The organism is Microbacterium sp. 1154 (genome assembly GCF_031455375.1).
In the GTDB taxonomy this organism is placed as follows: domain Bacteria; phylum Actinomycetota; class Actinomycetes; order Actinomycetales; family Microbacteriaceae; genus Microbacterium.
In genome coordinates, this window is sequence record NZ_JAVDSN010000001.1 from 568,594 (window position 1) to 680,245 (window position 111,652).

Below are 111,652 nucleotides of genomic sequence, written 5' to 3' on the forward strand. Positions count from 1 at the left end.
TGACGGGTACCGGGCGCTTCCCGTCAACTCCGACACGCGGGTGAAGAGCCTCGCTAGAGTCTGGTCATGGACATGCGCGTGGCGGCGTACGCCGTCGTCACCGACGCCGACGACCGTGTGCTGCTCGCCCACTGGATCGACGGTCGGCGAGGGGCGTGGACCCTTCCCGGCGGGGGCCTCGAGGAGGGCGAAGACCCCGCGCACGCGGTACGCCGCGAAGTGCGCGAAGAGACGGGATTCCGGGTGGTGGTCGAGGAACTGCTCGGCATCCACTCCCGGGTCATCCCCGCGGAGGCCCGGCTCGCGGACGGCGCGACCGGTCCGCTGCATGCGCTGCGGATCGTCTACCGTGCCCGGATCGCCGGCGGCCGGCTGCGATTCGAGACGGACGGATCCACCGATCGGGCCGAGTGGTTCACCCTAGGGGCGACCCGGAAGCTCCGTCGCGTTCAACTGGTCGACGTCGCCCTGCGCATGGCAGGCCTGCTCGGCTCGTGAACGTCAGGCGCGTTCCGCGGTGATGTCGGCGACGGTCGCGCCGTAGGCGGCGATGAGATCGTCGGCCTCGACGAACAGGCTGTAGCCGTGTGCCCCGGCGCCCATGGCGATCCGCGTACCGACGATGCGCTCGTCGGCGAAGACGGGCCAGTCCGTCGTGCTGCCGATGGGGACGATGGTGCCCCGTTCGTAGCCGGTGGCGGCGAGGGCGAGCTCGGGCTCGGGAAGCCGCAGCTTGTTCACCCCGACCACCGCGCGGAGCTTCGGCCACGAGATGGCGCGGTCGCCGGGCACGAGGGCGAAGAGATAGGTGTCGTCCGAGCGTTTGACGACCAGCGTCTTCACGATGGATGCAGAAGGGATGCCGAGCAGCTCGGCCGCCTCGTCGAGGCTCGACGCCGCGGGACGCTCGCGCACATCGACAGAGAGGCCGCGCTCACGCGCGGCCTCTCTGACTCTGATGGTGGGATCGCTCACGCGTCCGGTGCGCGCAGCGGGTCGTCCGCCACCCACAGCTCGTCGTCGGCGCGCAGCGTCTGCCACGCGGCGTAGGCGACGCCCGCAGCGGCGACGACGCCCAGGACGATGGCGATGACGCCACCGGCACCGATACCGTCGCGCTGCGACGGGAGCTTCTTGGACAGACGCTTCGAGGCCTGCTTGCCGTACTTCTCGGCGCGCTTGGCGTACTTGTGCGTGTCGAGCTCGAAACCACGGCCCTTCGCGAGGCGGTCGCGGGTGTCGCCCGCGGCGTCCCAGACCGACATCGCGCCGCCGACCACGGCACCGGCCGCCGGGACGACCTTGTTGCTGAGGAAGCGGTTGCTGTACTTGACGCTCTTGTCGACGTACGGAGCGGCGTACTTGTTGTACCCGTCCTGCACGGCGGGGACGAGGTCTTCGCGGCTGAAGCGACCGAGCTGGTGGCCGGCTTCACGAGCGACCTTCCCGCTCTCGCCCAGCAGCACCTGCTGCGACTCCCACACCTTGGCGGCGTGCTTCTGGAGCTTGCGCAGTTCCTTCTTGCTCTTGCGGCTGAGGCCCACGGCTCATCCTCCCTGTCGATGGGATGTACGTTCGTTCATCTTGCCAGAAGGGGTCGCCGGCACCGCCGACCCTTGCAGATAACTCTGAGAGAATGTACCCATGGCCAACCACACCGCCGTCGCGACCCTGCACACCAACCACGGCGACATCGTCGTCAACCTGTTCGGCGACCACGCTCCGCGTACCGTCCGCAACTTCGTCGGGCTCTCCGACGGAACTCAGGAGTGGACGAACCCGGCGACGGGCGCCAAGGGCGAGGGTCCTCTCTACAAGGACGTCATCTTCCACCGCATCATCCCCAACTTCATGATCCAGGGCGGCGACCCGCTCGGACAGGGCATCGGCGGACCCGGATACAACTTCAACGACGAGATCAGCCCCGAGCTCGATTTCACCCAGCCCTACAAGCTCGCCATGGCCAACGCGGGTCTTCGCCGCAACGCCATCACCGGCCAGCCCGAGGGCACCAACGGTTCGCAGTTCTTCATCACGACCGACCCCACCCCGTGGCTCCAGGGCAAGCACACGATCTTCGGCGAGGTCGCCGACGACGCCTCGAAGGCCGTCGTCGACAAGATCGCCTCCGTTCCCACCGCCGCGGGCGACCGTCCGATCGAGCCCGTCGTGCTCCAGTCGGTCGACGTCGTCTCGGTCTGACCTCCTAGGCGGCGGCGGGTGTCCACGACCGACGAGTTCCGTCGCAACAGCGACAACTTCTGTTACAGGCATCCCGACCGGCAGAGCTTCGTGCTGTGTCAACGGTGCATGCGCACCGTGTGTTCGGAGTGCCGCACACCCGCCGCCGTCGGCGTCATCTGCCCCGAGTGCATGGCGCAACAGCGCGCCTCGCAGACCCCTGCCCAGAAGAAGGCGCAGCGGCGCTGGGCATCGCGCCCCATGTCGGTGGTGTCGTCCGGCCGGCCGCAGATGACCCTCGGCATCATCGCCGTCACCGGGCTCGTCTATATCATCGGTCTCATCCCCGGTGCGGGGGGCTTCGTCCGGAACCTGCTCGCGTTCAACAGCCTCTACGTGGTGCCGCAGCTGGGCGTGCTGGAGCCGTGGCGGCTGCTCACGGTGGCCCTCGTCCACAGCGGCTTCTTCCACGTGGGCCTGAACATGCTGGCCCTGTGGTTCATCGGTCGCAGTCTCGAGCCCCTCCTCGGGCGCGCGCGATTCCTCACGCTCTACCTGATCGGCGCCCTGGGTGGATCCGTTGCCGTCGCCCTGCTCGCCCCCGGTGTCTGGACGGTGGGTGCCTCGGGCGCGATCTTCGCGCTATTCGGTGCCCTGCTGGTGATCGGCCGTCACATCGGGGCGGACATTCGCGTCATCGCCGTGCTCATCGCCATCAACTTCGCCTGGCCGTTCGTCGTGGCGGCGATCGGCGCGATCGGATCCGGCGACTTCGTCGGCTCTCTGGCGTCGGTCGGGATCTCGTGGCAGGCCCACCTCGGCGGCCTCGTCACCGGAGCGGGCGTCGGTCTGATCTATTCGCGTACTCGAGCGGCGACGCAGAAGCGCCTTCAGATCGGGCTGCTGATCGGCTTCACCGTGTTGGTGATCGCCCTGCTGGCCATCCCGGCGCTGTTCTACGTGTGAGAGTTATCCACAGGCTCATCCACAGGTGGGGATGAATTACACGTCTGTAACTCAGCGCCACTTCGTGGTCATGAGGAACCCGACGAACGCGATGCCGAAACCGATGACCAGGTTCCACGGACCGATGCCCGGAATCGGGAACTGCGAGTTGCTGAGGTAGAACACCAGTACCCACACGAGGCCGATGAGCATGAGGCCGATCATGATGGGCAGGAACCACACCGGGTTCGGAGCCGATCCACCTTCGTTGCGCTCAGCGATCGGGTCTTCGCCTTTGCCAGTTCGAGCCATGCCGGACAGTCTAACGGTCAGGTACGCGTGATCCCGCGGAACTAGACTGCCCTCGTGCAGACCGTCGACCAGCCGCAGACCCGTCGGGGATCACGGCGCGGGCGCGCGCCGCGTCGACGGGTGTCCGTCATCGGAGTGATCGGCGACCTGCTGGTCACCGCCGGCGTCCTGGTGCTCCTCTTCGTCGTGTGGCAGCTCTGGATCGGCGACGCCATCATCGGCGCGCAGTTCAAGGACCAGGGCAAAGAGCTCAGCGAGCAATGGAACGCCGACCCGCCGCCCCCTGCTCCCTCGACCACCACGACCTCTCCGGCGCAGCCCGCGGCGCCGCCGACGGCGGACCCGCCCGCCCTCGACCAGCCGGGAGACGCACAACGATTCGGCGTCGTCTACATCCCGCGCCTCGGGCCCGACTACCACTTCACCGTGGCCGGTGGCGTCAGCTCGTCGCGCACGCTCGACCCGATCGGGCTGGGGCACTACCCCGACACCGCCATGCCCGGTCAGGTGGGCAACTTCGCCATCGCCGGCCACCGCGGCAGCCATGGAGCCCCCTTCGCCGATCTGCCCTCGCTGCGGATCGGCGACGCCATCGTCGTCGAGACCGAGGCCGGCTGGTTCACCTACCGGTTCCGCAACATCGAGTACGTGCGCCCCGACGGTGTGAACGTCTTGTTGCCCACGCCGCAGCAGCCTCAGATCGAGGCGACGGACCGCGTCATCACCATGACCACCTGCAGTCCGCGCTACGGATTCTCGGAGCGGGCGATCGGGTACGGCGTCTTCGAATCCTTCACCCCGCGCACCGACGCGGGTCCGCCGACGTCCCTGACCTCTGGAGCAGCCTGATGTACGGAGCCCTGTGGCGCGTCCTCCCCGGTCCCTGGTGGGTGCGTCTGTTGATCGTGCTGGTGCTTCTCGCGGCCGTCCTCTACGGACTGTTCTTCTACGTCTTCCCCTGGGTGAGCGACCTCGTCTATCCCCAGGAGGTCACGGTCGAGTGAGGCCCTGGCGCGTCGCCGTCGTCGACAATCGCGACAGCTTCGTCCACACGCTCGCGGGTTACGTCCGCGACCTCGGTGCCGAGACCGTCGTGATCGACGCGCACGAGCCCGCGCTGCCCCGGCGGGTCGTGCGCGACGCGAATGCGATCCTCGTCTCCCCGGGTCCCGGGCACCCCGACGATGCCGGCCACTCCGTCGCCGTCGTGCGCGCGGCCTTCGATGCCGGCATCCCTCTGCTCGGGGTCTGTCTCGGTCACCAGGCCATCGCGACGGCTTTCGGCGCGCGGGTGGGGCACGCGCCGGAGCTGCTGCACGGGATCACCAGCGTCATTCGACACCGGGGCGAGGGGGTCTTCGCCGACCTGCCCGAGGACTTCGTCGCCACGAGGTACCACTCTCTCGCGGTCGAACCGCAGTCGCTCCCGGCCGAGCTCGAGATCACGGCGCGGACGGATGGCGGCGTGGTGATGGGGATACGCCATCGGCTGGCGCCGATCGAGGGTGTGCAGTTCCACCCCGAGAGCGTGCTCACCGAGGGAGGTCACGTTCTGCTCGGTCGTTGGCTCGAGAACACCGGGCTGGCCGGGGCCGCCGCCCGTGGCGCGCGACTTCACCCACGCGGGGTCAGGAGCCCGAGCACACCGTCAGCGTGATCTCGCTGTGCACGGGGACTTCGCCCGGGGCCAGAGACTGCGTCTTGACCGTCGGGGGCGTCGCGGCCTTGCATCCGGGGTCCTGCTGCGTCTTGACGGTCAACTGCTTCGCGTCGGACTCCAGCTCGCGCTGGGCCGCCTCGAGCGTGTAGCCGGTGTAGTCGACGATGACGACCTGACCACTCGCGACCACGAGGTTGACCGTGGTGCCCTTGGCGACCTCGGCACCCGACTGGACGCTCGACGAGATGATCGTTCCCGCCGCCAGCGCGGGGTCGTCCTGACGTCGGATGGACCCGACCGAGAGGCCGGCGTTCTGCAGCGAGGTGCGCGCTTCGCTCTCGGTGATCCCGTCGAGCGTCGGCACGGTCGCGGTGTCGGGGCCGGTGGAGACGTAGATCGTGACCCTCTGACCGGAGGTGACGTTCGTTCCCGCCTCGGGGACCGTACTGACGACGTTTCCGGCGGCCACCTTCTCGTCGGACTCGTTCACGCGGCTCGTCGTGAGCTGTTGTCCTTCGAGGGTCTCGACGGCGCGCTCGTACGACATGTCGACGACGTTGGGAACGGTGTAGGCGCTCGTGGGGACGTCGTTGCTCGGCTGGATCTGCATGACCCAGATGAGAACGGCCACCAGCAGGACGGCGAGGACGGTGACGCCCGCCCAGATCCAGGCCACCGGGGGCCCGGGCTGAGTGCGGCGCATCGTCGTGTCGGTGCTGAGCTGGCGCAGCGAGCGAGCCGTTTCAGCCGCCTGGCGCGGGTTCGGCCCATATAGTTCGTTGGACAGCGCCGACATCTGGCGCTTCGTGGGTCCCTTGCCGTCGACCGTCTCGTCGAGTGCCTCGCGGAAGCTCGCAGCGTCCTGCGGGCGCTGGAACGGGTCCTTCGCCAGGGCGCGCAACACGATGGCATCCAGAGCCCGGGGCACCGTCTCGACGATCTCACTGGGCGGTACGGGCGCCTCGCTGACGTGCTGGTAGGCCACGGCCACCGGAGTCTCGCCGCGGAACGGCGTGCGGCCGGTGAGGAGTTCGTAGAGCACGACGCCGGTGGAGTACAGGTCGGCGCGTGCGTCGACCGACTCGCCTTTGGCCTGCTCGGGCGAGAAGTACGCCGCCGTCCCGACGATCGCGGTGGTCTCGGCGACCGTCGACGACGAGTCGGACACCGCGCGGGCGATGCCGAAGTCCATGACCTTCACGCGACCGGAGTCGGTGATCATGACGTTGCCGGGCTTGATGTCGCGGTGGACGACTCCGGCACGGTGCGAGTACTCGAGAGCTTCCAGGATGCCGTCGACGTACCGCAGCGCGTCGTCGGTGGGCACCGGGCCGGCGGCGATGACGTCCTTCAGCAGGCGGCCGTGCACCAGTTCCATGACGATGTACGGCACGGGGCGCTCCTGGCCATCCGCGCTCGTCTCGACGTCTTCGCCCGCGTCGAACACCCGGACGATCGTCGGGTGCGCCATGCGCGAGGCCGCCTGCGCCTCGAGGCGGAAGCGCGTGCGGAACGCCGCATCTCCGGCCAGATCGGCCTTGAGGACCTTGATCGCGACCGTGCGGCCGAGCGTCTGGTCGTACCCGCGATAGACGCTGGCCATGCCGCCGCGACCGACGAGGTCGTCGACGCGGTAGCGCCCGGAAAGGACGCGCGTCTCAGTGGTCACGGGTGGAGCTCCTGGCGTGGGGGGATGGGGGGGATCAGGGCTTGACGGTGGGAACCGCGGCCGAGGTCGGGGACGACGACGGGGTGCTGCCGCCCGAGATCGTCGCCGAGGCCTCACCCGACGGACCGGCCGTCCGGTCGCCGGCACCCGAGCAGCTGACGGTGTACGTCACGCGCAGGGTCTGACCGGGGGCATTGCTGACCGTCAGCTTGGCGTTGCGCGCGTCCGGCGCGAACGACGCGGTCGACTGACCGTTGGTGTCGAAGGTGCCGTTGGTCGCGGTGAAGTTGTACGACGTGACAGAACCGGTCCCCGAGGGGCACGAGTACTGCTGCCACGAGACCTGGATGTCGCTCCCGGCCGTCACCGAGGTTCCGGGCAGGGTCGGGGTGCCGGGGGTGGAGAGCGGCGTCTCGTCACCGTAGACCGTGACCTCGATGTTGGTGCCCTGCGGGTTGCGGCCGGTGGGGTCGACCACGTAGATCTTTCCGACCTGGTCGGCGCTCGCTGCAGCGTTGCCGGTGGCGCAGGTGGCGCCGAGGTTCGCGTCACGCAGAAGCTCCCGGGCCTCATCGCAGGTCTTGCCGATGAGGTTCAGCGCGTCGACGTCGACGAGAGTATTCGAGGGCGACGGGGCAGGCGACGGTGACGACGGTCGAGGTGCCGGGGTCGAGGCCGAGGCCGAGGGGCTCGTCGGAACGGCATCCGGTTCGCTCTGGTTCGACAGCAGCGTGACGAGCGTGCCGATCAGAACCAGCGCGAGCAGCGCGATGAGCGCGATCAACGGCCACGTCCACGGGCTGCGCTTCTTCTTCTGCGGCGCGGGGTCTTCTTCGGTGTGCTCCTCGGCGAGGAGCGAGGTCGCGGCCGCGGGCGTGGGCATGAGGCGCGTGGTGGCCGAGGTCTGTCCGCCAGCCGTGAGCAGCTGCGTCGCGTCGTCGAGGGCCGCGCCGCCCGCGATCGCCGGAACGGCGGCGGCAGCAGTGGCGAGGTCGCCGCGACGCAACGCCGTGGCGGCGCGCGAGACGGCGGCAGAGGAAGCGGGACGATCGTCGGGCTTCTTGGCGATCATGGCCATCACGAGGTTCTGGACCGGCTGCGCCACCGTGGGCGGGAGCGGTGCGGGCTGCTCGTTGATCTGCGCCATGGCGATCGCGACCTGCGACTCGCCCGTGAAGGGACGCTTGCCGGCGAGGCTCTCGTAGGCGACGATGCCGAGCGAGTACGTGTCGGTGGCGGGCGACGCCGGGTGGCCCGAAGCCTGCTCGGGCGAGAGGTACTGCACCGTGCCCATGACCTGGCCGGTCGCGGTGAGCGGCACCTGATCGGCGATGCGGGCGATGCCGAAGTCGGTGATCTTCACGCGACCGTCGGGCGTGATCAGCAGGTTGCCCGGCTTGATGTCGCGGTGGACGAGACCCGCTGCGTGCGCGGCCTGGAGGGCGGCCGCGGTCTGAGCGACGATGTCGAGGGTCTTGTCGGTCGACAGCGACCCGTCGCGTTCGAGGATCGTCGACAGGGCTTCGCCCGGGACGAGTTCCATCACGAGGAAGGCGCTGCCGTCTTCCTCGCCGTAGTCGAACACGCTCGCGATGCCTTCGTGGTTGACGAGAGCGGCGTGGCGGGCCTCGGCGCGGAAGCGCTCGAGGAAGCCCGGGTCGCCCATGTACTCGTCTTTGAGGATCTTGATCGCGACGGTCCGTCCGATGACGTGATCCGTCGCCTCCCAGACCTCGCCCATGCCGCCGATCGCGATCCGCGAATCGAGCTCGTAGCGTCCTCCGAAGGTCACACCTTGCGTCGGTCTCATTTACCCAGCACCGCCTCCATGACCTTCTTCGCTATCGGGGCGGCGATCTCGTTGCCGCTCCCGTTCTGCCCCTGGCCTCCACCGTTTTCGACGACCACGGCGACGGCGACCTGGGGGTCTTCCGCCGGTGCGAAGCCGGTGAACCAGAGAGTGTAGGGACGGGAATCGTTCTCCGCCGTGCCGGTCTTACCCGCCACTGCGACCCCGTCTATTCTTGCATTCGATGCTGCGCCGTCCTGGACGTTCGCCGTCATCATGGTGACCATCTGGGACGCGATCGAGGGCTCGAGAGCCCGCCCGAACTCGCTGCTGCTCGCCTCGTCCTTGACCGAGAGGTTCGGTTCGATGACGCGGTCGACCATGCGCGGATTCATCACGACGCCGCCGTTCGCGATGCCGGCCGAGACCATCGCCATCTGCAGGGGCGTGGCGCGGACGTCGCCCTGGCCGAAGCCGCTGAGCGCGGTCTGCGGGGCGTTCGGCGAGGCGGGGTAGGTCGACGGGGTGGACTCGAGCGGCAGGCTGAACGACTTGTTGAAGCCGTACTTCTCCGCCTCGGCGCGGATGGCGTCATCGCCGAGCTCGACGGCGAGTTCGGCCATCGGGATGTTGCAGCTCAGGCGCAGCGCGGTGGCGATCGTGACGGTGTCGCCCCCGCCGCAGGTGCCGCCGCCGGCGTTGCTGACGACGTTCGTCGACTGGGGCAGGGTGTACGCGGCGAGGTTCGGGAACGCGGAGTCGGGCGTGTAGCGACCGGATGCCAGAGCAGCCGAGGCCACGACGAGCTTGAACGTCGAGCCCGGGGGGTTGAGGTTGCCCGCGATGGCGCGGTTGTCCATCGGCTTCGACGAGTCGGCCACGAGCTGGTCGTACGCCGCGTTGACGGCATCGGTGTCGTGCGAGGCGAGCGTGTTCGTGTCGTAGCTGGGCGTCGAGACCATCGCGAGGATGCGGCCGGTCGACGGCTCGATCGCGACGACGGCGCCCTGCAGGTCACCCATGGCGTCCCAGGCGGCTTTCTGCACGTTCGGATCGAGAGAGAGCTCGACGTTCGAACCGCGCGGTGCCTGACCGGTGATGGCCCGGTCGATGCGCGAGAAGAACTGGTTCGAGTCCGACCCGCTGAGCACGCTGTTCTCCGCGGACTCGATCTGGGTTTTGGCATCGAGGACGGGGTTGATGTAGCCGGTCACGGGCGCCCACATCGCGGCATCCGTGTACTGACGCTGCCAGCTGTAGACGTCGTCCGAGGGGACGGAGGACGCGATCGCGGTGCCGCCGGCGATGATCGATCCACGCTGGATCTGATACGAGTCGTACAGCGCGCGGGTGTTGCCGGTGGTGTTGGTCAGCGAGTTGGCCTGTGCGACCTGGATGATGCTCGTCGAGGCGAAGAGGGCCAGGAACATCGCCAGCATCACGATGCTGAGGCGTCGGAGTTCTTTGGTCACGGTGCCTCCTCCATGATCGGGGCGTCGACGGGGGCGAGCGGGCGGGTCATCAGCCGATCACCACCCGGGGGCGGCTGCGCACCGCGTCGGAGATGCGCAGGAGGAATGCCACGATGATCCAGTTCGCGATCAGCGAGGAACCGCCGGCCGCGAGGAACGGGGTGGTGAGGCCGGTCAGCGGGATCACCCGGGTGACGCCGCCGACCATGATGAACACCTGCAGAGCGATGGTGAACGAGAAGCCCGTGGCGAGCAGCTTGCCGAAGTCGTCCTGACCGGCCAGACCGATGCGGATGCCGCGGCTGGTGAAGACCATGTACAGCGCGAGGATCGCGAACAGGCCGACCAGACCCAGCTCTTCGCCGAGGCTCGGCACGATGTAGTCGCTCTGCGAGAGCGGCGTGATGTACGGCCGCCCCTGGCCGAGCCCGGTGCCGAACAGCCCGCCGTGCGCGAGGCCGAAGATGCCCTGCACGAGCTGGTAGCTGCCGCCGTCGCGGTTGATGACCTCCGGATCGAAGGCGCTGAGCCAGTTGGCGAATCGCCCGTTCACGTAGGGGAGTACTCGGGATGCCAGGAACGCGCCGACCGCGACCAGGACCAGACCGATCAGCACCCAGCTCGTCTTGCCCGTCGCCACGTAGAGCATCGCGACGAACATCCCGAAGATGAGTAGACCGGTGCCGAGGTCGCGCTGCAGCACGATGATGCCGAGCGAGACGAGCCAGATGATCAGCACCGGGCCGAGTTCGCGGGCGCGCGGCCAGGTCATGAACAGGAAGCGCGTGCCGGTCGAGGTGAGGCTCTCGCGTGTGCGCACGAGATATCCGGCGAAGAACACCGCCAGGCAGATCTTGGCCAGCTCGCCCGGCTGGAACGACACGAATCCGAGCGACACCCACACGTCGGCGTTCTGGTCGGTACCGAGACCCGGAACGAAGGGCAGGAGCAGGAGCAGGATGCCGACGAGGCCGAAGAGATAGGTGTAGCGGAAGAGCACCCGGTAGTTGCGCACGAAGATCAGCACGGCCAGGGCCGCGACCATCGCGATGGCCGCCCAGGCGATCTGGCGGTTGCCCGTGGCATCCCACCCGCTCGCCTTGTCGGCCAGATCGATGCGGTAGATCATCGCGATGCCGAGACCGGTGAGGACCGTGGCGATCGGCAGAACGAAGGGGTCGGCGTCGCGGGCCCGCAGGCGCAGCACGACGTGCATGACGAGGGCGAGCACGGCCGGGATCGCGGCGATCGTGAGGTAGCCGGTCTCGACCGTGTTGTTCACGCCGAGCTGGACGAGCACGACGGCTCCGCCGTAGACGATGATCGCGAATAGGAGCAGACCGAGCTCGCGATTGCGCTGCTTTGCGGGGACGCGGATTTTCTTGAGCGCGCGCATGACGGCCGTGTCGGTGGACACGGCGTTGCCCGATCGGGTGAGCTTCTGGTCGGTCATCCGCTTCCCTCCGCTGCGGGACGCAGACGTTCGACGATCTTCTCCGCATCGTCCAGCGACGGGGCGGAGATGGTGGCCTCGACGGTCTGACGGTCGAAGGCTGACAACCCGTCCAGGGGGATGTTCGTGTCTTCGTAGACCGTCGACAGCGAGATGGGGCCGATGGACTGCTGGATGCCGCGGTAGATGACGACCGAGTCGCTGTCTGCGCCGACGTAGTACAGGGTCTGCGTCCAGTTGTATCCGGCGAACAGGCCCACGCCGATGCCCGCGAGCACGAGGATCAACGCGGCGAGCCAGCCGAAGCGACGCCGACGGGCGCGCCGGCGGTCTTCTTCGATGAGCTCCTCGAGGAACTCGGCCGCCGGCTCGAAGTGCGTGGGCTCGTTCGCGACCTGGCGGGCGTGGTGGAGCCACCCGGAGCGGCCGGGACGAGCGGCGGGAACGACCACTCCGCTGGGGTTCGACGCGGACCCGACGATCGTCGGGGTCCCGATGAACACAGGATGCTGCCCACCGACGTCGACGAGCACGACGGTGACGTTGTCGGGGGCACCGCCGTCGAGTGCTTGCTTGAGCAGAGCGTCGGCGGTGCGGGCCGGGGGCAGGCCCAGGGCGAGCGTCTTGGCGGTGTGCGCGTCGTCGACGACACCCGAGAGGCCGTCGGAGCACAGCAACCAGCGATCGCCGTCCTGCGTCGGCATGATGAAGCTGTCGATCTCGGGGTCGGGATCCATGTCGCCGAGCACGCGCATGAGCACCGACCGACGGGGGTGGTACCGCGCCTCCTCGGGCGTGATGCGCCCCGAGTCGACCAGACGCTGCACGAACGTGTGGTCCGCCGTGATCTGCGTGAGCGTGTCGTCGCGGTAGAGGTAGATGCGCGAGTCGCCGATGTGGCCGATGACCGCGTAGTCGTCGACCATGACGAGAGCGCTCACCGTGGTGCCCATACCGGCCAGCTCGGGGCGGCGCGCGACGGTGTCGATGAGTTCCGCCGCGGTGTCGGCGAGGGAGTCGCGGATGGCGTGCTCGGCCTGGGCGGGTGAGCCGAAGGGCTGATCGAGCTCGGTGAGGCGGCCGATCGCCAGGCTCGAGGCGACGTCACCGCCCGCGTGACCGCCCATGCCGTCGGCGACCACGAAGAGGTTGGATCCGGCGTAGCCGGAGTCCTGGTTGTTGGAGCGCACCTTGCCCGTGTGGGAGATGGCGGCGCTCGAGCCCTGGAAGACCATGGGGGAGGGTTACTTCCTCAACTCGAACGTCGTGGCGCCGACCTTGATGGGCGCGCCCACCTTGACCTGCACCGGCGCCGCCACGCGGACGCCGTCGTGCGAGGTGCCGTTCGTGGAATCGAGGTCCTGCAGCATCCACTGGTCGCCCCACAGCACGAGGCGGGCGTGGTGGCTGGAGGTGTAGTCGTCGCGGATGACGAGTCCCGACTCGCTCGAGCGGCCGATCGTGAGCGGCTCGGTGCCGAGCGGCAGTTCGAGGCCGGCCTTGGGGCCGCTCGTGATGACGATGCGCGAGACGGCGGACGTGGTCGCGAGCCCTCCGGCCGGTGCCGGGGCGGGAGCGGCGGGACGCTTGACCTGCGTGGTGACCGCGTCGGGCGACGAGGTGGGGGCGGCTGCGGCCGGGGCGGGGGATGCCGACGGCTCGGGGAGCTTGCGCACCTTGACGCCGAAGAGGTCGGCGCGCAGCGAGTACACGACGCCGAACACGAAGAACCACAGCAGAACGAGGAAGCCGCCCTGCAGAAGAAGGAGAGTCAACTGACTCATGAGAAAGGTCCCCGTTCCCGGACGTCGAAGATGCTCGTGGCGTCGGATGCCGAAGAGCGTCGCGGCGGCTGCGCCTGAGCGACCACTCGGAACACGATATTGGTGCGGCCGATCGAGATCGTCGAATCGGGCGGCAGAGCGGCCTCGGAGACCTTGCGGCCGTTGAGGGTCGTGCCGTTGGTGGAGCCGAGATCGCGGACCATCGCGCGCTCGCCATCCCAGAGGATCTCGACGTGCTTCCGGCTCGTACCGGCGTCGGGGATCGTGATATCGGCGTCGCTGCCGCGACCGATCACCGTGCGGGCGGAGGTCAGCGGGTGACGCGTGCCGTCGATGTCGACCACGCCGCGCCAGGCGACCTGGCCCTCGGTGGTCTGCGAATCGACGCGCAACGTGCCGGTCGAAAGCGATCCGTCACGCTCGATCGTGATGGCGACGGGGCCGGCGAACGAGTAGCCCTGCGTGCGGGCGTGCTTCTTGACCAGGGTGTCGAGTTCGGAGACCAGGGTCGAGCCGAGCGCGCTCATCTTCTCGTCGTCGGCGGGCGAGAGGCGCACCACGAAGGTGTTCGGCGCGAGGATGCGCTCACGCGTGACGACCACGGCCTTCTTGTCGAGTTCGCTGCGCAGAGCGGACGCGATCTCCACCGGCTGGATGCCACTGCGGAAGGTCTTCGCGAACGCACCGTTGACGGCGCGTTCGAGACCCTTCTCGAAACTGTCGAGTAGCCCCACGAGACTCCTTCAGGCAGGCAGACCAGTAGGCACATCGTAGTCAGCACGGCTGGGGAGGTCATGGACGTGGGTCTCGAGCACCGCGTTTCGTGACCCGGGCGTGGCCGTGATATTCTCGGGAAGTTGGTTGCGTGGCATCCTGGATGCCGCGCAACGCGCGAGTGGCGGAATAGGTAGACGCGCTGGCTTCAGGTGCCAGTGCCTTCACGGGCGTGGGGGTTCAAGTCCCCCCTCGCGCACACAACGCTCAGAAGGCCCCGGGTCCATCCCGGGGCCTTCTTCGTTCTCCGGGGATGTCGGCCCCGGTCGCTCAAGGCGCCCCTCGGGCGTCCGGTAGGCCGAGCCTCGCACGTCGGTCGGCGAGCCCCTCGGTCGTGCGCAATGCGGGGGCCGCCCGCCCCGGGCGCGCGACCCCACCAGAAATGCACGCGCGACGCAACCCACCTCCCGAATCTCGTTCCTGAGAGCAGGCTGTACGTAACGAGAGTCCCGCCTCGAGCGGGCATCGGTTCACACTCGCGAAAGGAACACCTCATGGGATTCTTCGGATTTCTCCTTCTCGGCCTCATCGCCGGCGCCATCGCCAAGCTGATCCTCCCCGGCAAGCAGGGTGGCGGCTGGCTCATCACGCTGGTGCTCGGCGTCGTCGGCGCTCTGCTGGGCGGGTTCCTCGGTAGCGTCCTCTTCAACGCCCCGCTGCAGGACTTCTTCTCCCTGCAGACGTGGCTGCTCGCTATCGGTGGCTCGATCATCGTCCTGCTCATCTACGGCCTGATCGTCGGTCGTCGCGCCGCGCGCTGACGCTCGACCGAAGAGCCCGGGGCGATTGGACCGCGTCCCGGGCTCTTCCACGTCTTCGGCCGTCCGTCCGCTTTACTGGGCAGGATGCCGAAGCCCCGCCGCCTCCTTTTCCTCCTCGTCCTCGCGGGGGGATCGGTGGCGGCGTTTCTCGTGGTGTGGCCGCAAGGGGTCGGCATCCATCGACTGCCCTTCGTCGCCAACGCGATCTCGCTGCGTGCGCTGCTGGCCCTGGGGTTCGGGGTCGCCGCGCTGCTGGTCGCGGGGGTCGCTCTCCAGCGTCGGCGGTGGGGGGTGGCGGCCGCCCTCGCGATCGCCCTCGCCGTGGCGTCCCTCGGCAACGGGGCGGTGCTGGCCGCGCGCGGCGGGGGAGGGCCTCTGCAGCCGGGCGAGCTCACGGTGGCGGCATGGAACACCTACGGCGGGTCGGTGACCCCTGCGACCATCGCTCGGATGGTGCGGGACACCGGTGCCGATGTCGTCAGCCTTCCGGAGACCGACGCGGTCGCGGCGGCCGAGGTGGTCGGCATCCTGGAACGAGAAGGCATCTCGATGACCTCCGACACGATCGCGGCGGCGCCGGACGGCGAGAAGATCCCCACTTCGATACTGATCTCGCGCGCCCTCGGTGAGTACGAGCGCGACACCGATGCGGGTTCCACGGTCGGCCTGCCGAGTGGGGTGTGGCGCTCCGTCGACGGCTCGGGCCCGATGCTCGTCGCGGCCCACCCCATGCCTCCTCTGCCCGGTGTGACCGATCGCTGGGAGCTCGGCCTCCACTGGATCGCGGACAGGTGCACCGAGAGCGACGTCATCGTCGCGGGCGACCTCAACTCCACGGCCGATCACTTCGCCGGTCTCGGCGTCGACGGAGGGACGATCGGTGGATGCCGTGATGCCGCCGTCGAAGCGGGCTCGGCCGCCGCGGGCACATGGCCCGTGCGACTGCCGATCGGGCTGGCGGCACCCATCGATCACGTGCTGGCGGGCACCGCGTGGCGTGTCGACGGCTTCGAGGTCCTCGCCGGTTTCGACGACGCGGGCAGCGACCACCGTCCGATCGTCGCGACGCTGACGCGGAAGTGACGGCTCAGGCCGCGCGGGAGTTGTGGAGGGCGACCGAGATCGCGTACGGCGCGAGGAAGATCAGGCCGAAGAACGCGCCCGCGAGAACCGCGGGGATCCACGGTTCGGCGTCGATGGCACCCGAGGTCATGCTGACCCCGAACACGGCGAGGCCGGCACCGAACGCACGGGCCGCGACGGCGCGACCCGGGGCCTTGCGAGGGGTCGCCCACATCGACAGCCGTTCGCCGGGGTAGGCCCGCAGCGTCAGCCGGATCGACCAGAACCACAGCGCCGCCCCGACGACGATGAGGATGCTCCACGCCCATTCGCCCGTCATCGCCCCAGCCCAACACAGCCGGAGCGCGAGGTCAATGGTGCCTGCCGCCGCGCGGGGCCGCCCCCAATACTCCGACCCCGCGCGGACGCAGTGGCGGAGATGTCTCACGCCGTGGCACCAGTGTGGCGCAATCGCCGTGCGGCAAGTGCGCGTCAGCGATGCGCGCGCGGATCGGCACCCGTCGATTTCATCCGATCGGATGACACGCCGACGTGCGGGAGACCGTTGCGCGCTCCCCAGAGGGCGAGTTGCGTGCGATCGTCGAGATCGAGCTTGCGCAACGCCGAGGCGGTCTGGCTGCGGACGGTGTTGACCGAAACGCTGAGTCTCTTGGCGATGTCCTCGGTCGAGGTGACACCACTGCTGAGAAGCCCCACGACCCTGCGTTCTGCGGCGGTCAGCAGGGCCACTTGCTCCGGCTCCGCAGAAGAGCTGCGCGCCTCGCGCAGCTCGCGGATCAGCCGCGGGGCGACCCGGGGTGAGATCGTGGCGGTGCCGGCCGCCGCCCCTCGGATCACGGGCAGCAGTTCGTCGCTGTCGTGCCCCTTGAGCAGGTAGCCGCTCGCACCGGCCTCGATGGCGTCGACGACGAACGCGTCCGAGACCTCGCTCGTGAGCAGGATCACGCGGCATCCACCCTGCTCGTCTGCGGTGATCAGGCGCGTCGCCTCGATGCCGTTCATGCCGGGCATGTGCAGGTCCATGAGCACGACGTCGGCGCGCTCCGCATGGGCCAGGACTACGGCGTCGTGGCCGTTCGACGCTTCGCCTGCGACGCGGATGCCCGTCGCGTTCTCGAGCCGGAGCCGGATGCCACGGCGCACGGTGCGGTTGTCGTCGACGATCAGGACGCGGATGTCGGCGTCTGTCGCCGTCATGTCGTGAGCACCGGGGTCGAAGGGTCGTACGCGGTCAGAGGCGCCTCCATGACCACCACCCATCCCCCGGACGAGACCGGGCCGGCCGTGAGCGAGCCGTGCAGCAGGTCCACGCGCTCGGCCATTCCCGTCAGACCCCATCCGAGTCCGGTGGGGAGATCGGATGCCGCGGGTGCCCGACCGACCTCGTTGCCCACGGCCACGCGGATCGACGTCGGCGAAACGCGCACGTCGACCGATACGTGCGCTCCCGGGGCGTGTTTGCACGCGTTGGTCAGGGCCTCTTGGATCACCCGATACGCGGTCGTGGAGACCATGGCCGGGAGGTCGTCCACGGGCGCGTGGACGCGGGTGACCACATCCATTCCCCGCGAGGACCAGTAGTCGAGCAATTCGTCGAGGGATCGGAGGTCGAGGGTCGGTTCGGCGCGCGCGTCGCTCTCGGCGCGCAGGTCGCGCAGGGCCGCGTAGAGGCTGGCGGAGGCGAAGCGGCCCTCGGCGCGCATCTCGGCGATCAGCGCGGCGGCCTGATCGGCGCCGAGGACGTCGATGTCCACCGCAGCGTCGGCGAGGGAGAGCAGACCGGCGAGGTGCTGCCCCGCGACATCGTGCAATTCTTGGGCGATGCGCGCCCGCTCGCGCGTCTTCGCCCGCTCGAGCTCGGCTTCGTGCTCGGCCGCTGCGGCGGCCAGCTGCGCGCGCGCTCGCCGCAGGCCGCTCATGCGCCGCGCCCACCAGATCCCCAGGGCGGCCGCACCGGCGACGGGAGCTGCGAAGGCAAGCCCCGAGCTGAGGACGAAGCTCCAGGCGACGGCAGCCGGCGCTCCCGTGGACGTCGACCAGATCGACAGGATGCCGACCGCTGCGCCGATCACCACCACCGTCCAGAGAACGGCTGTCGCAGCGCGCCTCTGCGCCGCCAGGAAGAAGACGGCCACGCCGACCACGAGCGGGAGGGCGGCGAGCCACCGGGGGATCTCGAGGCCGGAGACGAGCGCGAGATAGCACGCGGCCGTCCCCAGGACGGCGATCAAAGGAAACCGGGGGGAGAGGAGCAGGAAGGCGCTCTGCGCAGCGCAGCCGACGATCACGAGCGCGATCACCACACCGAACGGGATGCGGTAGTCCCAGACGACGTCGCCCTGAAGGACGGCGGAGAGAGGGTCGGACAGCACCTGGACGACGGTGACGAGGAACACGATGACGACGAAGGCCACCATCACGCGGGGCCGGTTCAGGATGCGGGTGAAGGCCTCGGCATCCACCACCCGGGGGTTCGATTCTTCGTCACGCGTCGGCACCGCGTCACTCTAGCGTCGGCGGCAGCACGTAGACCACGTCGTCTCCGTCCCGCCCGTGCTCGACGAAACCGATCCGCGCGAGGACCGCGTGGGAGGGCTCGTCGTCCGCCGAGACGCACGCGTACAAGGGGCGTTCCGCCTCGTGGGAGGTGAGCAGGCGCAGCGCCTCGGTCGCCGCATCGGCGTGGGCGGAGGGGGAGACGGCGAGCAGGATCTCACGGTCGCCGTCGATGTCGACGGCCGCGGCCACCCCCACCACGGCGTCGTCCTCGACGATGACGTGCGCGTCGACCGTGTCGTCCGCGACCCACGCGTCGAAGGCGTCGCCATCGCCGAACGTGGCGCGAGGCCACGCGGACGTGCTCGTCGACACCGCCTGGAATGCGGCATCCCGGTCGTCGTGTCGAAGGTCGCGCAGCTCGATATGGGGCATGGCGTCACGCTAACGGGAGCGGGGGGAGTGAGGCACGGCTCTTGTGCGGTCAGGCGAAACCGTGCAGGGCGAGGAACGTCCAGGTGGCGCCGTTCGTGTCTCGACGCCCGATCTGGTCGTGCAGGTGGCGGAACAACGTCGCGCGCGTGCTGTCGGTCACGCTCGTCCACCCCTCGAGATTGCGGCGGAGAACGAGGTCGATCTGGACGAAGGTCTTCTGGAAGACCACATTGCGCGAAACGGCTACGAGATGTGTGGCCAAAGCCATGATCGCGTGCACGTATTCGTTCGAAGAATCGGCGGAACGCATTTCTTCGACGATGCGGGCGGTCTCGAGCAGTTCTTCGTCGGTGCAGCGGGGCAGGGCGACGTGCATGACGGCCGCGATGGTGTGCGCGGCGTATTCGCGCATGTCATTACGGGCGCGGTCGGTGAGCGCCGCGACCCGTGTGTACCGGTTGGCCGCGACCTCGACGAGTCCGATGCGTTCCAAACGCTGGAGCGCTTCGCGAACGGGGGTGCGCGAGATACCCATGAGGGTCGCCAATTCGACGTCGCGCAGACGGTCGCCGGCCTGGAGTCGACCATCGACGATCGCCTCGCCGAGGGCCCGGTAGGCCTCGTCGACGAGGGCGGAAGCACGCCGACGACTATCCATCAGCCGGATTTTAGAGCCTCCGGTTCGCACAGCACATGGCCAGAACTCACTGATTCTTCGTTTTCGTGTCGCGCGCGGGCGTCCGCGCCGGTAAAGTGATCGCCGTCACGCCTCGCGTGACATATCCGGGGGGATCCGTCGACGCCCGGGCTTCGAGCTTGCTCAGCCCGGGCGTCGTATGGGCTTACGGCGTATGTCGTCGTGTTCCGCGGCGCGCAACGTTTGTGTCACGGACCCGTGCGTGAACGCACGGCGGCCGTTACCGTGGGGGCACAGACCGGCGCGCTCGGCGCCGGCTCAAGCGGAAAACGGCAGAACGAATGAGCACGCAGGGCACGGTCAAGTGGTTCAACTCCGAAAAGGGCTTCGGCTTCATCGCCCCCGATGACGGTAGCCAGGACGTCTTCGCGCACTACAGCGCCATCCAGTCCGGCGGCTACCGCTCGCTCGAAGAGAACCAACGCGTCGAGTTCGAGGTCGCCCAGGGTCCCAAGGGCCTGCAGGCGGAGAACATCCGCCCCCTCTGATCTTCCACCGGCTTCGGTCGGTCGGCCCCGGTCTCGCACAGTGAGCGTCGACCGGGGCCTTCGACGTTCCGGCGCGCGAGGAGGCTCTCCACGGCGGTGATCGAGCCCCGCATCGACGGGGACGAGTTCCGAGCGTCGTTGGATGCCGTGCACCCCGGGCGATACGCCAGGGGCGTTCTGGGCCGCCGGTCAGGTCGCGTCAGACACCGCGTGCCACGCGGCGCGCGCGTGGGCGAGAGCTCGCTCCGCATCGGTCGCCGCGCGGGCGTCGGCGAGCTCTCGGCGGGCGTCCTCGAGCCGGATCCGATCCGCGATGGCCGGGCCGGTCTCGCGCGCGTCGGCGACGGCCAGGGCCGCTCGGGCGCACGCCAGGGTGCCCGGAAGGGCGGCTCGGGCCGCTTCGAGGCGTTGCCGCGGGGTCATCGCGTCGCTCAACGCTTCGTCTCGTCGCTCTCGCACCCGGGCCACGATGGCGATGGCCCGCCGCGGTCGCCGGTCCGCATCGGAGGCCGCGGTCTCGAGCTCTTGAGCGGCGGCGGTCAGGAGCGAGGCGGCATCGGGTGCCGCCTCCGACGGCCGCCGCGACGCGAGCTCGGTCGCCGCGTCGATCTCGGCTCGCGCGGCTGTGATCTCGGCCGCCGCGTTCTCGGCGGCCTGCAGGGCGACGCGATGCGCGTCTTCGACGGCGCGCACTTGGCGCTCGGCGCGGGCGAGGGCCGCAGTCGCGTCGAAGAGGTGATCGCCCTCGGGATCGGCGGCGGCGCGCTCGAGGGCGACGTCGGCGTCGTGGAGAGCGTCGGATGCCGCCCGCGCGGCCGTCTCGGCGTCGTCGCGGTCTTCGGGCGCGAAGCGGTCGCGCAGGACGGCGAGAAGCGGCTCGGGGTCGCCCGCCGTCTCGAGCAGGTCGTCACGCCGGCGGCGCGCGGCGGCGAGGAGCTCGTGTGTCGTGCGATGCGTGAGCGCCCACTCGTCGAGCTGGGTACGGGTGTGGGTGACGCGTTCCGTCTGCGCGTCGAGCTGGGTGCGCAACCGCCGCGCCTCGTCGCGTCGCCGTGCGGCGAGGCCGGTGTCGGCACGGAGGCGGGAGATCTCGGCGAACCCGCGGTCTCGGGCACGGAGCGCGGCGGCGCGGGCGCGACGGAGCTCGGTGGGTTCGTCGGCCGCATCCACCGCGTCCGCCGCGCGGGCGGCCAGGTCGAGCTCGCGGACGGCGTCGTCGAGGCGCAGAAGCGCGTCGGCGGCCTCTTCCATGCCCTGGGAGGCCGCGGCGCGGGCGCGGGGCGACCGGCGCGAGAATCGCACGGCGACGACGATCGCCGCAGCGAGGACCGCCGCCACCAGGACGGCGACCGCTGCGGGCGCGACCCAGCCGAGATCAGACACCGGCGGCGGCGTCCGAACCCGACGACTCGTCGATCAGCAGAAGAGCACGCAGTTCGTCGATGCCATCGACGGCGGCCTGGGCGCCGTCCGCCTCGTGGGGCCAGCTGAAACCCCACCGGACGAAGATCACCGGCACCCCGGCATCCGCCCCGCCCTCGACGTCGTGGTGTCGATCGCCGATCAGGACGGGTCGCGACGTGTCGGCCCCGGCGGCTTCGAGCCGGCGCAGGGCCTCGCGCACGACGTCGGCCTTGGTGCTCAGAGTGCGCTCGTCGAGGGTCGCGCCGACCATGGCCTCGAGCGAGGGCGCGAGACCGAAGTGGTCCATGAGGGCGACCACCTGCACCTCGGGCTTCGAGCTCGCCGTCGACTGCGGCACGCCCGCCGCGTGCAGGTCGTGCACCAGCTGTTCGACTCCCGGGTACAGGCGCGCGCTGACCGTGTAGCCCTCGCTCTTGTTCAGCCCGCGGTAGAACGTCACGGCTTCGGTGGCCTGCTCGGGCGTCATGCCCACGTTCACCTGGAACGACTCGAACATGGGCGGACCGATCCAGCGCGACAGCTCGCCGCGCACCGGGGGTGTGCGCCCGAAGTGCTCGAGCGTGATCGTCAACCGGCGGAGGATGCCCTCCGATGCGTCGACGAGGGTTCCGTCGACGTCCCACAGGACGCAGGAGAAGGGAGAGCGTGCAGACATGCGTCCACGCTACCGGCGCTGTCCGCGCCCGGAGGCCGGCGGGGCGCTCGCCGCGTCAGAAGAGCCGCGGGGCCCCGGACTGCACGCCCTTCATCTCGTCGTAGTCGAGGACGAGGCACCGGATGCCGCGGTCGGTGGCGAGCACGCGCGCTTGAGGTTTGATCTCTTGCGCGGCGTAGACGCCCGTGACCGGGGCGAGTAGGGGGTCGCGGTTCAGGAGTTCGAGGTAGCGCGTGAGCTGCTCGACGCCGTCGATGTCGCCGCGACGCTTGACCTCGATCGCGACGGTGCCCGTGCCGTCGTCGTTGCGCAGCAGCAGGTCGACGGGGCCGATGGCGGTGGGGTACTCGCGGCGCACCAGGGTGAGGTTCTCGCCGACGACCGACACCTGCTCGGCAAGCAGGCGCTGCAGGTCGGCTTCGACGCCGTCCTTGATGAGGCCGGGGTCGACGCCGAGGTCGTGGGCGGTGTCGTGGATGATCTCGTGGATGCGCACCAGCAGGGCGTCTCCGGTCTTCGCGTGGGTCACGCGCCAGCGCTCGATCACCCCGTCTTCGACGTCGACCTCGTCGGGCTGCTCGAGGGTGAGCGAGCACGGCGGGCTCATCCAGTTCAGCGGCTTGTACGAGCCGCCGTCGGAGTGCACGAGCAGACTGCCGTCGCCCTTGTGCACGAGCAGGCGGGTGGCCAGGGGGAGATGCGCGTTGAGACGGCCGGTGTAATCGACGGAGCAACGGGCGATGACGAGACGCACCCGTGCAGCCTAATCGCGTCGCGCGGGCTCGGCGGTCTGCTCCTTCTCGACGGCGAGGGGCTTGGCGGCTCCCGAGAAGAGACCGGATGCCACGATCAGCCCGACCACGATGAGCAGGGTGTTCAGCAGACCGATGTGGTCGCCGATCCACCCGAGGATCGGGGGGCCGCAGAGGAAGGCCACGTAGCCGATGGTTGCCGCGGCCGCCACGCGGGAGGCGGCCTTGGCGGGGTCGTCGGCGGCGGCCGACATGCCGATCGGGAAACCGAGCGATGCACCGAGGCCCCACAGGGCGGCCCCCACGAAGACGAGCGGGCCGTAGGGCGCGAGGATGAACAGGAGCAGACCCGCGGCGGCGGTGCCGGCGAGAACGCGCAGCACGAGCACACGGCCGAGGCGGTCGACGACCGGGCCCCCGGCGATGCGGCCGACGGTCATGGCGACCGAGAACACCGCGAGCACGGCGGGTCCCGCCTCTTCGGGCGCGCCGTGGCCGTAGACCACGGCCGAGGGGAGCCAGTCGTTCGCGCTGCCCTCGGCGAACGCCATGCCCAGCATGATCACGCCGAGCGTGTAGGTGCGCGGTTCGCGCCAGGCCTGCATCGACACCGCGAGGCGCTCGCGCCAGTGGGCGCGCTCTTCGGCGGCGGGGGCGTCCATCGCGACCTCGGCCCGCGGCACATTGGCCACCGAGACGAAGGCCACCACGAGGATCACCACCCCCATCGCCACGCAGTGCGCGATCACGGGGATGCCGAGGCTGACGGCGACGAAGCCGAGACCGGCGCCGATGACGGTGCCGAAGCTGAAGAAGGCGTGCAGGAGCGGCATGATCGTGCGCCCGGTGGCCTTTTCGAGGGCGGCACCTTCGACGTTCATCATCACGTCGACCGCGCCGTTGCCGAAGCCGAAGAGCGCGAGGCCGACCAGGGCGACCGCGAACAGCTGCAGGGAGTCGGCCCCGAAACCGACGATCATGAGGCCGACGCCCACGAGCACCAGGGCGACGAGCATGCCCGTGCGCGCACCGAGGCGGGCCATGACGGCGGGAGCGATCGACAGACCGATGATGGATGCCACGCCCATGCCCAGCAGCAGCAGCCCGACGCCGGAGTTCTCGATGCCGAGCGATTCGCGGATGGCGGGCACCCGCGACGCCCACGTCGAGATGCTCAGCCCGCTGGCAAGGAAGATGGCGCAGATCGCGATGTGCCAGCGGACGAGCTGGGACCGGGTGAGCGTCGAGTGCATGCCGCCACTGTACCGAATCGATTCGACCGAGATCGAATCGATTCGGCGGCGCGCGTATCGACGGGTACGATCGCCCCGTGAGCAACCGCCGTGCGACCATCAGCGACGTCGCCCGAGAGGCCGGCGTCTCGGCGTCGACCGCCTCCGTGGTCTTCAGTGGCAAGACGCCCACCTCGCAGGCGACGCGCGCTCGTGTGCTCGCCGCGGCCGAGAGCCTCGGCTACACCGGACCCGACCCGCGCGCGGCGTCCCTGCGTCGGGGTCGCTCCGGCATCGTCGGCGTGGTCTTCGACCAGCACCTCGGGACGGCGTTCCTCGACCCGGTCACCACGCACATGATGGACGGCCTGGCCGACGGCGTCTCGCGGCTGGGCGCGGCGCTGCTCCTTCTGCGCGACGACGGCGAGACGGTGAGCGAACCCTCGCTGCACACCGCCCCCATCGACGCCGCGGTGCTGATCGGCTGCAGCCCGCGTATGCGCGACTCGCTCGAGATCGTTCGAGGCCGCGGCATCCCGGTCGTGGTGGTCGAGGGCGATGCGGGCGAGGGCGTGCCGCAGGTGCTGCTCGACAACGCCGAGGCGCAGCGCGCGGCCGCGGCCCACCTCGAGGCGCTCGGCCACAGGGACGTCGTGATCGTCACGCTTCCCGTCGACACTGCTCGCCGCCGTGGCTGGCTCTCGGACGACACGACCGTGCGGGTCGACGTCACCGCCGATCGCCTCGCCGGCGCCCGCGCCGTGTTCCCCGCGGCCCCCGCGGTCGCCGCGGCCACCAGCTCGATCGACGAGGGCACCATCGCCGGTCGCGCCATCTTCGCCGACCCCGATCGCCGCCCGACGGCGGTCATCGCGCAGAGCGATCTGCTGGCCGCGGGAGTGATCCGCGCTGCCGAGGAGGCAGGCCTTCGAGTGCCCGACGACGTGAGCGTGACCGGCTTCGACGGGGTCGTGGTCGACGGTCTGGCTCCGCAGGTGCTGACCACCCTGGTGCAACCCGCCACCGCGAAGGGGCGCGCCGCGGGCGAAGCCGTCGCGGCGATGCTCCAGGACGAGACGCCCTCGGGGCTGGATCTGACGTGCACCTTCCGCGAGGGAACGACGACCGGTCCCCCACGTAGCACATGAGGCGACGGGCTTCTGGGGCTCTCATGCTCCGCATAGAATAGTCACGACACCCCGAGAGCCCGGGCACCTGCCCGTCGACCCCGAGGAGGCCCGACCGTGCTGATCTTCCTCGGCGCCTTCGCGGCCGTCCCCCTGCTTCTGCCGTGGCTCGTCTCGCGGATCGGCGCCCGCGCGTTCTATGTCGCGGCCGTGCTCCCCGCCGTCGCTTTCGCGCACGCGATCGCTCTGGCCCCGGCGGTCTTCTCGGGCGACATTCCTTTCGAGGAATACAGGTGGATCCCCGCGCTGAACGTCTCGCTCTCGATGCGCATGGACGTGCTCGGGTGGCTTCTGACCCTGGTGGTCACCGGGGTCGGAGCCCTCGTCATGCTCTATTGCCGTTGGTATTTCCGCGGCAAGACGCACGGGGTGGGTCAGTTCTCGGCGGTCCTGCTCGGTTTCGCCGGAGCGATGTACGGCCTGGTGCTCACCGACGACATCGTCGTCCTGGTGATGTTGTGGGAAGTGACGAGCGTCCTGTCCTACCTGCTGATCGGTTACTACCACGGTCGTGCCGCGAGTCGCCGCGCCGCGCTTCAGGCCCTGCTCGTCACGACCCTCGGCGGGCTCGTGATGCTCATCGGCGTGGTGCTGATGGTGGTGCAGTCGGGCACTTCGAGCCTGTCGGCGATCCTCGCCGACCCGCCGACGGGCACCGTGGTCGACATCGCCGTCCTGCTGCTGCTCGTCGGTGCCCTCAGCAAGTCGGCGATCTTCCCGTTCCACTTCTGGCTACCCGGAGCCATGGCCGCTCCGACCCCGGTCAGCGCGTACCTGCACGCCGCCGCCATGGTGAAGGCCGGCATCTACCTCGTCGCCCGTCTCGCCCCCGGCTTCGCCGACACCCCGTTCTGGCGTCCGACCCTGATCGCGCTCGGTGTCTTCACCATGCTCCTCGGCGGCTTCCAGGCGCTGCGCGAGCGCGACCTCAAGCGCATCCTCGCCTTCGGCACGGTGAGCCAACTCGGCTTCCTGACCGTGATGCTCGGGTACGGAACGAGGGATGCCGCCCTCGCGGGCGTCGCGCTCCTGCTCAGCCACGCTCTGTTCAAGTCGTGCCTGTTCCTCGTCGTCGGCGTCATCGACCGTCAGCTGAACACCCGCGACATCGGCAAGCTGTCCGGCCTGGGTCGACAGGCGCCGGTCATGGCGACGGCGTCGTTCATCGCGATCTTCTCGATGGCCGGAGTGATCCCCACCCTCGGGTTCGTGGCGAAAGAGACGGCACTGACCGCTCTTCTGCACGAGGCCGAGGGGGGCGCCGGGTGGGGGCTCGTCGCCCTGATCGGCGTCGTCTTGGGCTCGGCGCTCACGGCGGCCTACGGCATCCGCTTCCTGTGGGGTGCGTACGGGACCAAGCGCGATGTCGAGACGACCGAATGGCCCGACCCGCCCATCGGCTTCCTGTCGGCCCCCGTGCTGCTGTCGGCGACCACGCTGGCCCTCGGATTCCTCGCGCCGATCGTCGACCACTGGCTCGCGCCCTACGCCGACGGTCTGCCCGAGGCGACCGCCGGCGTCTCGGCCCCCGCCTACCCGTACCACCTGGCGCTCTGGCACGGCCTGGAACCGGCGCTGTTCATCTCGCTGGGGACCCTCGCACTGGGTGCCGGGATCTTCTGGGTCGTCCGCAAGACGCAGCTGCACAAGCGGCGCCGCGTTCTGGCCTTCACGGCGAACGACGCCTACAACGGCACTCTCCGTGCGATCGACCACACGTCCGAATGGGTCACCGCCCGCTTCCAGCGCGGTTCGCTGCCGTTCTACGTCGGCACGATCTTCGTCGTGCTGGTGGTCGCCGAGGGCACCGCCCTGCTGGCGTCGCGGGAGTGGCGCGCGCAGCTCGACGCCTGGCAGTCGCCCGCGCAGCTGATCTCGGCACCTGTCATGATCGCCGCCGGTATCTTGGCCGTTCGCGCCCGAAAGCGCTACACCGGGGTCGCGCTCGTCTCGGTGACGGGGCTCGGAATGGTGGTGCTCTTCGCGACCAGCGGCGCCCCCGATCTCGCGCTGACCCAGGTGCTCATCGAAACCGTGACCCTTGTCGTGTTCGCGCTGGTGCTGCGGCGCCTCCCCGCCCGCATGGGGGAGCAGAACGAGTCGGTGGCCCCGATCGCCCGAGCGATCCTCGGCGCGGGCGTGGGGCTCACCATGGCCCTCGTCGCGATCGTGGCGACCGGAGCACGTCAAGACCTCCCCATCTCCCTCGAGTGGCCGCCCCTCGCCTACGAGATCGGCCACGGACGCAACGTCGTCAACGTCGCGTTGGTCGACCTGCGCGGCTGGGACACGATGGGCGAGCTCTCGGTGCTGGTCCTCGCCGCCACCGGCGTGGCATCCCTCGTCTTCATCACCAACCGCAGCGACAACCTCGCGCGCCGATCGGGCACCGCGCGCTCTCGCGTAGGGCTGGGCCGCCGTCGCCCCCTCGTCGAGACCGACAGCGGCGTGCGCGCTCGACGCGTGGGCGAGACCGGCGCCCCGCGCGCCTGGCTGATCTCGGGCTCGAAGGTGCAGCCCGAGAACCGTTCGATCCTGCTCGAGATCATCATCCGGGTGCTGTTCCACTCGATCATGATCGTGTCGCTGTACCTGCTCTTCGCCGGCCACAACCTGCCCGGCGGTGGCTTCGCCGGAGGCCTGGTCGCGGGAATGGGCCTGGTCATGCGCTACATCGCCGGCGGCCGTTGGGAGCTCGGCGCCGCCGCGCCGACCGACGCGGGACGCCTGCTCGGTGCGGGCATGGCGATCGCCGTGCTGTGCGCCCTGGTGCCGATGGTGTTCGGGTTCGCGCCGCTGCAGAGCTTCACCTTCGAGGGCGAGCTGCCGATCATCGGGCACTGGGAGTTCGTCACCAGCACGATCTTCGACGTCGGCGTCTACCTCGTGGTGATCGGTCTGGTGCTCGACGTGCTCCGCAGCCTCGGCGCCGAGGTCGACCGGCAGTCGCAGCACCCGGAAGATGCGGAGATGGCGCCCTCATGACCATCTCCTTCGTTCTCGTCATCGTCATGGCCGTGCTCTTCGCGTGCGGTGTGTACGCGATGCTCGAGCGCAGTCTCACCCGCGTGCTGATCGGCTTCCTCCTGCTCGGCAACGCCGCCAACCTGCTGCTCCTCATCGTCATGGGCGCGCCCGGCCGGGCCCCCTTCTACGACGGAGGGCAGACGGATGCCGCGGACATGTCCGACGCTCTGCCCCAGGCCCTGACGCTCACCGCGATCGTCATCACCTTCGGCATCTCGGCTTTCCTGCTGGCCCTCATCTACCGGTCCTGGCAGCTCGGTCAGGCCGACACGGTCATCGACGACGCCGACGACGTGGCTCTGCGCGCCCGCACGGCCAACGAGCCCGAAGACGCGATGGACGAGGAGTCGCGCTCCGACGACGACGACGTCACCACCGACTTCGTCGGCGATGTGGCGTCGCCCATCCGCGTGCTGCACCAGGGCGATCTCTCGCAGCTCGTCGACGACGCCCCGGTCGACCGGGTCGCCGTGTCGCGCGACCCGGAGCCATCGCGCACCGACGCCCCCGCCGACGCCCCCCGCGACCCCCAGGACGGTGATCGCTCGTGAGCGCCCTCGTGCCCCTGCTCGTCGGCATTCCGCTCATCGGTGCCGCGATCAACCTCATCTTCGGACGACGCAAGAAGACGCAGATCGTCGTGTCGGTCGCCTCCCTCGCGGCCGTCCTCGTGCTGGGTGCGGTCCTGCTCGTCACCGTCGACACGAGCGGGCCCATCGCGGTGGCGATCGCCGCGTGGGACATCCCGTTCGGCATCGTGCTCTACGTCGACGTGCTCGCGGCCCTGCTGGTGGTCGTCACGAGCATCGTCCTCCTCGCGGTCCTGCTGTTCTCGATCGGCCAGGGCGCGGCCGACAACGACGAGGACACCCCGGTCTCGATCTTCTACCCGGCGTACCTGATCCTCGGCGCGGGCATCTTCAACGCCTTCATCGCCGGAGACCTGTTCAACCTGTACGTCGGTTTCGAGATCCTTCTCGTCGCGTCGTACGTGCTCATCACCCTGGGCGGCACCGAGTCGCGCATCCGCACAGGCGTCGTCTACATCGTCGTGTCGCTGGTGTCGTCGATCCTCTTCCTCGCCGCGATCGCGATGGTCTACGGCGCGCTCGGCACGGTCAACATGGTCCAGATCAGCGAGCGGATGTCGCTGCTGCCCCAGGACACGCAGACGATCCTGCACCTTATGCTGCTGCTCGCCTTCGCGATCAAGGCGGCGGTCTTCCCGCTGTCGTTCTGGCTGCCCGACTCGTACCCGACGGCTCCCGCGCCGGTGACGGCGGTGTTCGCGGGCCTGCTGACCAAAGTCGGCGTCTACGCGATCATCCGCACCGAGACCCAGCTGTTCGTCGCGAACGACCTCAACTTCCTGCTGATGATGGTCGCGCTGTCGACGATGATCGTCGGCATCCTGGGGGCGGTCGCGCAGGCCGAGCTCAAGCGCATCCTGTCGTTCACGCTGGTGAGCCACATCGGGTACATGATCTTCGGTCTGGCGATCAACACGCCGCTCGCGGTGGGGGCCACGATCTACTACATCGTCCACCACATCATCGTGCAGACGACGCTGTTCCTCGCGGTGGGCCTCATCGAGCGCCGGGCGGGGAGTACCTCGATCCTGAAGGTGAAGGGCCTGATGCGCGCGGCGCCACTGCTGGCGGTGCTCTACTTCATCCCGGCGATCAACCTGGGCGGCCTGCCTCCGTTCTCGGGCTTCATCGGCAAGTACGCGCTGTTCGACGCCGCGGCTCAGGTGGGAACACCCGTGATGATGGTCCTGATCGTCGGCGGTATCGTGACCTCGATCCTCACGCTGTACGCGCTCATGCGCGCGTGGAACCTCTCGTTCTGGCGCGAAGACGACGACTCGGCCGAGACGACCGAGCGCATCGCGTACCTCGGCAACGCGCCCGCGGCCGCCATCTCGACCGAGCGGCGCACGACGCCGAAGATCATGACGCTCGCCACCGTCGGCATGGTGGCGGTCACCGTGTCGCTCACCGTGTTCGCCGGACCCCTGCTCGACATGTGCTTGCGGGCGGGCGTCGACATCACCGACGGGGTCAGCCTCGTCCAGGTCCAGGAACAGGCGGGTCAAAGATGAACCCGTCCCGCCGTTCGCAGGTGTCGCTCTTCCTGCACCAGCTTCCGTTCCTGGTCTGGCTGGTCGCACTGTGGATGCTGCTGTGGGGCCAGTTCACCTGGCTCGCCTTCCTCACGGGGCTCGTCATGGCGGTCTTCGTCACCCGCGTGTTCCGCCTTCCTCCCGTCGAGCTGTCGGGTCGTATCAACCTCTGGTACGGCCTCGTCTTCGTCTTCACCTTCCTCGGCGCCGTCATCAAGGGCTCCCTCATCGTCGCGTGGCAGGTGCTCGATTTTCGGCGGCAGCCCGGTGCGGCCATCATCGCCGTGCCCCTTCGGGTGGACGACGATGTGATCATGGCGCACACCGCCGTCACGGCATCGCTCATCCCGGGCTCGCTCATCGTCGACGTCGATCGCGAGAACCGCACGCTGTTCCTGCACACCATCGGGGTGCGCAGCGACGCGGATGCCGAGCACCAGCGCCGCGTCGTGCTCGGGTGGGAAGCCCGCATCACGCGCGCCGTGGGCTCGAAGGAAGAGCTGCAGGAGCTGCGCGCCAAGATCGCCGAGGCGGACGTCGACGCCCGCCACGGGGCCGAGACGCCGCGCGATGGGAGGACGCTGCTGTGAACATCCTCGTCGTGGTCATCCTCGTCGTCTTCGCCGTCGCCGCGGTGCTGGCGCTGATCCGCCTCGTGATCGGTCCGTCGATCCTCGACCGCGCGGTCGCCGCCGACGTGCTGCTCACCGAGGTGCTCTGCATCCTGGGCGCCGACATGGTCATCAATCACCACACGCGCTCGCTGCCCGCGATGCTGATCATCGCGGCCGTGGGGGTGTTCGGCTCGATCGCCGTGGCCCGCTTCGTCGCGCGGAAGGAGAACCCGAGATGACCCTCGACGGCGTTCTCGACACCGTGGCGCTCGTGCTCGTGCTCCTCGGTGCGATCCTCTGCCTCACCGCGACCATCGGCCTCCTGCGGTGGCGCGATGTGCCCACGCGCCTGCACGCGGCGACTAAGCCGCAGGTGCTCGGCGTGCTTCTCATCGTCTCTGCGGTCGCGCTGGCGACGGGCACGTGGGAGGCGCTCGCTTTCGGCATCCCGATCGTGCTCATCCAGTTCGCGACGGCACCCCTCGCCGCGCACATGGTCGGTCGGGCGGCCTACCGCAACCGGACGACCGATGAAGAGAACCTCTACATCGACGAACTGCACCACAGCACGGAGCAGCCCGGCTCGACCGGGGCGGAGTCCCGCCCCGAGAGCTGAGTCCCGCTCAGATCCCCGCTTCGCGGACGTCTTCTTGCGCCTGCGGCGAGGCCGTACCCTCGGCGGGTTCCGGCGTCTCGGTGCGGTGGTCGAGCTCGCGCGCTTCGCGCTCTGCGCGGCGCCCCTCGGCCAGGAAGGCGAGGCGGTTCAGGCACTCGTGGTTGCGCGCGACGAGCATCGGCTTCCACAACAGGCCGGGCAGGTACGCCGCGGCCCCGGACACCGGTTCTTCGACGATGGTTACCGCCGTGCCGTCGCCGTGGGGGCGGGCGTCGATGCGGATGACCCCTCGACCCAGGATGCCGGCCTCCGGCCGCAACCGCAGTCGACGCGGGGGGTCCCACTCGACGATCTCGGTCTGGTCGTGGATCAGCACGGGCCAGACTCCCAGCGAGTGGTGGATGCGCGATCCCTCGCGCGGCCACTGTTCGTCCACGTCGCGCATGCGCGCGGCTCCCACGACCCAGACGGGATACAGCCACCCGTCGGAGAGGACGGCGAACAGGTCGTCGGGCGTGCAGCGCATCAGGCGCGTGTTGCGGGCGGCCATGGCATCCTCCGGTCGGCGTGCATCCGACTGTAGGCCGCCGCGGGATTCTACCCCGCGCCCCTTGACGTGCTGCGCCCGCGGGAGGGGCCGGAAATCATTGCCGGGGCACTGTCCCGGCCACGATTCTCGGCCTCTCGCGCCGGTGGACGCACACCGAAGCCGACCTCCACGACTCCACCACCCTCATCGCGATCGGCTGGCTATCCCAGCGCTCCGGAGCCCGCGACGTCGCCGCCCCGCTGCGCTCCCTCGCCGGCGTCACCGGCATCCCCTCCACCACCGTCGACCGCTCCGTCCGTCGCCTCAAGGCCGCCGGATGGATTACCCGCGTCCGTGAAGCAGACGGCGCCGACGGAGCAGTCTGGCGGGTCTCGGAGAAGTTCTCCACAAGCGGTAAACAAGTCGGGCCACTTCACGACATGACCGCCCGCCCTCCGGCCCAGCTTCTCGATGCCAGAGCCGCCGTGCTCAACGACCAAGAGAGCCGCCTCGAAGCCGGCCGACACGATGTCTTCACCCGCGGCGGGCTCGGACCCACAGCCCGCCGTCTCTACGAAGCCCTCACCCGCCACGGCACCGACGACGACCAGGTGAGAAACCGTGCCGGCATGGCACCCTCCCGCACGCTACGTGGCCTCAGCACGTCGGTTCGTTCCGGTGGGGAGGAACGCGCCGGCCCCTCGTTCTTCATCGGTGGTGCTGGGCGCGTTCGGGCATATGCCAGCAGCCCCCCACCGTCACCGCCAGGTGCGAGAACTCTTCGACACCGACTGCGTCTTCTCGCGCAGCATCACGATTGGAGTCTTCGCTCCCATGCGCTGACGCCGCGCCTGGCGGTCATTTCGGCCGCTCGTTACTGCCGACCGGACGTCACGATTTTGCGCTCTTGGGGTCTACTGGACAGATTACGAAACAGAACCTCATTGCGCTTGTCTGTCCATGTGCGGCATAGAGTCGCACCTCATCAAGGGGGAAGCGTGAAGAAGAAACTGGCTGTGATCGCCTGCACGGTCTCGTTGCTCATCTCATTGACAGCCGGAGCCGCGCATGCGGACGACGCTGAAACGGACGAACTCGTGTTCGGCACGGCCTCTGCAACGACAACTGTCGTTCCGAAGACCATGTCCGATCAGGAAATCAGCGCATACGGGGGCAGCGGGTTTCGTGCGATGGCCGCTGGCGACTTCTGCAACATCGTTCCGGGGCAGATGTGGAAGCGAACCTCGGGCAGCGGGTACCGGTTCGGCACCGTTGGTGGGAAGCCTCGCATGGCCAACTGCACCAGCGGCGTCAGATCCACCAAGCTCGAAAGCTATGTTTACAAGAGGATTGGCTGGGCGCAGTGGCCTCAGGTCGCCGGACCGTTTGTGAGCCGCGGGACGGGAAACATGCAGCAGCTTTCCGTTCAGTACATCTGCAAGGGGCTCGACCAGAACGCTTTCCAGGTCATCATCATCGGGACGGGAACGAACTCGCGCGGCCAGACCTCCGTGGGAAGGGATTCCACAGGTTCATACACCTTGAGCTGCAGCTGACTTAGGGTGTCTGCTGCCGACACTGGTATCGGCAGCAGACACCTGCCTCACATCGCAATAGTGGTTGAACGGTCAGTGATTCTCCACGGGACTTCAAACTCGGAGAACTTCAATCCGGTCGGCGACATCTCGCTCACTTTTTCGGCGTACTCTTCCGCATCAACGGCGTTGTCAAAGACGCCGAAGATTCCAGCTGTGGGTCCCTCGTCATCGAAGACGATCCAGACTCTGTTCACAAAACGAAACTTTAGTCCGACTCGCCCCAACCGCTGCGTTGGCAGTCGCGACGTACGCGTCGGACCACTTCACAACTCGACCGCCCGCCGGGTTCCTCTCCAGCTGCCGCTGACCGTCAACGCCATAATGGACGGACCCCAGGCCATGGCGCCGGTGTGCGCCCACAATTGGCACGGCCGAGCTCCCGCCGGCTCGCCCGCACCCAATGTGGATGACACCCCCACAGTCCCCACTTGAGACGAGGGGCGTGTGCCCCTCGAACACCCCCAGAAGGGCCTGCGGCCCTTGCTCGCCCCCGTGCATGTCCGCCGAACCCTCATCCGAGCGGTACGGGGCTCTCAGCCGCGCGTGATGTCGGTCACGGCACCCTGGGCCAGGCGCAGCCGTCGGCGGGCCCGGCGGGCGACGGCCGAGTCGTGCGTGACCACGACCAGGGTCAGGCCCTCGGCGTTGAGCTCCTCGAGCACGTCGAGGATCTCGTCGCGCATGCGTTCGTCGAGATTGCCGGTGGGCTCGTCGGCGAGCAGCACGCGGGGCTGCTTCGCGACGGCCCGGGCGATCGCGACGCGCTGCTGCTGACCGCCCGAGAGCTCGCCGGGGCGGTGATCGGCGCGGTCGGCGAGACCCACGCGGGTGAGGGCTCCGGTCACGCGGCGGCGGCGTTCGTCGCGGTCGAGCCCGAGGGGTTCGAGGCCCATGTCGACGTTCTCGGCGGCGGTCAGCGTCGGAATGAGGTTGAAGCCCTGGAAAACGAATCCGATCTCTTCGGCGCGCAGCTTCGCGAGCTGGCTGTTCGACGCCCGGGCAATATCCAGCTCGCCCAGCACGACCGACCCGGTCGAGGGCCGGTCGAGGGCCCCGAGCATCTGCAGAAGGGTCGACTTGCCGCCGCCGGTCGGGCCCTGGATGGTGACGAAGTCGCCCACGGCGATCTCGAGGTCGACGCCGGCCAGCGCCTGCACCGTGCGATCGCGCTGGCGGTAGGTGCGGGTGACGCCCGTGAGGCGGTATGCGGTGGCAACGGACGGGGGAGCGGTGACGATCATGAGGTCTCCTTCGAGGGAATGGGGGATGCCGCTCACGCGACGGACCGGAGGGCGGCGGCGGGGCTGAGGCGCGCGGCGCGCCACCCGCCGAAGGCACCGGCGAGGACTCCACCGAGAACGGCGATGCCCACCGCGGCGACCACGACCAGCGGAGTGACGGGAGCACTCAGCACGATGTCGGTGGCCTGGGCGGCGGCCTGGCCGAAGCCGCCGGGGCCTCCGCCTCCGGGCCCGCCCTGGCCACCGGGGCCCGTCGCCTCGGCACCCACCGAGACGGTGGGCGAGATGACGTTGACGAGCAGGATGCCGCCGAGGCCCAGCAGCAGACCCGCGGCGCCGCCGATGAGTCCCTGGACGAGCGACTCGCCCGCGACCTGGCGCACGATGCGTCCGTTCGACCACCCGATCGCCTTGAGGGTGCCGAACTCACGGGTGCGCCGCGCGACGCCCGAGATGGTGAAGAGCACGGCCAGGGCGAGAGCGACCAGCAGCACGACGGCCGACAACCAGGTGCCGAGGTTCGTGATCATGGTCGATGCGCTCGAGAGCGAGCCCGAGACGCTCGAGGCGAGCTCCGACTGCGAGCTGACGGTGGCGTCGGGGAGCGCGGCCGAGATCTCGCTCTGCACCGCGTCGATGGCATCCGCCGACGAGGCCTGCACGTACACCGTCGAGACGACGTCTCCCGTGCCGGCGAGAGTCTGTGCGACATCGAGGGGGAGGTAGACGTTCGCGGCGGTGTCGGCGTCGGCCGAGGCCGAGGCGACGACGCCGACGACCTGCAGCGCCGTGCCGGCCACCTCTACCGTGCCGCCGACCGCGAGCCCCGCGCTCGCCGCGTAGGTCGCGTCGACGACCGCGACGTCGGTTCCGGCGTCGGCCGAGGTGAGCGCGCGGCCCTCGGTCACGGTGACCGACGAGAGCGGACCGACGGATGCCGCGGGGTCGACGCCGAGCACGCTGAAGGAGTCCACACCGAAGGCGCTGCCTCCGTCGCCACCGGGTCCGCCCGCGGGGGGAGCACCCATCTCGCCGGCACCCTGCCCCGACTCCGTTCCCGATGCGGCGCTGCGATCGGGCACCTGACCCGAGAAGGTGGTGTTGGTCAGCGCGAGCGCGCCGGTCGCGGCCGATACCCCGTCGAGGCCCGAGACCGTGGAGACGGCGGCGGCATCGAGCGTGCCGCGCCGCATGTCGGTCATGAGCCGCGATTGGCTGAGAGTGGTGGTGCCGTCGGCGCTCGCTCCTTCTCCGGCGCCGAAGTCGAAGCGCGAGCCGCCGCCCTGACCCGGCTCGGACTGCGCGCCGGTCACGGTCAGGTCGGTGCCGACCCCGTACACCGTCGACAGCGCCTGCGACTGCGCGTCACGCACGCCCGCCGATAGGGCGTTCACGACGATGACGAGGGCGATCGCGATCGCGAGCCCGACCGCGACGATGACGGTCTGTTTGGTGCGGCCGGCGAGTTCGCGCCGCAGGTAGGTGCCGTACATGCTTCTCCTTCCGGACGCGGGGTGCGGCCGTCGCGTCGACCGTAGGAACGGCACCCTCACCGCTCCCTCAGCGTTTCTATGAAGCAGGTATGTCGCGTGACGCCGGCCCCGCCGGGAGTGCATGCTGGCTGTCATGGCATCCCGGCCCGCACCCCTCGCCCGCCCCGACGGCTCCCCCGTCCGCGCCCTCATCGTCGACGACGAGGCCAATCTCAGCGACCTGCTGCGCATGGCGCTCGAGAACGAGGGGTGGGAGGCCCGCACCGCCGCGAACGGGCAGGAAGCACTCGGCGCGATCCGGGAGTTCGGCCCCGACCTGCTCGTGCTCGACATCATGATGCCGGGGCTCGACGGCATGGAACTGCTGACGCGCATCCGGGCCGCGGGCAACGACGCGCCCGTCCTGTTCCTCACGGCGAAGGACGCCGTCGAAGACCGGATCGCGGGCATCTCGGCCGGCGCCGACGACTACGTCACCAAGCCGTTCAACCTCGAAGAGGTCGTGGTGCGGTTGCGGGGGATGGCGCGACGCCACGTCGCGGTCATCGCCGACGCTGACCCGCGGTTGCGCGTCGGCGACCTCACGCTCGACGAGGAGTCGTACGAGGTCGAGCGCGGCGGCATCCCGATCAAGCTCACCGCGAAGGAGTTCGAGCTGCTGCGCTACCTCATGCAGAACCCGCGTCGCGTGCTGAGCAAGGCGCAGATCCTCGATCAGGTGTGGGACTACGACTTCGGCGGCAACGGCAGCGTCGTCGAGATCTACATCTCGTACCTGCGCAAGAAGATCGACACCCTCGGCGACCCGCTGATCCACACCGTGCGCGGTGTGGGGTACTCGATCAAGACCGTCTGATGCGTGGTCGGTGGACGCTCCGGCGCACCCTCGTCGTCGGCACGAGCGCGCTCGTCGCTCTCGCGTTCCTCGTCATGAGTCTCGCGACCGTCATCGCGCTGCGCTCGTTCACCCTCGACCGCCTCGATCAGCAGGTGCGCGAGGGCCTGTCGTTCGCGGTCGGGCACGACGGATCGGGCGGGCCGTTCGGCGGGGAGCGTCCCCCACAGCGGGATGCCGGCACTCCGGCCCCGCGCATCGGCAGCCTGCAGGCGGTGGTCGACAGCGACGGCTCCGTGCAGGCGTCGGCCTACACGCGCTCGGACGGCACCGAGCTGACGTTGAGCGACCAGGAGGTCGCTCGACTGCGTGCGGAGGTGCCCACCGACCGCACCCCGACGACCATCGACTTCGGGGGAGACCTCGGCGAGTTCCGTGTCGCCGCGGCCGAGAACGACGGCGCGACGGTGTTCGTCGGCAGCTCGCAAGCGGATGTCACCGCGACGACCTCGGCGTTGACCGTCATCCTCCTGGCGGTCTCAGCCGTCACCCTGATCGTCGCGATCCTGGGGCTCTCTCTGTTCGTCCGGCGCAGCCTGCGACCCCTCGATCGGGTCGCCGCGGTCGCGCAGCGCGTGTCGACCCTGTCGCTCAGTGCGGGAGCGGTGGACATCCCCGACCGGGTGGCGGCGGCGGACACCCGCGCCGACACGGAGGTGGGGAGGGTCGGCTCCTCGCTCAACGACCTGCTCGGGCACGTGCAGTCCTCGCTCGCGGCGCGGCAGCACAGCGAGGACCAGCTGCGACGCTTCATCGCTGACGCGAGCCACGAGCTGCGCACACCCCTGGCGAGCATCCGCGGATACGCGCAACTCTCGCTCGGCGAAGACGCCGCGATGACGCCGACCCAGGCCCGCTCGTTCGACCGGATCGAGTCGGAGGCCCGGCGGATGGCATCCCTCGTCGACGACCTTCTGCTGCTCGCGAGACTGGATGCCGGCCAGCCCCTGAGACGCGACGAGGTCGAGCTGACGCTCCTCGCCGTCGACGCCGTGAGCGACGCGCAGGCGTCGGATGCGACGCACGAGTGGCGCCTGGACGTCGCCGACGACGACCTGATCTCGATCACGGGCGATGAGAATCGTCTTCGGCAGGTGGTGGCGAACCTGCTGCGCAACGCGCAGACGCACACGCCCGCGGGGACGACGGTGACGCTGTCGCTCGGGCGCGAGGGCGCGCAAGCCGTGCTGAGGGTGACGGACACGGGCCCCGGGGTCGACCCGAGCATCGCCGAGCGGCTCTTCGACCGCTTCGCGCGCGGCGACGACTCCCGCAACCGCGATGCCGGGAGCACGGGGCTCGGCCTGTCGATCGCCCAGGCCATCACGGCGGCGCACGGCGGGTCGATCTCAGTGCGGAGCCGGCCGGGGCGGACGGTGTTCGAGGTGCGGCTGCCGGTGTGAGGTCGCGGCCGGGGCGTGCCGGGGTGCTGTGCGCCGGTGGCCCCGGGGCCACTTTCCGCGCCCCGGGGCCACTCACGTACGGACTCGCAGCGGACCCGCCGCGGTGGCTCAGCCGATCAGGCTCGGCTGCAGGTCGCGCAGCGTGCGGTGGTGCGTCATCCGCGTGACGCCGATCGCCGCGACCAGCACACCGCCGACCATCCACGCACCGAGCACCAGCAGGTCGGGGCCGACCCGCGAGATGTCTCCGCCGTACATGACCTGGCGCATGGCATCCACGACGTATCCCATCGGCAGCACGTGGTGCAGGGCCGCGAGGGGCCCGGGCAGGGTCTGCCACGGGAACGTGCCCCCGGCGGTGACGAGCTGCAGCACCATCAGCACGAGGCCGAGGAACTGCCCCACCGACCCGAGCCAGACGTTCAGGGCGAGGACGATCGCCGCGTACGTCGCCGAGGCGAACAGCAGGATGCCGAGGGCCGCCCAGGGGTTCGCGAACGAGAACTGCAGGGCGAAGGCGAGGACCGTGAACAGTCCGACCATCTGCAGGGCACCGAGTCCCGCGGGGGTGAGCCAGCCGGCGAGGGTCACGCGGAAGGGCGAGCGCAAAGCCGTCACCGCGCGCTTCGACACCGGCTTCACGATGAGGAACAGAGCGTAGATGCCGATCCATCCGGCCAGGGCCGCGAAGAACGGGGCCAGGCCCGCGCCGTAGTTCTGCGCCTTCGTGACCGAGGTCGAGCCGACCGCGACGGGGTCGGAGATCGCCGCCGCCTGCGCCTGCCGGGTGGCCTGGTCGGAGTCGGGGATCTGGTTCACGCCGGCGGCGAGACCGTCGCGCAGCTGCGTCGCTCCGCTCGAGAGCTGAGCGATGCCGTCGTCGAGCCGGGTCGAGCCATCGCGCAGCTGCGCCGAACCGTCGCGCAGCTGAGAGGCCCCGGATGCCGCGGTGGCGGCGCCGTCGGCGAGCGTCGAGGCGCCGTCGGCGGCGCTGGAGGCACCCGTGGCCAGGGCGGCGCTCCCCGAGGCGACCTGGCGGGCCCCGTCGTCGAGCTGGTCGATCTGCTGCACGGTGTCCTGCACCCGTGAGTTCGCGGTGGTGAGACGCTCGCCGACGGGGTCGAGGCGCGTGAGGATCTGGTCGATGCGGGCCTGGTCGAGACCCGTGTCGGCGAGGGCCTTCGCGATGTCGGTCCGCGCCTGGGGCAGCTGGGAGGCGGCGTCGCCGGCGACCGAGCCGACCTGGCGGGCCACGGCGTCGAGGCGGTCGACACCTCCCGCCACCTGTGCGGCGCCATCGGCGACGCGAGCGGAGCCGTCGCGGAGCTGGGCGGTTCCGTCGCGCAACTGATTCGCCCCCGACGACAGCTGGGCGTTGCCGTCGGCCAGCTTCGCGGCCCCGTCTGCGAGGGTGGCCGAACCGGTCGCGAGCTGCGACGACCCGTCCTTCGCGCTCGCGAGACCGTCGACGAGTTGGGTCGCCCCGTTCGTGGCATCCACGAGCTTGACGCGAATGGTGTTCAGAGCGTCGAGCAGCGAGAGACCCGCCTCGTCGACGACCTTCTTCGCCACCGACGACTGGATGCGGGCCACGGCCTGCGTGCCGATCGTGGAGGCGAGGTAGTTGTTGGCGTCGTTCGTGCGCAGCTCGATGTCGGCCTGACGGGGCGACGAGCTCGAGAGCGACGCGACGGCCTCGGAGAAGTCGGCCGGCAGCGTGACGACGAAGTCGAAATCGCCCGCCTGCAGACCCGCGTCGGCCTGGTCGGACGAGACGCGGTGCCACTCGAAGGTGTCGCTGTCGAGCAGCTGCTCGGCGGCCTCGTCACCGAGGTTGCGTTGCTGGCCGTTCACCTCGGCGCCCTGGTCGTCGACCACGAGGGCGACGGGGACGTTCGACAGGTTGCCGTAGGGGTCCTGGTTGGCCCACAGGTACAGGCCGCCATACAGGATCGGAACCGCGAGCAGCGCGATGAGGGCGATCACCGACATGCGGGTCGAGGTGAGGCGGCGGAGCTCCGCCGTGATCATCTGCGGGATCTTCATCGGGCGACCTCCACCGTCTCGTCGAGGGCGTCGATCGTGGTCTTCGAGGCGTGGCCCGCGATCACGAGCACGGCGTACCCGCGCTCGGCGAACTCCTGCGCGATGCGCCACCAGGCGAGCGGTTCGCCGCCGTGGCGGTCGGGGGCGACCAGGACGAGCCCCTCGACGTCTTTCCGGATCGCCGCGAGCTCGAGCAGCAGGCGCACGCGCGCCGCGGGCTCGACGTTGCCGATGGCCACGTTCGCGAGCGAGTCGAGTCCGATGCCCTCGAGCCAGCGTGCGGCGGCGAAGGGGTTCGGAGCGTGCCCGGCGAACATCAGCTCCTCGGCGACCACGCCCGTGACGGTGACGTTCGACTCGGGCTCCGAGACCACCGGGGCGTCGACGAGCGCGACGCGGCGGCGAAGGGCCGAGGAGTCGGCCCGACCGTCGATGGTGACGCTGCCGCTGTCGATCTTCATGCGACCGGATGCCACGAGGCCCAGCACCGTGGGTCGCTGCTCGGTCTCGGCGACGACGAGTGTCGCGCGTCCGGTCTCGTACGCGGTCGAGGTCTCGGGCAGGGCGCTCTGCGCGCGGCCCTTCGTGACGGCGTTCAGGACGATCTTCACGGGGTCTCCAGATCGGGGTGCTGTTCCAGCAGGGCGCGGGCTTCGGTCCACGACAGACCGGCGATGCTCAGGACCGCGCACACGGCGATCGAGCGGGCCGTCGCCGAGCCGGCATCCACTCGGGCGACCACCATGCGGCCGGTCTCTTCGAGGAGGCGTGCGAGGGTCGGGGCGGGCAGATCCGTTCGCAGCTCCCCGGCCTCTTGCCCGCGGCGCACGATGCCGTCGATGCGGCGGCGCAGCGGCGCGAGGGCTTCGGAGGTCTCGGCGAGGTGGGCGTCGTCGAGGGCGAGGGCGGCGGCGGCCTGCACGTGGGCGGCCTCGCGCCACAGTTCCGACGCCAGGCGAGCGAGCGCGACGCGGGAGTCGGCGTCGTCGACGCGCGCGGCGATGTCGTTGAAGCGAACGGCGCCGGCGGCGATGACCTCGCGCACGATCGCGTTGCGGTCGTCGAAGTGGCCGTACAGGGCGCGGCGCGAGAGCCCGGCGCGGCGCGCGATCGTGTCGATCGAAGCGCGCGGGTCGTGGCCGATGGCCGCGGTGGCGGCGTCGAGGATGCCGGCGCGGTTCTCGACGGCGTCGCGGCGGGTGGGGGTGCTCACGGGTCACCAGTGTACGCCGAAAGTGCACGCACGTGTGCAACTTTATTCGTGTGAGAGGCCATCTGTTGTCGCCTGACAGGGTTCTCGGCGACAGTTTCTGGCCCCTCACGCCCCGGAACGCCGAAGAGCCCGCGGTGCCGGAGGGGCGCCGCGGGCTCTTCGGAGCGGTTCTCAGTCGGTGCCGGAGTCGAATGCGGCGGCTTCGCCCGCGGCATCCGTCGCCTCGGCCAGTCGCTCGCCCGCCGCGTCGAGCGGGGAGGCCGACTCGATGATGTCGTGTGCGCCACCCGCCGCGACGTCGCCCACGAGCTCGCCGGTGGGGCCGCCGAGCAGGCCCATCGCGGCGTACTGCTCGAGACGCGCGCGCGAGTCGGCGATGTCGAGGTTGCGCATGGTCAACTGGCCGATGCGGTCGACGGGGCCGAACGCGGCATCGCCGACGCGCTCCATCGACAGCTTCTCGGGCGAGTACGACATGCCGGATGCCACGGTGTCGAGGATCGTATAGTCCTCACCGCGACGCAGGCGCACGGTGACCGAACCGGTGATGGTCGAACCGACCCACTTCTGGATCGACTCGCGCAGCATGAGCGACTGCGGCTCGAGCCAGCGGCCCTCGTACATGAGGCGACCGAGGCGGCGACCCTGCTCGTGGTACGTCGCGAGGGTGTCTTCGTTCAGAATGCTGTTGACCAGACGCTCGTAGGTCAGGAACAGCAACGCCATGCCCGGGGCTTCGTAGACGCCGCGGGACTTGGCCTCGATGATGCGGTTCTCGATCTGGTCGCTCATGCCCAGACCGTGGCGGCCGCCGATCGTGTTGGCCTCGCGCACGAGCTCCACGGGGTCGGCGAAGCGCGTGCCGTTGATGGCGACGGGACGACCGGCCTCGAACTCGACGGTGACGTCTTCGGTCTCGATCTCGACCGCGGGGTCCCAGAAGCGCACGCCCATGATGGGCTCGACGATCTCGAGCGAGACGTCGAGGTGCTCGAGGGTCTTCGCCTCGTGCGTGGCGCCCCAGATGTTGGCATCCGTCGAGTAGGCCTTCTCGACGCTGTCGCGGTACGGGAAGTCGTGGGCGACGAGCCACTCGCTCATCTCTTTGCGCCCGCCGAGCTCGGTGACGAAGTCGGCGTCGAGCCACGGCTTGTAAATGCGCAGGGCGGGGTTGGCGAGCAGGCCGTAGCGGTAGAACCGCTCGATGTCGTTGCCCTTGTAGGTGGAGCCGTCGCCCCAGATGTCGACGCCGTCTTCTTTCATCGCGCGCACGAGGAGCGTGCCCGTGACGGCGCGGCCGAGCGGCGTGGTGTTGAAGTACGTGCGTCCGCCCGAACGGATGTGGAAGGCGCCGCAGGCCAGGGCGACGAAGCCCTCTTCGACGAGCGCCGTCTTGCAGTCGACGAGGCGCGAGACCTCGGCGCCGTACTGCGTGGCGCGGCCGGGGATCGACGCGATGTCGTCTTCGTCGTACTGACCGAGGTCGCCGGTGTACGTGCAGGGGATGGCGCCCTTGTCGCGCATCCAGGCGACGGCCACCGAGGTGTCGAGACCACCCGAGAAGGCGATGCCGACGCGCTCGCCGACGGGAAGGGACTGCAAGACCTTGGACATGCCCTCGATTCTATTGGGGACGGATGCCGAGCCCCGACGTCCGGCCGTGCGACGTCGTCGTCGGTCAGGTCATGGCGTCTCACCGCGCGCCGCCGGTACGGTGTGACCGTGAAGACCCCCCGAGACCCGGGAGTGCGGTCCCGCGCGGCCCGGGTCATCCTGACCTCTCTCGCCGTCCTCACGATCGGCTACACGGTCCTGGCGCAACTGCTCGCGATCATCCCGGTGTCGTGGACCATGTGGATCCTCCAGACGGAGGTGACGCAGTTCGTGGTGCTCCTGATCGGGCTGTTGCGCGATACGCTCGGCGTCTGGAACCTCGTGGTCGCGGTCGTCGGGCTCGCCTGCGCGGTCATTCTCTGGAGGTCGCGGCGCGGCATCCGGCACCTCCCGTTCTGGCTGACCGTCAGCGGAGCAGCGGGCACGCTCGGCGTCGTCACCAGCACGGCGCTGCTGGTCGCCTCGATCGGCTCGCTCGGGGTCGGGGTGAGTCCGCTGCTTCCCTCGCTGCCGTTCACCGGTCTCGGCAGCGGCCCGAGCCGCACGGTCACGCTCGGCACAGCGGATACGACCACGCTCCAGGCCGATCTGTACCTGCCCTCGGGCACAGCCCCGCAGGCGGGGTGGCCCGTCGTGGTCTCGATCCACGGTGGCGGGTTCTCGACCGGTACCCGCGGGCCGAACGCGTACACGGGCTTCCTTCCCGAGCACGGTTACGCCGTCCTCGATGTCGACTACCGTCTCGCATCGTCGACCTTTCACGCGTGGGATACGCAGGTCACCGACATCGGATGCTCTCTCGCCTGGATCGCCGACGACGGACGAGCGGAGAACCTCGATCCCGACCGCATCGCCACGCTGGGACTGTCGTCGGGCGGCAACCTCGCCGTCAACGCGGCGTACATGTCGGCGGACCGCACCCTCACGTCGAGTTGCTCTCCGTCGGGAACCCCGCTGCCCACCGTGCGCGCCGTGATCGCGGGGTACCCCGCGGTCGATCTGACGGGAATCGGGGATGCCACCGCGATCGCCCGCCAGGTCGAGCAGTGGTACATCGGAGGCACTCCCGCGCAATACCCCGACCGCTACCGCTTCACCGACTCGGCGAGCCACATCACGGCGGACTCTCCGCCCACCCTCATCTACCAGGGCACCCGAGACCATCTCGTGCTCGCCGATCGCACCCGCGACTTCGCCGACCTCCTGAGCGAACGCGGCATCGTGAACCGTTACGTCGAGTACCCGGGCTTGGAGCACGGCGCCGGCGACACCAATGGCACCCTGACCGCCGCCGCCGATGCGAGTCGGCAGCTCGCGCTCTACTGGCTGCAGCGCTACGACGGCTGACACGGCCGACGCGTGAGAGCGGCGCGGCCGAGCCGGCGCCGCTCCTGTGGGGCCCGATGAATCGTGGCGCCCGTCCGGGGGAGCACAGTGACGGGGCTCGGCCGTCCGGGGCGCCCCCCCCGGGCGGGTGCGACACCGGCGGGTCAGACCCGCACGACCTCGACCCCGGCGCGTGCCGCTGTCGCCAGCGCCCTCGAATCGGCTCGACCGGTCGTCACGACGGTGTCGAAGTCGGCGATCGAGGCGATTCGGTAGGAGCCGGTGCCGGGGAACTTCGTCGCGTTCGCGACGAGGATCGATCGATCGGCCGCCTCGCGCATGCGGCCCTTGATGCTGGCTTCGTGCGTCAGATCGGTCACGACGGCGCCTTCGGGCTTCACCCCGGCGCTACTGATCACGGCGACGTCGGCGTGCACCCGGGCGAGCGCCTCTTCGGTGAGCGGGCCGATCAGTGTCCGTGTCTTGGCGCCGAGCATGCCGCCCAGCAGGATCAGTGTCACGACGTCGTCGTCGCGCAGGGCGTCGAGCACGGCGAGGCTGTTCGTGATGACCGTGACCGATCGCCCACGCAGGTGCCGCGCCAATCGCATCGTGGTGATCCCGATGTCGAGCAGCACCACCTGGCCATCGCCGATCAGTCCCGCCGTGGCGCGCGCGATGGCCTCTTTCTCGCGGGTGTCGTCATCGAGCTCGCCGCCCGCGCCCGGTTCGCGGGTGCGGGCGACGGTCGCCCCGCCGTGAACGCGGCGCAGGCGCGCACCCAGCTCGAGGCGTTCCAGATCGCGACGGACGGTCGTGCCGCTCACGTCGAGCAGGCGTGATAGCTCGTCGACGGTCACGCTTCCGACGGCTTCGAGCCGTTCGAGGATCGCCGCCTCGCGTTGATGGGTCAGCACATCCACTCCTTCACGGGTTGGGCATCACTCTCCCGATGCTCATTTTCGCTCAGATTAACCCCCGTTGAACGGCTACCGGCGCTCATTTGAAACCTTCCCGTGAAGCGTCGTCACAAATGAGCGCGCGGGTTAGCGTGACACCGTTCGTCACCGTGGCCCATGGGACGACGCACCCGAACCCCCTTCCTCCCACAGGAGAACTCCGTGAAAAGTCCTCGCCTGATCGCCACCCTCGCCGCCGTCGCGGCTGTCGGGGTCACCCTGGCCGGCTGCAGCCCGAGTGGCGCGAGCGCCTCGTCGTCCGACGGCTCCGACAAGACCCTCACCGTCTTCCTCAGCGCTGACACGAACATCCAGGACCTCTGGCAGAAGACGCTCATCCCCGCTTTCGAGAACGACAACCCCGGTTACACCGTGAAGGTCGATTTCGACCTGCACGGGGCCCACGACCAGCAGACCGTGGCCAAGCTCACCGCGGCCACGGTGCAGCAGAAGGACCCCGGCTACGACTTGGTCGATGCGGGGTTCGTGACGCAGGTCGCGGCATCCGGGCTGCTCACCCCCGTGACCGCCGATCAGGTGCCCGCCCTCGCCGACGTGCCCCAGACCCTGTTGCAGGCGGGCGGCAACGGCGGAGTGCCCTATCGCGGGTCGAGCGTCGTGCTGGCCTATGACACCACGACCGTCCCCACCCCTCCGAAGACCCTCGCCGATCTCTTGAGCTGGATCAAGACCCACCCTGGGCGCTTCACGTACTGCGCGCCGAGCACGGGCGGCAGCGGCGCCTCGTTCGTCACCACGGTGCTCGACCAGAGCCTGTCCGCGGACGATCGCACCACGCTCGCGACCGAGGCGGCCCCTCAGCTGGAGAGCGGGTGGGACGCGGGGTTCGCAACGCTGGCCGGTCTGAACGCCTCGGTGTTCCAGAACGGCGTGTACCCGAACGGCAACAGCCAGGTGCTCGACCTGCTCGCGAGCGGGCAGATCTCGATGGCACCCGTGTGGAGCGACCAGTTCGTGACCGGCGTGAAGAACGGCCAGATCCCCGCGAACATCGCCTCGACGCAGATCTCCGACCCCTCGTTCACCGGCGGCGCCAGCTACCTCGGCATTCCCTCGGCCTCACCCCGCCAGGCCGGCGCCCAGAAGCTGCTCTCCTGGGTGCTCTCGCCCACCGCGCAGGCCCTCATCGCCGACAGCATCTCGGGCTACCCGGTGATCTCGCTCGACAAGCTGCCCGCATCGGTACAGGCGCTGTTCCCGAACGCCGACATCGCCAACCTGCGGCCCGGCTACTTCTCGGCCAACGCCGCCGACATGAACAAGGCCTGGGCCCAGAAGGTCCCCGGGAAGTGATGAGCGCCTCCACCGCACAGCGGGAGGCGCGCACCGCGGTCCGTCGAGCCCACCCGGCTCGGCGGACGGCGGTGGCCGGCTTCCTGCTCGCGCTCCCGCCGGTCGTGGTGATCGCCGTGTTCGTGGGGGTTCCCGTCGTGACCGCCCTCGCTTTCAGCGTGGGGTTCACCGGTGGCCTCAACAGCGTCATCGCCGCGGTCGGACAGAACGTGCACCGCGCGGACGGTCTCGTCCCCACCCTCGCGGCGTACGGCGACGTGTTCGGCGCCGACGACTTCTGGCAGAACCTCGGTCTGACGCTCGGTGTGACCGCGGCCAGCACGCTCATCGTCCTCGCGCTCGCCGGTGGCATCGGGCTGTTCCTCCGCCTGCACGGCGGGCGACTGGCGCGCGTGCTCTCGGCGGTCGCGATCGTGCCGCTGTTCATCCCCGTCGTCATCGCGTCGTGGGCGATCCTGACCTTCTACTCCGCCGACGGCTTCGTCAGCAGCCTGTTCGCCGCGGTCGGCCTCGATGCGCCGGTGTGGGCCTTCACCCCCGTCGCGATCATCATCGGCTCGGCGTGGACGTCTCTGCCCTTCGCCGTGCTCATGATCACGTCGGGTCTGCAGGCGATCCCCGACGCCCTGATCGAGGCCGCGCGCGATGCCGGTGCCGGCACCGTCCGCATCGTGCGGACCATCCTCGTGCCCATGAGCGCGGTGCCCATCGTCATCGCGGTGACGTTCACCGCGATCGGGGTGATCGGCTCGTACACGGTGCCGTACTTCACCGGGCCGAATGCTCCCACGATGCTCGGGGTGGCGCTGGCGAACTCGTTCACGTCCTACAACGAGCCGCAGCAGTCGATCGTCATGGCCTTCGTCGTCTTCGTCGCGGCATCCGGAATCGGCGCCCTGTACGTGTGGGCCAACTTCCGCAGCGCTCGTCGTGAGGGGAGGGTCTGATGCCCCGCTCGCTCGCCGCGGCCCTGCGCACCTCGGCTGCCGTGCTGTTTGCCGTCGTCCTGGTGGTCTTCGTGCTGGGGCCGCTCGTCTGGCTCGGCACTCACGCCTTCGCCGACACGTGGACGTACCCGCACCTGCTGCCGGACTCATGGACGCTGCGCTGGTGGTCGACCGTGCTGACCGACCCGCAGCTCGCATCGTCGATCCAGAGCTCGCTCGCCATCACGCCCATCGTGGTCGTGGTCGCGGCGGTCGTCTGCCTGCCGGCGGCGTACGCGTTCGCGCGGTTCGAGTTCCCCGGGCGGCGGTTGTTCCTGATCGGCCTGTTCGCCACGAACGCCTTTCCGAAGATGGGGCTGTTCGCCACACTCGCCTCGCTCTACTACGCGCTCGGTCTGATGAACACGGTCGCGGGGGTCGTGATCGTGCAGCTGCTCGGCACCATCGTCTTCATGACGTGGATTCCTGCCGCCGCGTTCGCGTCGGTCCCCCGGTCGCTCGAAGAGGCGGCGCGCGACGCGGGCGCCTCGCGCGTCCGTGTGTTCCTCACCGTCACGCTGCGCATGGCGCTGCCCGGCATCCTCGTGGGCTGCGTGATGGCTTTCCTCGCCGCCTTCGACGAAGCCCAAGGGACGTACCTCGTCGGCGCGCCCGACATCGTGACGATGCCGACCGAGATGTACTCCCTCGTCCTCAACTTCCCCAAGCAGGTCGCCGCCGTGTTCTCGATCCTGCTCGCCATCCCTTCGGTGGTGCTGCTGCTCGCCGTGCGCAAGCACGTCATGGGCGGTCAGCTCGCCGAAGGCTTCCAGCTCAAATGAAGGAGCCCGCTGTGACCATCGCGGCCGACCCGACCTCCCTCGCCCCCGCGCCGTCGGGGGCCTCCGACCCCTCCCCGGGGCTGCGCCTTCGCTCGCTGCGCAAGACACTGGGCGGGCGGACCATCATCGACGACCTCGACCTCACCGTGCAGAGCGGGGAGCTCGTCTCGCTGCTCGGACCCTCGGGGTGCGGAAAGACGACGACGCTGCGCATGATCGCCGGGTTCCTCGCCCCCGACGAGGGCGCCATCGAGATGGCCGGGCGGGATGTGACCCGGCTCGGCCCCGACAAGCGACCGAGCGCGATGGTGTTCCAGAACTACGCCCTGTGGCCGCACATGACCGTCGCCAAGAATGTGGCCTACCCGCTGCGTCTGCGCCGGCTCTCGCGCACCGAGATCGCCGAGCGGGTCGAGGCGGTGCTGCACCTGGTGAATCTGCTGCACCACCGCGACTCCCGCCCCCCGCGCATCTCGGGCGGTGAGCAGCAGCGCGTGGCCCTGGCCCGCGCGCTCGTGCAGGAGCCCGAGGTGCTGCTGCTCGACGAGCCGCTCAGCAACCTCGACGCGAAGCTGCGGGTGAAGGTGCGCGAAGAGATCCGCGACCTGCAGCAGAGACTCGGCATCACCACGGTGGTCGTGACGCACGATCAGGAGGAGGCGCTGTCGATCTCCGACCGGGTTGCGGTGATGAACGCGGGCCGCGTCGAGCAGTTCAGTGCGCCCGGCGAGCTCTATCAGCGACCCGCGACCGAGTTCGTGGCGACGTTCATCGGCTCGTTGAACCGAGTCGAGGGCGGCTTCGACGGGACGCGCCTCGTGCACGGCTCCGACGTCGTGGGGATCCGTCCGGAAGACGTGGTCTTCACGATCGATCCCCGGCCCGGCGCTCTGCTGGCACGCGTGGAGCGCGTCGTGCCGCACGGCCCCTTCCACCGCGTGCGCGTGCGCCGGGACGATGCGACCCTCGACGCCTTCGTGCCCGGCACGCCGCCCGCGGTCGGGGCGGTCGGGTACGCCTCGGTCGCCTCCGCCCTGGTGTACCGCGACGGTCTGCTCGTCGACAGGGTGTCACGGTGACGGCGCGCGCCTGCGCCCACCGCGGGGACTCGGGCATCCTGTGCGAGAACACCCTGCCGGCGGTGCGGTCGGCGCTCGTCAAGGGCGCGGCGGTCGTCGAGATCGACGTGCGTCTCACCGCCGACGGCGACGTGGTCGTGCTGCACGACCCCACGCTCGAACGGCTGTGGGGCGATCCGCGCGAGATCGAGAGCGTCCGCACCGCCGAGCTCCTCGCCCTCGGCGGGCCCGACCACCGTCCGCCCCTGCTCGCCGAGGTGCTGCCCCTGTTCGCCGCCGGCACCAGTCGGCTGGTGATCGACATGGATGCCGCCCGCCCGGCCGCGCCCGCCCACGCGGTCGTCGCGGCATCAGGCGTCACCGTCGACTGGTGCGGTCACCTCGCCGCTATGCGCGTCCTGCGCGAGATCGATGCCGACGCGCGTATCTGGCTGCCCTGGGGGCGGGAGGAGCCGCCCGCCGCTGCAGACCTCGAGGACCTGTCACCGGTGCTGATCAACGCGCCGTTCCCGGTCGTCGATCACCGGTTCGTCCATACCGTGCACGACCTGGGCCTGCCGGTCACGGCATGGACGATCGATGACGAGGGCGATCTCACCCGGGCGCTCGACCTCGGGATCGACACCATCACCACCAACCGCCTCGATCGCCTGCAGGCGATGATCGCCGCGCGATCGGCATCCATCGAGAAGGAACTGAACCGATGACACCCTCGGAGCTGTCGGCCGCCCACGAACTGGCCGTGAAACTCGCGCGATGGGCTATCGACGAGACGCGCGCGTATCGGGTGACCTCGGTGCACACCAAGGCCCACCCGGCCGACCTCGTCACCGAGCTCGATCGCGCCATCGAGAGAAGAGTGCGCGAGGTCGTGATCGACCGGTTCCCCGATCACGCGTTCGTCGGGGAGGAGTACGGGGGCAGTGCGAGAATCGGCGTACCGACCTGGTACCTCGATCCCGTCGATGGAACCACCAATCTCGCGAACGGCGTTCCCTGGACCGCCTTCTCGCTCGCGCTCGCCGTCGACGATCAGCCCCTCGTCGGCGTCGTGGCGGAGCCCTGGCAGAACGCCGTTTTCGAGGCGGTCGCCGGACAGGGCGCACGACGCGACGGCATCCCCCTGCACCTGCCGGAACACGCGCGGCTGCGCGGGGGAGTAGTCGGCACCGAGCTCGCGGGCCACGAGCCCTGGCCCGGGATGGACGACGTCGCGCTCTCGCTCACCGCGGCGTTCTGCACGCTGCGCGTCATGGGTTCGGGAACGCTGACGCTCCTCGGGCCGGCCGCCGGTCGCGGATGCGCCGCGCTGGTGCACCGCTTCAGCCCGATCGATCACCTCGCCGCGGTGCTCATCGCCCACGAGGCCGGGGCCGAGGTGCGCGACGAAGACGGCCGCCCCTCGCTCTTCCCCCGCCGCGGCGGTGTGCTCGTGGCATCCGAGACCGTGGCCGATGAGATGTCCGCGTTGTGGTCGCGGGCTCTCGCCGGGGCGGCGCCGGAGGCCCGCACTGACGCGGCGATCAGCCGATCGTGACGCCGGTGATCGTGACCGGAGTCGCGGGAGCGCCGTCGGACGCGCCACCGGCCGTGCCCGCTGCGGCGATCTTCTTGACGACCTCGAGTCCCTCCGGCGACATGGTGCCGAAGACCGTGTAGTCAGGCTGGAGCTTCGTGTCGGCGTAGACGAGGAAGAACTGCGAGCCGTTCGTCCCGGGGCCGGCGTTCGCCATGGCGACGGTGCCCGCCGGGTACGTCTCGGTGCCGTCCAGCTCGTCGTCGAACCGGTAGCCGGGGCCGCCGAGGCCCGTGCCGGTCGGGTCGCCGCACTGCAGCACGAAGATGCCCTGCGTGGTCAGGCGGTGGCACTCGGTGTTGGTGAAGTACTGCTGCTGCGCGAGCGAGACGAAGCTCTCGACCGTGCAGGGCGTGCGCTCGCCGTTCAGAGTGATCGGGATGGCTCCGGCGGAGGTCTCGAGCGTCGCTTCGATCTTCCCCGTGGGACGCTCGGTACCCGCGGCCGGCGGGGTGACGTCCGCCGACGGCTGCCCCGACGTCGGGTACGAGCAGTCGCCCGAGGCGGCGCTCGCGCTCGACGTGCTCGACGCGGGGGCGGGCGCGGACGTGGACGTGGTGCTCCCGGCGCAGCCGGCGAGCAGAAGCAGGGCGGAGGCGGCGACGGCCGCGGACATCAGTCGAGTACGCACGCCTCCAGGGTAGGGCGTCGCCCCCGACCCGTCAGCGCGCGTCTCGTTCCCCGGGCGCCGGGTCGATCGGCATCCGGATGCCGCGTGCCCGACCGATCGCGATGACACCGCACGCGAGGGCGACGATGGCCGCGGCGATGACGACGATGTAGACCGCGACGCTGCTCCACCCGCCGGTGCTCGGATCGAGGAAGGGGTAGGGGTACCAGAAGGGGGCGCCCGTCGTGGGGTTGGTGATGAGCGGCGCGCGCAGGAGCGTGTACACGATCCAGGCGATCGGGAAGATCGCCGCCGCGAACGCCGCCGACCAGGGCAGGCGTCGTCGCGCGGGTCCAAGGAGCACATCGAGCAGCAGGAACAGCGGGCCCCACACGTGCATGATCTCGTTCGACCAGCCGAGCGTCTCCGGCTGCAGGGGGATGCCGCGCAGCAGCAGGTTGTAGACGACGCCGGTGACGATCATGTAGGTCGACACGAATGCGAGGGCCGTCGCCAGGGCAGGAGGATCGACCTCGACACGTCGGCCGCGCGCGAAGAAACGGACGCCGAGCCACGCGATGACGATCGCCGACGAGACGTTGGAGAGGATCGTGAAGAAGCTGAAGAAGTTGGCGACCACCGTCGCGACATCTCGGCCCTGCCCGACGGCCTCGGCCGTCGACGACGCGAGCTGCGCCCCCACCGCGACGAGGACCATCACCGCCACGGCCACGCGCGCCGCGTTCCACCCGGTCGCCCATCCGTGCGATCTCTGCATCGACTCAGGCTAACGAGGGCTCCGATGCCGACGGAGGGGTTGCGGTAGATGCCGTGCCTCCGGCCGCGTGACCTGACGTCTCATCGATCGGGTTGGTCGCCCGCACGCTTTTGTGAGTACGCTCGTACTAACACCGGAACCATCGGAAGGGCGCTCATGATCCTGGTTGCGATTCTCGTCTGCGAGGTGGGTTTCTGGGTTGCGATCCTCGCCGGCCTCAGTGCTCGGTACGTGCTGAACCGCCCGAAGCTGGGCGGGCTGCTGCTCGTCGTGGCTCCGATCATCGACGCGGTCCTGCTGGTTCTCGTGACGGTCGACCTCCTCCGTGGGGGGACGGCCTCCTGGCATCACGGTCTGGCCGGTCTCTACATCGGAATATCGATCGCCTACGGGCACCGCATGATCGCCTGGATGGATGCCAGATTCGCTGCGCGTTTCCGGGGGGCACCGCGGCCGACGCCGTTGTCCGGCGTGGCGTACGCGGTCGCCTGCTGGAAAGACGTGGCCCGCACGCTGCTCGCTGCCGCCATCACGACCGCCATCCTCGGCGGCCTCGTCCTTGTCGTCGCCGACCCCGCTCGCACGACGGCGTTGCTCGGCATCTTTCCCGTCCTGGGCATCGTTGTCGTCATCGACGTGCTCTGGGCCATCAGCTACTCCCTCTGGCCGAAACGCGCACGTCCGGCGGAGGCAAAATGAACTATGCCCCGCCTTATCGACCATGACGCCCGCAACGACGAGATCGCGGCTGCCTCCTTCCGGGTGCTGGAACGTGAGGGGCTGACCGGGCTATCGGTACGGAAGGTCGCGGAAGAAGCAGGGATCGCCGCTGCATCATTGCGGCGCGCGTTCCCGACGCAAGACGCTCTGCGCCAGTTCTGCTTCGAACGGATCCGCGTTGCGGTGGCAACGCGGCTGAACGCCGTGACAGGCGATGCCCGAGAGCGCGCTCTGCAGGCGTTGAAGGAGTTCCTCCCTCTCGACGACCCCCGGCGGACCGAGCTCGTTGTGCAGCTTCAGCTGAGCCGGCTGGCTGCGGGTGATGACGCCATGCGGGTGAATGCCGAAGACCTTCATGACGGAGTGGGTGGTGTGTGCGCGGCATTGCTGGACGACTTGTTCGAGGCGGGCCTACTGGCAACCGACATCGATCTGGACCTTGAAGCAGTCCGCCTCCACGCCCTCCTCGACGGGCTCGCCCTTCATCTGTTGTGGAACGTGTCCGGCGACCCAGAGGACCACGCCGATAGGGTGCTTGCCCGCCACCTCGACAGTCTGGCCACGTGAGGCCGCCCCCTTGCGCCGTGACGCGCTGTCGAGGTTTCGGTCACGCAGGAGAACCGGCAACTCCGTCGACACGCGGGAGCGCCACACGCGCCGGCGGTTCAGGAGCCTGCGATGTCATCCGCCTGATTCTGACGGTGGCGGCGCACCCGCATCTTCGTAGAGCACCGGTCTGAGCAGTACGCGCGGTTGTGACGTGGGGAGGCATCCAGGAAAGGTGTGATGCACCCCTCGGCTTCGCACTCGTGGATGTACTGGGCTTCGCCGCTGGAGAACGCGGCGAGTGCGGCGCCGATGACGCGTTCGGCCACGTGTCCGACCATTCCGGCGCGGAAGCTGAGGAAGCCGATGGGTTCGCCCAGAGCGGTGATGCGAGGGGTGAGGCCGTAGGTGTCCACGAGATCGCCCAGGTGAGACGGCGCGTGGGGCGCCGCGGGGTCGAGGAGCACTGTCGCCACCTTGTCGCGGAGCAGTCGGATCTCTTGTAACTCCGCGAGACTCGCGTCCCGTCGTGCGGAGTGCGCGGTGCTACCGGGAAGGATGCGCTCGAGATCCTCCCAGCCGCGAAGCTCTTCAGGCCAGGGGCCCACCTTCCGCGTCGCGATGAGCGCAATGACGCGCTCGAGCTCATCACGGGCGGCATGACGAATAACCATGGTTACATGGTCTCAGGTAACGGAAGCAAACGCCAGTGTCCGTTACAGTCGAGAGATGTCTCGCTCCTCCCCGCTGAATGCCGTCCTCGGATCCAGCGCGTTCTGGCGCTACTCCGCAACGGCTTCTCTCATGCGCGCCCCCGTTCTCATGGCGGCGGTCGCTCTCACTACGACGAGCATCCTGATGACGGGGACTCTGGCCGCCGGTGCGGTGTTGGCGGCGTGGTATGTCGGAGGCACGGTCGTCGCCACGCCGGTCATGGTGCATGTGGTGGGCCTCCTGCCGCTGCGGCGGGTGCTGCGATGGCAGATGTTCGCCCACGCTGTCCTCTGGGTGGGAATCGCCGCGTGTTGGCTCACGGGTAGCGCTCCGTGGATTTCCGCGATGCTCGCCGCCGGCGCGGGCGCGATCATCGCGGGCAACGGAGGCGCGGTGCGAGCGTTGATGTCGGGGACAGTGCCCGCGGAGGCCGCACGATCCGCATCCACGGTCGATGTCACCTTCCTCGACATCCTCATTTTTCTGGCGCCGCTCGCAGCCGCCCTCGCCTCCCTCATCCACCCGGTCGCACCGGTCGCGACCGTGGCCGTGGTGGGGTTCGCCGCGGCCGCCGCGGTGTCGCTGACGTCGCGCCGGATCGTGGCCCATGGCGACCAGGGGCGAGAGCATCCCCACCGGCGCGGGGGGCGCCTCCGGTGGGATGCACAGGGTGTGTCGTGGATTCTGTTCAGCGCAGTGATCGGGCTCTACTTCGGGGCGATGGAGGTCGGAGCTCCTGGTCTCGTCGTCACCTACGGCTTCGAGGTGAGCCTCGCCTGGATGATCTTCCTCGTCCTTTCCGCGACCAGCGTGTTCGGCGGGTGGGTGGACGCGTCCCGACCGCAGAGCACTTCCGAGGACCGGTGGGCACTCGTCGGTGCCGCATCTATGAGTGCCGGCTGCCTTCTCTTGGCGTTCACCCCGCCGCTCGCCTGGGCCGTGATCGGATTGCTTCTGACCGGGTTGCCAGTCGCCACTCTGCTCGGTCTGCGCTCCCACCGCATCGACGTCCACGTGTCCCCGCCGCAGCGTGCTGGCTATCTGTCCTGGGCCTTCGCCGCACAGAATGCCGGCTTCGCGTGCGCGAGCCTCCTGCTGGCGCACGTCTCGCAACCGACGATGTTCGTCTGCACGGGCGTCCTCGTCCCCCTCGCTCTGCTCCTCGCGCTCCGTACGCGACATCCCCGGGCGCGCGTGGTGACGTCTGCGAGGTGATGCGCCCGCTGTGCGAGGGGCGAAATCTCTCGGATTTTCGGATCGGTCAGCGACGCAGCGTGGCGCTGGGCGACTCGGCGAAAGCTTTTTTGTACCGGGCGGAGAAGCGGCTGGCGTGTGGGAATCCCCACCGTGCGGCGACGTCTCGCACCGTGGTTCCCCGGGTGGGATTCGCGGCGGTGAGGTCTTGTCGGGCGCCCGCGAGTCGGACCGTATGCAGGTAGGCCATGGGGGTGGTGTCGTACACGCGGCGGAAGAATTGTTGCAGCCCCCGAGGTGACATTCGTACCGCTTGGGCGACGGCGAGGACCGTCATCGGCTGGTCGGCGTGCTCTTCTATGTACGTTCTCGACCGTCAGATGGTGTCCCACGGTGCTTGCTCGTCGTAGGCCGCAGGTGCGCCCGGATCCCAGGCCGGACTGTGGCCGTCCGCTTCTCCTGTATCGAGGTGGACCGTTCGCGCCGCGATCGTGATGACCGATGTGGGCGTCACGAGGAAGCTCAGTCGTTGTCCGTCGTCCGCGGTCACATCGACGAACCCGCCGCCGGATCGCACCTGGCGTGCGATCTCCGTTTTGAGCGCGTCGGCGTGCTCGATGGGGGCGAGCGTATACGTCACTTCGGCGACGGTGACGAATAACCGTTCAATCGACTGCGACATGCCGGGCAAGGTATCCCGCGCTCTTCGTGTTGCGGGCCCCCGTTGCGTGCGCCGAAGACGACGGTCACACTGCGCCTTCCCCGGTGCCAGCCACCGGAGTGCCCCCTCGTCGTCCGCTGATGAAGCGCCGCGCCCGCTCCCGGCGGCTCCGGCGTGTCGCACCCGCTCGATAGGATGGGGTGTACCGCCGGAATCAGACGCGAGGAGCGCACATGCCCGGAATCGTGATCGTCGGCGTCCAGTGGGGCGACGAAGGCAAGGGCAAGGCCACCGATCTGCTCGGTGAACGAACCGACTGGGTGGTGAAGTTCAACGGCGGGAACAACGCCGGACACACCGTCGTCATCGGTGACGAGAAGTACGCGCTGCATCTGCTGCCCAGCGGCATCCTGTCTCCGGGGGTCACCCCCGTGATCGGCAACGGCGTCGTCGTCGACCTCGAGGTGCTCTTCAATGAGCTCGAGGCCCTCAACGCGCGCGGCCTCGACACGAGCCGCCTCAAGATCAGCGCCAACGCGCACATCATCACGCAGTACCACCGCACTCTCGACAAGGTCACCGAGCGCTTCCTCGGCAAGCGCATGATCGGCACCACGGGGCGCGGGATCGGTCCGGCCTACGCCGACAAGATCAACCGCGTCGGGATCCGCGTGCAGGACCTGTTCGACGAGAACATCCTGCGGCAGAAGGTCGAGGGTGCTCTCGACCAGAAGAACCACCTGCTGGTGAAGATCTTCAACCGCCGCTCGATCACGGCCGACGAGATCGTCGACGACCTGCTGTCGTACGCCGAGCGCGTGCGCCCCATGGTGGCCGACACGTCGCTCCTGCTCAACGACGCGCTCGAAGCCGGCGACGTCGTCGTCTTCGAGGGTGGCCAGGCCACCATGCTCGACGTCGATCACGGCACCTACCCCTTCGTCACCTCGTCGTCGGCGACGGCCGGCGGCGCATCGACGGGCTCGGGAGTCGGCCCCAACCGGCTCGACCGGATCGTCGGCATCGTCAAGGCGTACACGACCCGCGTCGGATCGGGTCCCTTCCCCACCGAGCTGTTCGACGAGAGCGGCGACTGGCTGCGCTCGCGCGGCTTCGAGTTCGGCACGACCACCGGGCGTCCGCGCCGCGTCGGTTGGTACGACGCCCCGATCACGCGCTACGCGACGCGCATCAACGGCATCACCGACCTCGTGCTGACCAAGCTCGACATCCTCGGTGGTCTCGAGCAGATCCCCGTGTGTGTCGCGTACGACGTCGACGGCGAGCGGTTCGACGATCTGCCGGTGAACCAGACCGACTTCCACCACGCGAAGCCGATCCTCGAGTACTACCCGGGCTGGAGCGAAGACATCTCCACGGCGCGCACGTTCGACGACCTGCCGCAGAACGCCCAGGACTACGTGCTGGCGCTCGAGAAGATGAGCGGCACGCGCATCTCCGTCATCGGCGTGGGCCCGGCCCGCGACCAGGTGATCGTGCGCCACGACCTGATCGACTGATGCGTTTCTGGGTCGGCGCCTACGCCCCCGACACCGGGTCGGCGGAGGGCATCGGCATCCTGCAGGCGGGGGAGCACGACGCTCTCGGCGCCGGCGGGCCTCTCGGCATGGTGGCCACCGCGGCCGCGGTGCCCGGGTCTGCGTCGTGGCTGGCTGCTCACCCCGCGAACGACGACATCCTGTACGCCGCGGTCGAGTTCGACGGCACCGTCCAGGCGTTCCGCCGAACGAGCGAGACGCGGCTGACCCCCCTCGGCCCGCCCGTCGAGGCCGGCGGTGCGGTCTGCCACGTCGCGGTCTCGCCCGACGCGTCGTTCCTCGTCGCGAGCTGCTGGGGTGACGGGCGCATCGTCCGTATGGCGCTCGACGCCCAGGGCCGGCCGTCGCGTCCGGTGATCGCCGCCGACGCCGCCGACCCCCACGGATCGGCGTCGGAGGCCGACGGCGTCTCCACCGGCGCCCGGGTCTCGGGCGCCGTCGTGCCCGACCTCGCCGCGGCAGCGCGCGCGCTCCGCGAGGCCGCGGGCGATGAGTACTCGCACCTGGTCCCTGACTACGACGACGTGCCGCTGACCGACGCGGAGTCAGAAGAAGCTGCGGTCGGTGCGCGCGTCTCGCGGGCCCATCAGGCGGTATTCCTGCCCGGGGGGCTCGTCGCGACGACCGACATGGGCTTCGACCTCGTCCGCTTCTGGCGCCCGAACGACGGCGGCCTACGTCTCGTGCAAGACGTTTCGCTGCCGAAGGGCAGCGGCCCGCGGCACGGGCTCTGGCATCCCTCGGGTCACCTCTACGTCGTGACCGAGCTGAGCTGCGAGGTCTTCGTCCTGGCGCCGGACCGCGCGGGGCGCTGGCACGTGATCTCGGGCCAGCCGCTCCTCGGCACCCTCGACACCGACACGGCCGCCGAACTCTCGACCAGCCGCGACGGAAGCACGGTGTACGCCGGCGTCCGCGGCAGCGACACGGTGGGCGTGCTTTCGGTTCGCGGCCACGGCGAGGAGCTGCAACTGCTCGCTCTCGCCGAGACGGGCACGCACTGGCCCCGGCATCACCTCGTCGTCGACGACACCCTGCTCGTCGCGGGCCAGCTGGCGCACGAGATCGTGTCCCTGCCGCTCGACACCCGCACCGGCGTACCGGGCCGCGTGCGCCACCGCACGCCGTCTCCGTCGCCGACGCGGCTGCTGCCGATGCGCTGAGCCCGGCACGTAGGGGCCATACGGCGATACGACCTGCGGCCTTCTCCGCGAGACGGGCGAGCTCGCTCAAGGCGCTAACGCCTGGCGCGTCGCCGCGGGAAGGTTCGGCGGCGGTGCTCCTCGCGCGCCCACGGACCACGCGTAAACGCGATCCACGCGCGGAAACGCGAGGGCAGCGCGTTTATGGGCGCGGGGAGCGTTTATGCGTGGGGGGCGCCATCAACGGGGGGCGCGACCCCGGCATCCGAGGCGTGCCGGGTATCTCGCCGACCGACCACGCATAAACGCCATCCACGAGCGGAAACGCGAGGACACCGCGTTTATGGGCGCGGGGAGCGTTTATGCGTGGGGGGGCATCGCCGCGTGGCGCGGGCCCGGCATCCCCGCGCAGTGTCGCGACGCAGCTCTACTTCTTGGCATCCTGTCGCGGGATGACGACCTGTTTGATGATCAGCAGCACCGAGGCGGTCACGGGGATCGCGACGAGTGCCCCCAGTAGGCCCAGCAGCGTGCCGCCGACGAGGGCTCCGATCACGACGAGAGCCCCCGGGATCGAGATCGTCCGGTTCATCACGCGAGGCGTGAGCAAATATGCCTCGATCTGCATATAAACCAGGTAGACGATGGCGAAGACGAGGCCCGCGGTCGGGCTGACGATCAGAGTGAAGACCGTCGCCGTCGCCCAGAACAGGACGGAGCCCACGAGGGGGATGAGCGTGATCCCGAAGGCGAGAGCGGCGAGCAGCGCCGCGAAGGGCTGCCCGAGGATCGTGAGGACGATGAAGGCGAAGACGGCGTTGCACAGCGCCAACACGACCATTCCGGCGAGGTAGCCGCCGACGGAGTCGGTGATCTGGCCTGTCATGTCGGCGACCGTCTCGCGGCTGCGGGCGGGGGTCAGGCGCACGAGAGAGTTCTTCATCTTCGGCAGGGATGCCAAGAAGTACAGGCTCAGCACCAGCACGATGATCGCGCCCGAGATGAACGTGCCGATGCTGACACCGACCTGCAGAAGGCCCCCGCCGATCGCGGCGATGTTGGCGGGGTTCGTGACGAAGCCCTGCACCTCTTTCAGCACGTCGCCCAAACTGTCGCCGAAGTTGTTCTCGACCCACCGCACGGCGTCGCTGTCGATCAGGTCGTTCACGAAGGTGGGGATGTCGCCGACGAACTGCTCGACCTGTCGGACGACCGGCGGGATCAGCAGCCACAGGGCGCCGGCGAGGATGATGGCGAGACCGCCGAACACGATCACGATCGACCACGCGCGCGCGAGTCCGCGGCGCACCAGAAAGCGCACGAGCGGGTCGAGGGCGAGTGCAACGAACAGTGCGATCGCGATGTAGACGAGCACGGTCGACAGGTTCGAGAGCGCGAGGCCGAGGAGGATGGCGGTCAGCCCGCCCAGCGTCAGGAAGAACCCGGCCGCGTAGGGGCGCGAGAGGGCCGACCAGACCGGCTTGTCGCGCGACGTCGTGGCCCCGGCGTCTGCGCCTTCGGCGGTGGGGTCGGGACGCGTGGATCGGCTCATGCTCACACTGTAGGACTCCCTGAGAGTCGTCCTCGGGGGCTGGCGCCGACCGGTAGGGTCGGAGCGATTGAGGAGGACACATGACCGAGGCCGATCCTTCGACGATTCTGCAGGGGCTCCGCGGCAGCATCGACAACATCGACGCCGCGCTGATCTTCCTGCTGGCGGAGCGCTTTCGCTGCACCAAGCAGGTCGGCGTGCTGAAGGCGAAGCACGGGATGCCGGCATCCGATCCCGCTCGGGAAGAGCAGCAGATCGCGCGGCTCATGCAGTTGGCCGAGCAGGCCGACCTCGATCCCGCCTTCGCCGAGAAGTGGTTCAACTTCGTCGTGGCCGAGGTCATCCGTCACCACCGGTCGGCCGCCGCGCAGCCGGGAGCCGACTGACGCGCTGTCGTATCGCCGAGGTCCCGCGTCTCAGCTCCGCGACACGCCCGGGCTGACATCGCGGGCGGCCCCGCCGGAAGGCGCGGACGCATCTCGCCTACACGCGCACGCGTGCCACACGGCATCAGGGATCGCAAGGTCGTGGGCGATTTGCCAGCAATTCCCTCAGCGTGAAACGTTGGTAGAGGCCCGATCACGGGCCGCCCACCCGACCAGTCCGCGGTCGCCGGTGACGACTCGGGGGAGTCGACCCGGCGAGCGTACGGTCGGCGGCCTGGGCGCGGGATCCGATATTCCGCGCTGACGCGCTCCACCCCCGGAGAGTGCCGACGGCTGCCACCCGGGCGTGACCGCTGCGGCCACCCGAGGCCGCTGAGGTGCACACAGTGACCTATCCGCCTGCCTCCGCGGCGCCCGCATCCGCGACGCCCGCTCTCGCCGCCAGAAATCTCTTCAAGGTCTTCGGCCGCTCGCCTCAAGCCGCCGTCGACAAGCTCCGCTCCGGTTCCCGACGCGAAGACGTCGCCGACGACGGGACGGCCGCGGTCATCGACGCCAGCTTCGAGGTGCAGTCCGGCGAGATCTTCGTCATCATGGGCCTCTCGGGCTCCGGCAAGTCCACGATCATCCGCATGCTGAACGGCCTGCACGAGGCCACCGCCGGAACCGTCGAGGTGAAGGGCGATGCCCTCACCGGCGTCGGTGCCTCGCGCCTGCGGTCCCTCCGACGCGATCGCCTCGCGATGGTCTTCCAGCACTTCGCGCTGCTGCCGCACCGTACGGTCGCGGCGAACGTCGCGTACCCCCTCGAACTCCGTGGCGTCGGCAAGACCGAGCGACTCGCGAAGGCGAACGAGATCCTCGCGCTCGTCGGACTCGATGGCTGGGGTGACAAGCTCCCCTCCGCGCTCTCGGGCGGAATGCAGCAGCGCGTCGGCATCGCCCGTGCTCTCGCCGCTGACACCGACATCTTGCTGATGGACGAAGCGTTCAGCGCCCTGGATCCCCTCATCCGCCGCGAGATGCAGGAGCAGCTGCTCGAACTGCAGCGGACGCTGAAGAAGACCATCGTCTTCATCACCCACGATCTCAACGAGGCGATGTTCCTCGGCGACCGCATCGCCGTCATGCGAGACGGACGCATCGTGCAGATCGGCACGCCCGAAGACATCCTCACCGACCCGGCGAACGACTACGTCGAGCAGTTCGTGCAGGACGTCGACCGCGCTCGCGTGCTCACCGCGGGCAACGTCATGGAGCGTGCGCGTCCCCGCGTCGACGCATCTGCCGGACCGCGCACGGCACTCCGGCAGATGCGCGACGCGTACATGTCGGCCGTGTACGTGACCGATCGCGACCGGAAGCCGCTCGGCATCATCACGGATCGGGATGCCATCAAGCTCGTGCGTGCGGGTGAGAACTCGCTGCTCGGCAAACTCAAGCCGCTGCCGCAGAGCGTCGGCGTCGACGACGTGCTGATGAACCTCTTCGTCCCGTCGGTCGAATCGCCCCTCCCGCTCGCCGTCCTCGACGCCGACGGGCGTCTCGCCGGAGTCATCCCGCGCGTGACCCTGCTCGCGGCGCTCGGCCCGGGCCCCACCGCCACCGAGGAGATCACCGTGCTGCCCCAGCCCCTTCCCTCCGCCGAGATCGACGCGGCGCTCGACGGGACCCCCGCCGACGCCGGGGTCGCGGCATCCGAGACCGAGGGGGTGCGCTGATGGAAGGCTTCCGTCTTCCGGTCGGTTCCTGGGTGGATGCCGGCGTGGACTGGGTCCGCGACAACCTCTCGGGCGTGTTCGACGTCGTCTCCCTCGTCGTGCGCTTCCTCGTCGGCGGGCTCAGCGACGTGCTGCTCGCCGCTCCCATCATCGTGGTCATCCTCGTGGCGGCGGCCCTCGCGTGGCTGCTGCGCTCGTGGAAGCTCGCGCTCGGCACGGTGATCGGCTTCGCGCTCATCCTGGCGATGGGCCAGTGGGTCACCGCGATGCAGACGCTCGCGCTCGTGCTCGTGGCCACCATCGTGGCCGTCGCGATCTCGGTGCCCCTGGGCATCTGGTCGGCCCGCAACGCCACCGTCCGCGCGGTGCTCAAGCCGATCCTCGACTTCATGCAGACCATGCCAGCCTTCGTCTACCTGATCCCGGCGATCACGTTCTTCAGCATCGGCGTCGTGCCCGGAGTCGTCTCGACCGTCATCTTCGCGCTGCCCCCGGGCGTGCGTCTGACCGAGCTCGGCATCCGCGGGGTCGACTCCGAGACCGTCGAGGCGGGGCACGCGTTCGGCGCGACCCCCGGCCAGATCCTCCGCGGCATCCAGCTGCCGCTCGCGATGCCCACGATCATGGCGGGCGTCAACCAGGTCATCATGCTCGCCCTGTCGATGGCGGTCGTCGCCGGCATCGTCGGGGCCGACGGCCTGGGTAAAGAGGTCGTGCAGTCGATCTCGACGGTCAACCTGCCCAAGGGCGTCGAGGCCGGCCTGAGCGTCGTCGTCCTCGCCGTGTACCTCGACCGGCTCACCGCGGCCCTCGGCAACCGGGCCGACAACCGCGGTTCGTTGCTCGGCGTGCTGGCTCGGCGCCGGGCCGCGCGTTCCGCCGCAGCCGTCACCGCCGGAGCCACCGCGGCGTCGCACGTCGACACCACCTCGGCGGATGCCGCGAGCGAGGCCGAGCGCGAGAAGGCCTCGCCGCGTCGCGCGCCCGTGTCGTCGGGGCGTTGAGTCCCGGCATCCCTCCCTCGCTCTCCGGCGCGAGGGGTCGATTTCCGTCGCACAGGCGAGCTTTCGGCGACAGCGAACGACCCCTCACCCGGGGAAGCACCCACGGAAATCACATACGAAACGGAAGAGAACACAGCAATGAACAAGCGACACCTCACCTCGGCCCTCGCCCTCGGCGCCGCGGGCGCCCTGCTGCTCGGCGGCTGCGCCAGCGGGAACATGGCCGAAGGCGGCTCGGGCGACGGCGGAGAGAAGGGCACGATCACGCTCGGCTTCCTGCCCTCGTGGACCGACGGTCTCAGCACGGCGTACCTGCTGGAAGACCAGCTCGGCAAGCTCGGCTACAAGGTCGAGATGCAGACCCTCACCGAGGCGGGCCCGCTCTACACCGGTCTCGCCCAGGGCGACGTCGACATCTACCCGTCGGCCTGGCCCGAGCTCACGCACAAGTCGTACATGGACCGTTACGGCGACAAGATCGAAGACCTGGGTGCTTACTACGATGACGCCAAGCTCACGATCGCGGTGCCCAGCTACGTCGACATCGACTCGATCGACCAGCTGAAGGACAACGCCGCGCGCTTCGACGGTCGCATCTACGGCATCGAGCCGGGCGCCGGCCTCACCACGCAGACGCAGGAGACCATGCTGCCCGGCTACGGTCTCGACGGCGACTTCGAGCTGATCACCTCGTCGACGGCGGCCATGCTCACCGAGCTCGACAACGCGATCGCGGCGAAGAAGGACATCGCCGTGACGCTGTGGCGCCCGTTCTGGGCCAACGACGCCTACGACGTGAAGGACCTGGCCGACCCGCAGGGCCTGATGGGCGATCCCGAGGCGCTGCACTTCCTCGGCACCTCGGGCTTCAAGCAGAAGTACCCGGATGCCGCCGAGCTCATCGCCGGTATCCGGCTGGATGACGAGCAGTACGGCTCGCTCGAAGACCTCGTGGTCAACGAGTACGGCGAGGGCCGCGAGGCCGAGGCCGTGGACGCCTGGCTCGAGAAGAACCCCTCGGCGTTCTCGACGCAGCGCGACTGACCTTCGGCATCACGCCGCCCCCTTCACCCCCCGCGGTGGAGGGGGCGGCGTCGTGTCAGCTGATCGCGCGCGCCCCCGTGAAGCGCGTGATGAAGCCGGGGTGGTCGGCGGGCATCGCGAGGACCGAGTCGGGCGCGCGGCCGGCGAGCTGCGGGAAGCCCGAGTCGGCGACGAGGTCGTCGTCGAGGGCCTCGAGCTCGGCGGAGACCAGCGGCCAGGGCTCGTGCGCGTTCGCGGCCCAGATCGTGCGGCCGAGGTGACGTTCGTGAAACCCCCAGCGAGCGGTGAGGAAGCGCGAGAGGGGAGTGTCGACCGTGTCGGTGCCGAGCGTCGCCCGCACCCGGGTTCCCGGGTGCCGACCCCCGTGGCGCCGCGACCGGAACTCGATGCGCGAGCCCTCGGCGCGCACCCCCGCGCGCGCCCAGCGGTACGGGAGGCCGAACAGGGCGCGAGCGGCGAGGACGGGGGCGAGGTGCTCGGCCTCGAGCGTGCGGAAGACCACCCCGCGGCGGCCCTCGTCATCGACGGCGTAGGTGCGCACGTTGATCTCGGTGAACGTGCCGAGCAGCGGCACGGGCGGCAGCGGCAGGAACCGGAACTCGCTGAGCACGAACGGCACGAGCCCGATCCACGCGGAGCCGTCGTGCACGTCGGGGCGCGTCCCGGGCGGCAGCAGCGGCGCGACCTCGGCCGGATCGACGCGCCAGTGCACGAAGACCGCGCGGTTCCAGCGCTGCGCGATGACGGCGCGTCCGGGCAGGTCGGGGGCATGGCGCTCGGTGATCACCGGCTCATTCTGACCCCGGGCTCCTGCCGGGGAGGGAGACTGGACAGATGACCCCGTCGTCTGGTGCGGACCCCCGGCTCGTGGCATCCATCCGCGAACTGCTCGCGGCGCGCGATGCCGACAAGACGATCTGCCCGTCCGAGGCCGCGCGCGCGGTGGGCGGCGAGGACTGGCGCGAGCTCATGCAGCCCGCGCGCGACGCTGCGCACTCGCTGGTCGAGCGGGGCGAGGTCGAGGTGACCCAGAGGGGCGAGGTCGTCGACGTCACCACCGCCCGGGGGCCGGTGCGGATCCGTCGCGCGCGCTGAGGCGTGTGCTGCGGCTTTCGTGGAATCGGAGATTCGCATTGAAATCGGATGCTAGGGGCGTCGGCATCCGATTCTGCTGCGGTTCTCCGATTTCGGGGCGCCGTCGGTCGGGGCGGGTGCTCGCTGAGCGCGCGGGTGTCGCAGATCGCGGCGCTTTCGTGAGGCGGTGAGGTCTCCGCGGGCGGGCCGACGGTCGTGGAATCGGAGATTGTCGCCGGAATCGGATGCCAGAGGGCGCGGCATCCGATTCTGCTACGGTGTTCCGATTTCGGGGGGGGGGCGGTGCGGTCGGTGCGGGTGCTCGCTGAGCGCGGGATTTCGGCAGCTTGAGGCGGGGCTGAGTCAGGATGGGCCCGATTGCGGGGCGCCCACCCATCGCAGAATCGGAGATTCGCACCGGAATCGGATGCCAGGGGTCTCGGCATCCGATTCTGCTGCGGTTCTCCGATTTCGGGGCGCATCAGCCCCCGGACGCGAGCGCGGTCAGGCGGCCGAGCCGGGCGCGGTCTCGGCCGGGGGCGCGGATGCCGGGGGCGCGGTCGCTGTTCGCGGGAGTTCGAGGGCCACCTTCTTCTCGAGCACGTCGACGGCCTCGTCGGACAGCAGGATCAGTCCGTCGAGCTCTTCGCGGACGCGCTTGTAGGCGAGCTGGCGTTCGTTCGGGGTGGCGGCCTGGTCGGTCGCGACGGTGAGCAACTGCTTCGCGGTGTCGAGGCGTTTGCGTTCGTCGGGGGTGAAGGCCGCGTCCTTCACGCGGCGCGCGTCGCGCTCGGCCACCTCGAACGCGACCTCGTAGTCGGTGACGGCGTCGCGGTATTCGCGCAGCCGTTCGGGCGTGAGCGTCTCGCCGTCGTCGGGACGCAGATTGTCGGCCGCCTTCTTGGCCCGGAGGAACGCGGCGGTCAGCGGCTGACGCCCGTCGCTCATCGCGGGGTAGGAGATGAGCTTGGACGCGTCGAGCTCGTACTCGAGCCAGCGGTGGGTGACGGCATCCTGTGCCGCGATGATGCGCTGCTGTCCATCGGCGGCGACGGTGCTCGTGGGTGCGACGGCGACCGCGCCACCCTGTGCGCGGATCAGCTCGAGCTGTTCCCGGTGGCGGCGGCGGGCGGTGACTTCGCGGTGCTTCACGCGCGCGTTGACGGCTCCCATCGTCATCCCGAAGAGGGGGAAGACGAGCCACCAGTAGCTACCGGCGAAGGTCCAGAAGTGCTCCACAGCGTCATGCTACGCCGCTCCTCCCAGCGGTTCTCAGGAAGACGACGTGGGCGGCCGATCGCGTGCGGGAGGAGGCCACACCGGACCGGACCGCGGCGGGGGGCCGCCGGCATCCGGAGTCTTCTTCTGCGCGCGTCTAGCACCGCGCTCGCTCCAGTTGCGGGCGGCCGCGCGGCCCATCGACTCCATCGAGCGGGCGAGGGCGCGCTGGGCCGTCTCGGCCAGATCGGATGCCATGCGACTCCATGCGTCGTTGCCCTCGACGCTCGGCTGCTCGCCCTCGTTGCGGCGCGCCGCCCGCTCGGCGCGGTCGAAGGCGTGGGAGGCGCGGCGCACGGCGTCGCGATAGGCGAGGAAGTCGGCCGGCTCGAGCCGCGTCTGCACCGACGCGGGGCGCAGCCACTGCGCCTTCTCGTGCGCGCGCAGGAAGTCGGCGAGAAGGGGCCAGCGGGAGTCGCTCATCTGCGGATAGTCGATGGCGAGACCCGGGTCGGTCTCGTACGCCATCCACCGCGCGAGGATCGCGTCGTGCTCGGCCAGCAGACGGGCGACGGGCAGCGGCGCGCTGCCCGAGCGGATCGCCGGCAGCATCGCCTTGGCGGCCTTCACCCCGGCGCGGCGGGCGCGCACTTCGGCCATCGCGGCCCGCAAGTCGCGCTGCGCGTCGGTGAGGCGGCCGCGAGCCGCGGAGACGGCGTCGGACGAGACCCGGGATGCCGCCCGCTCGGCCTGGGCGCGGACAACCTCGGCGTCGGCGACCTTGACGTCGGCGCGTCCGCGGGTGACGGCGGTGCGCGCGACCTGGAGGTCGAGCACGGCGGCGTCGAGTTCGAGGCGGCGCGCGGCGGCTTTGCCGAGGGGACGCGTCGACCAGGCGCGGACGGCTCGACCGGTCGTGGTCGTCGCACCGGCGGGAAGCGCGTGCTGGCGCGAACGGCGCACGCCGAGCCAGCCGACGGTGCCCGCACCGGCCGCTGCCGGGCCGATCCACCACCAGTCGACCAGAAGGGCCATCAGCGGTTCCACGGTCCCCATGCTATGCCGGGCCTCCGACAGCGGGCTGGGCGTCGGGCCGAAATCCGCAGCGGTCAGCCCGGGTGCACCACCGTGCGGGGCTGCTCCGTCGTCCCGGCGGCTTCCCGCGGCAGGAAGTGGCTCCTCACGCGAGGATCGGGCGGCCTCAGCCGAGGATCAGCGAGATCACCGTGGCGCCGCCGCCGGTGAGCACCAGCGCGCCGATCACGACCCACGCGGTGATCTTGACGCGCTTCTGCCGCTTGTCGCTGAACACGGTCATGTCGTCGTCGTCATCGGTCATCGCGCGTCTCCTCTCCAGAGTGCGTCGTGCGGGGAATCGGCCAGCTCAGGCCACCGGCTCCGAGACGGTCGGGCCAAACACGGCGGGCAGGGTCTCGTTCGACAGGCGGCGCAGCTCCGATACGGGGACGGTGAAGACGTCCTGGATCTCGAGCGCCGCTTCGGTGCCCGGCTCGACGTCGGTCACGCCGATGCGCAGCACGGGGTAGCCGCGGCCGTCGCACAGGCCGCGGAACTTCACGTCCTCTTCGCGGGGGACGCTCACCAGCACGCGGCCGGTGGACTCGCTGAACAGGGCGGCCGTGGCATCCACGCCGTCGCGCTCCATGAGCTCGGTGAGCCAGACGCGCGCGCCGACGCCGAAGCGCATCACGCCCTCGGCGAGAGCCTGGGCGAGACCGCCCGACGACAGGTCGTGTGCGCTTGAGACGAGCGACTGCGAGCCCGCGGCCTGCAGCAGCTCGGCGAGCTTGCGCTCCTGTGCCAGGTCGACCTTCGGCGGGCGACCGCCGAGGTGGTCGTGGATCGTGCCGGCCCACTGCGAGCCGTCGAGCTCGTCGGCGGTGACGCCGAGCAGGTAGAGGTTCTCGCCGGCATCCTGCCAGCCGCTCGGGATGCGGGCGGCGACGTCGTCGATGATGCCCAGAACGCCCACCACGGGGGTCGGGTGGATGGGCTGGTCACCGGTCTGGTTGTAGAACGAGACGTTGCCGCCCGTGACCGGGATGCCGAGCTCGAGGCAGCCGTCGCTCAGGCCCTCGACGGCCTGGCTGAACTGCCACATGACCTCGGGGTTCTCGGGGCTGCCGAAGTTGAGGCAGTCGGTGACGGCGGTGGGCACGGCGCCCGTGACGGCGACGTTGCGGTACGCCTCGGCCAGCGCCAGCTTCGCGCCGTTGTAGGGGTCGAGCTGGTTGTAGCGGCCGTTGCAGTCGGTCGCGATCGCGAAGCCGAGGCCGGTCTCTTCGTCGACGCGGATCATGCCGGCGTCGTCGGGGAAGCTCAGCGCCGTGTTGCCGAGCACGTAGTAGTCGTACTGGTTGGTGATCCACGAGGTGTCGGCGAGGTTGGGGCTCGCGACGAGGGTCGTGAACTGGTCGCGGAGGGTGTCGGCATCCGTCGCCCGGGGCAGCTTCACGGCGGAATCGGCCTGCAGCGCGTCGATCCACGTCGGGTAGGCGACCGGGCGCTCGTAGACGGGGCCGTCGACGGCGACGGTGGAGGGGTCGACGTCGACGATGCGCTCGCCGTACCAGTCGATGACGAGGCGGCCGTCACCGGTGACCTCGCCGAGGACGCTCGTCTCGACGTCCCACTTGCCGACGACGGCGAGGAAGTCGTCGAGCTTCTCGGGCGCGACGATCGCCATCATGCGCTCCTGCGACTCCGACATGAGGATCTCTTCGGGCGTGAGCGACGGGTCGCGCAGCAGCACCTTCGAGAGCTCGACCTTCATGCCGCTGTCGCCGTTGGCGGCGAGCTCGCTCGTGGCGCACGAGATGCCCGCGGCGCCCAGGTCTTGGATGGCTTCGACCAGGTTGTCCTTGTACAGCTCGAGGCAGCACTCGATGAGGACCTTCTCGGCGAACGGGTCGCCCACCTGCACCGCGGGGCGTTTGGTGGGTCCGCCGTCGGCGAAGGTGTCGGATGCCAGGATGCTGGCGCCGCCGATCCCGTCGCCGCCCGTGCGGGCACCGAACAGCACGACCTTGTTGCCGACGCCCGTGGCGTTGGCGAGCTTGATGTCTTCGTGACGCATGACGCCGACCGCGAGGGCGTTGACGAGCGGGTTGCCCTGGTAGACGGCGTCGAAGACCGTCTCGCCGCCGATGTTGGGCAGGCCCAGGCAGTTGCCGTAGAACGAGATGCCGCTGGTCACGCCGTGCACGACGCGCGGGGTGTCGGGGTGGTCGATGGCGCCGAAGCGCAGCTGGTCCATGACGGCGACCGGGCGTGCGCCCATCGAGATGATGTCGCGCACGATGCCGCCGACGCCGGTGGCGGCCCCCTGGAACGGCTCGATGTAACTGGGGTGGTTGTGCGACTCGACCTTGAAGGTGACCGCCCAGCCGTCGCCCACGTCGACGACGCCGGCGTTCTGACCCATGCCCACCATGAGGCGGGTCTTCATCTCGTCGCTGACCTTCTGGCCGAACTGGCGCAGGTAGATCTTGCTCGACTTGTAGGAGCAGTGCTCGCTCCACATGACCGAGTACATCGCCAGCTCACCGCTGGTCGGGCGGCGGCCCAGGATCTCGCGAATCTGGGCGTACTCGTCGCTCTTGAGGCCGAGGGCGCCGTACGGCTGGTCCTTCTCGGGCGTGGCGATCGCGTTCTCGACCGTGTCGGCGAGAGCAGTACGGGCGGCGGGGTTCGGGGTGGTCACGCGGCTGAGCTCCAAGATCGCAGGGGCCGGACGGGAGTCAGTCTAGTTGGGCGCGCCGACATTGCCCCGGCGGCGGGTGGTGCGCCGAGCGCCGGGTCAGTGATCTGCGCATCCTCGGCCGGGTTCCCGGCATCCGGGCTGAGGTTTCGCGGATCGCTGGGGACCTCACGGCAGGTGCCGCGGCACCACTTTCCGCAGGCGCTCCACGAGGTCGGCATCCATGAATCCGTCGTCGTCGGGGATGCCGCGACCCAGGCAAGTCGGCATCCGGATCCGCGCGACGGCTCGGCGCGTGCCGCCCGGGGTAGGGTGCGAGCACCCGTCCTCCGACCGAAGGTGGCCCGTGCGCGTCGTGATCGCCCCCGACAAGTTCAAGGGCACGTTGACGGCGCAACAAGCGGCGGATGCCATGACCGCAGCGGTGCGGGAACGGTGGCCGGCCGCGCTGGTCACGGTCGTGCCGATGGCCGACGGCGGCGACGGCACGCTCGCGGCGCTCGGCGGCGCCACCCGCTCGACCGCGGTAACGGGGCCGCGCGGTGCCGCGGTCGCCGCCGCCTGGCGCCTCGACGGGGACACGGCCGTGATCGAGTCGGCCGCGGCATCCGGGCTCGTCCTCGCCGGAGGCGCCTCGGGCAACGATCCGTGGCGTGCGACGACCCGCGGTGTCGGCGAACTGATCGCGCTCGCCCTCGACGCGGGCGCGACGCGCGTGGTCGTGGGAACGGGCGGGGTCGCAACGACCGACGGGGGCCGTGGGGCGCTCGAGGCCCTCGCCGGGTGGACGCCTTTTCGCGAGGGCCAGGTCGTCGTGCTCACCGACACCACCGTCGCCTTCGAGGAGGCGGCTCGTGTCTTCGGCCCGCAGAAGGGCGCCGACCCGGCGATGGTCGCTCGCCTCACGAGTCGGCTGGCGCAGGATGCCGCGGACTGGGCCGTGCGATACGGAATGGACGTCCGTGGGATGCCACGCTCCGGTGCCGCAGGGGGACTGTCGGGGGCGCTGGCAGCCGCGGGAGCCGAGCTTGTGGACGGTGCCGCGTTCGTGGCCGAGGCGATGGGACTCGCCGGAGCGATCGCCTCGGCCGACCTCGTCGTGACCGGAGAGGGGGCTTTCGACGCTACGACCCTCGCGGGCAAGGGTCCGGGTCACGTGCTGGCGCTCGCCGCGGAGTGGGGCGTACCGGCCGTGGTGGTCGCGGGGATCGTCGCGGCGGGCGTCACCCGTGAGGGCGCCGCGGTCTTCTCCATCACCGAGACGGTCGGTGCGGAACAGGCGTGGGCCGACCCGGCGACGGCGGTGCGACGCACGACCGCGGCGGCGCTCGCGCGGCTGGGGGACTGAGTCGGACCGCGCGAGCCCCGGGTCGGCTACGGCTGCACGCCCGCGGTCCGATCTCAGCCCCGCGCGACCGGTCGTGTGGCGCGACACCCCTGGCCCCGCCCGCGCCACGGGACGACAATGACCACATGGGAGCCGCACCGACCATCCACGCCGAGTGTGTGATCTCCGGCGGGGGTCCGGCCGGCATGGTCCTCGGTCTGCTGCTCGCGCGGCGTGGCATCCGGGTCGCCGTGCTCGAGAAGCATCGCGACTTCTTGCGCGACTTCCGCGGCGACACCGTGCACCCCTCGACGCTGCGTCTGCTCGACGACCTCGGCCTGTTCGACCGCTTCGATCGGCTCCCGCACGCTCACGTGCGCCAGTTCCGCCTGCCGACTGCGGCGGGGACGGATATCGTCTTCGCCGACCTCTCGCGCCTGCGGACTCCGCACCCCTACATCGCGATGGTCCCGCAGTGGGACCTGCTCGACCTGCTCGCCGAGGCCGCTCAGGCCGAGCCGACGTTCACCCTGCTGCGTGAGCACGAGGTCACGGGTGTGCTGCGTGGCGGTGGCCGTGTGAACGGGGTGGCTTTCCGTTCGCCGGACGGCGAGGGCGAGGTGCGGGCCCCCCTCACCGTCGCGGCCGACGGGCGTCGGTCCGTCGTGCGCCGTGCGCTCGACCTTCCGCTGCGGGAGTTCCCGGTGCCCTTCGACGTGTGGTGGTTCCGCATCACGACCGATCGTCCTCTCGCCGAGGCACTGCTTCCGCGCATCCGGCGCGGTCGCATCGGCATCGCCATCCCGCGTCGCGGATACGTCCAGGTCGCGTGGATCGGCCCGAAGGGGGCGGATGCCGCGCTCCGTGCCGCCGGCATCGACGCCCTGCGGGCGCAGGTCGCCGAACTGCTTCCCGAGCTGGCCGACGACGTGCACACGATCGCATCGATGGACGACGTGAAGCATCTCGACGTCCGCGTCAATCGCCTGCGCCGGTGGCATGCGAACGGCGTGCTGTGCATCGGCGATGTCGCCCATGCGATGTCGCCCGCGGGCGGGGTGGGCATCAACCTCGCGATTCAGGATGCCGTGGCCACGGCGCGACTGCTCGCCGAGCCGTTACGCCGCGGGGCGCTGGCCGGACCGCGGGCGGGTCGCCTTCTCTGGCGCGTGCAGCGGCGGCGTCGGTTGCCGACGTTCGTCATCCAGTCGCTGCAGCGTCTCGTGCACGCCCGGGTGATCGCGCCGGTCGTCGCGGGACACCGCGCTGTCGTGCTGCCGCGGGGTGTCGGAGTCCTGTTGCGCCGTGCGCCGTGGCTCAGCGTCGTCCCGGCGTTTCTGGTCGGCGTGGGCCCGCGGCCGGAGCGGGCACCGCGGTGGGCGCGTCGCTGAGGTCTACCGAGCAGGCGGAAGGACCCTCGCGAGATGCATGGCGACCGAGCGGAGACGACGACCCCCGCGTCACGCCGGGGCTCGGACGGCCGGAAGAAGCCCGCAAGAGCCATAGCCCCGGGCGTGCCTCGGCTGTTTCACCCGATCCGTCGCACCACGGCACCGGGCCGTGGCGGCGCCGTGCTCTCGCGCACGACGAGTTGCGGCCGCTCCGATGAGAAGCGGCGACCGGTCTCGCCGGCGATCTCGTTCAGCAGCAGTTGGAGACCACGGCGGCCGAGACCGGCGAAGTCCTGGTCCACCGTGGTGAGCGGCGGCGTCCAGAGCGCAGCCAGGGGGTGGTCGTCGAAACCCGCCACCGAGATATCACCGGGAACGGAGCGCCCGGATGCCACGATGCCGCGGATGACCCCCATGGCGATCTCGTCGTTCCCGCAGAACACCGCGGTCACCGCCGGGTCCTCGGCGAGATGTCGTCCGATCTCGATTCCCGACCGCGGATCCCACGACGCGTCGCTCAGCGGAGGGACGACCGCACCTCGCCGCTTGAGCGCGCGCCGCCAGCCGGTGGTACGGCCGTCCTCACGGCGGGAGGGGGGAACGCGTACGTGATGCACGGTCGCATGACCGAGATCGAGCAGGTGATCGGTGAGTTCCTCCGATGCGCGCGCCTCGTCGAGGACCGCTTGGCGCAGGCCCGGCTCGCGCACACCCGAGAGGGCGACGAGCGGCAGTGACGACGGGATGCGGTGCAGAGCGGCCACTCCGGGCGGGTCGAACTTGAGCACGCACACCCCGGCGAGGGGCTGGGCCAGTGTCGCCGCGATCGCGCGGTCGATCTCCGCCTCGTCGGTGCTCTCGACCACGGTGATCATGACCGTGTAGTCCTCGGCGCGAGCGGCCTCTTCGATGCCACGGATGGTCTCGGCATACCCGTACTGCGAGGTGTCACCCGCGATGACCGCGATGACCTGGGCCTTGCGCGAGGCGAGCACGCGCGCCGCCGCGCTCGGACGGAAGTCGAGCGCCGCGATCGCCGCCTCGACCGCTTCCCGCTTGGCCGCGCTGACCTTGGCCGCTCCCGTGAGCACCCTCGACACCGTCGGAACGGAAACCCCCGCCCGCGCGGCCACGTCGGCGATCGTCGCCGGCTTGGTGCGGGGGTTTTCCATCGTGCTCCGTCGGTGGGGAGCGGCGATGGTCATTTGACGGCGCCGCTGGTGATGCCCGAGATGATCTTGCGCTGGGCCACCATGAAGGTGATCAGCAGGGGCAGGCTCATCAGGATGATGTACGCGAAGATGAGCTGCCAATTCTGAAGGTACAGACCCGCGCTCGCCACTTGGTACAGGTTCAGCGGAAGCGTATCGAGTCGACCGCCCACCACGAACAACGCGTAGAACACGTCGTTCCAGATGTAGAGGCAGATGAGGATCGTCGCGGTCGCGAGCACCGGCATGAGCAGCGGAAGGATGATCTTCACGAAGACCTTCACGGGGGACGCGCCATCGACCCGAGCGGCCTCCTCGAGTTCGATCGGGATCGTCCGGACGAAACCGGTGACGAAGAAGATCACGGTCGACATGTACATGCCCATGTAGACGCCGATCATTCCGACCGGGGTGCCGGCGAGACCGAGCTGGCGCAGCAGCAGCACGATCGTGACCACCGCGGGAGGGAGGACGATTCCGCTGATGGCGACGGCGTAGACGAAGGCGAGCCCCTTCGACTTCCGGCGCCCGAGGATCCAGGCCGCCATCGAGCCGAGGATCAGCACACCCAGCACAGCGGGCACCATCACGAGCACGCTGCCACCGAAGGCCGCGATCATGCGACCATCGCCGATGACGGTGGCGAAGTTGTCGAGCAGGTGCCACTCGGTGGGCAGCGCGAGCGTGGGCACGAACGCCTCGGCCTGTGTCTTCGAGGCCGTGAGCACGGTCAGGAGGAACGGGACGCCGAGCAGGGCGACGGCCACGATGACGGCGGCGACGGGCTGCGCGATGCGGGCGAGCGGGCGGCGTCGGCGCGGCGACCGGCGGGTGCGTCCCGTGGTCAGGGTCATGGTCTCGGTCACAGCACGTCCTCCCGCTTGCGCAGAATCCGGATGACGGGGAAGGCGAGGATCGCCACGACGAGGAAGAGCACGAGGCTCATCGTCGTCGCCTGGGCGAACAGGCCCTGACCGAAGGTCCGGAAGATGAAGATGTTGAGCAGCTCGGTGGTGCCGCCGGGGCCCCCTGCGGTGGTCGCCTGCACGATGTCGAAGCCGTTCATCGAGCCGAGCAGAGCGGTGGCGACGTTGAAGGTCACCGCGGGGGCGAGCAGCGGGAAGCGGATAGAACGGAATGTCGTCCACCAGCCGGCGCCGTCCAGGCACGCGGCCTCGATGACGTCGTCGCTGATGGTCTTGAGCCCGGCCAGGTAGATGAGCATCGACAGCCCCATCCACTTCCACGCGTGGATCAGGGCGACCACGACGATCGTCCAGGTCGTGCTGCCGAGCCACGCGACGTCGATGATCTGTCCGGTGAGAACGCTCAGGATGCCGTTGAGCGCGCCGTCCGGCTTGAGCATGGCCTGGAAGATATAGCCGACGGCGAGGGCCGACATGATCACCGGCACGAAGAAGGCGACGCGCAGCGCCCGGTTGACGCGGGTGTCGCGTTCGAGGAGGAGTGCGAGCGCGAGGCCGAAGAGGTTCTGGAAGATCGCGACGAGCACGGCGTAGACGAGGGTCACCGTGAGCGCGTTCACGAGGGAGCCGTTCGAGAACAGCGAGACGAAGTTGCCAGGGCCGATGAAGTCGATCGAGCTCTTGAAGCTCGACCAGTTCGTAAAGGCGTAAACGAAGTTGAAGACGGTGGGAATGGCGAAGAACACAACCAGCACCGCGAGTGCCGGGATGAGGAACCACAGGGGATGGTCCTTCGCGTGTCGCCCTCGCGGGGCGATCCTGGCCGACCGTGGCGGTGGCGTCACCGTACGAGGACGCTCGAGGGTCGAAGTCATGAGGGGTTCCTCCCGGGGAAGGGGGCGCCGGATCGGGTTCCGGCGCCCCGGGTGGGTCAGAAGCCGGGTGTTCCGATGGCCTTGGCGAGTTCAGCGAACTGCGCCTGGGTGGCTTCGGCGACCTGGACAGGCGTCTTGGTGCCCTGGATCATGTCGCCGAGATTGAGGTACAGGTCGGGATTTGCGACCGCGAGCGCCTGCATCGAGCCGACGGAGTCGCCCAGGGATGTGCTCACGTCGAGCAGCGCCTGCGGGACCTCCGACGAGGACGCGACGTCTGCCTGCAGCGACACCGTCTTCTGAGTGGTGACGAAGTCCGGGTACCCGTCACCGAGCCAGTACGACAGAAGCTGACGCGCAGCGGCCTCGCGCTTGGCATCCCCCGTCTTGAAGGCAACGAGAGCGTTCGCCTGGTCGGGGATGAAGGTGCCGACGTTGCCGGTGGGCGAGATGGGGAAGAAGCCGATCTTCTGGTTGAGCTCCGACGTGTCGGCCAGCGACTGCAGCTGGCCGAAGAACGAGTTCACCTGGATGGCCATGGCGGCCTCGCCCGACAGCAGGGCCGGGCCCTGGTCCTCGAACGTGGCGGTCTTGAGGTTGCTGTTGAACAGCCCCTCCTGGATCAGACCCTGGTAGGTGTCGATGGCGCCCTGGATCGTCGGGTCGGTGAACTTCTCCTTGTTCTCGTTCACGCGCTCCCACAGGCCGTCCTTGGCGGCGTCTGCGAGCTGCACCTGCACCCACCACTGCGTGGCCCACGGCGTTCCGCCGCCGAAGTCGAAGAACGGCGTGACGCCCGCGGCCTTCAGCTGGCGTGCGTCGGCGAGGAACTCTTCCCAGTTGCCGGGCGTCTTGGTGATGCCCGCCTTCGCGAACACCTCCTTGTTGTAGTAGACGCCTTCCACGGCCGGCGTCGTGATGAGCGCCGCGTAGCGGGTGTTGTCGAGGATGCCGGTGATGTCCTTCAGCTCCGGCGTGTACTTGTCGATGAACGGCGCGCCGTCGAGCGACTGCAGGTTGGTCGACGCGTTCAGCGCGGTCAGCTGCGACGCGGTCGGCTGCCAGAACGCCAGGTCGGGCTTGTCGCCCGTGGCGACCTTGGTCTGGACGCTCTGCTCGTAGGGGTCGGGGATCGTCACGACGTCGACCTTGGCGCCGGTTGCCGCCTCGAAGCCCTTGACGACGCTGTCGGGCACCTTGTTCGAGTTCTGCGCCGCCCAGATCGTCAGCGTGGTGCCGTCGAGCTTGGTGTCCTGCGCGGGCCAGTCGGCCGGCCCGGCCGCAGCGCCTCCTCCGGCGCCGGGGTCCGAGCAACCGGCGAGGGCGAGGGCCGCGACGGTGGTGACCGCCGCGGCAGCGATGAACCGCTTCTTCATTGAATTGCTCCTTCGATGTGATCAGTGTGATCTGGTGCGGGCGTCGGTGTCGACTCGGCGGGCCGTGCCGTCAGACGCAGAGTGCGCGCGGCGAGTCGGGTGTCGACGCCGCGCACGTGGAGGGTTCCCGTCGCGGCATCCCAGTGGGTCTGCCAGGAGGGGAGGTCCAGGGGGAAGACCGGGGTCACCTCGACGGCCACGCCGACGAGATGGGGAAAGTCCAGGGCGACATCCGCGGCACCGCCGCGTCGCCAGATGGAGACGAGGTCGCTGTTCGCACCGCGCAGGCCGAGAGCGAGCCACGGGTCGTCCCAGCGCGGCAGACCGAGGGGCCAGTGCGGGTGCGACGTGGCGATCTCGGTGCGCAGACCCTGCGCGACGGTGATCGCGGTCGCGACGCGGTCGCGCTGCGCGGCATCCATGCGGTTCAGGTGCCCGGAGACATAGAAGCGGCCGAGCAGTCCCGTGACGAGGCAGAACGCCGACTCCTCGGCATCCATCTCGGGCTGCGGATAGGCCCAGCTCGCGGCCTGCTCGGGAAGGATCGACAGCGGCGCGCTGACCGCGATCGCGGGGTACTTGCGGAAGTCCTGCTGGTCGGAGGTCGACTGCATCGCCAAGCGCGAGAGCATCGCATAGTCCATGCGCATCGCGCCCGAGCTGCAGTTCTCGACGACGAGCGAGGGATGCCGATCCAGCACCCCGTCGAGCCAGTCGAGGACCGCGCGGTTGTGCCGGAGCAGTCCGTCGCCCACGCTGTCGGCGTCGTGGTCGGTGCCCGGGCCCGGGTTGATGTTGTAGTCCATCTTGAAGAACCCGACGCCGAAGTCGGCGATCAGACGATCGACGACCGCATCGAGGTGCGCGCGGGCCGCGGGGTGGCGGAGGTCGAGGTGGAAGCGGTCGTGCTCCACGACGCGCTCGCCGTTGCGCTGCAGGAAGGCCTCCGCGGGCAGACGGTCGGCGAGGGGGCTCCGGATGCCGACCACCTCCGGCTCGAGCCAGAGCCCCGACACCATGCCCGCGGCGCGGATGGCGTCGATCACCTCGCCCAGGCCGCCCGGGAAGCGGGTCGTGGAGGGCAGCCACTCGCCCACGGTGTCCCACCAGTGACCCGAGTCGTCGTACCAGCCGGCGTCGATGCAGAACACCTCGGCGCCCACTTCGGAGGCGGCCGTGATCAGCGGAAGCAGTTTCTCGGTGGTCGGGTCGCCGTCGAGGGTGTTCATGTAGTCGTTGAAGACGACGGGCATCGCCGCGTTGTCGGGGTGCGGGCGCCGGATCGCGCGTCGGTGGTCGGTCAGCGCGTCGACGGCTGCCGGGGCCGTGGAGCCGAAGGCCACCGTGGCGGGGACGCTCTCGAAACGGTCGGCGGGGGCGAGGACGTGCGACCACCCGGCGTCGGCGTCGGTCGGGCCCGAGAGGGCGAGGTAGCCGCCGGGGGTGTCTTCACCCAGCTCCCAGCGCCACGCGCCGTTGTGCTCGATCTGCCAGGCGAGGGCGAGGTGCGCCCTACGGGATTCGAGGATGCCGGTGGGCAGTTCATGTGCGGTCGACCATGTCCCCGTGGAGACGGCCGCGAAGGTTCCGCGCGGGTTGTGGCCGGTCAGATGCTCCGCGAGTGGAACGAAGTCCGGTCCGCGCAGGGGAGTGCGCGTCCAGCGCCCCTCGCCAAGCCAGTCGCTGACACCGGTGAGGCGCTCCCAGCCGGCGAGAGCGTCGCCTTCGTCACCGCGCGCAGTGAACCCGGCGACCCAGGAGGCCACGGCGCGCAGGACGAGGCGTCCCTCGCCGACGTTTCCGATGACGATCCGGCTGGACACGGCCGCGACCCCGTCGCGCGCGGTCAGCTCGATGCGAGCCTCGAGATCGCCCGAGCGCTGGAGGATCGTGAGGGTGTGGATGCCGTTGGCGACGTTCTCGTCGTGCGACACGTAGCGCATGCGGGCGCCGTGCTCGGTGTGGGCGAGGCGCCCCGACGCGGGGCGGTGGCCGGCGTCGGCGGTGAGCACCTCCACGAACGGCACGCGGTGCACGGGCACCGTTCGTCCCGAGACCTCGACGGCTGTGCAGCTGACGGGCTCCTCGGCATCCCACGTGAACGTCAGGGTCACGAGGTCGTTGCCCCAACCCAGGGTCGGGGTGGGAACCGCACCGGTGGCTGCGGGCTGCATCGTCGTCATTCGTCTCTCCGTCGTGTCGAACTGTCGAGGACGCTAGCCCATTGTGAAAGCGTTATCAAGTCGCTCTTGAAACCGCTATCAAACTCGGGATACGTTGCTCCCGGGCGCAACGCCGCGCCCTCTGATCGATGGAGACACGACCCCGATGAGACACCCCCGATGGATCGCAGTGGGTGCAGCCGGAGCCCTCGCTCTCGGCGCACTCGCGGCCGCCGCGGCCCCCGCGACGGCAGCAACGACCGACACCCTGTCCGTTGACTTCGCCACCACGACCGGCGATTTCCGCGGCGGCGCTTCAGGCACCCTGTACGGCCTGGGCGACGAAGGGGCACCCACCCAGGCGTTGATCAACGGCGCCCACATCACGAACACCTCGCAGAAGGCGCCGTACGGCACACAGCACCCGAGCGGCGACGCGCTGAAGGTCGAGGCTGGCTTCTTCGCCAAGAACGGCACGCAGCTCGACATCTACGTTCAGGACTACTACCCCGACTGGGCGTACAACGGCGGCCGCCGCCCCGGCGACGACCGCACCTACAACCAGGCCGACGGAACGTACACGAACCAACCCAACGGCATCTGGGACTACCTCGAGGTCGTCGAGTTCGTCACCGAGGCGGTCGCGACGAAGTCGGAGCACCCCGACCAGTACGTCTTCATCCCCTTCAACGAGCCCGACGCGGGCAACTGGTACGCCGACTGGAACTTCTTCAACCAGCAGTTCCTGCCGGACTGGAAGGCCGCGGTCGACAAGATCCGCGAGGTCTACACGCGCCACGGGCTCACACCGGTCATCGGCGGCCCCGGTGACGCCTCCTGGCACGCCGACCGCACAGCCGTCTGGCTCGATTACGCCAAGCAGACCGGCACACTGCCGCAATACATGATCTGGCACGAGCTCGGCATCGACAATCTGGCCACCTACCGCTCGCACTACGACGAGTACCGCAAGCTGGAAGCCGACCGCGGCATCAGCCCGCGCGAGATCAACATCACCGAGTACGGCCTGCTGCGCGACATGGGCGTGCCGGGCCAGTTGATCCAGTGGTTCTCGATGTTCGAAGACACCAAGGTCGACGCGCAGACGGCCTACTGGAACTACGCGGGCAACTTCTCCGACAACTCCGCCCGCCCCAACGGCGCCAACGCCGGCTGGTGGATGTTCAAGTGGTACGGCGACCTGGCCGGCAGCAAGACCGTCAAGGTAACGCCCCCGAGCCTCAACGTCGCCGACACGCTGCAGGGCATCGGCGCCATCGACAGCGCGAACAAGAAGGCCACCGTCCTGTTCGGGGGCTCGAGCGCCGACACCGTCGCCCTCTCGTTGACCGGACTGGATGCCGACACGTTCGGTGACAGTGTCGACGTGGAGGTGCGTGAAGTGCCGCTCTCCGGGGCCGAGGGTTTGGCCGCGACGCCGCGCGTCGTCTCCACCCTGTCGGGCGTTGCCGTGAACGACGGCTCCCTGCAGGTCAGCGTTCCCACCTACGACCGATACGCCGGATATCAGCTCGTGGTGACCCCGAAGCGGGATGCCGTGCCCTCGACCGTGCAGCCCTGGTCGACCTCGATCGAAGCAGAGGACACCGCCATCACCGGCGCCCAGGTCTTCAACCAGTCGCCCACCGGCAACGGAGGATGGATGTTCCTCGCTTCGCACGGCCGTGACGTCGGGGCGTTCAACAACGCGTCCTCGAAGGCCGACTGGAGCGTCGAGGTGCCCCGTGACGGCATCTACCGCTTCCAGGTCATCGGGGCCACCCCCGGCGTCCCCGGGCGGCACGTGTTGTTCACCGACGGCGCGAACCCCACGACCGTTCAGTACACGGCCGATCTCGCCCTCAACGACACCAGCCGCTGGAAGTACCGCGGCAGCGCCGAGGTGGAGATCGCCCTGACCGCGGGAACGCATGTGCTGTCGCTTCGCGCAAGTGCCGACGGGTCGTCGGTGCTGCCGAACGCCGACATCACCCTCGACAAATTCCTGCTCACCGACGTCACCGACGGCGAGAAGATCGTCTACCCCGCGTCGGCGACCCGTCTCGCCGGCGGCGCACAGCTCGCCTACGACCGCGAGGGCGCCCGTGGCTCCGCCGTCATCCGGGGCGCCGGACGCGCTGACGTCTACGCGTCGGCCTTCGAGTCGGGCTACTACGACGTCGCGGTGGATTACTCCACGACGGCCGCGTCCGACGTGAACCTCACGCTCAACGGACGGAAGGTCGCCGCGGCATCCACCGCCGGTGCGGGCACCTGGTCGAGCGTCGTCCGCCTGCATCTGTCGGAGGGCATCAACGAGATCGAAGTGACGTCAGCGAACGGCCTGTCGCTCCGCTCGGTCTCGACGACGCGCACGCCGGACGCGGACGCGGCGGCGATCAAAGTCGAGGCCGAGTCCGGGGTGCTCGCGGGAGCGGCGAATATTCGGAGCCTGGATGTCTCGACGGGCTCCAACGTCTCGGATGGCCGACTCGTGGGCTTTCTGGGCAACGGCGTCGGGAACACCCTGACTATTCCCCGCGCCGCGGGCTTCCAGGCACCGGGTGACTACGACGTCGTCGTGAAGTACGCGAATGCCGAGGTCTCCGGCCGACACGACTACAACCCGCAGGTGGTCGATCGACCGCTCCACGTATCGGAGGCCGGCAACGGACAGGTAGGCGAGGGGTACTTCCGCTACACGTACTCGTGGGACAGCTTCTGGGAGCGCACGATCCCGGTGACTCTTTCCACCGCGGACGGCGCCCTGACTTTCGGCAGCAACGATCACTATGCACCGGACGTCGACTATGTCGTCATTGCGCCGACTCGCCTCGGAGACGTCGTCACGGCGGTTCGATGACGCCGGTGTGCTGGTCGCCGCCGGCGTCTCCACGGCCCATATAGCTGAAGACCACGGGCCGGGCCGCGCATCCGGAGGCACCGGGGCCGCGACAGGAACGGAACGGCGACAATCTGGCAGGGCGCTGGGCGGGGTCACCCCCACCCAGCGCCCTGCGCGGCCCTGCCAGCGCGTTCCCCAGTGACGTGGACGCCGATCGGCCGCGGGCCGCCTATCCGAGACCGCAATGGTGAACTGACTCGGACCGTGCGCGTCGCCCGCCGGCGCCCTACCCTCAGGCCGTCTTCGCGATCCTCACCCGGATGTCCTTCATCAACGGCTGATCGCTCTGACGGCTGTAGTCGTCGGGGCCGAGCAGCACGTTCAATTCGGGGAAGTACCCGGCGGCGCTGCCGCGCGGGGTGTCGTACTCCAGCGCGCGGAACGCGGTGACGCTGCGGACCGAGCCGTCGCGCGAGGTGGCGACGATGTCGACGAGGTCGCCCTCGCCGATGCCGCGCTCCTTCATGTCGCGCCGGTTCATGAACACCAGCTCGCGGATGTTGCGGACGCCGCGGTAGCGGTCGTCGGCCGAGTAGATCGTGGTGTTCCACTGGTCGTGCGAGCGCATGGTCTGCAGCACCAGCACGTCGGCCTCTTCGGGGATGACGTTGGGCAACTCGGCATCCGAGAACTCGGCCTTGCCGGACGGCGTCCGGAAGTCGCGCTCGCGGGCGGGCTGGGGGATGCGGAAGCCGTACTGCTGGCGCACGAGTTCGTTGAACCGCTCGAACCCGGGCAGTGCCTTCGCCATCGTGTCGCGGATGCGGTCGTAGTCGCCGACGTACCATTCCCACGGCGTCGCCGAGTCGGGCATGGTCGCCCGCGCGATGCGCGCGATGATCTCGGGCTCGCTGAGCAGGTGCGGTGACGCGGGCTTGCGGGAGCCGAGCGAGAGCATGACCGAACTCATGGCGTCCTCGGTCGAGATCGACTGGGGGCCGCTCTCCTGCTCGTCGCGCTCGGTGCGACCGAGGCACGGGAGGATCAGCGCTTTCTTGCCGTGGGTGAGATGGCTGCGATTGAGCTTGGTGCTCACGTGCGCCGTCAGCTCGACGCGGCTCATTCCCTCGGCGGTGAGCGCGGTGTCGGGAGCGGCGCGCACGAAGTTCCCACCCATGCCGAGGAAGACCTTCAGATCGCCGCGGTGCAGGGCCGCCACCGTGTGCACGGTGTCGAGACCGGGCTCGCGGGGCGAGGTGATGCCGCAGACCTCGTCGAGCTTAGCCAGCCATTCCTCGGTGGGTTTGTGGTTGATGCCGCACGTGCGGTTGCCTTGCACGTTGCTGTGTCCGCGCACGGGCGAGGGGCCGGTGCCCTTGCGTCCGATGTTGCCGCGCAGTAGCAGCAGGTTGACGATCTCGCGGACGGTGTCGACGCCGTGCTGGTGCTGGCTCACGCCCAGGCACCAGCTGATGACGCACGCCTTCGAGGCGAGGTAGACGGCGGCGGCCGCGCGGATCTCGGCCTCGGTGAGACCGGCCTGCTCGACCAGTTCGTCCCAGGTCGTGGCCTCGACGAGCGCGCGGTAAGTGTCGAGTCCGCTCGTGTACGTGTCGAGGAACGCCTGGTCGAGGGCGGTCGGGTCGGTTTCGGATGCTTCGAAGACGACCTTGGCCATGCCGCGGATCAGGGCGAGGTCGCCGCCCGGGCGTACCTGCAGGTTTATCGTGCTGGTCGGGGTCGAGTGGAAGGTCGCCATGTCGACGATCTCGTGCGGAACGATCGTGCGGGTGCCGGCGACCTCGCGCAGGGGGTTGACGTGCACGATCTGGGCGCCGCGGTCGATCGCTTCGGCGAGGCTCGTGAGCATGCGCGGCGCGTTGGAGGCGGCGTTCACGCCGAGGATGAAGAGGGCGTCGGCGCTCTCCCAGTCCTCGAGGTCGGCGGTGCCCTTGCCCGTGGCGAGGGATGCCGTGAGCCCGCGCCCCGAGCCCTCGTGGCACATGTTCGAGCAGTCGGGGAGGTTGTTCGTCCCGAGTTCGCGCGCGAACAGTTGGTAGAGGAAGGACGCCTCGTTGCTCAGGCGACCCGAGGTGTAGAACGCGGCCTGGTCGGGCGAATCCATCGCCGTGAGTTCCTGGGCGATCAGGCGGAACGCGTCGTTCCACGAGATCGGCACGTAGTGATCGGTCTCGGCGTCATAGACCATGGGTCCCACCAGACGACCGGCGTCCTCGAGTTCGAAGTCACTCCACTGCGACAGCTCGCTCACGGAGTGCTCGGCGAAGAACTCCTTGCCGACGCGCTTGTGCGTCATCTCCCACGTGACGTGCTTGATGCCGTTCTCGCAGATGTCGAGCGTGACGCCCTTGTCGTCGGGCCACGCGCACCCGGGGCAGTCGAAGCCGCTCTTGGGGTGGTTCATCGTGAACATCGCCTTGGTGCCGGCGACCGGCTGACGCTGCTCGAGCAGCACCTTGCCGACGGTCAGCGCGGCACCCCACCCGGCGGCGGGGTGCTCGTAGGGGCCCGTGCTCGACCATTCCCCGTCGACCTGCGGGCCGAGGCCTCCCTGGCGCGGTTCTTCGGTCATCAGCCCGAACGATTCACCCATGTTCACCCTCCGTGGATTCCGGCGCGGAGTCGGTGGCATCCACACACCGCTCGCCTGGCGTCAGCGTACGCTCGCCACCTTTTCGACGGAGGGGCTTGTGGATGCCGCGGGCTCGGGTACGCGGATGCGGTCGGCCCGCGTGTACAGGTTCATGCTGTTGCCGCGCACGAAGGCGGCGAGGGTGAGCCCGGCGCGCTCCGCGAGCTCGATGGCGAGCGACGACGGCGCCGAAACGGCGGAAAGCATCGGGATGCCGGCCATGACGGCCTTCTGCACGAGCTCGAAACTGACGCGGCCCGAGACCTGCAGCACCGTGTCGCGGAGGGGGAGTCGGTCGTTCAGCAGGGCCCAGCCCACGACCTTGTCGACGGCGTTGTGCCGCCCGACGTCTTCACGGGCGACGAGCATCTCGCCGGTCGCGGCGTCGAACAGGGCGGCGCCGTGCAGGCCGCCGGTCTTGTCGAAGGTCTTCTGCTGTTCGCGGAGGCGATCGGGGAACGCCGCGACTTGGTGGGCCGACACCGAGAGGGGGTCGGTGGAGACGTCGTACGTCGACACCTTCTCGACCGCCTCGATCGAGGCCGTGCCGCAGACCCCGCACGAGCTCGTCGTATAGAACGAGCGCGCGATGTCGGGGGAGGGGAGAGCCACGCCCGGGGCCAGGGTGAGGTCGAGCACGTTGTAGGTGTTGCCATCGGCGCCGCCCGTACCCGGCCCGCCGCAGTGGATCGCGCGGGCGAAGTCCTCGCCCCGGCTGATCACGCCCTCGGAGACGAGGAAACCCGCCGCGAGCTCGACGTCGTGACCGGGCGTGCGCATCGTGACGGCCAACGGCGCGCCTGCGACGCGGATCTCGAGCGGTTCCTCGACCGCGACGGCATCCGGCCGCTGTCGGTTCGCGCCGTCGAGAGTGATGCGCGTCACTCGACGCGAGGCGGTGAGGCGGCCCATGTCAGGGCCGTGCCGAGGAGCAGAAGGGGGTCATGGGTCGAGCGTACGCCGGGCCTCCGACGTCGCGGGCGGGTCATCGAGGCGCGATGTCGACCGAGTTCTGCGGACGGGGGACGCCGGGCCGACCACGTCGCTGGGGCGCGTTCCCGCCGCAGAATCCTGCGGGAAACGGCCATCCGCATTCATGCGAATACAGATTCTCCGAACTTTTTCAAGTCCGGCGTGACGATTCCTGTACCCGGTACGTCTTAGTCGTGTAGGCCGAAGCGCCCACCCCGGACACCCGGGTCCAGACATTCGAAAGGCACGGACATGGCTGAGAACGCCCCCACCACCCCCGCTGCGCAGAACGTCCCCCAGTCGGCGTCCCGCGTGAACCGCCCCCTCAACGGCCGCGGCCAGGACACCCCCGTGGACGGCAAGACGTCGATCGCCGAGGGCGTCGTCGCGAAGGTCGCCGGCATCGCCACCCGTGAGGTCGCGGGCGTGTACGCCCTGGGCGGCGGCGGAGCCCGCGCGCTCGGCGCCATCCGTGACGCGATCAACGCCACCGACCTGACGCAGGGCGTCAAGGTCGAGGTGGGCGAGACGCAGGCCGCCGCCGACATCACGATCGTCGTCGAGTACGGCGCCCCGATCCAGGAGGTCGCCGACCAGGTCCGTACCCGCGTCGCCGGTGCCATCACCCGCCTCGTCGGCCTCGAGGTCGTCGAAGTCAACGTCGACGTGAACGACGTCCACATCCCGGGCGACGACAACAACGACGACGACAGCAACGAAAAGCGCGTCCAGTGAGCGCCTCCACCAAGGGCGCTCTCGCCGGCCTCGTGCTGGCCCTCAGCGCTCTGATCTTCGGCTTCTGGGGCTTCATCCTCGTCGCTCTCTTCATGGCGATCGGCGTGGTCGTCGCTCGCATCACGGCGGGTGAACTCGACTTCGGCAACATCGTCAATGCCTTCAAGGGGCGGAGCACATCGTGACCACCGTCACCGCTTCGCCCGGGGTCGGCAACCGCACCACGGTTGCCGACCCCGGCCTCCCCGGCGGTCGGGTGACCATCTCCGACCGCGTGCTGCAGAAGACGGCCGAACGGGCCGCCGCGGACATCGTCGGCGTGGATGCCAAGAACGTCCGCGTCGAGATCGTCTCGGCCCGCGACACCGCCGCGGTCCGCGTGACCACGCCGTTCCCCGTCCCCCGCCTCGACGACACCGAGGCCGTCCACGCTGCGACCCCCGTACTGGAGGCCGCGCGCGCCGCGCAGAGCGAGCTGCGCTCTCGTCTGGCCCACCTGTTCGGACGCGAGATCTCGCGAGTCGACCTCACCATCTCGGGCGCCTCCGCCCCCCAGCGAAAGCGAGTGCTGTGATGACGGACACCGTGCTCCGTACCGTCGTGCGACGCGAGACCCACTCGCCGCGCACCACGGCCATGCTCGTCGTCGTCGTGCTGCTGATCCTCGCCCTGGCGTACGCCGCGGTCGAGATCATCCTCGACCTCTCCGGCGCCCAGCCCCTGCTGATCGCTCCGGGTGAAGCGCTCAACGCCGTCGTGGCGGCCCCCACCGCGCTCATGCCGGTCGCCTTCGTCATCGGCGGGGTCGTGCTGGCGATCCTCGGCCTCGTCGTGCTCGTCCTGGCTCTCAAGCCCGGGCGTCTCTCGCGCCACGAGATGCAGTGGGGGGAGCGTGCCGTCGTCGTCGACAACGGCGTCGTGGCATCCGCCCTCGCTCAGCACCTGAGCAACGAGTCGGGCATTGCGCGCGATGACATCGTCGTCGGTGTCGCCCACCGCGACGTCGACGTGACGGTGCGGCCCCCGGTCGGCATCCCCGTCGATGAAGCGCAGCTGCGCCGAATCGTCGAGGAGGAAGTCACCTCGTACAAGCTTTCGCCCGCCGTGCGCACGCACGTGCGCGTGCAGCGTCCCGACACCAAGGAGTCCTGATGAACGCGACGCGACGCGGTCTGAACCGCTTCCTCCTCTTCCTGGTCGCCGTGGCGCTGCTCGGGCTGGGCGGTCTTGCCCTGGCCGTGGGGCTCCTTCCGGGCGGCACCGCCACGTGGACCTCCGTCATGGGCGGCTTCCAGGGCTGGCTCGAGTCGTTGGGCCGCGAGTCCGCCGGCTGGGGCGCTGTCGCCGCGATCGTGGTGCTGGCGATCATCCTCATCCTGATCGCCGCGGCCGCCGTGCGCGGTCGTCGTCAGGCTCCCCTGCAGTCCACCGGCAGCGCGAGCGACGAGGGGCGCATCACGGTCACCGACGGGTTCGCCTCCGAGGCGCTGAAGAACGCGCTGGGCGAGCGTGACGAGATCCTCTCGTCTCGCATCACCGCCGGTGAGGTCGGAAAGCAGTCCGTGCTGCACGTGGCGGTCACCCCGCGTCAGAACACCTCGCCCCGTGAGGTCGCCGAGCACATCGACACGCTGGTGACGAACCTTGCCGCGCTCACGGGCCAGAATCTGCGCGCCTACATCTCCATCCACTCGGGTCTGCGCGCGAAACTCGCGCGCGACAACACCCGTGTTCACTGACACCCACGAGGAGACGTGATGTCCATCACCGATGCGACCATCGACCCGCCCGACCTCGACGCGGCGGCGACGCTCGCGGCGACCGCCGCCGGTTCCGTTCCGGGCGTCCACGCTCTCGGTAGCTTGATCGGGCGAGCGTCGGACGCCGTCCGTGAACGCGTCGGTCTGGCGAGCACCGCACCCGGCGTCAAGATCGACACTGACCGTGCCGACTCGGTCACCGCGACCATCTCGCTGGTCGTCGACTACCCGCACAAGCTGCACGACGTCGCGGACGCGGTGCGCGCCGCCGTGACGTCGGCGCTCGAGCCCCTCGGCCGCGGCACGATCGAGGTCGACGTCGTCGTGACCGGCGTCTTCGGGCCCTTCGATCGCGACGTGGTCGCCGATGCCGAGCAGAAGGCGGATGCCGTCGCCGCCCGCGCGTCGGACGTGGCCGACGAGGTCAAAACCAGGGCGAAGGATGTCGCGGATCGCACGTCGACCGCCGTCGATGATGCGCGCGAGAGGTCGAAGGACCTCGCGGCCAGTGCCTCGGAGACCGTCGATGCCGCCGTCGCAAAGACGAAGGACGTCGCCGCCGGGGCCGCGGCCGCCGTGGACGAGACCATCCGCCAAGCGCGTGAGCGTGTGTCCTCGGCCGACGCGGAGTCGGACGTCGCGGCCGCGGATCGCCTGACCGACGGCCTCGAGCCCGAGCGTCCGCACGCCTCTGTCGACGAGGCGGGCGACGATCGCGCCGACGTGAGTGACGTCGTCGCCGAGGCGCTCGAGGACGCGGCGATCGACATCGCGATCGCCGCTGACGAGGTGCGCGCCGACGACAAGACCCCGGCGGTCGACGACGTGCAGTCGGTTGTGGAGGGCGAGCGTCCTGGGCGCTGACGATACGCAAAACGAAGGGCGACCCGGTTTCGGCCGAGTCGCCCTTCGCGCATCAATCGCCAGCCTCTAGAACGACCATTGCTGGTTCGTTGCACCGGTGCAGGTGTCGATCACCTGCTGGGTCCCCGGACTCGACGACCCGTTCGGATCGGTCAGGCAGAGGCCCGAGCTCGGGTTGTAGACCGTCTTGTCGTCACGCAGGACCCACCACTGGTAGCCCAGATCGTTGCAGGGCCAGAGTTGCACCACGCTGCCGGGACTGTTGCCCTTCACGTCGAGGCACTTCCCGTTCGAGCGGAACGTGCCGTCGGACCAGGAGCTCCATGTCTGATTCGCCGACGAGTCGCAGGCCTGGAGCTCGACGGGCGTGTAGTCGGCACTGGATCCGCCTCGGAGCCCCAAGCACAGGGCCAGCGAACCCGGGCCCCCGAACGTGACCGAACCCAGCTGTGTCGCTGTCGTCGACGCCTGTTTGCTCACGGCTCCCGACACCCACGACTGCACCGCGTACGTCACCGAGTAGGTGAGGGTACCCGAGGGAGCGCAGCGCGCGATCTTGTTCGCTGTCGCGCCATTGGCGCACGTGAGCTTGTTCGCACCGTCGTCGATCGTGATGTTCGTCGCGGTACGGACCGGTGATGTGTAAGACGTGGTCGATGTGTTGCCGTTTCCGATGGTGGAGACACCGTTCACGAGGTTGGCTCCCCATCCCCACAGCGCGCCGCTCGACGTCACGCCGTACGTCTGAGAGCCGCCGTCGACGACGTCTGCGAAGTTCGGGATGTCGCTTCCCGACGCGAGGACGGCGGAGCTGCTGGAGGTCGTGCTTCCGTTGCCGAGCTGCCCGGATGCGTTCAGGCCGGCGCTGGATAGGGTGCCGTCGGCGGCCACCGCGCTGACATGCGATCCGCCGACCGACACCTTGATGAACTCCTGCGAGCCCAATCCCTTGAAGGAGACCGGCGTGGACACCGCATCGCTCGTCGAGCCGTTGCCGAGCTGCCCGTTGCTGTTTCTTCCCCAGCCCACTACCGAGTTGTTGTTGAGCAGAGCCACGACGGTCGTCCCGTTGGACGCCAGTTGTGTCGCGTACAGGCCCGTGCGGAAGGTGACTTGCACGAAGTCGTCGGACGAGGAGTTCGAGGAGCCGGTCCCGAGCTGGCCGTAGTTGTTCGACCCGCGGCACCAGACCGTGCCGTCGGATGCCAGGACGCAGTTCCCCTTGGTGATCTGGACGATCTTGCGGCCGCCGGGCAAGGCTGCTGCGGTCTGAAGGCCGGTGCTGCCGGAGTAGCTGTAGACGATGCCGTCGGAGGCGAGGAGGAGGCTCTGGCATCGTTGGGCCGCCACCGCGACGATGGTCTTACCGCCCGGCACGGGAATCTGCGTCGGGGTGTTCGTCGCCGAATCGCAGTTCGTCGCCACGCCGGATCCCCACGCCCACACGGTGTTGTCCGACGCGACGGCGACGGCGCTCGTATCGCCGATGGACAGGTCGACGACCGTGTGGCTCGCGGCGATGTTGATGAGGGTCGGGGTAGAGGCGGAAGAACCCCCCGTTCCCAGCTGCCCGGTACCCGGATCCTTGCCCCAGGTGTAGACCCGGCCCTGCGAGATCGCGCCGGAGACGGAGGTGCCTGCCGAGACCGTAGAGCGTCCTCGAGTGACGGAGGCGCGCGGAAAAGAATCGCTCGCCGAGGTTGCGGAGCCGGTGTACACCGTTGTCGGTTGTCCGCCGTCGATCGTCCGCGTGACGGTGAAGGTCGGCTCTTGCGTGATCGCGTTCGCGGTCGCCCAGGTCTGCCCCAGGACGCCGTCCCAACTGATGTTGGCTCCGTCGAGCCGAGTGGTGGCGCGGACCGAGGCGACCGGTTGGATCGAGGCCGCAGAGAAGCTGTTGTCCGTCAGCGACTTCGCGGATGTGAACCATGCCTGCGTGTGCTGACCCGCCCCGATCGTCGACGTCGCGATCGCGACGATGGCGAGCGCGAGGAGCACGCTTCTCCTCGCGCGGGCAAGTGGGCTGGCGGTACGCGTCAGTGATCTGTCGTTCGACATGTGGTCTCCGGGACTATGCGGAGCTGAATCTCGCACGGCGGATGGAATGGGGAATTCAGCACTCAAACCCGTATTTAACCATAAAACGGAACATAAAGGGTTGAAAGTGATGCAGCCGGCAGCCGTCTGAGCACACAGAAGGGCGTCCGGCCAAGACCGGATGCCCTTCTGGTCAGCCGGCTGGACTACCGCGCCGTGGCGTTGTCGTAGGCGCGCTGCGCGGCCTGCTGGGCGTCCGTCAGGGCCTGCTCGGTCGTCTTGTCACCGAGGAGCACCGCCGTGATGGCATTGTTCAGTTCGTTCTGGATGTCCTGCCCCGCGGGCGACGAACCGAACGACTTCCCGGTCTCGACCACGTCGTAGTACGTCGAGATGACCTGGTCGAAACCGGCGTCGCCGGTCGGCACGACGAACTGGTCGCGGATCATCGTGTCGGCCTCGGGTGAGCCGGTGAACAGGCCGGTGTTCAGACCGCCCTTGCTCTCGATGGTGGAGGCGCGGGCCGCGCCCGCGGCCATCCACGCGTCCGTCGAGGTGAGATCGGTCATCCACGCGCACGCCGCGGCGGGGTTCTTCGCCCCGGCCGGGATCACGAACGCGGTTCCCGAGGCGAGCGAGAACGGCTGGCCCTCGGCATCCCGGAACGGAACCGCCTGGAGCGAGAGCTTGTCGCGGTACGCGCCGAGCACATTGGGGTACCACTGATTCGCGACCTGCGCGCCGACCTGGTTCTGTACGAACTGGTTGGCGTCGCCGAAGGTGTCGAACGAGTCGGTGAAGCTCTTGACCGCGGCGTATCCGCCCTGCGCGTCGGTGATCCGCTTGAGCGCGTCGATACCCGCCGCGTTCGCGGGGTCGTCGAGCGTCGGCTTTCCTTCGGCGTCGGTGAGCTGTCCGCCCATGCCGAGCACCCACAGACCGCCCTGTCCGGTGGCGACCGGGTCGAGGCCCAGACGCGTCGGGTTCGCGCCCGACGCCTGGTAGATCTTGCCGATGGCCGCGATGAGGCCGTCCATGTTCGACGTGTCGAACTCCTCCGGCGTCACGCCCGCTTCGTTCAACACGTTCATGTTCAGCAGGATCGCGGGCGGCTGGTAGAACTGCGACACCGCGTAGACGGCTTCCTGATACGTCACGTCGTCGACGACGTTCTGGTACCACCGCTCCGTGGGATCCACGCCCTTCGCTGCGAAGCACGCATCGAGCGGCACGAGCAGCCCCTGGGCGGCGTATGTCGTGACGTAGCGGCGGTCCATCTGCACGACGTCGGGCACGTCACCGCTCGCGATGCGGGTGGTGAACTTCTGCGCATCGAAGGCCGTGGCATCCAGGGTCACGTCCACACCGTCCAGCTGACCCGCCGCGTAATCGAGACGGGACTGGCCCACGTCGTCGGCGTTCTCGAAACCCCACGCGGCGAGGGTGCCGCTCGGGGTGGCACCGAAATCGACGTCGGCGGCCGGATCGTCGCCGCCTCCGCTGCACGAGGTGAGAAGGGCGAGGGATGCCACGCCGGCGACGACGCCGACGAGAGAGCGCTTGCGCATGAGAGGTCCTTTCGGGACAGGGGGATGGTCAGCCTTTTCGGCCCTGGGTGGCGACGCCCTCGACGAAGTAGCGCTGGCCGAACGCGAAGATGAGGAGCATCGGAAGGGTGACCAGCAGGGAGGCGACCATCACGTACTGGTAGTCGCCCTGTCCGCCCGCGCTGGGGCTGTACTTCGTCATTGCGTAGGCGATGCCGAGGGGCGCGGTGAACTCGTCGACGCTGCCGGCGTTGAGGTAGATGAGCGCCGCCTGCAGGTTGTTCCAGCTCGCCTGGAATTCGAAGAGGAAGACGATGATGAACGAGGGGATCGACAGGGGCATGGCGATCCGCCAGAACAGGCCCCAGGCGCTGCACCCGTCGAGGCGCGCGGCCTCGAACAGCTCCCGCGGAACGCCGAGGAAGAACTGCCGCTGCAAGAAGATGTAGAAGGCGCTGCCGAACAGGTTCATGCCCCAGAGCGGTACCCACGTGCCGAGCAGCCCCGTCTCCTTCCAGATCAGGTAGATCGGGATCATCGTCACGGCGCCGGGCAGCATCATCGTCGCGAGCACGAGGCCGAACAGCAAGCCGCGACCGGGGAAGCGGAAATACGCGAAGCCGAAGGCGACGATCGAGCTCATCACCGCGACGGTCGTGGCCGCCAGCAGGGCGATCGCGACGCTGTTGAACATCCAGTTCAGCAGCGGGAGCTGGTTCCACACGTCGGCGTAGTTGCCGGGTTGGAAGGTCTTCGGGATGAGCGCGTTGTCGAACACCTCCCCGCGCGGTTTGAGACTCGCCGCGAGCAGCCACGCGAAGGGATAGAGGAACAGCAGCGCGAAGAGCACCAGCACGGCGGCGAGGATGACGCGGCCGGCGAGGGTCTTCGGCTGCTTCAGCGCGCGCCGCCACCCTCTGCGCGGCGGGGCGACCAGTTCGGGACGCGCCTGCGCGACCCCGGGAGTCTGCAGGGTGTCGGCCATCAGCGATCCCCCTCGTAGTAGACGAAGCGGTTGCCGAGCCGCACCTGCACGAGGGTGATGAGCAGGATGATCACGAACAGCAGCCACGCCATGGCCGCGGCGAACCCGAAGTTGAACTGCCGGAACGCCTGCTGGAACAGGTAGATCGCATAGAAGAGGGATGCCTCGGGTGAGGCGTTGCTCTGATCGCGCCAGAACAGCAGGTAGGCCTGATCGAACACCTGGAAGGCCGCGATCGTCAGCACGATGACGTTGAAGAACATCGCGCCCGAGATCATCGGGAGCGTGATCGAGAAGAAGCGGCGGACGGGCCCCGCGCCGTCGATCTGCGCGACCTCGTAGAGGTCGACCGGCACGTTCTTGATCGCCGCGAGGAAGATCACCATCGTGCCGCTGACGGTCCAGAGGGCCATGATGACGATGCTCGGCTTCACCCATGCGGGATCGACGAGCCATTGCGGCCCCTGGATGCCGATGGCCCCGAGCGCCTGGTTGATCGCCCCCGAGTTGCCGTTGAGCAGCAGGAAGAACACCGCCGCGGTCGCCACGGCGGGTGTCATCTTCGGGAGGTAGTAGAGCGTGCGGAAGATCCCGGCGCCCCGGCCCACGCGACTCAGGAGCAGCGCGAGCACGAGCGCGAAGGCGATCTCGAGCGGAACGGCCATCACGGCGTAGAAGAGCGTGTTGCCGAGCGAGACGGCGACCCGGGGGTCTTCGAAGAGCTGCGCGTAGTTGGCGGTGCCGACCGGTCGCGCGGCGCCCGTGGCGAGGTTGTAGCTCGAGAACGAGATGACGAGGCTGTAGATCATCGCGCCGGCCGTGAAGATCACGAACCCGAGGATCCACGGCGAGATGAACAGATAGCCCGCGATGGCCTCGCGACGGTTGTACTTGATCCTCTGGCGCGACGGGCGACCGTGCTTCCGGGGAACGGCGGGGGTCTCGACGTCGAGGTCAGAGGAGGGGGAGAAGGTCACCGGGAGGACCGGACGGGGATGGCGTGCGCACTGCTCATGGGGGTCTCCTCTCGCGGGCGCCCTCGACATCGAGAAGCGCTTCGCCAGAGTCGAGAAGTGCTCCGGAGAAGTCCAGGGCATTGCCAACCGCGTTGCGAAGTGCCATGAGCGGACACCGTCGAGCGATTCGCCGCATTGTCGCGCGCGTTCGATCGGACGCGTCGTGACCTCGATCGGGGAATCGGGCCCGATCAGCCGGGACGGTCGACCGTGGTTCGTTCAGCCCGGGAGGCCGGGGCGCCGGGCCCGAAGGCGGCGGGCGAGCGCTGCGATCGGTCGCGCGAGGACGACGATCAGCAGGCTCCACAGACCTACCTCGGGCACGGCAACCGAGAGCGCCAGAGCGATGACCATGAGGCCGACCGCTATCCACTGGAGATGCAACGTGAAGGCGTCCGGCGCGTCCGCAGGATCCACCGCCCCGGAGCGGACGAGGAGGTGTCCCTCCAGACGCGCCAGGATCATCGTCACGAGAATCGAGCCGACGTAGACGAGGCGGGCGAGCGTATCAGCGCTGCCGGTCGCCACCTCGATCGCCGTCGTCAGCGGAATCACGCACACGCCGGCGAGCCAGAACATATTGACGTTCACGAGAGCCCTCGACCACGATCTCGCTCGCGCGAAATGCTCGTGATGGTCGCGCCAGAAGAGGGAGATCGTGATGAAGCTGATGCACGCCGCCGACAGCGCCGTGGAGTTCTCGGTGAAGAAGTCGACCGCGCTCCTGCCGGGCAGATCTCTCGCCGCATCGACCAGGGGCAGCACGACGAGGGTGATGGCGATCGCGCACACCGCATCGCTGAAGAACGTGAGCCGGTCGACGCCCCGCTGGGCGGCGTCAGCGGCCCGGTCCGACGCCTGATGCAACTCGCTCATCACAGCTCACAGTAGACCCGGCCGGTTTCCCTGACGACCCCTGCGGGGCACGCGCCTCTCGGAGGACTCCGCGGCGACCCTCGAGCGGTTCAGCGCGGGTCGAGCGCGCGCAGGTAACGCTTCGTCATCCATGCCTGGACCGCGCGACCCAGCGGTGCGCCGACGCGCGTGAACCAGCGTCCGGGTGCCGAGAAGGCGACGATGTCGAAGACGACATCCCCGGACGGGGTGAGCGTCACGGTGAAGCGTTCTTCGCCGCGCTCCGGATGCCCCGGCAGCGTCCCGTAGGCGAAACCGGCGACGGTGTCGGTGCGGTCGGCCCAGACGACGAGGCAGGGGATGCGAAAGCTCAGGATGCCGATGCCCAACCGCATCGTGACGCGTGTGCCCTCCCGCATCGGTGTATCGGACGCCTCGACCCGGGCACCCGCCCGCCTCTGCGCTTCGCCGGCCAGCAGCGCATCGGCCGCCGTCGCGAAGACCCCCGGGCCGCGCCCGATGACCCGCCGGGCGCGCACGTGGTGATATCCATGGGGCATCCGACCGGCGGTCGCGCCGACCTCTTCGTAGGTCAGCTCGTGCATACGGCGATGCTAACCGGCGGCGGTCAGCGGGGTGACGGCTTGCGGCGGATCCCGACGATCATGTCCCTGTGTTCGGGATGGAGGTAGAGAGCTGATCGCCCCTCGAAATGACACGACGGATGAATGGCCGTCGTGAAGCGGACATCGACCTCGGGTCGCTCTTGGAGAATTCTGTGCACTGCTCGCACGACGTACGCCTCCACCACGTTTTCTGTGCTCCTCCACACGGGCCGACGAGGGAAACCACGAATCTCTGGCGTCGAGGATACCCATGCGCGTGAATGCACAGAAGGATCCTCGGATGGAATGCGTTTCGCCCGCCGCGCGGGCGGCCGAGGACGTCTCGACGGCGATGCGAGGATGGCGGCATGATCGAGTTCCGCGACGCGCGCCCGGCCGACATCGACGCGATGGTGGAGGTGCAGAACGCGATCCATCGCGCAGGACTGCGAGCGTCGGCGTCCGACGCCGCTCTCGTCGAGGAGCGCTACTTCGACGCCGCGCACTCGATCGCCTGCACCGTTGCCGACCGTGACGGGGTGGTGGTCGGCTTCCAATCCCTGAAGCGTGCGTGGCTCGGCAACCCCTACGGCGTCGAAGAGGGCTGGGGCATCATCGGCACGCACATCCACCCCGAGGTCGGACGCAGCGGAATCGGCCGCAGCCTCTTCGCGAGGACCCGCGCCGCCGCCGAAGCGGCGGGTCTCCGCCACATCGACGCAACCATCGGTGCCGACAGCGCTCCCGCACTGGCCTATTACGCCGCGATGGGTTTCGTGCCCTATCGCGACGGCGAGGACGCGATCCCGCACCGCTTCGACCTCTGACCGGCGCTTACGCTGAGGTCATGCCCCTCATCCCCCGCGGATCGACCGCGTGATCGACGTCGCCGAGCACCTCGCCGCGGTCCTGGGGCAGGTGGTTCCGCTCGCCGCCGAAGCGCGGGCGGTGGCCGCGGCCCGTGGGCGAGTGCTGCGGCGTCCCGTTTTCGCCGCCGTCGACGTTCCGGGCTTCGACAGCTCCGCGATGGACGGGTTCGCCGTGCGTGACCTCAGCGCGCCCGCCACCCTGCGCGTGGTCGCCGATCTGCCCGCGGGCACAGACCTCGATCCGCGGATGGATGCCGGCGAAGCCGCGCGCATCATGACGGGTGCGCCCGTGCCGACCGACGCCACGGCGATCGTTCCGTTCGAGGACACCGAGAGCGGACTCGCCGGCGGGCTCGAGGCGGTCACGGTGCTCGCCGCGCCGCGCGGGCCCGGAGCCCATATCCGCCGGCGGGGCTCGGATGTCCGTGAGGGTGAGCTCGTCGTCCCGGAGGGTGCCCGACTGACCGCCTCTCGGCTCGGTGCGATCGCGGCGGCGGGGGTGGGGACGGTATCGGTGTCGCGCCCGCCGCGGATCGCAGTCGTGTCGACGGGATCCGAACTGCAGCCCGCGGGGCATCCGCTTCGTCGCGGTCAGATCCCCGAATCGAACAGCGTGCTGCTGGCCGGTCTGGCCGAAGAGGCCGGCGCCGAGATCGTCCTGCGCACAAGCGTCGGCGACGAGGGCGACGGGCCGCGTCAGGCCATCACGGATGCCGAAGCGGCGGAAGCCGACATCGTGGTGTTCTCGGGAGGGGTGAGCGCGGGCGCCTACGAGGTCGTCAAGAACACCCTGGGTGACCTCATGCGCTTCGACCGCGTGCGCATGCAGCCGGGTAAGCCGCAGGGCTTCGGCATTACTCCCGCGGGCACGCTGCTGTTCGGACTGCCCGGAAACCCGGTGAGCGCCGCGGTGTCGTTCGAGCTGTTCGTGCGCCCGGCGCTGCGGGCCCTCGAGGGGGACGCCGACCTGGGTCGCGAAACGCTGCGCGTCGCGCTCGCCGAGGGACGGCGGGCCCGGCCGGACCGCGTGCAGTACGTCCCGGTGCGCCTCGATCGCTCCGACCCCGCCCGCTGGACGGCGGTACCGACCGCGCACGGGACCCGCGGACTCGGTGAGGCGGACGGTCTCGCCGTCATCCCGCCGAGCGAGCGCGACGTCGCGGCCGGGGAGCTCGTCTCGGTCACGCGATGGTGAGCGTCGACGCGATCCTGCTGGCCGGGGGGAGGGCCTCCCGACTGGGCGGGGCGACGAAGCCGCTCCTGCGGGTGAGAGGGCGCACGTTGCTGCGCACGGGGGTGGACGCGGTGCGAGCGGTCGGTGCCCGACGTGTCGTCGTCGTCGCGCCGGTGCTCGACGAGACGCTCGAGGTGACCTGGGCGAGAGAAGATCCGCCCTTCGGCGGGCCGGTCGCCGCGATCGTCGCCGCCCTCGTCCACGTGGATGCCGACGAGGTCTTCGTCCTCGCCTGCGATCTTCCGACGGCCGGTCCGGCGATGGCGCTTCTCGCTGACCCGGTACCCGAAGGCGCGGACGGGGCGTGCCTCGACGACGGTCGACGCCAGTGGCTCATCGGCCGGTACCGGACCGCGGCGCTTCGCGCTGCGGCATCCGGTGTCCCCGAGGGCGGCCGCGACGCGTCGGTGCGGGCGTTGCTGGGCGGGCTGAGGGTCGAGCCGGTGGCGGCCGACCCCGCGCTGACCCGCGACATCGATACCTGGGAAGACCTGCGAGAAGCGGCGCCGGAAGGTCCGCCGCGGACCTGACGACGGAGCGTCAGCGCATTTCGCGTGCGAAGGCGACGTCGATGAGGGTCGACGCGGCGGCGCGCGCGGACGCGGCGGCATCGGGTGTCCCGGCGATCGCGGCGGTGGTCTGGGCGCCCTCCGCGAGGATGGCGAGCTGGGGAGCGAGGAAGGCCGGGGCTCCCGCCGCCGCGACCAGCTCCGCGACATATCGCTGGAAATCGGCCTTGTGCGCGCGCACGGCGCGGGCGACGCCGGGGTTGGCGGCTCCCAGTTCACCGAAGGCATTGATGAAACCGCAGCCTCGGAAGTCCGCCTCGTCGAACCAGTGCGCGAGGTAGTCGTAGACCGCCAGCAGTCGTCCGCGGGGGTCGTCGATGCGCTCGACGGCTTCGGATACCCCGTCGGTCCACATGGCGTGACGCTTGTCGAGCACCGCGACGATGAGGTCGTCTTTGGCGGGGAATTCTTTGTAGAGCGCCCGGAGTGAGACACCGGCGGCATCGCGCACGGCATCCATCCCCACCTGACCGATGCCGCGGCTGTAGAACAGGGCGTCGGCGGCGTCGACGATGCGGTCGCGGGTCTCGGTCATGACTCGAGTCTACTTGACGTGAGAACGATCGTTCTCTATGGTCGAGCTAGCGAGCGAGAACGACCGTTCTCGCCGACTCGCCCTCCAGGCCATCGTCACGAAGGAGCCCCGATCATGTCCGGAAACCCGCACGGAATCGCCCTCGAACCCGCCGCGCAGCAGTTCGTGGATGCCACCAGCGAACCGCCCTTCCTCTACCAGCTGCCCCCGGCCGACGGGCGTGCGGCGGTCGACGGCGTCCAGGATGACCCCATCTTCAAGCCCGAGATCGACGAGGAGTGGATCGAGGTGCCGGGTGGTCCGAGCGGCTCGGTGAAGGTCCGCATCGTCCGCCCGAAGGGCGCGACCGGAGTGCTGCCCGTCGTGGTCTACATCCACGGCGCGGGATGGGTCTTCGGCGACGCGCACACGCACGACCGTCTCGTGCGCGACCTCGCGGTGGGCACCCGGGCCGCGGTCGTCTTCCCCGAGTACGACCGTTCGCCCGAGGTGCGCTACCCGCACGCGATCGAGCAGGTGTGGGCGACCGCCCAGTGGATCGTCGCCGAAGGGGAGTCGAAGGGCCTCGACGCGGCGCGCATCGCCGTCGCGGGCGACTCGGTGGGAGGCAACATGTCGGCCGCCCTGACCCTGCTCGCCAAGGAGCGCGGCGGCGTCGACCTCGCCGCGCAGGTGCTGTTCTACCCGGTGACCGACGCGGCCTTCGACACCGAGTCGTACCACCGCTTCGCGGAGGGCTACTTCCTCTCTCGCGACGGCATGAAGTGGTTCTGGGACCAGTACACGACCAGCGAAGACGACCGCGCCCAGATCACCGCTTCGCCGTTGCGCGCCACGCTCGATCAGCTCGCGGGACTCCCGCAGGCGCTCGTCATCACCGCTGAGGCCGACGTTCTGCGCGACGAGGGCGAGGCTTACGCCGCGAAGCTCCGTCAGGCGGGCGTGCCCACCACCGCCGTCCGCTACCAGGGCATCGTGCACGACTTCGTCATGGTGAACGCGCTCCACGACACGTATGCGGCGCAGGCGGCGGTCGCTCAGGCCGTCGCCTTCCTCTCGAAGGTGCTCGCGGCGTAACGCCGGCCGGCCCGGGCTGTGCTGTGGAGCGTGGCCCGGGCCCCGACCGGTCGTCATCACCCCCGGCAGCAGGCCGTCGGCCACCCGCTGGTGCACTGCCGGGGACGAGAAACGCGCACCACGGCGCCCCTGCCGGGCTACTCGAGTACCACCGTCCACGACACCGCGCGCGGCCACAGGGCGTGGCGCGGGAGCACGTCGGGACCGCACGCCCGCGAGCCGAGACCGTGCTGGGCGGCGTCGAGGTACAACCAGAGCCCCCTCGACGGCGGCAGTTCGTGCGCGTGCGCGACGCCGGTGCGCTCCTGGGCGGTGTGGCGGTCGAGCTGGAACCCGGGCAGGCTGGTCGAGCCCGACGCGACCGCGCGCAGGCGCAGGGGACCGAGATCGAGCGCGCGCAGGCCGGGGCGGTGCCCGGTCTCCTGCGGGCGGCCGTACGCGACGCCGAGCTCGTCGACGGCGGCCTCGAAGCGGCCGACGTACGCGGCCTCGGCGCTATCGCTGTACGACTCCGCCGGTCCCGTGCCGAACCAGCGCACCCGCTCGTCAGCAAGGGCGCCCGGCAGGCCGATGCGTGCGCCGACGCGCGGCCAGGTGCAGTCCCACGGGCCGAACGGGCGGATGTCGGTGTGCAGCCGCAGCCCGTCGCCGTCGAGGCGCCACGCGAACGTCGTCTCGATGCCTTGCGCGCTGTGCGCGGCCATCGACCGCACGCGCTGCACGAGACCCTGATCAGTGCGCTCGACCGACAACACGCGATGCTGCAGACGGTCGAGGCCGCGTTCGAGCCACCGCACCGACGACGCCGGGGTGCTCTCATCGCCGCGACCGTCGGTGAGCGCCGGGTCGGCGGTCTCGTACGAGCCCTGACCGTCGAGCTGGTCGTTCTCGGTGGGGGCGCGCCACAGTTCGGGCAGCGGCCCCGACACCTCCAGGTCGCGCCAGCGCACGAGGCCGCCGCGGCGGTCGAAGACCGCGTCGCCGAGCGCGTCGCCGCGCCAGCCGCCGTTCGACGCCTGTGCCAGGCGCAGGGGAGCGGCATGCATTCGCGCCTGCGCGCGCGAGACGCTGTGCCCCGCCGGGGCCCATGCGCGTTCCTCGCGCAGCGCGACCTCGAGGGTCATCCAGCGCTCTGTCGTGGCATCCGGAATCTCGGGCGCTTCGATGATGCTCTCGGCGCCGGGGGCCAGCGTCGGCAGGTCGAGGGCGCCCGAGGCGACCGGGATGCCGTCGTCCTCGACGCGCCACCGCAGCTCGAGGTGGCCGGTGCCGAGCGTGTGCTGCCGGTTCCGTACGCGCCAGGAGCGCTCGCCGAGGTGCTCGAGCGTGACGGGGGCCCACACCGCGGCCAGCTCGCCGAGGCCGGGAGAGGGCGTGCCGTCGGAGAGCACGAGACCGTCCATCAGGTAGACGCCGTCGTGCACGGGCTCGCCGAAGTCGCCGCCGTAGGCGAAGAACTCCGTGCCGTCGGCGGTGCGCGTGCGGATGCCGTGGTCGCGCCACTCCCACACGAACCCGCCGTGCAGCCGCGGGTACAGCTCCACGAGCGACTCGTAGTCGGCGAGCGAACCGGGGCCGTTGCCCATCGCGTGCGCGAACTCGCACAGCACGAAGGGCTTCGCCCGCTGGCGGGCGCCCTCGGCGGGGCCGATCTCATGCACGGGCATGGTCTGCTCTCCGCAGACCGAGGCAATCTCCTCCAGAGTCGGATACATGCGCGAGTACACGTCGGTGTAGGCCCCGCCGTAGTCGCCCTCGTAGTGGATGGGGCGCGAGTCGTCGCGCTCGCGGATCCACCCGGCCATCTCGGCGAGGTTGCGCCCGGTGCCCGACTCGTTGCCGAGCGACCACATCACGACGCTCGCGTGGTTCTTATCGCGTTCGACGGTGCGGCGCACGCGGTCGAGGCACGCCGCGCGCCAGGCGGGGTCGTCGGCGGGGTTGCCCGTCCACTCGACGTCCCAGAAGCCGTGCGTCTCGAGGTCGCACTCCAGGACGACCCAGAAGCCCAGCTCGTCCGCGAGTTCCAGCACCCGCGGGTGCGGCGGCTGATGCGCGGTGCGGATCGCGGTGATGTTGTGCTGCCGCATGAGCGCGAGCTCACCGCGCACGTAGTCCTCGTCGAACACGCGCCCGCGATCGGGGTCGGTCTCATGACGGTTCACGCCGCGGAAGATCAGCGGGCGACCGTCGGCGAGCAGCCGGTCGCCGACGATCTCGACGCGGCGGAAGCCGACGCGCAGGCGCACCGTCTCGGCATCCGTTGACACCTCGACGTCGTACAGGCGGGGAGTCTCGGCCGTCCACGCGTCGACCGCGGGGATCGGGAGGGGGGCCACCGCGCCCTCCGAGGCCCACGTCTCATCGACGCCGAGCTCGGGCACCCGCACGCTCACGGGCCAGCCGCCGCGGGGGCGCACGTCGAGGATGCCGGCGCCGGTCGCGGGGTCGCGGTCACCGCGCACGAAGACGTCGTCGAGGCCGTTCGCGGGCCGGCCCTGGAGCGAGACGCTGCGAAAGATACCGGGGAGCCACCACTGGTCCTGGTCTTCGAGGTAGCTGGCGGCCGACCACTGGTGCACGCGGACGGCGAGGACGTTCTCGCCCTCGACCAGGTGGTCGGTCACGTCGAACTCGGTCATGAGACGGCTTCCGGTGAACCAGCCGATCTCGGTGCCGTTCAGCCACACCGTCGCGAGCGATTCGACGCCCTCGAAGCGCAGCAGCGTGCGGCCGCCGGGGCAGAACGACGGATGCCACTCGAAAGTGCGGCGGTGATCGCCCGTGGGGTTCGCGTCGGGCACGTGCGGAGGATCTAGGGGGAACGGGTACCGGATGTTCGTGTACGTCGGGTGCCCGTGGCCGTGCAGCCCCCAGTGCGAGGGCACGGGGATGCGTTCCCACGCCGCGACGTCGGCGTCGACCGCCGCGAACGGGGGCGGTCCGTCGAGGTCGTCGCCGGGGTCCGCGTCGTGCAGAAGAAAGGCCCAGTCGCCGTCGAGGCTCTGGACCGGTGCATCGGATCGCAGCCAGGCGCGCGGGGGCAGGCGAGTGTCGGATCCGGGGGTGGGATCGCCGAGGTGGGTCATCGGTCCTCTCGGAGGGCGTCGTGATCGGCCACGACGGTGACGTCGGGATGCCGTTGCAGGAAGGAGGCGGGATTGTCGGCGGTGACGGGGCAGGTGAGGGCGGCGCGAAGGGCCGCGGCTTTCGCGGAGCCCGCGGCCACGAGCACGATCCGCCGGGCCGAGAGGATCGTCGCGACCCCCTGGGTGAGAGCGTGCGTCGGCACCTGGGTCAGATCGTCGTCGAAGTGCTCGGCGTTGGCCCGGCGCGTGCTCTCGTCGAGCGCCACGACGCGCGTGCGGGTCTCGGCATCCGAACCCGGCTCGTTGAAGCCGATGTGACCGTTGCGGCCGATACCGACGATCTGCACGTCGACCCCGCCGGCGTCGGCGATCAAGCGCTCGTAGGCCGCGCCGTCGGTGTCGGTCGAGCCGTGAGGTACGCGCACGTTCTCGACCGGGATGCCGAGCGGCTCGGCGATCACGGAACGCACGTACGCCGCGTACGAGCGGGGGTCGTCGGTTCGCAGCCCCACGTACTCGTCGAGGGCGAACAGGCGCAGCCCCTCGGTGCGGAGGCCCTCGGCTCGGCGGCGGATCAATGCCGCGTAGAGCGCGAGCGGCGAGGAGCCCGTGGCGACCCCCAGCACGCCGTCGGGGGCGACGCTCGCGACGACGTCGGCGGCGACCTCGCCGATCTCGTCGGTCGCGCAGGCGATGACGCGAGTGGTCGAGGAGACGGGGACCAGGGTGGGCGGAAGGGTCACGCTCACTTGATCGCGCCCTTGGCGATGTCGCCGATGAACTGCCGGGCACCGATGAGGAACACGACGAGCAGCGGCAGCACCGCGAGCAGGGCTCCCGCCATGACCATGCCGTAGTCCTGGCCGAACGCGGTGTTCAGTTGGGCCATGGCCACCTGCAGCGTCACCTGGTTGGGGTTGGTCAGCACGACCAGCGGCCAGAGGTAGTCGTTCCACGCAGCGATGAACGTGAAGATGCCGAGGAAGCCCAGGCCCGGGCGGATGAGCGGCAGGCACACCGTGAACCACTGGCGGAAGAAGCCCGCTCCGTCGAGCACCGAGGCATCCATCAACTCGTCGGGGATGGACGACACCATGTACTGGCGCAGCCAGAAGATGCCGAACGCGTTGGCGGCGGCGGGCACGACCAGCGCCTGCAGCTGTCCGGTCCAGCCGAGGTTGGTCATGGTGATGAACTGCGGGATGACGGCGAGCTGCATCGGCAGCATGAACGTCACGAGGGTGATCGTGAACAGCGTGCGCCGCAGCGGGAACTCGAATTTGGCGAACGCGAAGGCGGCGAGGGAGTCGAACACCAGCACGAGGAACGTCACGCTGCACGCCACGATCACCGTGTTCAGCAGCGAGCCCGCGAAGTCGATCCGCGTGAACACCGCCTCGATGTTGTCGAAGAGGCGGGGTCCGGGGACGAAGGTGGGCGGCGTCGTGTAGATGTCGCTCGTGGAGTTGCTGGCCATGACGACCAGCCAGTACAGCGGGAAGAGCGAGATGAACGCGCCGGCGCTGAGCACGCCGTACAGGAGCACGCGGCTCGGGGTCACTTTGCGACGACGGCGGAGTGGCACGCCCGCGGTTGTGATGTGCTCGGTGATCGTCGCGGGCGGAGGGGTGGTGACGGTCATGCGCGGGCCTGGTCTTCCTTCTTGCCGGCGGTGAAGCGCCAGCTGATGATGGTGAAGATCACGACGATGAGGAACACGCCCCAGGCGATCGCGGCGCCGTAGCCGAAGCGGTTGTAGCTGAAGGCCTGCTGGTAGAAGTACAGGACCATCGTCAGACCGCCCTGGCCGGCACCGCCGCTGTTGGGGTTGGTGGTGCTCGAGCTGGCCGTCAGCACCTGGGCCTCGGTGAAGCTCTGCATGCCGGTCACGGTCGAGACGACCAGCACGAAGATGATCGTCGGGCGCAGAAGCGGCAGCGTGATCGAGAAGAAGCTGCGGATGGGTCCGGCGCCGTCGAGCTTGGCGGCCTCGTAGACCTCGCCGCCGATGGACTGCATCCCGGCGAGGAAGATGATCGCGTTGTATCCGGTCCACTGGTACGTGATGAGGATCGAGACCGTCAATTGGATGCCGAAGGGCGTCGACAGCCATTGCACGCCGGGGAGTCCCAGAGCGTGCAGGAAGGAATTGGCGAGGCCGAAGTTCTCGCCGAAGATCGAGCCGAACAGCACCGCCATCGCGACGACCGAGGTGATGTTCGGCACGAAGTACGCGATGCGGAAGGCCGTGCTGAAGCGCACGGCGTTGTTCAGCATGGCGGCGACGGCCACGGCGACGATGAGCATCGGGAACGTCGACAGCACGAAGATGACGAACGTGTTGCGCACCGAGAGCCAGAACGTGGGGTCGGTGAACAGGCGGGTGTAGTTGTCGATGCCCGTCCACTTCGCCGCTCCCAGGCCGTTCCAGTCCTGGAACGACAGCACGAGGGAATAGGCCGTGGGGAAGAGGCCGAAGCCCAGGAAGAGCAGGAAGAACGGGGCGATGGCCACGTACATCGGCCAGTGCCGAATGAGGCCCCGGCCTCGGGGGCGCGCGCTGGGGCGCACCCCCGAAGCCGTCATGACGCGCGTGGCGGATGTCACTTAGAGCGCTCCCACACCTGCTGGGCGGCAGCCAGGGCGTCGTTCCACGCCTGCTTCGGGTCCTTGCCCTGCGACTGCACGTTCGTCAGCTCCGTGATGAAGGGAGCCTGCAGCTCGTTGTCGATCGGGCTGGTGTAGCTGATGGGCATGTTCTCGGACGCGGTCTTGAAGACGTCGGTCGTGACCTGACCGCCGAAGAAAGCGTCGGGCTGCTGCAGAGCGGGCTGGCTCAGCGCCGCGGTCGAGGAGGGGAAGTTGCCGACCTCGGTGTAGGTCGTGGCCTGGTTCTCGGCATCCAGGAGGTAATCGATGATCTTCACGGCCTCCTCCTTGTTGCCGGTGGAGGCGGGGATGGTCAGGAACGATCCGCCGATGTTGGCCGGGCCGCCCGGCATGGCCGTGACGTTCCATTTGCCCGAGGTGTCGGGGGCGTTGCTCTTCATGTCGCCCTGATACCAGGCGGCGCCGAGCAGTGTCGGAAGCGAGCCGTTGTTGACCGCGGCGGCCCAGTCGGGGCTGCCGTCCTGGATGCCGGCGACGAGACCGCGCTGGTTCGCTTCGATCGCGGTGTCCCACGCCTTCTTGACCTGGGCGCTGTCGCCGAGGAATTGTCCGTCCTGTGAAGCCATCTTGGTCTCGCCCTGGCCCATGACCTTGGTGAAGACGTCTTCCATCGAGACTTCGAGATAGGCGCCGGTGGCGGCCTTGAGCTTCTCGCCGAAGGCGAAGTAGTCGTCCCACGTCGAGGTGGCGGCGGCAACCGCAGCAGGGTCGGTCGGCAGGCCGGCCGCGGCGAGCACGTCGGTGCGGTAGTACAGCGCGGTGGGGCCGATGTCGGTGGGCAGGCCGATGAGCTTGCCATCCGCGGTGGTCGCCTCGGCCAGCTTCCAGGCGGGGAAGTCAGCGAGTTTGTCGTCGATTCCGAGCGTCTTGAAGTCGGTGAACAGGTCGGCCTGCTGCAAGAAGTAGGGCATGTCCTCGCCCTTGATCCCGGTGATGGAGGGGATGCCGCTGCGACCGGTGAAGACCGTGACGAGCTTCTGCTTCACGTCGTCGCCGATCGTGGTGACTTCGAGCTTGGCGTCGGGGAACTCGGTCTTGGCCGAGTCGACCACGCTCTCGCCGAGCCCGCCGGGCCAGGTCCAGAGCGTCATCGGGCCGTCGGACGATCCGGCACCACCGGAGCAGGCGGACAGGGACACGGCGGCGATGGCGGCGACGGCGACGGTGCCGAGCGCGCGTCGGTGGCGCGGGGTGAGGGTCATCATGGGCGGGTCACTCCTTGAATCGGGTGGGGTGCGAAGAAGAGGCGGTGCGGGATGCCGTGGAGCTGGCGAAGGGCGACGCGCCGTCGTGCAGCGCGGTGCGGAGGAAGGCGAAGCGCGCGGGGTCGGCGGCCGCCGGGTGGGCGTCGAGCCAGGGGAGCAGCTCGTCGAGACGGGGTGCGGCAGCAGCGCCGCCGGGGCGCGACACGGTGATCGCGGCCACGAGCGTGGCGAATTCCACACGCTCGCGGAGCGACCAGGCCGTGAGTTCTGCGGCGGCCAGTGCGCCGCCGAACACGTCGCCGGCGCCCGTGGCATCGATGAAGTCGATCGCGACGGCGTCGACCTCCACCTCTTCGCCCGCGGCGGAGTCCACGGCGATCGCGCCTCGGCCGCCGCGGGTGACGACGGCGAGCGGCACACGCTCGGCGAGGGCCCGCGCGGCGGAGCGGGCGTCGCTGGTGCGGGTGTAGGCGCGGGCCTCGGCCTCGTTGGGGAGGAAGGCGTGGCATCCGTCGAGCACATCGAGGGCGGTGGCATCCCACTGCTCGTCGGCATCCCAACCGATGTCGGCGAACACTTTCGTGCCGCGCGCGGCACGCTCACGCACCCAGGCGGACACCGACTCGTCGATGTGCAGGGCGGCGACGGGGGTGACGGGCGCCTCGCGGAGGAGGGATGCCAGGGCTGCGGCGGGTCGTCCGCCGGTGACGAGGGCGCGGTCGCCGTCGTAGTTCATGGCGGCCGTGACCGGCAGCGCCCAGTCCGGCACCTCGCGGACGCCGTCGACGATGCCCTCGGCGGCGAGACGGTCGCGCACGAGGCGCGAGAGCGGGTCGGCGCCCGCATCGGCGCTCAGCACCGTGGTGACGCCGAGGCGCGCAGCCGCGATCGCATAGTTGGCGATGCCGCCGGGCCCCCAGCCGAATGCGGGGGTCCAGTGCTCCTCGCCGAGACGGGGCGCCGAAGCGAGGTCGGCGAAGACGAGATCGAGGAAGAGCTGCCCCGCCGTCAGGAGGCGAGGGGTGGGACCGGATGCGACTGTCATCGGCCCCTCCTCTCTTCGGTGACGACCGGGGGCGTTGCACCGTTTATAGCATCGAGCGCTCAGGAGCGCGCAAATTTTTGCGTGTAAACATTTTGTTACTGAGCGATTTTGAGCGGTATGGTGATCGCACCATGAAAGACGTCAGAGATCGCGAGATCCTCCAGCACCTCCGTTCCGCCCGTGCGGCCACGGTCGCGGAGCTCGCCGAAGCCACCGGTTCGAGCATCGCCACGATCCGCCGCGATCTGCAGCGCCTCGACGACGCCGGGCTCCTCCGGCGCACCCACGGCGGCGCGGTGATGAGCGAGGGCGACGCCCCCTTCGCGACCGTCGAGCCCGTCAACCGCGAAGGCAAGGAGCGCATCGCGCAGGCCGCGGCAGCGACCATCCGCGACGGTCAGGCCGTCATCCTCGACGTCGGCACGACGACGCTGCAGCTCGCCCGTCTGCTCCGCGGCCGCGCGGTCACCGTCATCACGAACAACCTCGCGATCTACGACGTGCTGCGCGACGAGCGCGACACGCACCTCGTGCTGCTCCCGGGCGACTACGACCCGGTCTATCGCAGCGTCGCCGGTCACCTCACGACCGAGTCGTTGCGCCTGATCCGCGCCGACCACGCCTTCCTCGGGGTCAGTGGCATGTCGCCCGAGGGCGACCTCCGCGACACCACGCTGGCGCAGGTGCCGATCAAGCAGGCCATGCTCGCGGCGTGCGACGCAGCGACGGTGCTCGCCGACCACAGCAAGTTCCCCGGCAGCGGCGCCGGACGTATCGCCCTGCCCCTCGCCCTGCGGCGGCTCATCACCGATGCGCCGCTCGAGGGCCCGATCGTCGAGTCCCTGGGCCGACGGAATGTCGAGATTGTGACCGCATGAAGCTTGCCATGATCGGTGGCGGAGGATTCCGCACCCCTCTGGTCTACCGCGCCCTCCTCCTGGACCGTGATCCGGGCCGTGTCGACGAGGTCGCCCTCATCGACACCGACGGCACCCGCCTGCGGACCATGGCCCGCATCCTCGAAGACCAGGCGCGAGAATTCGCCGACGCCCCTCGGGTGAGCGTGCACACGGATGCCGAAGAGGGTCTGCGCGGCGCCGACTTCGTGTTCTCGGCCATCCGCGTCGGTGGTATGGCGGGTCGGGCGGCCGATGAGCGCATCGGCCTGTCGCACGGGGTCATCGGCCAGGAGACCGTGGGATTCGGTGGCATCTCGTACGCGCTGCGCACCCTGCCGGTGGCGATGCAGCTCGCCGAGCTCATCCAACGCGTCGCTCCCGACGCGTGGGTGATCAATTTCACCAACCCCGCGGGTGTCGTCACCGAGGCCATGGGGCGCGTGCTCGGAAAGCGCGTCATCGGCATCTGCGACTCACCGATCGGCCTGGCCCGCCGCGCGCTCGGGGCCCTCGGCATCCGCGATTCCGCCGATGTCGAGATCGAGTACGCCGGCCTCAACCACCTGGGGTGGCTCACCGCCCTGCGCCGCGACGGCGTCGACCTGCTGCCCGAACTGCTCGCCTCGCCCGAGCGCATCGAGTCGTTCGAAGAGGGCGCCCTGTTCGGTGCCGACTGGATCCGCACCCTCGGCGCCCTGCCCAACGAGTACCTGCACTACTACTCGTACCGTCGCGATGTGCTGCAGGCCGACCAGTACGCCGCGACCACCCGCGGGCGTTACCTGCTCGACCAGCAAGCGGGCTTCTGGGACGAAGCCGCGACGGCTCCGCGCCCGCACGCCGCGTGGGAGGCCTGCCGACACGAGCGCGAAGTCACCTATATGGCGACCAACCGCGACTCGGCCGGCATGGGCGACCGCGATGAGGAAGACCTGGTCTCGGGCGGTTACGAGAACGTCGCGATCGCCCTCATGCGCGCGATCGCCTA

Annotated in this window: 110 protein-coding genes and 1 tRNA gene (1 of these 111 cut by a window edge); 52 read left to right on the forward strand and 59 right to left on the reverse strand. The window is 69.6% G+C overall.

The features are described from left to right. The first annotated feature begins 66 nt into the window (after window positions 1–66). Window positions 67–498 carry an NUDIX hydrolase gene (locus tag J2X55_RS02520; protein ID WP_115916421.1) on the forward strand — a complete coding sequence of 144 codons (432 nt, stop codon included), beginning with the start codon at window positions 67–69 and terminating at the stop codon, window positions 496–498. A gap of 3 nt (window positions 499–501) precedes the next feature. On the opposite strand, the gene J2X55_RS02525 is transcribed toward J2X55_RS02520, so the two are convergent. Next, the gene (locus tag J2X55_RS02525; RefSeq protein ID WP_115917464.1) at window positions 502–975 is read right to left on the reverse strand and encodes an aminoacyl-tRNA deacylase; all 474 of its coding nucleotides are present in this window, start codon (window positions 973–975) and stop codon (window positions 502–504) included. Further along, window positions 972–1,544, reverse strand: a complete 573-nt coding sequence (locus tag J2X55_RS02530) for a DNA helicase (RefSeq protein WP_115916419.1) — start codon at window positions 1,542–1,544, stop codon at window positions 972–974. The genes J2X55_RS02525 and J2X55_RS02530 overlap by 4 nt, the downstream gene beginning before the upstream one ends. Before the next feature lie 100 nt (window positions 1,545–1,644). Here J2X55_RS02530 and J2X55_RS02535 point away from each other — a divergent pair, with 100 nt between their 5' ends. Further along, entirely contained in the window at window positions 1,645–2,202 is a 558-nt protein-coding gene (locus J2X55_RS02535; protein ID WP_115916417.1) for a peptidylprolyl isomerase, read from the forward strand. 18 nt (window positions 2,203–2,220) lie between these two features. Continuing rightward, window positions 2,221–3,147 carry a rhomboid family intramembrane serine protease gene (locus tag J2X55_RS02540; RefSeq protein WP_309821718.1) on the forward strand — a complete coding sequence of 309 codons (927 nt, stop codon included), beginning with the start codon at window positions 2,221–2,223 and terminating at the stop codon, window positions 3,145–3,147. Between the two features lie 51 nt (window positions 3,148–3,198). Here the strand turns inward: J2X55_RS02540 and J2X55_RS02545 are convergent, their stop codons facing one another. Next, a complete protein-coding gene (locus tag J2X55_RS02545; RefSeq protein WP_094735171.1) occupies window positions 3,199–3,438 on the reverse strand; it encodes a cell division protein CrgA in 240 nt (79 codons plus the stop codon). A gap of 54 nt (window positions 3,439–3,492) precedes the next feature. Here J2X55_RS02545 and J2X55_RS02550 point away from each other — a divergent pair, with 54 nt between their 5' ends. The 3 genes from J2X55_RS02550 to J2X55_RS02560 are packed head-to-tail and all read left to right on the forward strand — an operon-like array spanning window position 3,493 to window position 5,095. Then, window positions 3,493–4,287, forward strand: a complete 795-nt coding sequence (locus J2X55_RS02550; RefSeq protein WP_309821719.1) for a class E sortase — start codon at window positions 3,493–3,495, stop codon at window positions 4,285–4,287. Continuing rightward, window positions 4,287–4,442: a hypothetical protein gene (locus J2X55_RS02555; RefSeq protein WP_164481586.1), complete on the forward strand. Its 156-nt coding sequence runs from the start codon at window positions 4,287–4,289 to the stop codon at window positions 4,440–4,442. The genes J2X55_RS02550 and J2X55_RS02555 overlap by 1 nt, the downstream gene beginning before the upstream one ends. Then, window positions 4,439–5,095 carry a glutamine amidotransferase-related protein gene (locus tag J2X55_RS02560; protein ID WP_309821720.1) on the forward strand — a complete coding sequence of 219 codons (657 nt, stop codon included), beginning with the start codon at window positions 4,439–4,441 and terminating at the stop codon, window positions 5,093–5,095. The genes J2X55_RS02555 and J2X55_RS02560 overlap by 4 nt, the downstream gene beginning before the upstream one ends. Here the strand turns inward: J2X55_RS02560 and pknB are convergent. From pknB to J2X55_RS02595, 7 genes are read right to left on the reverse strand one after another with little or no spacing between them, the layout of a single operon-like run. After that, window positions 5,067–6,767: a Stk1 family PASTA domain-containing Ser/Thr kinase gene (gene pknB / locus J2X55_RS02565; RefSeq protein ID WP_309821721.1), complete on the reverse strand. Its 1,701-nt coding sequence runs from the start codon at window positions 6,765–6,767 to the stop codon at window positions 5,067–5,069. The two genes, J2X55_RS02560 and pknB, sit on opposite strands and share 29 nt — an antisense overlap. Window positions 6,768–6,801: 34 nt before the next feature. Continuing rightward, window positions 6,802–8,577, reverse strand: coding sequence for a serine/threonine-protein kinase (locus tag J2X55_RS02570; protein ID WP_309821722.1), 1,776 nt, complete (start codon window positions 8,575–8,577; stop codon window positions 6,802–6,804). Further along, entirely contained in the window at window positions 8,574–10,028 is a 1,455-nt protein-coding gene (locus tag J2X55_RS02575) for a penicillin-binding protein 2 (protein WP_309821723.1), read from the reverse strand. The genes J2X55_RS02570 and J2X55_RS02575 overlap by 4 nt, the downstream gene beginning before the upstream one ends. Before the next feature lie 49 nt (window positions 10,029–10,077). Further along, the gene (locus tag J2X55_RS02580) at window positions 10,078–11,481 is read right to left on the reverse strand and encodes an FtsW/RodA/SpoVE family cell cycle protein (RefSeq protein WP_309821724.1); all 1,404 of its coding nucleotides are present in this window, start codon (window positions 11,479–11,481) and stop codon (window positions 10,078–10,080) included. Continuing rightward, complete coding sequence (locus J2X55_RS02585; RefSeq protein WP_309821725.1) at window positions 11,478–12,716, reverse strand: protein phosphatase 2C domain-containing protein; 1,239 nt, start codon at window positions 12,714–12,716, stop codon at window positions 11,478–11,480. Before J2X55_RS02585 ends, J2X55_RS02580 begins: the two co-directional genes overlap by 4 nt. Before the next feature lie 9 nt (window positions 12,717–12,725). Beyond that, window positions 12,726–13,265, reverse strand: a complete 540-nt coding sequence (locus J2X55_RS02590; protein ID WP_115916403.1) for an FHA domain-containing protein — start codon at window positions 13,263–13,265, stop codon at window positions 12,726–12,728. Continuing rightward, entirely contained in the window at window positions 13,262–13,999 is a 738-nt protein-coding gene (locus J2X55_RS02595) for a DUF3662 and FHA domain-containing protein (RefSeq protein ID WP_210111652.1), read from the reverse strand. Before J2X55_RS02595 ends, J2X55_RS02590 begins: the two co-directional genes overlap by 4 nt. A gap of 155 nt (window positions 14,000–14,154) precedes the next feature. Between J2X55_RS02595 and J2X55_RS02600 the strand changes: the two genes are divergently transcribed. The 3 genes from J2X55_RS02600 to J2X55_RS02610 all read left to right on the forward strand — a co-directional run bounded on the left by J2X55_RS02600 (window position 14,155) and on the right by J2X55_RS02610 (window position 15,883). Next, a tRNA-Leu gene (locus J2X55_RS02600) sits at window positions 14,155–14,238 on the forward strand. 295 nt (window positions 14,239–14,533) lie between these two features. Beyond that, window positions 14,534–14,800 carry a GlsB/YeaQ/YmgE family stress response membrane protein gene (locus J2X55_RS02605; RefSeq protein WP_056225127.1) on the forward strand — a complete coding sequence of 89 codons (267 nt, stop codon included), beginning with the start codon at window positions 14,534–14,536 and terminating at the stop codon, window positions 14,798–14,800. An 84-nt stretch (window positions 14,801–14,884) separates the two neighbouring features. Next, window positions 14,885–15,883 carry an endonuclease/exonuclease/phosphatase family protein gene (locus tag J2X55_RS02610; RefSeq protein ID WP_309821726.1) on the forward strand — a complete coding sequence of 333 codons (999 nt, stop codon included), beginning with the start codon at window positions 14,885–14,887 and terminating at the stop codon, window positions 15,881–15,883. 4 nt (window positions 15,884–15,887) lie between these two features. On the opposite strand, the gene J2X55_RS02615 is transcribed toward J2X55_RS02610, so the two are convergent. The 5 genes from J2X55_RS02615 to J2X55_RS02635 form a co-directional block, all read right to left on the reverse strand. After that, entirely contained in the window at window positions 15,888–16,202 is a 315-nt protein-coding gene (locus tag J2X55_RS02615) for a hypothetical protein (RefSeq protein WP_309821727.1), read from the reverse strand. 152 nt (window positions 16,203–16,354) lie between these two features. After that, window positions 16,355–17,080: a response regulator transcription factor gene (locus J2X55_RS02620; RefSeq protein WP_115916398.1), complete on the reverse strand. Its 726-nt coding sequence runs from the start codon at window positions 17,078–17,080 to the stop codon at window positions 16,355–16,357. Beyond that, window positions 17,077–18,381 (reverse strand): histidine kinase, encoded by a 1,305-nt coding sequence (locus tag J2X55_RS02625; protein WP_147302367.1) that lies wholly within the window; start codon window positions 18,379–18,381, stop codon window positions 17,077–17,079. The genes J2X55_RS02620 and J2X55_RS02625 overlap by 4 nt, the downstream gene beginning before the upstream one ends. Before the next feature lie 4 nt (window positions 18,382–18,385). Further along, entirely contained in the window at window positions 18,386–18,814 is a 429-nt protein-coding gene (locus J2X55_RS02630) for a GNAT family N-acetyltransferase (RefSeq protein WP_115916394.1), read from the reverse strand. A gap of 49 nt (window positions 18,815–18,863) precedes the next feature. Further along, window positions 18,864–19,472: a GntR family transcriptional regulator gene (locus J2X55_RS02635; protein WP_210111657.1), complete on the reverse strand. Its 609-nt coding sequence runs from the start codon at window positions 19,470–19,472 to the stop codon at window positions 18,864–18,866. A gap of 320 nt (window positions 19,473–19,792) precedes the next feature. Between J2X55_RS02635 and J2X55_RS02640 the strand changes: the two genes are divergently transcribed. After that, on the forward strand, window positions 19,793–19,999 hold the full coding sequence (locus J2X55_RS02640) for a cold-shock protein (protein ID WP_056225145.1): 207 nt from the start codon (window positions 19,793–19,795) through the stop codon (window positions 19,997–19,999). Between the two features lie 189 nt (window positions 20,000–20,188). On the opposite strand, the gene J2X55_RS02645 is transcribed toward J2X55_RS02640, so the two are convergent. The 4 genes from J2X55_RS02645 to J2X55_RS02660 are packed head-to-tail and all read right to left on the reverse strand — an operon-like array spanning window position 20,189 to window position 24,084. Continuing rightward, entirely contained in the window at window positions 20,189–21,382 is a 1,194-nt protein-coding gene (locus J2X55_RS02645; protein ID WP_309821728.1) for a hypothetical protein, read from the reverse strand. After that, complete coding sequence (locus tag J2X55_RS02650; RefSeq protein ID WP_115916388.1) at window positions 21,375–22,079, reverse strand: HAD hydrolase-like protein; 705 nt, start codon at window positions 22,077–22,079, stop codon at window positions 21,375–21,377. The genes J2X55_RS02645 and J2X55_RS02650 overlap by 8 nt, the downstream gene beginning before the upstream one ends. A 55-nt stretch (window positions 22,080–22,134) precedes the next feature. Next, window positions 22,135–22,833 (reverse strand): endonuclease NucS, encoded by a 699-nt coding sequence (nucS, locus tag J2X55_RS02655; RefSeq protein WP_150954199.1) that lies wholly within the window; start codon window positions 22,831–22,833, stop codon window positions 22,135–22,137. Window positions 22,834–22,842: 9 nt separating this feature from the next. Further along, the gene (locus tag J2X55_RS02660) at window positions 22,843–24,084 is read right to left on the reverse strand and encodes an MFS transporter (protein WP_309821729.1); all 1,242 of its coding nucleotides are present in this window, start codon (window positions 24,082–24,084) and stop codon (window positions 22,843–22,845) included. Between the two features lie 77 nt (window positions 24,085–24,161). On the opposite strand from J2X55_RS02660, the gene J2X55_RS02665 reads away from it, so the two are divergent. The 7 genes from J2X55_RS02665 (at window position 24,162) to mnhG (ending at window position 31,632) form a co-directional block, all read left to right on the forward strand. Further along, entirely contained in the window at window positions 24,162–25,211 is a 1,050-nt protein-coding gene (locus J2X55_RS02665; protein ID WP_309821730.1) for a substrate-binding domain-containing protein, read from the forward strand. A 96-nt stretch (window positions 25,212–25,307) separates the two neighbouring features. Beyond that, the gene (locus tag J2X55_RS02670) at window positions 25,308–28,235 is read left to right on the forward strand and encodes a Na+/H+ antiporter subunit A (RefSeq protein WP_309821731.1); all 2,928 of its coding nucleotides are present in this window, start codon (window positions 25,308–25,310) and stop codon (window positions 28,233–28,235) included. Beyond that, complete coding sequence (locus tag J2X55_RS02675) at window positions 28,232–28,828, forward strand: Na(+)/H(+) antiporter subunit C (RefSeq protein ID WP_309821732.1); 597 nt, start codon at window positions 28,232–28,234, stop codon at window positions 28,826–28,828. The genes J2X55_RS02670 and J2X55_RS02675 overlap by 4 nt, the downstream gene beginning before the upstream one ends. Beyond that, window positions 28,825–30,381, forward strand: a complete 1,557-nt coding sequence (locus tag J2X55_RS02680; RefSeq protein ID WP_309821734.1) for a Na+/H+ antiporter subunit D — start codon at window positions 28,825–28,827, stop codon at window positions 30,379–30,381. Before J2X55_RS02675 ends, J2X55_RS02680 begins: the two co-directional genes overlap by 4 nt. Further along, window positions 30,378–30,992, forward strand: a complete 615-nt coding sequence (locus J2X55_RS02685; RefSeq protein ID WP_115916376.1) for a Na+/H+ antiporter subunit E — start codon at window positions 30,378–30,380, stop codon at window positions 30,990–30,992. Before J2X55_RS02680 ends, J2X55_RS02685 begins: the two co-directional genes overlap by 4 nt. Beyond that, a complete protein-coding gene (locus J2X55_RS02690; protein ID WP_103207366.1) occupies window positions 30,989–31,255 on the forward strand; it encodes a monovalent cation/H+ antiporter complex subunit F in 267 nt (88 codons plus the stop codon). The genes J2X55_RS02685 and J2X55_RS02690 overlap by 4 nt, the downstream gene beginning before the upstream one ends. Beyond that, window positions 31,252–31,632: a monovalent cation/H(+) antiporter subunit G gene (mnhG, locus tag J2X55_RS02695; RefSeq protein WP_115916374.1), complete on the forward strand. Its 381-nt coding sequence runs from the start codon at window positions 31,252–31,254 to the stop codon at window positions 31,630–31,632. Before J2X55_RS02690 ends, mnhG begins: the two co-directional genes overlap by 4 nt. A gap of 7 nt (window positions 31,633–31,639) precedes the next feature. Here the strand turns inward: mnhG and J2X55_RS02700 are convergent, their stop codons facing one another. Next, entirely contained in the window at window positions 31,640–32,182 is a 543-nt protein-coding gene (locus tag J2X55_RS02700) for an SRPBCC family protein (RefSeq protein ID WP_309821735.1), read from the reverse strand. Between the two features lie 977 nt (window positions 32,183–33,159). On the opposite strand from J2X55_RS02700, the gene J2X55_RS02705 reads away from it, so the two are divergent. Then, window positions 33,160–33,717, forward strand: coding sequence for a hypothetical protein (locus J2X55_RS02705; protein WP_309821736.1), 558 nt, complete (start codon window positions 33,160–33,162; stop codon window positions 33,715–33,717). Window positions 33,718–33,764: 47 nt separating this feature from the next. Here the strand turns inward: J2X55_RS02705 and J2X55_RS02710 are convergent, their stop codons facing one another. The 3 genes from J2X55_RS02710 to J2X55_RS02720 form a co-directional block, all read right to left on the reverse strand. After that, window positions 33,765–33,953, reverse strand: a complete 189-nt coding sequence (locus tag J2X55_RS02710; protein WP_147302365.1) for a hypothetical protein — start codon at window positions 33,951–33,953, stop codon at window positions 33,765–33,767. A 339-nt stretch (window positions 33,954–34,292) separates the two neighbouring features. Continuing rightward, window positions 34,293–35,000 carry an ABC transporter ATP-binding protein gene (locus J2X55_RS02715; RefSeq protein ID WP_309823002.1) on the reverse strand — a complete coding sequence of 236 codons (708 nt, stop codon included), beginning with the start codon at window positions 34,998–35,000 and terminating at the stop codon, window positions 34,293–34,295. Window positions 35,001–35,032: 32 nt separating this feature from the next. Continuing rightward, window positions 35,033–36,493: an ABC transporter permease gene (locus J2X55_RS02720; protein ID WP_309821737.1), complete on the reverse strand. Its 1,461-nt coding sequence runs from the start codon at window positions 36,491–36,493 to the stop codon at window positions 35,033–35,035. A gap of 133 nt (window positions 36,494–36,626) precedes the next feature. Here J2X55_RS02720 and J2X55_RS02725 point away from each other — a divergent pair, with 133 nt between their 5' ends. After that, window positions 36,627–37,349: a response regulator transcription factor gene (locus J2X55_RS02725; protein ID WP_309821738.1), complete on the forward strand. Its 723-nt coding sequence runs from the start codon at window positions 36,627–36,629 to the stop codon at window positions 37,347–37,349. Beyond that, window positions 37,349–38,791 carry a HAMP domain-containing sensor histidine kinase gene (locus J2X55_RS02730; protein ID WP_309821739.1) on the forward strand — a complete coding sequence of 481 codons (1,443 nt, stop codon included), beginning with the start codon at window positions 37,349–37,351 and terminating at the stop codon, window positions 38,789–38,791. Before J2X55_RS02725 ends, J2X55_RS02730 begins: the two co-directional genes overlap by 1 nt. A gap of 108 nt (window positions 38,792–38,899) precedes the next feature. On the opposite strand, the gene J2X55_RS02735 is transcribed toward J2X55_RS02730, so the two are convergent. The 4 genes from J2X55_RS02735 to argG all read right to left on the reverse strand — a co-directional run bounded on the left by J2X55_RS02735 (window position 38,900) and on the right by argG (window position 43,664). After that, a complete protein-coding gene (locus tag J2X55_RS02735) occupies window positions 38,900–40,837 on the reverse strand; it encodes a YhgE/Pip domain-containing protein (protein WP_309821740.1) in 1,938 nt (645 codons plus the stop codon). After that, window positions 40,834–41,448, reverse strand: a complete 615-nt coding sequence (locus tag J2X55_RS02740; RefSeq protein ID WP_309821741.1) for a hypothetical protein — start codon at window positions 41,446–41,448, stop codon at window positions 40,834–40,836. Before J2X55_RS02740 ends, J2X55_RS02735 begins: the two co-directional genes overlap by 4 nt. Continuing rightward, window positions 41,445–42,050, reverse strand: coding sequence for a TetR/AcrR family transcriptional regulator (locus tag J2X55_RS02745; protein ID WP_210111673.1), 606 nt, complete (start codon window positions 42,048–42,050; stop codon window positions 41,445–41,447). Before J2X55_RS02745 ends, J2X55_RS02740 begins: the two co-directional genes overlap by 4 nt. A gap of 171 nt (window positions 42,051–42,221) precedes the next feature. Next, complete coding sequence (argG, locus tag J2X55_RS02750) at window positions 42,222–43,664, reverse strand: argininosuccinate synthase (RefSeq protein ID WP_210111674.1); 1,443 nt, start codon at window positions 43,662–43,664, stop codon at window positions 42,222–42,224. 108 nt (window positions 43,665–43,772) lie between these two features. Here argG and J2X55_RS02755 point away from each other — a divergent pair, with 108 nt between their 5' ends. Further along, a complete protein-coding gene (locus J2X55_RS02755; RefSeq protein WP_309821742.1) occupies window positions 43,773–45,011 on the forward strand; it encodes an alpha/beta hydrolase in 1,239 nt (412 codons plus the stop codon). 143 nt (window positions 45,012–45,154) lie between these two features. Here the strand turns inward: J2X55_RS02755 and J2X55_RS02760 are convergent, their stop codons facing one another. Then, window positions 45,155–45,907, reverse strand: a complete 753-nt coding sequence (locus tag J2X55_RS02760) for a DeoR/GlpR family DNA-binding transcription regulator (protein WP_309821743.1) — start codon at window positions 45,905–45,907, stop codon at window positions 45,155–45,157. A gap of 204 nt (window positions 45,908–46,111) precedes the next feature. On the opposite strand from J2X55_RS02760, the gene J2X55_RS02765 reads away from it, so the two are divergent. The 6 genes from J2X55_RS02765 to J2X55_RS02790 are packed head-to-tail and all read left to right on the forward strand — an operon-like array spanning window position 46,112 to window position 51,647. Next, window positions 46,112–47,263, forward strand: coding sequence for an extracellular solute-binding protein (locus J2X55_RS02765; RefSeq protein WP_309821744.1), 1,152 nt, complete (start codon window positions 46,112–46,114; stop codon window positions 47,261–47,263). Further along, window positions 47,263–48,210 (forward strand): ABC transporter permease subunit, encoded by a 948-nt coding sequence (locus J2X55_RS02770; protein ID WP_309821745.1) that lies wholly within the window; start codon window positions 47,263–47,265, stop codon window positions 48,208–48,210. The genes J2X55_RS02765 and J2X55_RS02770 overlap by 1 nt, the downstream gene beginning before the upstream one ends. After that, window positions 48,210–49,031, forward strand: a complete 822-nt coding sequence (locus J2X55_RS02775) for an ABC transporter permease subunit (protein ID WP_309821746.1) — start codon at window positions 48,210–48,212, stop codon at window positions 49,029–49,031. The genes J2X55_RS02770 and J2X55_RS02775 overlap by 1 nt, the downstream gene beginning before the upstream one ends. Further along, window positions 49,028–50,110 carry an ABC transporter ATP-binding protein gene (locus J2X55_RS02780; RefSeq protein WP_309821747.1) on the forward strand — a complete coding sequence of 361 codons (1,083 nt, stop codon included), beginning with the start codon at window positions 49,028–49,030 and terminating at the stop codon, window positions 50,108–50,110. The genes J2X55_RS02775 and J2X55_RS02780 overlap by 4 nt, the downstream gene beginning before the upstream one ends. After that, window positions 50,107–50,817, forward strand: a complete 711-nt coding sequence (locus J2X55_RS02785; protein WP_309821748.1) for a glycerophosphodiester phosphodiesterase — start codon at window positions 50,107–50,109, stop codon at window positions 50,815–50,817. The genes J2X55_RS02780 and J2X55_RS02785 overlap by 4 nt, the downstream gene beginning before the upstream one ends. Continuing rightward, window positions 50,814–51,647, forward strand: coding sequence for an inositol monophosphatase (locus J2X55_RS02790; RefSeq protein ID WP_309821749.1), 834 nt, complete (start codon window positions 50,814–50,816; stop codon window positions 51,645–51,647). Before J2X55_RS02785 ends, J2X55_RS02790 begins: the two co-directional genes overlap by 4 nt. Here the strand turns inward: J2X55_RS02790 and J2X55_RS02795 are convergent. Continuing rightward, window positions 51,634–52,317, reverse strand: coding sequence for a peptidylprolyl isomerase (locus J2X55_RS02795; protein WP_309821750.1), 684 nt, complete (start codon window positions 52,315–52,317; stop codon window positions 51,634–51,636). The genes J2X55_RS02790 and J2X55_RS02795 overlap by 14 nt on opposite strands. 31 nt (window positions 52,318–52,348) lie before the next feature. Beyond that, the gene (locus J2X55_RS02800) at window positions 52,349–53,074 is read right to left on the reverse strand and encodes a Pr6Pr family membrane protein (RefSeq protein ID WP_309821751.1); all 726 of its coding nucleotides are present in this window, start codon (window positions 53,072–53,074) and stop codon (window positions 52,349–52,351) included. Window positions 53,075–53,230: 156 nt separating this feature from the next. On the opposite strand from J2X55_RS02800, the gene J2X55_RS02805 reads away from it, so the two are divergent. Then, window positions 53,231–53,773, forward strand: a complete 543-nt coding sequence (locus J2X55_RS02805; protein ID WP_309821752.1) for a hypothetical protein — start codon at window positions 53,231–53,233, stop codon at window positions 53,771–53,773. A gap of 3 nt (window positions 53,774–53,776) precedes the next feature. Continuing rightward, window positions 53,777–54,361: a TetR/AcrR family transcriptional regulator gene (locus tag J2X55_RS02810; RefSeq protein WP_309821753.1), complete on the forward strand. Its 585-nt coding sequence runs from the start codon at window positions 53,777–53,779 to the stop codon at window positions 54,359–54,361. Between the two features lie 98 nt (window positions 54,362–54,459). Here the strand turns inward: J2X55_RS02810 and J2X55_RS02815 are convergent, their stop codons facing one another. Beyond that, entirely contained in the window at window positions 54,460–55,014 is a 555-nt protein-coding gene (locus tag J2X55_RS02815) for a CGNR zinc finger domain-containing protein (protein WP_309821754.1), read from the reverse strand. A gap of 55 nt (window positions 55,015–55,069) precedes the next feature. Here J2X55_RS02815 and J2X55_RS02820 point away from each other — a divergent pair, with 55 nt between their 5' ends. Further along, window positions 55,070–56,269 (forward strand): hypothetical protein, encoded by a 1,200-nt coding sequence (locus tag J2X55_RS02820; RefSeq protein WP_309821755.1) that lies wholly within the window; start codon window positions 55,070–55,072, stop codon window positions 56,267–56,269. 46 nt (window positions 56,270–56,315) lie between these two features. Here the strand turns inward: J2X55_RS02820 and J2X55_RS17345 are convergent, their stop codons facing one another. Both J2X55_RS17345 and J2X55_RS02825 read right to left on the reverse strand, forming a co-directional pair. After that, on the reverse strand, window positions 56,316–56,609 hold the full coding sequence (locus J2X55_RS17345; protein ID WP_396653252.1) for a helix-turn-helix transcriptional regulator: 294 nt from the start codon (window positions 56,607–56,609) through the stop codon (window positions 56,316–56,318). A gap of 15 nt (window positions 56,610–56,624) precedes the next feature. Further along, window positions 56,625–56,930, reverse strand: coding sequence for a hypothetical protein (locus J2X55_RS02825; protein ID WP_115916329.1), 306 nt, complete (start codon window positions 56,928–56,930; stop codon window positions 56,625–56,627). 212 nt (window positions 56,931–57,142) lie between these two features. Here J2X55_RS02825 and J2X55_RS02830 point away from each other — a divergent pair, with 212 nt between their 5' ends. Both J2X55_RS02830 and J2X55_RS02835 read left to right on the forward strand, forming a co-directional pair. Next, complete coding sequence (locus tag J2X55_RS02830; protein WP_115916327.1) at window positions 57,143–58,429, forward strand: adenylosuccinate synthase; 1,287 nt, start codon at window positions 57,143–57,145, stop codon at window positions 58,427–58,429. Continuing rightward, a complete protein-coding gene (locus tag J2X55_RS02835; protein WP_309821756.1) occupies window positions 58,429–59,631 on the forward strand; it encodes a beta-propeller fold lactonase family protein in 1,203 nt (400 codons plus the stop codon). The genes J2X55_RS02830 and J2X55_RS02835 overlap by 1 nt, the downstream gene beginning before the upstream one ends. Window positions 59,632–60,037: 406 nt before the next feature. Here J2X55_RS02835 and J2X55_RS02840 read toward each other — a convergent pair whose 3' ends face one another. Continuing rightward, window positions 60,038–61,162 carry an AI-2E family transporter gene (locus tag J2X55_RS02840; RefSeq protein WP_115916323.1) on the reverse strand — a complete coding sequence of 375 codons (1,125 nt, stop codon included), beginning with the start codon at window positions 61,160–61,162 and terminating at the stop codon, window positions 60,038–60,040. Between the two features lie 80 nt (window positions 61,163–61,242). Here J2X55_RS02840 and J2X55_RS02845 point away from each other — a divergent pair, with 80 nt between their 5' ends. The 4 genes from J2X55_RS02845 to J2X55_RS02860 all read left to right on the forward strand — a co-directional run bounded on the left by J2X55_RS02845 (window position 61,243) and on the right by J2X55_RS02860 (window position 65,317). After that, complete coding sequence (locus tag J2X55_RS02845) at window positions 61,243–61,548, forward strand: chorismate mutase (RefSeq protein ID WP_115916321.1); 306 nt, start codon at window positions 61,243–61,245, stop codon at window positions 61,546–61,548. Window positions 61,549–61,934: 386 nt separating this feature from the next. Further along, window positions 61,935–63,269 carry a betaine/proline/choline family ABC transporter ATP-binding protein gene (locus tag J2X55_RS02850; protein WP_309821757.1) on the forward strand — a complete coding sequence of 445 codons (1,335 nt, stop codon included), beginning with the start codon at window positions 61,935–61,937 and terminating at the stop codon, window positions 63,267–63,269. Continuing rightward, window positions 63,269–64,273, forward strand: a complete 1,005-nt coding sequence (locus tag J2X55_RS02855) for a proline/glycine betaine ABC transporter permease (RefSeq protein WP_309821758.1) — start codon at window positions 63,269–63,271, stop codon at window positions 64,271–64,273. Before J2X55_RS02850 ends, J2X55_RS02855 begins: the two co-directional genes overlap by 1 nt. Before the next feature lie 138 nt (window positions 64,274–64,411). Further along, window positions 64,412–65,317 carry a glycine betaine ABC transporter substrate-binding protein gene (locus J2X55_RS02860; RefSeq protein WP_210111688.1) on the forward strand — a complete coding sequence of 302 codons (906 nt, stop codon included), beginning with the start codon at window positions 64,412–64,414 and terminating at the stop codon, window positions 65,315–65,317. Between the two features lie 55 nt (window positions 65,318–65,372). On the opposite strand, the gene J2X55_RS02865 is transcribed toward J2X55_RS02860, so the two are convergent. Then, window positions 65,373–66,104: a DUF2071 domain-containing protein gene (locus J2X55_RS02865; RefSeq protein WP_309821760.1), complete on the reverse strand. Its 732-nt coding sequence runs from the start codon at window positions 66,102–66,104 to the stop codon at window positions 65,373–65,375. A gap of 47 nt (window positions 66,105–66,151) precedes the next feature. Here J2X55_RS02865 and J2X55_RS02870 point away from each other — a divergent pair, with 47 nt between their 5' ends. Further along, the gene (locus J2X55_RS02870; RefSeq protein WP_115916311.1) at window positions 66,152–66,412 is read left to right on the forward strand and encodes a DUF3253 domain-containing protein; all 261 of its coding nucleotides are present in this window, start codon (window positions 66,152–66,154) and stop codon (window positions 66,410–66,412) included. A 483-nt stretch (window positions 66,413–66,895) separates the two neighbouring features. Here J2X55_RS02870 and J2X55_RS02875 read toward each other — a convergent pair whose 3' ends face one another. The 4 genes from J2X55_RS02875 to purL form a co-directional block, all read right to left on the reverse strand. Then, window positions 66,896–67,630: a hypothetical protein gene (locus J2X55_RS02875; protein WP_307456782.1), complete on the reverse strand. Its 735-nt coding sequence runs from the start codon at window positions 67,628–67,630 to the stop codon at window positions 66,896–66,898. 33 nt (window positions 67,631–67,663) lie between these two features. Further along, window positions 67,664–68,656 carry a hypothetical protein gene (locus J2X55_RS02880; RefSeq protein ID WP_307314264.1) on the reverse strand — a complete coding sequence of 331 codons (993 nt, stop codon included), beginning with the start codon at window positions 68,654–68,656 and terminating at the stop codon, window positions 67,664–67,666. A 154-nt stretch (window positions 68,657–68,810) separates the two neighbouring features. Beyond that, complete coding sequence (locus J2X55_RS02885; RefSeq protein ID WP_170210666.1) at window positions 68,811–68,948, reverse strand: hypothetical protein; 138 nt, start codon at window positions 68,946–68,948, stop codon at window positions 68,811–68,813. A gap of 45 nt (window positions 68,949–68,993) precedes the next feature. Next, window positions 68,994–71,333, reverse strand: coding sequence for a phosphoribosylformylglycinamidine synthase subunit PurL (gene purL / locus J2X55_RS02890; RefSeq protein WP_115916308.1), 2,340 nt, complete (start codon window positions 71,331–71,333; stop codon window positions 68,994–68,996). Window positions 71,334–71,676: 343 nt separating this feature from the next. Here purL and J2X55_RS02895 point away from each other — a divergent pair, with 343 nt between their 5' ends. Together J2X55_RS02895 and J2X55_RS02900 are read left to right on the forward strand one after the other, a co-directional pair. Then, on the forward strand, window positions 71,677–72,678 hold the full coding sequence (locus J2X55_RS02895) for a glycerate kinase (RefSeq protein ID WP_309821761.1): 1,002 nt from the start codon (window positions 71,677–71,679) through the stop codon (window positions 72,676–72,678). 125 nt (window positions 72,679–72,803) lie between these two features. Continuing rightward, window positions 72,804–74,048 (forward strand): FAD-dependent oxidoreductase, encoded by a 1,245-nt coding sequence (locus J2X55_RS02900; RefSeq protein WP_309821763.1) that lies wholly within the window; start codon window positions 72,804–72,806, stop codon window positions 74,046–74,048. 137 nt (window positions 74,049–74,185) lie between these two features. Here the strand turns inward: J2X55_RS02900 and J2X55_RS02905 are convergent, their stop codons facing one another. Genes J2X55_RS02905 through J2X55_RS02925 form a run of 5 tightly spaced genes read right to left on the reverse strand, consistent with a single transcriptional unit; the run spans window position 74,186 to window position 80,619 of the window. After that, a complete protein-coding gene (locus J2X55_RS02905; protein WP_115916302.1) occupies window positions 74,186–75,220 on the reverse strand; it encodes a LacI family DNA-binding transcriptional regulator in 1,035 nt (344 codons plus the stop codon). 29 nt (window positions 75,221–75,249) lie between these two features. Further along, the gene (locus tag J2X55_RS02910) at window positions 75,250–76,125 is read right to left on the reverse strand and encodes a carbohydrate ABC transporter permease (RefSeq protein ID WP_309821764.1); all 876 of its coding nucleotides are present in this window, start codon (window positions 76,123–76,125) and stop codon (window positions 75,250–75,252) included. Beyond that, a complete protein-coding gene (locus tag J2X55_RS02915; RefSeq protein ID WP_309821765.1) occupies window positions 76,122–77,060 on the reverse strand; it encodes a sugar ABC transporter permease in 939 nt (312 codons plus the stop codon). Before J2X55_RS02915 ends, J2X55_RS02910 begins: the two co-directional genes overlap by 4 nt. A gap of 56 nt (window positions 77,061–77,116) precedes the next feature. Then, window positions 77,117–78,436 carry an ABC transporter substrate-binding protein gene (locus tag J2X55_RS02920; protein ID WP_115916300.1) on the reverse strand — a complete coding sequence of 440 codons (1,320 nt, stop codon included), beginning with the start codon at window positions 78,434–78,436 and terminating at the stop codon, window positions 77,117–77,119. Beyond that, window positions 78,433–80,619, reverse strand: coding sequence for an alpha-galactosidase (locus J2X55_RS02925; RefSeq protein ID WP_309821766.1), 2,187 nt, complete (start codon window positions 80,617–80,619; stop codon window positions 78,433–78,435). Before J2X55_RS02925 ends, J2X55_RS02920 begins: the two co-directional genes overlap by 4 nt. A gap of 145 nt (window positions 80,620–80,764) precedes the next feature. On the opposite strand from J2X55_RS02925, the gene J2X55_RS02930 reads away from it, so the two are divergent. After that, window positions 80,765–83,461 carry a hypothetical protein gene (locus J2X55_RS02930; protein WP_309821767.1) on the forward strand — a complete coding sequence of 899 codons (2,697 nt, stop codon included), beginning with the start codon at window positions 80,765–80,767 and terminating at the stop codon, window positions 83,459–83,461. A 274-nt stretch (window positions 83,462–83,735) separates the two neighbouring features. On the opposite strand, the gene J2X55_RS02935 is transcribed toward J2X55_RS02930, so the two are convergent. Then, window positions 83,736–86,057, reverse strand: coding sequence for an FdhF/YdeP family oxidoreductase (locus tag J2X55_RS02935; RefSeq protein ID WP_309821768.1), 2,322 nt, complete (start codon window positions 86,055–86,057; stop codon window positions 83,736–83,738). A gap of 60 nt (window positions 86,058–86,117) precedes the next feature. Continuing rightward, window positions 86,118–87,008 (reverse strand): formate dehydrogenase accessory sulfurtransferase FdhD, encoded by an 891-nt coding sequence (gene fdhD, locus J2X55_RS02940; RefSeq protein WP_115916296.1) that lies wholly within the window; start codon window positions 87,006–87,008, stop codon window positions 86,118–86,120. A gap of 312 nt (window positions 87,009–87,320) precedes the next feature. On the opposite strand from fdhD, the gene J2X55_RS02945 reads away from it, so the two are divergent. Genes J2X55_RS02945 through J2X55_RS02970 form a run of 6 tightly spaced genes read left to right on the forward strand, consistent with a single transcriptional unit; the run spans window position 87,321 to window position 90,427 of the window. Continuing rightward, window positions 87,321–87,803 (forward strand): Asp23/Gls24 family envelope stress response protein, encoded by a 483-nt coding sequence (locus J2X55_RS02945; protein WP_115916294.1) that lies wholly within the window; start codon window positions 87,321–87,323, stop codon window positions 87,801–87,803. Further along, on the forward strand, window positions 87,800–87,988 hold the full coding sequence (locus tag J2X55_RS02950; protein ID WP_103207258.1) for a DUF2273 domain-containing protein: 189 nt from the start codon (window positions 87,800–87,802) through the stop codon (window positions 87,986–87,988). The genes J2X55_RS02945 and J2X55_RS02950 overlap by 4 nt, the downstream gene beginning before the upstream one ends. Continuing rightward, window positions 87,985–88,377, forward strand: coding sequence for a hypothetical protein (locus J2X55_RS02955; RefSeq protein ID WP_115916292.1), 393 nt, complete (start codon window positions 87,985–87,987; stop codon window positions 88,375–88,377). The genes J2X55_RS02950 and J2X55_RS02955 overlap by 4 nt, the downstream gene beginning before the upstream one ends. Next, window positions 88,377–88,955 carry a DUF6286 domain-containing protein gene (locus J2X55_RS02960; protein WP_115916290.1) on the forward strand — a complete coding sequence of 193 codons (579 nt, stop codon included), beginning with the start codon at window positions 88,377–88,379 and terminating at the stop codon, window positions 88,953–88,955. The genes J2X55_RS02955 and J2X55_RS02960 overlap by 1 nt, the downstream gene beginning before the upstream one ends. Continuing rightward, window positions 88,955–89,542 (forward strand): hypothetical protein, encoded by a 588-nt coding sequence (locus J2X55_RS02965; protein WP_115916288.1) that lies wholly within the window; start codon window positions 88,955–88,957, stop codon window positions 89,540–89,542. Before J2X55_RS02960 ends, J2X55_RS02965 begins: the two co-directional genes overlap by 1 nt. Window positions 89,543–89,560: 18 nt before the next feature. Next, window positions 89,561–90,427: an Asp23/Gls24 family envelope stress response protein gene (locus J2X55_RS02970; protein WP_309821769.1), complete on the forward strand. Its 867-nt coding sequence runs from the start codon at window positions 89,561–89,563 to the stop codon at window positions 90,425–90,427. A 66-nt stretch (window positions 90,428–90,493) separates the two neighbouring features. On the opposite strand, the gene J2X55_RS02975 is transcribed toward J2X55_RS02970, so the two are convergent. From J2X55_RS02975 to J2X55_RS03000, 6 genes are all read right to left on the reverse strand, one after another. Next, window positions 90,494–92,425 carry a ricin-type beta-trefoil lectin domain protein gene (locus tag J2X55_RS02975; protein ID WP_181906384.1) on the reverse strand — a complete coding sequence of 644 codons (1,932 nt, stop codon included), beginning with the start codon at window positions 92,423–92,425 and terminating at the stop codon, window positions 90,494–90,496. A gap of 245 nt (window positions 92,426–92,670) precedes the next feature. Next, window positions 92,671–94,032, reverse strand: a complete 1,362-nt coding sequence (locus J2X55_RS02980) for an extracellular solute-binding protein (protein ID WP_115916282.1) — start codon at window positions 94,030–94,032, stop codon at window positions 92,671–92,673. A 28-nt stretch (window positions 94,033–94,060) separates the two neighbouring features. Further along, window positions 94,061–94,996 (reverse strand): carbohydrate ABC transporter permease, encoded by a 936-nt coding sequence (locus J2X55_RS02985; RefSeq protein WP_115916280.1) that lies wholly within the window; start codon window positions 94,994–94,996, stop codon window positions 94,061–94,063. After that, window positions 94,996–95,892: a sugar ABC transporter permease gene (locus tag J2X55_RS02990; protein WP_309823003.1), complete on the reverse strand. Its 897-nt coding sequence runs from the start codon at window positions 95,890–95,892 to the stop codon at window positions 94,996–94,998. The genes J2X55_RS02985 and J2X55_RS02990 overlap by 1 nt, the downstream gene beginning before the upstream one ends. Before the next feature lie 339 nt (window positions 95,893–96,231). Then, on the reverse strand, window positions 96,232–96,888 hold the full coding sequence (locus J2X55_RS02995; protein WP_115916278.1) for a TMEM175 family protein: 657 nt from the start codon (window positions 96,886–96,888) through the stop codon (window positions 96,232–96,234). An 89-nt stretch (window positions 96,889–96,977) separates the two neighbouring features. Beyond that, entirely contained in the window at window positions 96,978–97,472 is a 495-nt protein-coding gene (locus J2X55_RS03000; RefSeq protein ID WP_115916276.1) for a DUF1990 family protein, read from the reverse strand. A 368-nt stretch (window positions 97,473–97,840) separates the two neighbouring features. Between J2X55_RS03000 and J2X55_RS03005 the strand changes: the two genes are divergently transcribed. The 3 genes from J2X55_RS03005 to J2X55_RS03015 are packed head-to-tail and all read left to right on the forward strand — an operon-like array spanning window position 97,841 to window position 100,105. After that, entirely contained in the window at window positions 97,841–98,299 is a 459-nt protein-coding gene (locus J2X55_RS03005) for a GNAT family N-acetyltransferase (protein ID WP_181906383.1), read from the forward strand. Between the two features lie 49 nt (window positions 98,300–98,348). Further along, window positions 98,349–99,536 (forward strand): gephyrin-like molybdotransferase Glp, encoded by a 1,188-nt coding sequence (gene glp, locus J2X55_RS03010; RefSeq protein WP_309821770.1) that lies wholly within the window; start codon window positions 98,349–98,351, stop codon window positions 99,534–99,536. Then, window positions 99,530–100,105 (forward strand): NTP transferase domain-containing protein, encoded by a 576-nt coding sequence (locus J2X55_RS03015; protein WP_115916272.1) that lies wholly within the window; start codon window positions 99,530–99,532, stop codon window positions 100,103–100,105. Before glp ends, J2X55_RS03015 begins: the two co-directional genes overlap by 7 nt. A 10-nt stretch (window positions 100,106–100,115) precedes the next feature. Here the strand turns inward: J2X55_RS03015 and J2X55_RS03020 are convergent, their stop codons facing one another. Beyond that, complete coding sequence (locus tag J2X55_RS03020; RefSeq protein WP_115916270.1) at window positions 100,116–100,679, reverse strand: TetR/AcrR family transcriptional regulator; 564 nt, start codon at window positions 100,677–100,679, stop codon at window positions 100,116–100,118. A 114-nt stretch (window positions 100,680–100,793) separates the two neighbouring features. On the opposite strand from J2X55_RS03020, the gene J2X55_RS03025 reads away from it, so the two are divergent. Then, a complete protein-coding gene (locus J2X55_RS03025) occupies window positions 100,794–101,756 on the forward strand; it encodes an alpha/beta hydrolase (protein ID WP_115916268.1) in 963 nt (320 codons plus the stop codon). A 137-nt stretch (window positions 101,757–101,893) separates the two neighbouring features. On the opposite strand, the gene J2X55_RS03030 is transcribed toward J2X55_RS03025, so the two are convergent. Genes J2X55_RS03030 through J2X55_RS03055 form a run of 6 tightly spaced genes read right to left on the reverse strand, consistent with a single transcriptional unit; the run spans window position 101,894 to window position 109,765 of the window. Next, on the reverse strand, window positions 101,894–104,845 hold the full coding sequence (locus J2X55_RS03030) for a glycoside hydrolase family 2 TIM barrel-domain containing protein (protein ID WP_115916266.1): 2,952 nt from the start codon (window positions 104,843–104,845) through the stop codon (window positions 101,894–101,896). Continuing rightward, the gene (locus J2X55_RS03035) at window positions 104,842–105,588 is read right to left on the reverse strand and encodes a glucosamine-6-phosphate deaminase (RefSeq protein ID WP_309821771.1); all 747 of its coding nucleotides are present in this window, start codon (window positions 105,586–105,588) and stop codon (window positions 104,842–104,844) included. The genes J2X55_RS03030 and J2X55_RS03035 overlap by 4 nt, the downstream gene beginning before the upstream one ends. A 2-nt stretch (window positions 105,589–105,590) precedes the next feature. Further along, window positions 105,591–106,487, reverse strand: a complete 897-nt coding sequence (locus J2X55_RS03040) for a carbohydrate ABC transporter permease (protein ID WP_115916264.1) — start codon at window positions 106,485–106,487, stop codon at window positions 105,591–105,593. After that, the gene (locus tag J2X55_RS03045; RefSeq protein WP_309821772.1) at window positions 106,484–107,452 is read right to left on the reverse strand and encodes a sugar ABC transporter permease; all 969 of its coding nucleotides are present in this window, start codon (window positions 107,450–107,452) and stop codon (window positions 106,484–106,486) included. Before J2X55_RS03045 ends, J2X55_RS03040 begins: the two co-directional genes overlap by 4 nt. Next, window positions 107,449–108,720, reverse strand: coding sequence for an extracellular solute-binding protein (locus J2X55_RS03050; RefSeq protein WP_309821773.1), 1,272 nt, complete (start codon window positions 108,718–108,720; stop codon window positions 107,449–107,451). The genes J2X55_RS03045 and J2X55_RS03050 overlap by 4 nt, the downstream gene beginning before the upstream one ends. Before the next feature lie 7 nt (window positions 108,721–108,727). Then, window positions 108,728–109,765: a PfkB family carbohydrate kinase gene (locus tag J2X55_RS03055; RefSeq protein ID WP_115916262.1), complete on the reverse strand. Its 1,038-nt coding sequence runs from the start codon at window positions 109,763–109,765 to the stop codon at window positions 108,728–108,730. Window positions 109,766–109,896: 131 nt separating this feature from the next. Between J2X55_RS03055 and J2X55_RS03060 the strand changes: the two genes are divergently transcribed. Next, window positions 109,897–110,643 carry a DeoR/GlpR family DNA-binding transcription regulator gene (locus J2X55_RS03060; RefSeq protein ID WP_115916260.1) on the forward strand — a complete coding sequence of 249 codons (747 nt, stop codon included), beginning with the start codon at window positions 109,897–109,899 and terminating at the stop codon, window positions 110,641–110,643. Further along, window positions 110,640–111,652, forward strand: partial view of a 6-phospho-beta-glucosidase gene (locus tag J2X55_RS03065; protein ID WP_115916258.1) — the 5' portion only. Its footprint extends 328 nt past the window's final position; only the first 1,013 of its 1,341 coding nucleotides appear in the window; it begins with the start codon at window positions 110,640–110,642; the stop codon falls past the right edge of the window. Before J2X55_RS03060 ends, J2X55_RS03065 begins: the two co-directional genes overlap by 4 nt.

Excerpts from the sequence above, each read along its gene's own strand:
- J2X55_RS02930 (WP_309821767.1), top strand. The coding sequence starts at position 80,765 with ATGAGACACCCCCGATGGATCGCAGTGGGTGCAGCCGGAGCCCTCGCT.
- J2X55_RS02885 (WP_170210666.1), bottom strand. The coding sequence starts at position 68,948 with ATGACCGATGACGACGACGACATGACCGTGTTCAGCGACAAGCGGCAG.
- J2X55_RS02535 (WP_115916417.1), top strand. The coding sequence starts at position 1,645 with ATGGCCAACCACACCGCCGTCGCGACCCTGCACACCAACCACGGCGAC.
- J2X55_RS02640 (WP_056225145.1), top strand. The coding sequence starts at position 19,793 with ATGAGCACGCAGGGCACGGTCAAGTGGTTCAACTCCGAAAAGGGCTTC.
- J2X55_RS02960 (WP_115916290.1), top strand. The coding sequence starts at position 88,377 with ATGACGGACACCGTGCTCCGTACCGTCGTGCGACGCGAGACCCACTCG.
- J2X55_RS03055 (WP_115916262.1), bottom strand. The coding sequence starts at position 109,765 with ATGACAGTCGCATCCGGTCCCACCCCTCGCCTCCTGACGGCGGGGCAG.
- J2X55_RS02610 (WP_309821726.1), top strand. The coding sequence starts at position 14,885 with ATGCCGAAGCCCCGCCGCCTCCTTTTCCTCCTCGTCCTCGCGGGGGGA.
- J2X55_RS02545 (WP_094735171.1), bottom strand. The coding sequence starts at position 3,438 with ATGGCTCGAACTGGCAAAGGCGAAGACCCGATCGCTGAGCGCAACGAA.
- J2X55_RS03030 (WP_115916266.1), bottom strand. The coding sequence starts at position 104,845 with ATGACCCACCTCGGCGATCCCACCCCCGGATCCGACACTCGCCTGCCC.
- J2X55_RS02775 (WP_309821746.1), top strand. The coding sequence starts at position 48,210 with ATGCCCCGCTCGCTCGCCGCGGCCCTGCGCACCTCGGCTGCCGTGCTG.
- J2X55_RS03060 (WP_115916260.1), top strand. The coding sequence starts at position 109,897 with ATGAAAGACGTCAGAGATCGCGAGATCCTCCAGCACCTCCGTTCCGCC.
- J2X55_RS02730 (WP_309821739.1), top strand. The coding sequence starts at position 37,349 with ATGCGTGGTCGGTGGACGCTCCGGCGCACCCTCGTCGTCGGCACGAGC.
- J2X55_RS03000 (WP_115916276.1), bottom strand. The coding sequence starts at position 97,472 with ATGCACGAGCTGACCTACGAAGAGGTCGGCGCGACCGCCGGTCGGATG.
- J2X55_RS02605 (WP_056225127.1), top strand. The coding sequence starts at position 14,534 with ATGGGATTCTTCGGATTTCTCCTTCTCGGCCTCATCGCCGGCGCCATC.
- J2X55_RS02725 (WP_309821738.1), top strand. The coding sequence starts at position 36,627 with ATGGCATCCCGGCCCGCACCCCTCGCCCGCCCCGACGGCTCCCCCGTC.
- J2X55_RS02635 (WP_210111657.1), bottom strand. The coding sequence starts at position 19,472 with ATGGATAGTCGTCGGCGTGCTTCCGCCCTCGTCGACGAGGCCTACCGG.
- J2X55_RS02810 (WP_309821753.1), top strand. The coding sequence starts at position 53,777 with ATGCCCCGCCTTATCGACCATGACGCCCGCAACGACGAGATCGCGGCT.
- J2X55_RS02620 (WP_115916398.1), bottom strand. The coding sequence starts at position 17,080 with ATGACGGCGACAGACGCCGACATCCGCGTCCTGATCGTCGACGACAAC.
- J2X55_RS02835 (WP_309821756.1), top strand. The coding sequence starts at position 58,429 with ATGCGTTTCTGGGTCGGCGCCTACGCCCCCGACACCGGGTCGGCGGAG.
- J2X55_RS03020 (WP_115916270.1), bottom strand. The coding sequence starts at position 100,679 with ATGACCGAGACCCGCGACCGCATCGTCGACGCCGCCGACGCCCTGTTC.
- J2X55_RS02870 (WP_115916311.1), top strand. The coding sequence starts at position 66,152 with ATGACCCCGTCGTCTGGTGCGGACCCCCGGCTCGTGGCATCCATCCGC.
- J2X55_RS02915 (WP_309821765.1), bottom strand. The coding sequence starts at position 77,060 with ATGACTTCGACCCTCGAGCGTCCTCGTACGGTGACGCCACCGCCACGG.
- J2X55_RS03015 (WP_115916272.1), top strand. The coding sequence starts at position 99,530 with ATGGTGAGCGTCGACGCGATCCTGCTGGCCGGGGGGAGGGCCTCCCGA.
- J2X55_RS02580 (WP_309821724.1), bottom strand. The coding sequence starts at position 11,481 with ATGACCGACCAGAAGCTCACCCGATCGGGCAACGCCGTGTCCACCGAC.
- mnhG (WP_115916374.1), top strand. The coding sequence starts at position 31,252 with ATGACCCTCGACGGCGTTCTCGACACCGTGGCGCTCGTGCTCGTGCTC.
- J2X55_RS03005 (WP_181906383.1), top strand. The coding sequence starts at position 97,841 with ATGATCGAGTTCCGCGACGCGCGCCCGGCCGACATCGACGCGATGGTG.
- J2X55_RS02965 (WP_115916288.1), top strand. The coding sequence starts at position 88,955 with ATGAACGCGACGCGACGCGGTCTGAACCGCTTCCTCCTCTTCCTGGTC.
- J2X55_RS03025 (WP_115916268.1), top strand. The coding sequence starts at position 100,794 with ATGTCCGGAAACCCGCACGGAATCGCCCTCGAACCCGCCGCGCAGCAG.
- J2X55_RS02945 (WP_115916294.1), top strand. The coding sequence starts at position 87,321 with ATGGCTGAGAACGCCCCCACCACCCCCGCTGCGCAGAACGTCCCCCAG.
- J2X55_RS02685 (WP_115916376.1), top strand. The coding sequence starts at position 30,378 with ATGAACCCGTCCCGCCGTTCGCAGGTGTCGCTCTTCCTGCACCAGCTT.
- J2X55_RS02920 (WP_115916300.1), bottom strand. The coding sequence starts at position 78,436 with ATGAAGAAGCGGTTCATCGCTGCCGCGGCGGTCACCACCGTCGCGGCC.
- J2X55_RS02900 (WP_309821763.1), top strand. The coding sequence starts at position 72,804 with ATGGGAGCCGCACCGACCATCCACGCCGAGTGTGTGATCTCCGGCGGG.
- J2X55_RS02820 (WP_309821755.1), top strand. The coding sequence starts at position 55,070 with ATGTCTCGCTCCTCCCCGCTGAATGCCGTCCTCGGATCCAGCGCGTTC.
- J2X55_RS02935 (WP_309821768.1), bottom strand. The coding sequence starts at position 86,057 with ATGGGTGAATCGTTCGGGCTGATGACCGAAGAACCGCGCCAGGGAGGC.
- J2X55_RS02520 (WP_115916421.1), top strand. The coding sequence starts at position 67 with ATGGACATGCGCGTGGCGGCGTACGCCGTCGTCACCGACGCCGACGAC.
- J2X55_RS03040 (WP_115916264.1), bottom strand. The coding sequence starts at position 106,487 with ATGACCGTCACCACCCCTCCGCCCGCGACGATCACCGAGCACATCACA.
- J2X55_RS02720 (WP_309821737.1), bottom strand. The coding sequence starts at position 36,493 with ATGTACGGCACCTACCTGCGGCGCGAACTCGCCGGCCGCACCAAACAG.
- J2X55_RS02700 (WP_309821735.1), bottom strand. The coding sequence starts at position 32,182 with ATGGCCGCCCGCAACACGCGCCTGATGCGCTGCACGCCCGACGACCTG.
- J2X55_RS02675 (WP_309821732.1), top strand. The coding sequence starts at position 28,232 with ATGACCATCTCCTTCGTTCTCGTCATCGTCATGGCCGTGCTCTTCGCG.
- J2X55_RS02800 (WP_309821751.1), bottom strand. The coding sequence starts at position 53,074 with ATGCAGAGATCGCACGGATGGGCGACCGGGTGGAACGCGGCGCGCGTG.
- J2X55_RS02905 (WP_115916302.1), bottom strand. The coding sequence starts at position 75,220 with ATGGAAAACCCCCGCACCAAGCCGGCGACGATCGCCGACGTGGCCGCG.
- J2X55_RS02630 (WP_115916394.1), bottom strand. The coding sequence starts at position 18,814 with ATGCCCCATATCGAGCTGCGCGACCTTCGACACGACGACCGGGATGCC.
- argG (WP_210111674.1), bottom strand. The coding sequence starts at position 43,664 with ATGTCCAAGGTCTTGCAGTCCCTTCCCGTCGGCGAGCGCGTCGGCATC.
- J2X55_RS02780 (WP_309821747.1), top strand. The coding sequence starts at position 49,028 with ATGAAGGAGCCCGCTGTGACCATCGCGGCCGACCCGACCTCCCTCGCC.
- J2X55_RS02860 (WP_210111688.1), top strand. The coding sequence starts at position 64,412 with ATGAACAAGCGACACCTCACCTCGGCCCTCGCCCTCGGCGCCGCGGGC.
- J2X55_RS02570 (WP_309821722.1), bottom strand. The coding sequence starts at position 8,577 with ATGAGACCGACGCAAGGTGTGACCTTCGGAGGACGCTACGAGCTCGAT.
- J2X55_RS02815 (WP_309821754.1), bottom strand. The coding sequence starts at position 55,014 with ATGGTTATTCGTCATGCCGCCCGTGATGAGCTCGAGCGCGTCATTGCG.
- J2X55_RS02805 (WP_309821752.1), top strand. The coding sequence starts at position 53,231 with ATGATCCTGGTTGCGATTCTCGTCTGCGAGGTGGGTTTCTGGGTTGCG.
- J2X55_RS02770 (WP_309821745.1), top strand. The coding sequence starts at position 47,263 with ATGAGCGCCTCCACCGCACAGCGGGAGGCGCGCACCGCGGTCCGTCGA.
- J2X55_RS02925 (WP_309821766.1), bottom strand. The coding sequence starts at position 80,619 with ATGACGACGATGCAGCCCGCAGCCACCGGTGCGGTTCCCACCCCGACC.
- J2X55_RS02660 (WP_309821729.1), bottom strand. The coding sequence starts at position 24,084 with ATGCACTCGACGCTCACCCGGTCCCAGCTCGTCCGCTGGCACATCGCG.
- J2X55_RS02840 (WP_115916323.1), bottom strand. The coding sequence starts at position 61,162 with ATGAGCCGATCCACGCGTCCCGACCCCACCGCCGAAGGCGCAGACGCC.
- J2X55_RS02980 (WP_115916282.1), bottom strand. The coding sequence starts at position 94,032 with ATGCGCAAGCGCTCTCTCGTCGGCGTCGTCGCCGGCGTGGCATCCCTC.
- J2X55_RS02735 (WP_309821740.1), bottom strand. The coding sequence starts at position 40,837 with ATGAAGATCCCGCAGATGATCACGGCGGAGCTCCGCCGCCTCACCTCG.
- J2X55_RS02555 (WP_164481586.1), top strand. The coding sequence starts at position 4,287 with ATGTACGGAGCCCTGTGGCGCGTCCTCCCCGGTCCCTGGTGGGTGCGT.
- J2X55_RS02855 (WP_309821758.1), top strand. The coding sequence starts at position 63,269 with ATGGAAGGCTTCCGTCTTCCGGTCGGTTCCTGGGTGGATGCCGGCGTG.
- J2X55_RS02845 (WP_115916321.1), top strand. The coding sequence starts at position 61,243 with ATGACCGAGGCCGATCCTTCGACGATTCTGCAGGGGCTCCGCGGCAGC.
- J2X55_RS02995 (WP_115916278.1), bottom strand. The coding sequence starts at position 96,888 with ATGAGCGAGTTGCATCAGGCGTCGGACCGGGCCGCTGACGCCGCCCAG.
- J2X55_RS02825 (WP_115916329.1), bottom strand. The coding sequence starts at position 56,930 with ATGTCGCAGTCGATTGAACGGTTATTCGTCACCGTCGCCGAAGTGACG.
- J2X55_RS02650 (WP_115916388.1), bottom strand. The coding sequence starts at position 22,079 with ATGTCTGCACGCTCTCCCTTCTCCTGCGTCCTGTGGGACGTCGACGGA.
- J2X55_RS03050 (WP_309821773.1), bottom strand. The coding sequence starts at position 108,720 with ATGATGACCCTCACCCCGCGCCACCGACGCGCGCTCGGCACCGTCGCC.
- J2X55_RS02715 (WP_309823002.1), bottom strand. The coding sequence starts at position 35,000 with ATGATCGTCACCGCTCCCCCGTCCGTTGCCACCGCATACCGCCTCACG.
- J2X55_RS02830 (WP_115916327.1), top strand. The coding sequence starts at position 57,143 with ATGCCCGGAATCGTGATCGTCGGCGTCCAGTGGGGCGACGAAGGCAAG.
- fdhD (WP_115916296.1), bottom strand. The coding sequence starts at position 87,008 with ATGGGCCGCCTCACCGCCTCGCGTCGAGTGACGCGCATCACTCTCGAC.
- J2X55_RS02585 (WP_309821725.1), bottom strand. The coding sequence starts at position 12,716 with ATGGTCTTCCAGGGCTCGAGCGCCGCCATCTCCCACACGGGCAAGGTG.
- J2X55_RS02970 (WP_309821769.1), top strand. The coding sequence starts at position 89,561 with ATGTCCATCACCGATGCGACCATCGACCCGCCCGACCTCGACGCGGCG.
- J2X55_RS02790 (WP_309821749.1), top strand. The coding sequence starts at position 50,814 with ATGACACCCTCGGAGCTGTCGGCCGCCCACGAACTGGCCGTGAAACTC.
- J2X55_RS02615 (WP_309821727.1), bottom strand. The coding sequence starts at position 16,202 with ATGACGGGCGAATGGGCGTGGAGCATCCTCATCGTCGTCGGGGCGGCG.
- J2X55_RS02985 (WP_115916280.1), bottom strand. The coding sequence starts at position 94,996 with ATGGCCGACACCCTGCAGACTCCCGGGGTCGCGCAGGCGCGTCCCGAA.
- J2X55_RS02590 (WP_115916403.1), bottom strand. The coding sequence starts at position 13,265 with ATGAGTCAGTTGACTCTCCTTCTTCTGCAGGGCGGCTTCCTCGTTCTG.